The organism is Rhodothalassium salexigens DSM 2132, assembly GCF_004341375.1.
GTDB lineage: Bacteria > Pseudomonadota > Alphaproteobacteria > Sphingomonadales > Rhodothalassiaceae > Rhodothalassium > Rhodothalassium salexigens.
Genome location: NZ_SLXO01000007.1, coordinates 57,672 through 170,819 on the forward strand (window position 1 = coordinate 57,672; position 113,148 = coordinate 170,819).

Genomic DNA, 113,148 nt, shown 5'->3' on the forward strand with positions numbered 1-113,148 from the left:
CCTTATGCCAGCTTGACCACCCTCGGAAGCACGCCCGCGGGTCGGACGTACCGTCGCAGACGAGGATTAACACTGTCTAAAGAAAAAAGCGCAGTACACCGGAAGATGCATGCGATCCGGTCTTGACGCATTCATGCGATATTGATCGCAATGTTTTAAGGTTTTGCCCTATTTATCCTGACTTTCTCCCATTTTTTACATTGTTTTCGTTGCACAACCAGCCCCCGAGAACAACCCCAAACAGCAGTGACGGCCCGCCCCAGCCGCCCGCTTAACGCAAGGTTTTGTAAACCATGGCCTGCCTCGATCGCATCGACGCCAAGACGGGCGGGGTTTGCGGCGCTGCGTGGAGACACTGTTTGGGGCGCATGGATGGTGCAGCCGTCACGGCACGGGCTGGGGGCGAGGGGCGCAGACCGCACCCGTTGAGCGCCCCCAGACATCGCGCCGCGCGGCCATCAAATCAGACGAGTGGGACGGACGGGCTCGCTATGGCCGCGCTCTTCCTCGAACAATTTGGCCAGTTGATTGGTCATGGCGCCGCCTAGTTGCTCGGCATCCATGATGGTCACCGCGCGGCGGTAGTAGCGGGTCACGTCATGACCGATGCCGATGGCGATCAATTCCACCGGCGAGCGGCCCTCGATCCACTTGATCACCTGGCGCAGATGCTGTTCGAGATAGCTGCCCGAATTGACCGACAGGGTGCTGTCGTCGACCGGCGCGCCGTCGGAGATCACCATCATAATGCGCCGCTCCTCGGGCCGGCCGATCAGGCGGCTGTGCGCCCACAACAGCGCCTCGCCGTCGATATTCTCCTTCAGCAGCCCCTCGCGCATCATCAGGCCCAGATTGCGCCGCGACCGCCGCCACGGCGCGTCGGCCGACTTGTAGACGATGTGGCGCAGGTCGTTGAGCCGGCCGGGCTGGGACGGCTTACCCTGGTTGAGCCATGCCTCGCGGCTGCGCCCGCCCTTCCAGGCGCTGGTGGTGAAGCCGAGGATTTCGGTCTTGACGCCGCAGCGTTCGAGCGTGCGGCCGAGGATATCGGCGCACACCGCGGCGATGGAGATCGGCCGGCCGCGCATGGAGCCCGAATTGTCGAGCAACAGGGTGACCACCGTGTCGCGAAACTCGATGTCGGTCTCCTGCTTGTAGCTCAATGGCTGGGTCGGCTGGGCGACCACCCGCGCGAGCCGCGCCGGGTCGAGCAGGCCTTCTTCCAGGTCGAACTGCCAGGATCGATTCTGCTGCGCCATCAGGCGGCGTTGCAGGCGGTTGGCCAGGCGCGAGACCACATGGCTCAGATGCACCATCTGCTGGTCCAGATGGGCGCGCAGGCGACCCAACTCCTCTTCGTCGCACAGGTCGGTGGCGGTGACGATCTCGTCGTATTCGGTGCTGAACGCCTTGTAGAAGCGCGAGTCGGGCAGGTCCGACATGGGCTGGTTGGGCCGCCAGGGCGCGCCCTCGATGCTTTGGTCGGCGGCATCGGCGTCCATGTCGGAGCGGTCCATGTCGACCGCCTCGCCGCCCTCGGCCTGCTGCTCCTCGGTGTCGGCCTCGGCGGTTTCGGGGGTCTCGCCCTGGTCGGCGTGCTCGTCGCCGCCGCTGTCGCCCTCGCCGTCCTGCTCCTCGGTGCCGGCCTCGTCCTGGTCGTCCTGGCCTTCTTCGGGGTCGGCGTGGGGTTCCTCGTCGGGCCTGTCGTCGCCGATATCGAGCGCGCCGAGCAGATCCTGGGTCAGGTGCGCAAACGCCGCCTGATCGTGCGCGACCTCGGCCATGCGCTCCAGGATCGGCGCGGCCTTGTCTTCCAGGTGCGCGCGCAACAGATCGACGGCGCCACGCGCGGCCTCGGGCGGCGCCTGATCGAGCATGCGCTCGCGCGCCATCAGGTCGAGCACCGCCGGCAGCGATACGTCGTCGGCCTCGGCCGCCTGGTGCAGGCCGCGCTCGCGGCAGCGGTCGTCGATCAGGGCGGCGATGTTCTCGCCCACCCCGGACATCTGCACCGAGCCCAGGCACTCCACCCGCGCCTGCTCCATGGCGTCATAGACCTCACGGCCCAGAGGCGACTGCGGCGCGAGGCGGGCGTGGCAGCCGGGGTCGTGGAAGCGCTTGCGTACCGACCAGGCGTCGGCCTGGCCGCGCGCGCGGGTCACTTCGGCCGCCGGCAGCGACCGATGCGGGCGAACCACGCGGGCGGTCTTGCCGTCGAAGGCCGGCGCGTCGGAGGCATATTCCAACTCGATCCCGCTGTCGCGGGACAAGGCGCGCATGGTGCTGGCCATGGCGCGCTTGAGCTCGTCCGCAGGACTGCGCTGTTTATCGGTCATCGGCCCACCTCAGGCCGCGCGGTAGCGGGCCGACTCGGGCAGATCCTTGCCGAAGCAGCGCTGATAGAACTCGGCCACGATGCTGCGCTCGGCCTCGTCGCACTTGTTGAGGAACGACAGCCGGAAAGCAAAGCCCACATCGCCGAAGATCTCGGCGTTCTGCGCCCAGGTGATCACCGTGCGCGGGCTCATCACGGTCGAGATGTCGCCATTGACGAACGCCTCGCGGGTCAGGTCGGCGGTGCGCACCATCTTGCCCACCGTGTCGCGGCCCTCGTCGGTCTTGGCGAAGCTGACCACCTTGGCGAGCGCGATCTCCACCTCCCGCTCATAGGGCAGATAATTGAGCGTGCAGACGATGTTCCAGCGGTCCATCTGGCCCTGGTTGATCTGCTGGGTGCCGTGATAGAGCCCGGTGGTGTCGCCCAAGCCAACCGTGTTGGCGGTGGCGAACAGGCGAAACGCCTTGTGCGGGTGAATGACCCGGTTCTGGTCCAGCAGGGTCAGCTTGCCTTCCACTTCGAGCACCCGCTGGATGACGAACATCACGTCGGGCCGGCCGGCATCGTATTCGTCGAACACCAGCGCGGTCGGCGTCTGCAACGCCCAGGGCAGCAAGCCTTCCTGAAACTCGGTCACTTGGCGGCCGTCGCGCAGCACGATGGCGTCCTTGCCCACCAAGTCGATGCGGCTGATATGGCTGTCCAGGTTGATGCGGATGCACGGCCAGTTGAGCCGCGCGGCCACCTGCTCGATATGGGTCGACTTACCGGTGCCGTGATAGCCCTGGATCATCACCCGGCGGTTGTGGGTGAAGCCGGCCAGGATCGCCGCCGTGGTCTCGGGGTCGAACACATACGTGTCGTCGGCCTCGGGCACGTGATCGCCGCGGTCGGAGAAGGCGGGCACGTCCATATCCAGGTCCAGCCCAAAGGTCTCGCGCGCCGACACCTTGGTGTCGGGGCCGGGCTGGTTGCTCAGTCGCTCGGTCGGTGTATCCATCAAGTCGTCCCTGGCTCGAAAGTCGGGTCAAACGGGTCGCTGGGGCGTGATCGGCAGGCGCCGGGCGGTCGGACGCAGTCGGGAACGACCGCACACCGACGGGCGGTTAGCCGGCGTCGGCGGTCCCGGGCGCGCGGGTCAGCTGTTTGTACGCGGCGATCACGGCCCGCAGTTTACTCTCATGGCGGCGGTCGCCGCCATGGCTGTCCGGGTGGTAGCTACGCACCAACGTCCGGTAACGGTTTCTTATGTCCTTGGCCTCGGCGTCCGCGTCAAGGCCAAGCACCTTGAGCGCGGCGAGGTCGGCCCGGCTGACCCGGCGGCCGTTGGTCGCACGGCGCCCGGCGCGCAAAAAACCCGCGCCGTAGCCCGGCAGATCGTCGAACATGCCAAGAACGTCGTCCACCCGGGGCAATTCCTCGTCATCGCCGGTGCCGGCGATCCGCCAAGTCGGCCGGTCCCAGGTATAGGCCCGCGACGCCGCGTCCTGCATCTGATCCGGCGTCATACCGTCGAAGAAATCATAAGATGCATTGTAAGCCCGGACATGGTCCAGACAGAAGTGATAATATCCGTCCTGCCCGCGCGGACGCGGCGCGCGGAACTCGCCCACCGCGTCGCACCCCGGCTGATCGCAGGGGCGCGCCTGGCCGTCGCTGACGCGACCGTGAAACCGTTCTCGTTTGCTCATGGGGGTCAATATCGGCTACCCGACCCCATGAAACAACCGTCGACCCGATGCCAGCCCTTTGGGAGATCAGTGCCATGGCAGAGACCCAGACCCCGTCGCAAACCCCGTCGCAGAGCCCGGCCAGCGCGTCGACCACGCACACCCCGGTACCCGACGAGCGGCCGGTCTATGCGGCGATGCAACGCAAGCTGACCGAGGCGTTCGCGCCCATCACGCTGACGATCCGCGACGAATCGTACAAGCACAGCGGCCATATGGGCTATATGGGCGACGATGCCGAAACCCATTTCGTGCTGACCATCGTGTCCGAGCGCTTCGAGGGCATGAGCCGGCTCGACCGCCAGCGCGCCATCCACAAGGCGCTGAAAGACGAACTGGCGACCAGCATCCACGCGCTCGCCATCCGCGCCTCGGCGCCCAGCGACACCAAGGGCTGAGCCCGAGCCGCGCGCTCGCACCGCCGGCCGGCAAGGCGCGCCGGGTGCCGGACGCCCTGGCGCCCGGTTGCCCGGCGGCTCAGTCCGCCTCGGGCGTGGCGGCGGGGGCCGGCGGCACGATGCGCAGCTTGGTCAGCCGGTTGTGGCGCCGGCCCAGCACCTCGAAGCGGAAGCCGTGAAAGTCGAAGGCGTCGCCGACCACCGGCAGGGTCTCGGCCTCGTAAATCACCATGCCGGCGATGGTCGACGCCTCGTCGTCGGGCAAGGACCAGTCGAACTCGCGGTTGAGGTCGCGCACGCTGACCAGCCCTTCGGTGATCACGCTGCCGTCCGCCTGACGCTGCACGCCGGCGACCGCCACGTCGTGCTCGTCGGAGATGTCGCCGACGATCTCTTCGAGGATGTCTTCGAGCGTCACCAGCCCCATCAGCGTGCCATACTCGTCGACCACCAGGGCGAAATGGGCGCGCCGGGCGCGGAAGGTGTTGAGCTGTTCGCGCAAGGTCGTGGTGTCGGGGACGAACCAGGGCTCCTTCATCAGCGCGCGCACGTCGACCGCATCGATGCCCCCGCCGGCCTGCAACACCGCGCGCAGCAGGTCCTTGGCGTGCAGCACGCCGACGATATTCTCGGGCTCGTCTTCATAAAGCGGGATGCGGGTATAGGGCGCGCGCATCACCTGGGCCACCAGGTCGGCGGCGGGCTGGGCCAGGTCCAGCATGTGCATGGACTGGCGGTGGATCATCACGTCGTTGACCTGCAATTCGTCCAGGTCGAGGATCGAGCCGAGCATGTCGCGGTGCGCCTTGCGCAACCCGCCCTCGCTGGCGTGGAACTCGATCGCGCCGCGGATTTCCTCCTGGCCCGACAGCGCCGAGGTCGCCGAGACGTCGACACCGAACAGCCGCAGGGTCAAGCGCACCACCACCTGCACCGCGCGCACCACCGGTGCGAACAGCCGCACCACCACGCCGATCACCGGCCCGACCACCAGCGCCATGCGATCGGCATTGGCGATGGCATAGGTCTTGGGCAGCACCTCGGCGAAGATCAGCACCAAAGCGGTCATCAACAGCGTGGCATAGACCACGCCCTCCTCGCCCACGAAGCCGATGAACAGGCTGGTGGCGAGCGCCGAGGCCAGGATGTTGACCAGATTGTTGCCAAGCAGAATGCCGCCGATCAGCCGCTCCTTGTCGGTGATCAGCCGGGCCACCTTGACGGCGCGCGGGTCGCCGTCGCGGGCGAAGCGGTGCAGGCGGTGCGGCGACGCCGCGGTCAGCGCGGTCTCGGAGCCCGAAAACAGCCCCGACAGCGCCAGCAACAACAGGATCACCCCGATCGTCAGCGCGGTTTCCACCATCATGGTCGTGTCTTGTCCCCCTCAACGGTCCGCACCGGCCCCGCCCCTCAAGGCCCGGCGACCGCGATCAAGCCCTAGGCGCTCACCGGCGGCTTGGACCGGGCGCCGGAGCGGCCGCCGCGCCGGCTCAGATGCTCCGCCAGCAGGTCGCGCACCGCCACCGGGTCCACGTCCTCGGCCACATAAGCCGCACCGATGTCGCGCGCCAGGATAAAGCGCAGCCGCCCGTCGACCGCCTTCTTGTCCTGGGCCATGGCGTCGACGATCTTGTCCGCGTCGCCCTTGATCGGCAGGTCGGCCGGGCTGGTCGGCAGCTTGACCGACGCCAGGTGCCGGGCGACCCGCTCGGCGCGGCCCGCCTCGCAGACGCCAAGCCGCTCCGACAACTCGAACGCCAGAACCATGCCGGCGGCCACCGCCTCGCCGTGCAGCAGGTCGCCCTTCATGCCCGCGCACGCCTCGAAGGCGTGGGCGAAGGTATGGCCCAGATTGAGCAGCGCGCGGCGGCCCTGTTCGCGCTCGTCCTCGGCAACGATGCCGGCCTTAGCGCGGCAACAGGTCTCGACCGCGGTGCCCATCAGCTTGTGGTCGCGGGTGGTCAGCGCCACGCCCTCGCGCTCCAGCCATTCGAAGAATTTGGGCTGGTTGATCAGCCCGATCTTGACCACCTCGGCATAGCCGGCCAGCAATTCGCGCCGCGGCAACGAGCCGAGCACGTCCAGATCGGCCAGGACCATGCGCGGCTGGTGGAAGGCGCCGATCAGGTTCTTGCCCTGGCGGGTGTTGATGCCGGTCTTGCCGCCGACCGAACTGTCCACCTGCGCCAACAGCGTCGTCGGCACCTGCACGAAGTCGACGCCCCGGCGCAGGATCGCGGCGGCAAACCCGGCCAGGTCGCCGACCACCCCGCCGCCGAGCGCCACGATGGTGTCCTGACGCTCGACCCCGGCTTCGAGCAACCGTTCGCACAGGGCGCTCAGCCCGTCCCAGCCCTTGGACACCTCGCCCGGGGTCAGGATCACCGAGGTCGAGGCGATGCCGGCGGCCTCCAAGGCGGCCAGCGCCTCGGGCCCATGGGCGTCATAGACGTGGCGGTCGGTGACCAGGGCGACCCGCGGCCGCGCGATCACCGGCGCGATCTGTTCGCCGAGCGAGGCCAGAAGCCCCGCGCCGATGCGGATTTCGTAACTGCGCGGGCCCAGGTCGACGGTCAGCGTGCTTTGAAAGCTCATGATGCGGTGTTCTCTTCCAGATGGGCAGTCAGGGCGTCGATGATGGCGTCGACGACCCGGCCGTGCGGGCCGTCGGCCGACACCACATGAATGTCGGCCTGGGCATAGTCGGGCGTGCGACGGTCCAGCAATTGGGCCAGTTTGGCGCGCGGGTCGGGGCCACGCAGCAACGGCCGGGTATCGCGCCGGGCGGTGCGCGCCACCAGCGTGTCCAGGTCGGCCTTCAGCCACACGGTCACCGCACGGGCGCGCAACAGGTCGCGCGTACCGGGCTCGGCAAAGGCGCCGCCACCGGTGGCGATCACCTTGCGCCGGCCGTCCAGCAACCGCGCCAGCACCTTGTATTCGCCCTGGCGGAACGCCGCTTCGCCGAAGCGCTCGAACACCTCGGAGACCGGGCAACCGGCAGCGGTCTCCACCTCCTGGTCGGAATCGACGAACGGCAGCGCCAGCCGCCGCGCCAAGCGCCGGCCAACGGTGGACTTGCCAGACCCCATCATGCCAACAAGCGCAATCGGCCGGTCAAGCGCACCGTCGCGCACAACCGGGGCGGTATCGATCAATTCTGGGTCTTCGGGATCGGTCATAGGTCTTGCATACACGACGGCGCCGGACGACCCAAGCCCGCAGGGTGCACCGCGGCACCCTGCACCTCGAAGCGGGCGACACGGGCCCGCCACATTCGCCGCCGACGATGCCCGCTGGACACGATTTCCTGCGCGCCTCTATAAGCGGGGCAAGATCAGCCACAGGAGACGCCGATGAACAGAACCTGGCTCTATCTGGCGGTGGCGGCGCTCATCGCCCTCGTCGGCGCGGCGCTGTTCCTCTACACGTGGGACATCCCCGCTCCGTCTCAGGAAATCGAAAAGACCCTGCCGGACGACAGGTTCCCGCGATGACGCGAAGCGCGCTCCTGGCCTGCCTGTTGTGCGGGCTGGCCGCCCCGGCTGTGCTGGCGCAACAGGGCAGCGAAAGCGAGCCGGAACCGCCGCAGGCACCGGCCGAGGACGCGGCGCCCGACCGGGACCGCGACCAAGACCGGAGCGACAGCGACCGCGCCGAGGACCGGGGCAGCGCACGGCCGCGCTCGTTGCTGCGGCTGGGCCCGTTCCTCGACCCCGAGGCCCTCGACCGGCCGTCGGCCGAGACCCTGGTGGGCGCGCAAGGCCCCAAGGACGCCACGCCAGACGCCGAGACCGCGCCCTTCGACCCGGCCGCCGGCGTCGAGGTGGGCGCGCTCGACCGGCTCGGCCTCGAAGGCATCGGCACGCTGGGCCCCCAAGACGCCCTGCCGCCCGACCTGTGGCACGGCTCCGACCCCGAGGTCGCCGCCGCCCTGCTCGCCGCCCTGCCGCACCGGCTGCGCTCCCAAGGGGTGCGGCATTTGTGGCGTCAGCTCCTGTTGTCGCCGGCGCTGTCGCCGGCCGCGGGGCGCATCCCCGACGGCCTGCGGCTGCGGCTTGAAAAGCTCACCGCCGCCGGTCGCGTCGACGACGTGCTGGCGCTGTCGGACGCCATCCCGCCCGGCGCCATGACCGCCGACCTGGCCCATCTGCGCGCCGACGCGCTGCTGGTCGGCGGCCGCCTGGACGACGGCTGCGCGCTGGCCCGCGACGCCGCGCGCGAAACCGGCGAGGCGCGCTGGCTGAAGATGCTGGCGCTGTGCGAGGCGCTGGCCGGCAACCGCAGCGCCGCCTATCTGCAAATCAGCCTGCTGGAAGAGAGCGGCGAGGCGGGCCGGCTTTTCCCGGCGCTGATCGACCGCCTGCTGGCGCGCGGCGAGGGCCTGGACGTGAACACGGGGCCAGAGACCGGCCTTGGGACCGGCCTGGCCCTCGACACCGTCGAGCGCGTCGACCCGATCCTCTATGCCGCCTTTCTGGCCGCCGACGTGGCACCGCCGGCCGAGGCCGCCCGGGCAGCCCCGCCCCTGGTGCTGGGCGAACTGGCGGTCAACGCGCTGATGGCGCCGCCGGCCCGGCTCGCCGTTGCCGAGCAGGCCGCGCGCATGGGCCTGATCGGCGGCGGCCGGCTCGCCGCCCTGTTCGACGCCATGGCGTTCACCGATGCCGACTTGGGCACCGCCGACGCGGTGCTCGACGACCCGGCCGCGATCAACGGCCTGGGCTCGCCCGAGAACCCGCCGCTCGACGGCATGATGATCGACGCGCTGCTGTTCGCCAAGGCGCGCCGGGCGCAGGACCCGACCACCCGACTGGCGTTCCTCGACCTGTTGTTCGACCGCGCGGTGACCCGGGGCTATGCCCAGGTGATGGCGGTGGCGGTGGCGCCGTTGCTCGACACCGTGATGCCCACCGACGACCTGGTCGGCCATGCCGGACTGGTCGGGCGGGTACACCTGATCACCGGGCAGATGGATGCCGCCCGGCGCTGGTACGCCAAAGCCGCAGCGATGGCGACAGCGCCCGGTCGCAGCGACGACAGCCGCGCCGCCGCCGGCCACGCGCTCCGCGCGCTGACGCCGCTGATGCTGATCGCCGAGGGGCCGGCCATGGCCGACTATGACGCGGCGCTCGCACGCTGGGCCGAGGACAGCGCCGTGCACGCGCCCGAACGGCTGCAAGCCGGGCTGGTGCTGCTCGACGCGCTCGACGGACGGGTGCCGGCGGCGGCCTGGAGCCGGGCGCTCCAGGCGGCGGCCGCAGCCGGGCCGGGGGGTGAGGCACCGGTCTACGCCGCCCCCAATCCGGCGGTGTGGCGCCAGCTTCTGATCGCCGCCGGCACCGACCGGCTGGGCGAGACGGTGGCCGCCGCCCTGGCCCTGGTCGGCGATGCCGGCGCCACCCGGACCGACCCCGCGGCCCTGTCGGCGGCGGTCGGCGCGCTGGCGGACGCGGGCTTCGAAGCCGCCGCCCGGCGGTTGGCGTTCGAGGCGCTGATCGCCGGCGCGCGCTGACGCCCGGTCGGCCGCGACGGGGAGCCCGGGACCCATGGACCGGACGCTGGAAGCGTTCCTGGAGATGCTGAGCGCCGAACGCGGCGCGGCGGCCAACACGCTCGCCGCCTATCGCCGGGATATCGAGGATTTCCTGGCCCATGGCAGCGCCGACCCGGCCGGCGCCACGGCCGACGATGTGCGCGCCTATCTGGCCGATCTGACCCGGCGCGGGCTGGCGGCGTCGACCCAGGCGCGGCGGCTGTCGGCACTCAAGCAACTGTTCGCCTTCATGGTCGAGGAAGGCTGGCGCGCCGACACGCCGACCGCCTATGTCTCCAGCCCGGCGACCCGACGGCCGCTGCCCGGCGTGTTGAGCGAGGACCAGGTGGACGCGCTGATCGCCACCGCGCGCCACGCCGCCGAAGCCCGGCCCAATCTGCGCAGCGCGCGCGCGCTGGCGCTGGTTGAGATGCTATATGCCACCGGGCTGCGGGTCAGCGAACTGGCCGCGCTGCCCGACCGGGCCGCCGCCGTCGACGCCAAGCTGATCGCGGTCACCGGCAAGGGCGGCGCCGAGCGCCTGGTGCCCTTGGGCGAGCCCGGGCGCCGGGCGCTGGCCGACTATCGCCGCTGGCGCCAGGCCGAGCCCACAGTGGCGGACAGCCCCTATCTGTTCCCGTCGCGCAGCCGGTCGGGCCATCTGACGCGGGTGCGGGTGTTGCAGATCCTCAAGGACTTGGCGGCGAGGGCGGGCATTTCGCCGGCCCTGGTCAGCCCGCACAAGCTGCGCCACGCGTTCGCCAGCCACCTGCTCGCCCACGGCGCCGATCTGCGCTCGGTGCAGATGCTGTTGGGCCATGCCGACATCTCGACCACGCAGATCTACACCCATGTGCTCGACGAGCGCCTGCGCGCCCTGGTCGCCGAGCACCACCCCCTGGCCCGCCGCCGCGCGCACGACCGAGGCGACTGAACGACAAGCCCTTGCGCGCGGCGGGCCGGTCCGCTTCACTGCGGCGCAACACCGTTGCCGTTTTCTCAACAGGGAGTTCTTTCATGTCCTTTACCCAAGCGCCCGAAAAACCCGCCCGCCTCAACCGCTCGGAACTGGCCGTGCCGGGCTCGAACCCGCGATTTCTGGAAAAGGCGGCGGCCAACAACGATGTGGATGCGGTGTTCCTCGACCTTGAAGACGCGGTCGCCATCGAGGCCAAGGAAGAGGCGCGCAAGAACGTGATCGAGGCGCTCGGCGACCTGGACTGGGGCGAAAAGACCGTCTCGGTGCGCATCAACGGCCTCGACACGCCCTATATGTACCGCGACGTGGTCGACCTGCTGGAAGCCCGGACCGACCGGCTCGACCTGATCATGATCCCCAAGGTGGGCACGGCGTCGGACATCTACGCGCTCGACATGCTGGTCACCCAGATCGAGACCGCCATGGGCCGCAAGAAGCGCATCGGCTTCGAGATGATCATCGAAACCGCCATCGGCATGATGAACATCGACACCATCGCCGGGGCGAGCCCGCGCAACGAAAGCCTGCACTTCGGCGTTGCCGACTATGCCGCCTCCACCAAGGCCGACACCACCCAGATCGGCGGCCCCAACCCGCGCTATTCGGTGCTCACCGACCCGGACGCCGACGGCCGGCGCGAGGTGCACTGGAACGACATGTGGCACTATGCGATCAACCGCATGGTGGTCGCCGCGCGCGCCCACGGTCTGCGCCCGATCGACGGCCCGTTCGGCGACTTCTCGGACCCCGACGGCTTCACCTTCCACGCCAACCGGGCGATGGTGTTGGGCTGCGAGGGCAAGTGGGCCATCCACCCGAGCCAGATCCCCTTGTGCAACAAGCTGTTCTCGCCGTCCAACGACGAGATGAAGAAAGCCTATGCGATCCTCGACGCCATGGCCGCCGCGCGCGCCAAGGGCCAGGGCGCGGCCGCCCTCGACGGCAAGCTGATCGACCTGGCCTCGATCCGCCAGGCCGAGACCATGGTCGCCAAGTTCGAAGCCGGCGGCGGCGCCCGCGACCAACTGGGCTAAGCGACCGCAGCCCCGGGCGCCGGCCCCTGCCGCATCGACCTCAGCCGCCGGCGCCCCGGGACGGCCGCGCCGCCTAAGGCCGCTCGCCACGATCGCGGGGCAGCGGCCAATCCGGTCCGCCGGGCCCGGTGGGGCCTGGCGGCCGGGTCGCGGGCATCGGCCCCTTCCCCTCGGCGCCGATCTGGTCTAACACCGCGCCCAAGTGCATCGCCCTGGCCACCCTGATCGGTGCGACCGGGCGCCCCTCCCCCATGAGCATCCTGGCCCCATGAGCATCCTGGATTTCGAAAAGCCCATCGCTGCCCTGGAAAACAAAATCCGCGAGTTGCGCGAGATCGCCGGCGGCGCCAACGAAGTGGACCTGGACGAGGAAATCGGCCGGCTGGAAGCCAAGCACGAGCGGCTGCTGGTCGAGACCTATTCCAAGCTCAGCCCGTGGCAGAAGACCATGGTCGCCCGCCACCCCGGCCGGCCCCACTTCTCCGACATCGCCGCCACCCTGTTCACCGAGTTCGAGCCCCTGGCCGGCGACCGCCGCTATGGCGAAGACCTGGCGATCCAGGGCGGCCCGGCGCGCTTCGACGGCCGGCCGGTGATGATCATGGGCCACGAAAAGGGCAAGGACACCGACAGCCGGGTCAAACACAATTTCGGCATGGCCCGCCCCGAAGGCTATCGCAAGGCGGTGCGCCTGATGGAGATGGCCGAGCGCTTCGACATGCCGGTGCTGACCTTCGTCGACACCTCGGGCGCCTATCCCGGCATCGGCGCCGAGGAACGCGGCCAGGCCGAGGCGATCGCCCGCGCCACCGAGGCGTGCCTGAACCTGCACGTGCCGATGATCGCCACCATCGTCGGCGAGGGCGGCTCGGGCGGTGCCATGGCCCTGGCCGCCGCCAACACGGTGATGATGTACGAACACGCCATCTATTCGGTGATCTCGCCCGAAGGCTGCGCGTCGATCCTGTGGCGCACCGGCGAAAAGGCCCAGGACGCCGCCAGCGCGCTCAAGATCACCGCGCAGGACCTGGAAAAGCTCAAGGTCATCGACGCCATCGTGCCCGAACCCGTGGGCGGCGCCCACCGCGACCCCGACACCGCGCTCGACACGCTGGGCGAACGCCTGCGCGCGTCTTTGGGCCAGTTGAGCGAGCAACCGCGCGACGCCCTGCGCCCGGCGCGCTGGGACAAATTCCTGGCCATGGGCCGCCTGGACCAACAATAACCGCCACCGCCTGCCGCCCCTGCCGGCGGTCGTCCCCGGCGGTCATCCCCGGGCGATCGCGGCCGGCATCCAGGCTCCGGCAGCCCGAGACCGGGGCGCCGATGAGCGCCGCCTGCCCGACCACCGGGCCTTAAAGCTTCAACGACCGGGAGCGTCTCCATGCAATTCACGCCCGAGCACGCCCAAGCGCTCGACCAGATCCTCACCTGGCGCCGCGACATCCGCCACTTCCACACCGATCCGGTGCCCGAGCCGGTGCTCGACGAGCTGGCGCAGGCCATGGAGTGGGCGCCTTCGGTGGGCAACAGCCGGCCGTGGCGGGTGGTGCGCGTGGACGACCCGGCAACCCGCGCCCGGCTGCTGGCCAACTACGAATCGGCGCGCGACGCCGGCGCAGCGGTCTATGACGGCGACGATCTGGCGCTTTACAAACAGTTGAAGCTGTCGGGCATGGCCGAAGCACCGGTGCAACTGGCCGTGTTCACCGACACCGAGCCGCAGGCGGGTCGCGGCCTCGGCCGCCAGACCATGCCCGAAACGCTGGCCTATTCCACCGTGGTGGCGATCCATACCCTGTGGCTGGCCGCCCATGTGCGCAATCTGGGCGTCGGCTGGGTGTCGGTGCTCGACCCGCAGGCGGTGACCGACACGCTCGACGTGCCGGCGCACTGGCAGTTCACCGCCTATCTGTGCCTCGGCTATCCGGCCTATGAGGACGACCGGCCGGAACTCGAACGGCGCGGCTGGCAGGCCAACACGCCGACCCCTTGGACACGCCGCTGAACCGCTGAACCGCCGCCGGGGCGCGGGCGCCCCGGTGCGCGCTGGCGCTCACACGCTCAATAGCTGAACGCGTCGAACACCTGGGTGACGTCGCCGTTCCAGGCGCGCTCGTAAAGGTCGAGCAGCCGGTCGGCCGGCGCCTTGCCGCTGGCCACCGTCTCGTGCAGCGAGTCGAGGAACGCCTGTTCGCTGGGCGCCCCGTCGGCAGCGCGCGCGCGCGCCTTGAGCCCGGCGTCGGCGATCGCCAGCACCTCGCGCGCCAAATCGGCCATGCGCCCGCCCCGCCACGGCGCGTCGAGCGCGTGGATGGCGGCGTCCAGGCGCAATTGCTGGCGCTCTTCGGCCGACCAGTCGCGGACCAGATCCCACGCCGCATCGAGCGCGCTGTCGTCGTAGAGCAGCCCCACCCACAGCGCCGGCAACGCGCACAGCCACGACCACGGGCCGCCGTCGGCGCCGCGCATCTCCAGGAAGGTCTTGAGCCGGACCTCGGGGAACGGCGTGGTCAGATGGTCCATCCAGTCGGCCATGGACGGCCGCTCGCCCGGCAGCGCGTCGAGCCGGCCGTCCATGAAGGTGCGGAACGACTGCCCGGCCAGGTCGATCATGGCGCCGTCGCGCTGGACGAAATACATCGGCACATCGAGCACATAGTCGACCCAACGCTCGAACCCGAAGCCGTCGTCGAACACGAACGGCAACATGCCGGTGCGGTCGGGGTCGGTGTCGGTCCACACCCAGCTGCGGTTCGATTTGATGCCGTTGGGCTTGCCCTCGACGAACGGCGAATTAGCGAACAGGGCGGTGGCCACCGGTTGCAGGGCCAGGGCGACGCGGAATTTCTTCACCATGTCGGCTTCGCTGGCGAAGTCCAGATTGACCTGCACCGTGCAGGTGCGGGTCATCATGTCGTGGCCGAGCTTGCCGCGCGTGGGCATGTAGGCGCGCATGATGCGATAGCGCTGCTTGGGCATCCACGGCATCTGGTCGCGGCGCAGCGTCGGGTGGAAGCCGAGGCCGAGGAAGCCCACGCCGAGGTCGTGCCCCACGTCGCGGGCTTGGCGCAGGTGGCCGGTGACCTCGTTGCAGATCTCGTGGATGGTCTCCAGCGGCGCGCCCGACAGTTCGAGTTGGCCGCCGGGCTCCAGCGTGATCGAGGCGCCGTCCTGCTTCAGCGCGACGATCTGGCCGGCTTCGTGCACCGGCTCCCAGCCGAAGCGGCGGAAGCCGTCGAGCACGTCGCGAATGCCCGGGTCCGAGTCGTAGGCCAGCGGCGTCCGATCGGCCCGGTTGTAGACGAACTTCTCGTGTTCCGCGCCGATGCGGAAGTCGGCGGGTGCCTTGCAGCCCTGTTCGAGAGAAGCGATGAGGTCCGCACGGGTCAGGTGCGGTCGGGGATCGTCGGCCATGGTCAGGCCCTTACCTGTGAGCGATAGCGGGACAGTTAGGCGGCTGGGCGGCGGGGATCAAGGCCGGATCATGGACCGGACCGGTCGGAGTTGGCCGCCGACCCCGCCACCGCCTGCCATTGTGCCAACAGCGTCAGGGCGGCGGTTTCGGCGCGCAGGATGCGTGGGCCGAGTGCCACCGGACGCACCGCTGCGTGGGCGTTCAAGAGCGTCACCTCCTCGGCGGAAAAGCCGCCCTCGGGGCCGACCAGCAGCGCCGGCGGGGTGCCCCCCGCGGCGATCTCGGCCACGACCCGGGACCAGGGTGCGACATTTTGATCGCGGGCGATGGCGGCATAGAGCGGCGTGTCGGCGGGCCAGGCGCCGAGCAACGCGGCCAGGCGCACCGGCGCGTCCAACTGCGGCACGGTCAGCCGTTCGCACTGTTCGGCGGCCTCGGTCATGGTGGCGGCCAGGCGCTCGGTCTTGACCTTGTCGACCACGCCGTGGCGGGTCAGCACCGGGGTCAGGCGCGCCGCGCCCAATTCGACCGCCTTTTCGACCAGGAAATCGAGCCGCGCCTTCTTGATCGGCGCGAACACCAGGTGCGGGCCGGGTTCGGCCGCCGGCGCGCGGGTGCGCGCGTCGAGCCGCACGGTGGCGCGCTTGCGCGTCGCTTCGACCAAGCGGCCGCGCCATTCGCCGTCGCGGCCGTTGAACAGCACCACCTCGGCGCCGGGCCCAAGGCGCAGCACCGACACCAGATAATGGGCCGGACCGGTCCCGGGGTCGACGACGGCTTCAGCAACCAGCGTTTGCGTTGTATAGAGGCGCGGAACAGTCATGGGCCATGCCATAACGGCCCAATGCGATCTTGTCGACGCGGACGAAACGATGACACGCGCGCCGCTGGACAGAAAGGTTTGTCATGCCCCCAGCCCCCTATCCTTCCGACAGCGCGCCGAGCCCGCTTGGGCCCGACGACGCGCTGACCCCCGACGCCCTGCCCGACAGTTGGGTGGCGCGCACGCCGCGCCCGGTGCGGCCCTATCTGCGGTTGATGCGCGCCGACCGGCCGGCCGGCTTCTGGCTCTTGATGTGGCCATGCCTGTGGTCGACGGCGCTGGCGGTGCCGGCGACCGAGCCGCAATTCTGGATTTTGTGCGCGCTGTTTCTGGTCGGGTCGATCGTCATGCGCGGCGCCGGCTGCGCCTGGAACGACATCGTCGACCGGTCGATCGACCTCAAGGTGGCGCGCACCGCCGCCCGGCCGATCCCGGCGGGCCAGGTCAGCTGGGCCCGGGCGCTGGCGTTCGCCGTCGGGCTCAGCCTGACCGGCTTGCTGGTGCTGATCCAGTTGAACGGGTTCGCCATCGCGCTCGGCATCGTGTCGCTGATCCCGGTGGCGATCTACCCGTTCGCCAAGCGCTTCACCTATTGGCCGCAGGCGGTGCTGGGCTTGACCTTCAACTGGGGCGCCTTGATGGGCTGGGCGGCGGTTTCTGGCGGCCTCGCCCCGGCGGCCCTGGTGCTCTATGCCGGCTGCCTGTTCTGGACGCTCGGCTACGACACCATCTACGCCCACCAGGACAAGGCCGACGACCTGATCGCCGGCGTCAAGTCCACCGCCCTTAAGCTGGGGCCGTCGACGCGCGCCTGGGTGATCGGCTTTTACGCCCTGTTCGTCGCCGGCCTGACCGCCGCCGGCGCCCTGGCGCATATGGCCTGGCCCTACTATCTGGGCGTCGCCGCCACCGCCGCCCATCTGGCGTGGCAGACCGCGCGGCTCGACATCGACGACCCAACCCGCTGCCTGGACCTGTTCCGCGCCAATACCGGGCTCGGCTGGGTGCCGTTCGCGGGCGCGGTGGCCGCCGGTCTCCTGGCCGTCTGAACCGCGTTTCGACCGCCGCCGGCCCGGCGCCGGCACCCGGACAGCGCCCACCGGGGCCACAGCGGGACCACAGCGGGGCGGGCCATGCCACCAACGGCGGGGTTGCCGGTCGGGCGCGGCGCCGCTAAGACCCCAAACCAACGTCAACCGACCAACCGAACACGAGAGGCTGCGGGATGAATATCGACAAGATTTCCGTGGGTGCCGCGCCGCCCTGGGATATCAATGTGATCATCGAGGTGCCAGTGGGCACCGAGCCGGTGAAGTACGAACTGGACAAGGCCTCGGGCGCGCTGGTGGTCGACCGGATCCTGCACACCTCCATGCGCTATCCGTGCAACTACGGCTTCGTGCCCCACACCCTGGCCAAGGACGGCGACCCGGTCGACGTGATCGTCGCCAACCGCACGCCGATCATGCCCGGCGCCATCGTGCGCTGCCGGCCCATCGGCGTGCTGGAGATGATGGACGACGGCGGCGACGACGCCAAGATCATGGCGTTGCCGGTGGACAAGCTGCACCCGTTCTATCGCGATGTGACGTCGTGCCACGAACTGCCCAAGATCTTCCTCGACCAGATCACCCACTTCTTCCAGCACTACAAGGACCTGGAAGAGGACAAGTGGACCAAGATCGGGGCCTGGAAGGGCCCGGAAGAAGCCGCCCAGGTGATCGCCGAGGCGATCGAACGCGCAAAGGGCTGAGCCTGGCGCGCCCCTGCTGCGGCGGGTCGTGACAATAGCAAAGGCGCCGGCGATGAAACGCCGGCGCCTTTTTTGCTGGCCGTGCCCAGCCCCATACGGGCCGGAGCGGCCCCGGTTGGGCCGTGCGCGGCCGATGCCCCGGAGGAAATCGACACCGCCGCACACGGCCCGGGCCTGAGGAGCCCACCTTGGTTTCCGGCAAGCGGCGGCGGGGTGGCTGCCATCACCCCGCCGCCGGCCCCACCCGCTGGCCCTAACCCAAAACCAGCGGGCCGACCACGCGCACCCCGCCCGCGCTAAGACGGATCACGCGTTCGCTGCCCTCGGGCTCCACCAAGCCACCCAAGCCGCCGGCCAGAAGGCCATCGCCCGGAGCCAGGCCGCGTTCCATGCTCGCCCCCACCAACAAGGCGCCGAGCGTTCCCGCGGTCAGTCCATAGGTGATGTCCATGCTTGCCTCCTGACGTATCGCCGGCCTTGGGGCCCGGCGTGGTGGTGAACCCGACCGCCGCAGACGGGTGGGCCGAGCCGGTGCAGCGCCTCGGCGCCTTATCTGCGACTGCCTCGCACTATCATTGATATTCATTCTCACTGTCAACAGGAAAAACGATCTGAACTGCGGTCAGTCGATGGTCGGGTCTGAGTCCGGGGGCACGCCAGCGGGCCTGGCTCGGTCAGACAGGCCCGGTCTTGGGCACCGGCTGGGCGGCTGGGGGTGCTGCGCCCTCAGCCGCCCAACGGGGGGGGCAACCGGCGCCGGAGAGCCTTGTCCGGCGCTGCGACTAAAGTCTGCTTCTTGCGCATTGGAACCGCTGTTAGCGTGGCAATATTCCGACAAATAGACCTGGATGTCTCAAGGGGAGGACACCGACATGACACCACCGAACGCCGGTAAGACCGGCGCCACCGAGGCCCAGAAAGCCGCCTATTGGAAGGCCAATATCCGCTTGTTGCTCAGCTTGCTTGGCATCTGGTTCGTGGTCTCTTACGGCTGCGGCATTCTGTTGGCCGAACCGCTCAACGCGCTGTCGCTCGCCGGCTATCCGCTGGGCTTCTGGTTCGCCCAACAAGGGTCGATCTACGTCTTCGTGGTGCTGATCTTCGTCTATGGCGTGCTCATGAAGCGGCTGGAACGTCGTTTCGGCGTCGAGGATTGAGGGAGGCTGCCATGACCAAAACCTTGATCATCCCGGTGACCACGCTGGTGACCGGTCTCGCCGTGCTCGCCCTGGTGTTCGCGCTGGGCATTCCGCCCCTGTCCACCACCGGGCTGACCTATCTGTTCGTCGGCGTCAGCTTCGGGCTCTATTTCGGCATCGCGATCTGGTCCAAGGCCGGCTCGACGCGCGATTTCTATGTGGCCGGCGGCGGCGTGCCGCCGGTGATGAACGGCATGGCCACCGCCGCCGACTGGATGAGCGCGGCCAGCTTCATCTCCATGGCCGGGATCATCGCCTTTGCCGGCTATGACGGCTCGGTCTATCTGATGGGCTGGACCGGCGGCTATGTGCTGTTGGCGCTGCTGCTGGCCCCGTATCTGCGCAAGTTCGGTCAGTTCACGGTGCCCGACTTCATCGGCGAGCGCTATTATTCGCGCACCGCCCGGGTCATCGCCGTGGTGTGCCTGATCGTCATCTCGTTCACCTATGTGGCCGGCCAGATGCGCGGTGTCGGCATCGTGTTTTCGCGCTTTCTGGAGGTGCCGATCGACTGGGGGGTGATCATCGGCATGGCGATCGTGTTCGTCTATGCGGTGTTCGGCGGCATGAAGGGGGTCACCTATACCCAGGTGGCGCAGTATTGCGTGCTGATCTTCGCCTATATGGTGCCGGCGATTTTCATCTCGATCCTGATCACCGGCAATCCGGTGCCGCAACTGGGTCTCGGCGCCGACGTCGCCGGTGAACCGGGCACCTCGGTGCTGGTCAAGCTCAACCAGGTGCTCTCCGACCTGGGCTTCGGTGCCTATACCGACGGCTCGAAATCGACCCTCGACGTGTTCGCGATCACCGCCGCCTTGATGGTCGGCACCGCCGGGCTGCCGCACGTGATCGTCCGCTTCTTCACCGTGCCCAAGGCGTCGGATGCGCGCACCTCGGCGGGCTGGGCGCTGGTGTTCATCGCCATTCTCTACACGACCGCGCCGTCGGTGGCGGCGTTCGCGCGGCTCAACCTGGTCGATACCGTGGCCGAAACGCCCTATGAACAGACGCCGCAATGGGTCAAGACCTGGGAAGGCATCGGGCTGATCGGCTGGGCCGACAAAAATGACGACGGCCGCATCCAGTACGGCCCCGGCGACGCGCTGGCCGGCAAGCCCGAATTCACCGGCGAGACCGGCGCGTCGGGCGAGCGCCAAGTCGCCAACCCCAATCCCGACACCGCCAACGAGCTTTATGTGGACCGCGACATCATGGTGCTGGCGAACCCCGAAATCGCTCAATTGCCGGGCTGGGTGATCGCGCTGGTGGCCGCCGGCGGCGTCGCGGCGGCGCTGAGCACCGCGGCGGGGCTGTTGCTGGTGATCTCCAGTTCGATCAGCCACGACCTGCTGCGCAAGACCTTCACCCCCGGCATCTCGGACGCCCAGGAGCTGTTGATCGCCCGGGTGGCGATCGCCGCGGCGATCGGGGTCGCCGGCTATTTCGGCATCCATCCGCCCGATTTCGTGGCTGCCGTGGTCGCCCTGGCCTTTGGGCTGGCGGCGTCGTCGCTGTTCCCGGTGATTCTGATGGGCATCTTCAGCTACCGGATGAACAAGGAAGGCGCCATCGCCGGCATGGTCGCCGGGCTTGGCTTCACCATGACCTATATCGTGCTGTTCAAGTTCGCCGGCGTCAGCAGCGACTATCTGCTGTTCGGCATCTCGCCCGAGGGCATCGGCACGGTGGGTATGGTGATCAACTTCGCCGTCGCCTATGCGGTGTCGCGACTCACCAAGACGCCGCCGCTCGCGGTGCGCGAGTTGGTCGAGCATATCCGGATACCGTCAGGCGCCGGCGCCGCGCCCAGCGCCCACTGAGCCCAAGACTCAAGACCCAAGGCTCAAGACCCACGATCCGGGGCGGCGGCATCCACCGCCGCCCCGGCAGGCTCTCGGTCAGTCGGGCGCCGGCCCGCGACGGGCATAGATCAGAAATTCCACATTGCCCTCGGGGCCCTTGATCGGGCTTTCGGTCAGGCCGGCCACCGACCAGCCGTCGAGGCCATCGAACCAGGCGCGGATGCGCGCGCACACCTCGGCGTGCAGGGCCGGGTCGCGGACCACGCCGCCCTTGCCGACCCGCTCGCGGCCGACCTCGAACTGCGGCTTGATCAACGCCACGCAGAAACCGCCCGGCCGCACCAGCCCCAAGGCCGCCGGCAACACCACTTCCAAGCCGATGAAACTGGCGTCGCAGACCACGCCGTCCACCGGCGCGGGGATCAGCGCGGCGTCCAGGTGGCGTGCATTGGTCTTTTCCAGCACCACCACGCGGTCGTCCTGGCGCAGGCTCCAGGCCAATTGGCCGTGGCCCACATCGACCGCATAGACGCGCGCCGCGCGGTTCTGCAATGCCACGTCGGTGAAACCGCCGGTACTGGCGCCCACGTCGATCAGGGTCAGGCCGTCCAGGGCGAGGTCGAACGCCTCGATGGCGTGGGCGAGCTTGCAGCCGCCGCGGCTGACCCAGGGGTGCGGACGGCCGCGCACCGTCAAGGGCTGGTCCGCCGCCACCGCCGTCCCCGGCTTGTCGATCCGCCGGTCGCCCGAGAACACCGCGCCGGCCATGATCAGCGCCTGCGCCTTGGCTCGGCTTTCAGCCTGCCCGCGCGCCACCAGGGCGGCGTCGGCGCGCTCTCCCTTGGCGCGGCCGCCACCCGCCCGCGATGCCGAGCCCGACGCCTGACCGGGCGCCGGCCCTGGCGCCGAACGCGAAGGCGGCGACCCGGCCTGTGCCGTGCCGCCGCCCTTCGATCGAGAGGTCTTTTTCGCCACGTCGCTCAAGCCAGGCGCCCGGTCAGGCGCGCGCCTTGCCCCCGGCCAGATCGGCGGCGGCGGTCGCGTCCGACAGGTCGTTGCGGCCCAACGCCTTGAGCGCCTGTTCGACGATCTGCGGCGCGGTCAGGCCGGCGGCCTCGTACATGGCATCGGGGCTGTCCTGATCCTGATAGAGGTCGGGCAGCTTCATGATCCGCAGCTTCAAGTCGGTGCCGTCGAGAATCCCTGCGCCGACCAGATAGTCGCTCACATGGGCGCCGAAACCGCCGATCGAGCCTTCTTCGACGGTGATCAGCACCTCGTGATTGGCCGCCAGATCGCGAATCAGCGCGGTGTCAAGCGGCTTGGCGAAGCGCGCGTCGGCCACCGTGGTCGACAGGCCGCGCGCTTCGAGCGCCTCGGCGGCCTTCAACGCCTCGCCCAGGCGACCGCCCAGGGACAGGATCGCCACCTTGTCGCCCGCGCGCAGCACCCGGCCCTTGCCGATCTCCAGCGCCTCGATCTCGTCGGGCATGTCGACGCCGAGCCCTTCGCCGCGCGGATAGCGGAAGGCGATCGGGCCGTCATTATATTCGACGGCGGTCTTGACCATGCGCTTGAGGTCGGCCTCGTCGCCGGCCGCCATGACCACCATATTGGGCAAGGCCGCCAGATAGGTGACGTCGAAGCTGCCGGCATGGGTCGAGCCGTCGGCGCCGACCAGGCCGGCGCGGTCGATGGCGAAGCGCACCGGCAGGTTCTGGATCGCCACGTCGTGGACCACCTGGTCATAGGCGCGTTGCAGGAAGGTGGAATAGATCGCCGTGAACGGCTTGTAGCCCTCGCAGGCCAGCCCCGCCGCGAAGGTCACCGCGTGCTGCTCGGCGATGCCCACGTCGAAGGTGCGGTCGGGGAAGTGCTTCTCGAAATCGCTGACGCCGGTGCCGCCGGGCATCGCCGCGGTGATCGCGACGATCTTGTCGTCGTCCTTGGCTTCCTCGATCAACTGCTCGGCGAACACGGCGGTGTATTGCGGCGCCTTGGCCGGACCGCCCTTCTTCTGTTCGCCGGTGACCACGTCGAACTTCTTGACCGCGTGATACTTTTCCTTGTGCTCGGACCCGAACGGGTGGCCGCGCCCCTTTTCGGTCACCACATGGACCAGGATCGGGCCGTTGCCGCTGTCGCGCACATTCTCGAACACCGGCACCAGATGGTCCAGATTGTGGCCGTCGATCGGGCCCACATAATAGAAGCCCAGTTCTTCGAACAGCGTGCCGCCGGTGACCATGCCGCGGGCATATTCTTCGGCCCGGCGCGCGGTCTCTTTCAAGGTGCGGCCCAGGCGGCTGGTGACCATCTTGCCGATGTCGCGGATCGAGTGATAGCTCTGCGACGACAGCACGCGGCTGAGATAGGCGCTCAAGGCACCGACCGCCGGCGCGATCGACATGTCGTTGTCATTGAGCACCACCACCAGACGGTTGCCGGCCTGATGGGCGTTGTTCATGGCTTCATAGGCCATGCCCGCCGACATCGCGCCGTCGCCGATCACCGCGATGGCCTTTTCCGGCCGGCCGGCGAGCTTGCTGGCCACCGCCATGCCGAGCCCGGCCGAGATCGAGGTCGACGAGTGGCCGGCGCCGAACGGGTCGTAATCGCTTTCCTTGCGCTTGGTGAAGCCCGACAGGCCGCCGCCCTGGCGGATCGACAGCATACGCTCGCGCCGGCCGGTGAGGATCTTGTGCGGATAGGCCTGGTGGCCCACATCCCAGATCAACCGGTCGTGCGGGGTGTTGAACACATAGTGCAGGGCCACCGTCAACTCGACCACGCCCAGGCCGGCGCCGAAATGGCCGCCGGTCTGGCTCACCGACCAGATCATGTCCGAGCGCACTTCATCGGCGACGGCGCGCAAGTCACCTGGCGTCATACGGCGCAGGTCCTCAGGCCAGGTGATCTGATCCAGATGCGGTGTTTCGGGTCGGTTGGTCATGCCCTTACCTCTGTTTTCGTCGCGGATGCAGGCCGGCCCCGGCCGGCGCACCCCACGACCACTACCCTTACGATTTCCGCTGAACCGCGTACAGGGCCACTTCCTTCAATAACCGTGCTTTGTCGCCAAATTCGGCCAGACAATCAATAGACTGCTCGACCAGAAAGTCGGCATGGGCACGCGCCTTATCGACGCCCCAGCGGTTGACCAGGGTCGCCTTGCCGGCATCGTCGTCCTTCTGGGTCGCCTTGCCGAGCGCTTCGGCCGACGACTCCAGGTCCAGAATGTCATCGGCGATCTGAAACGCGAAGCCCATGGAGCGGGCGTAAGAGATCAACGCGTGGTGCGCCGCCGGCCCGGCCTTGCCCAGAACCGCGCCCATTTCCACCGCCGCGGTGATCAGCGCGCCGGTCTTCATCTGTTGCAGGCGGGTGATCTGTTCCTCGCCATAGCTCAGCCCCTCGGCCTCGGCGCGCAGGTCGATCATCTGGCCGCCGACCATGCCGTGATGGCCGCTGGCGCGCGCCAGCGTCGACACCAGGCCGATGCGCACGCGCGGGTCGGGGTGGGTGGCCTCGTCGCTCAACACCTCGAAGGCGAAGGTCAACAGCGCGTCGCCGGCGAGCACCGCCGTGGCCTCGTCGAACTGCTTGTGGGTGGTCGGCTGGCCGCGGCGCAGATCGTCGTCGTCCATGGCCGGCAGGTCGTCATGGACCAGCGAATAGGTGTGCACGCATTCCACTGCCGCCGCCGCGCGCAGGCTGGCCTCGCGCGACACGCCGAACAGGTCGGCCGCCGCCACGGTGAGAAACGGGCGCATGCGCTTGCCGCCGGCGAACAGCGCATAGCGCATGGCCTCGACCACGCGCGCCTCGCCGCCGGCGGGCACGCTCAGCAAGGTGTCGAGGGTCCCCTCCACATCCCGGGCGATGGCGCTCAGGTTGGTCTTCAGCGGTTCGAAATCCAGAATCTCAGCCATGGGTCTCCGGGTCGGTTGTCCGAGTGCCGGTGGCGACGCCGCCGCTCACCGCCACGGTTTCGATGCGCGCCTCGGCCTGGCGCAGCTTGTCCTCGCAATAGCGCCGCAACGCCTCGCCGCGCTCGTAGATGGCGATCGATTCCTCCAACGCCACCTCACCGCTTTCAAGCCGGGCGACGATCTGTTCGAGCTCGGCCATGGCCTGTTCGAAGCTCATGGCGCGCACATCCTCGGGAACCGTCACGGAGCCGGCCGTCTGGCCGGTGCCCGTGCCGGTATCGATCCCGGTCTGCGTATCGCTCTGCCCGTCGTCGGTCACGCTCGCTGCCCTTCCCGCTTGGCCGATGCTGTTACGCGGGCTTCGTATTTCGCCCGTTCCTCCTCGACAAGCTCTTTCTTGGACAATTTGCCCACCATGGTCTTGGGCAGGCTGTCGCGAAACTCGATTTCCCGCGGCAATTCATGCTTGCCCAGGCGTTCGCGCAGATAGCTCAGCAAGCGCTCATCTTCGAGACTGTGATCCTCCTTGAGCACCACGAACGCCTTGGGCGCCTCGCCCAAATGGTCGTGGGGGATGCCGATTACCGTGCATTCCTGGACCGCGGGATGGCTGTAGACGGCTTCCTCCACGGTGCGCGGATAGACATTGAAGCCGCCGACCAGGATCAGGTCCTTGTTGCGGTCGATCAGATAGGTGTAGCCCTGGGCGTCCATATAGCCGATGTCGCCGGTGCGCAGCAGGCCATCGACCAGCACCTTGTCGCTGGCCTCGGGCTGCTTGAAATAGCCCTTCATCACCTGCGGCCCGCGAATGCAGATCTCGCCGGTTTCGCCCACCGAGCGTTCGACGCGCGGGTCGTCGGGGTCGGTGATGACGATGTCGGTACCGGGCATCGGCAGGCCAATCGACCCGGAGCGGTTTTCGCCGATGATCGGATTGGCCGACGCGGTCGGCGACGATTCGGTCAGCCCATAGCCCTCATTGACCACCGAGCCCGGCACCCGCTCTTCGAACCGACGCTTGACCTCACGCGGCAGGGGCGCGCCGCCCGAAAAACACGCCTTGAGACTCGACAGGTCATACTTGTCGAGCTTGGCGTGGTTGAGGATGGCGTTGAACATGGTCGGCACGCCGGGCATCTGCGTCACCCGCCGACGGGTCACCAGGTCGAGCGCCTCGTCGAGTTCGAACTTGGGCATCAGCACGATCTCGCCGCCGCCGAAGGTGGTCGCGTTCATCACCAGGGTCATGGCGAACACGTGGAACAGCGGCAGCGCGCCGAGCATCACCTCTTCGCCCGGCCGGATGGTGGGGTCCCAGGCCAGGGTCTGCTGGGCGTTGATCGACAGATTGGCGTGGGTGAGCATGGCGCCCTTGGGCGTGCCGGTGGTGCCGCCGGTGTATTGCAGCACCGCCACATCCTCGTGCGGGTCGAGGCCGGGGTCGGCATAGGCGCCGTCATTGTCGAGCAGCCGCCGCCAGCCGAGCCAACTGTCGTCATTGGGCAGGGCGGCGATCTGGCTGCCCTGGGTCAGGCTGTAGCCCAGCCCCTTGAGCGGCGGCAGCACATCGCGCAATGACGACACGATCAGCCGCTGCAATCGGCTTTCGGTGAACACATGGTGGATGGTCGGGAACAACTGCGTCACGTCCAGGGTGACGATCAGGTCGGTTTCGCTGTCCTCCACCTGGTGCAACAATTCCGGCACCGAATAGAGCGGCGAATAATTGACCACCGTGGCCCCGGCCTTCAACGCGCCGTAATAGGCGACGACGAATTGCGGGCAGTTGGGCAGAAACAGGCCGACCTTGGTGCCGCGCCCGACGCCCAGCTCCTGCAACCCCTTGGCGAACCGGTCGCTCAACGCCTTCGTGTCGCGGTAGCGGTAGCGGCGGCCCTTGAAATAGAGGTGCGGCCGGTCGGGTCGGGCGGCGGCGGTCGCGTCCAACAGAGCATAGAGCGGTTTGGCCTCGAAGCGCTGATGCCAGTCCACGTCTTGGGCATAGGCGGTCAACCAGGGGCGCTCGGTCATCGGGGGCGTCTCCTTCATTGCGCGGCGGCCAGCCTAGTCAGCAATACCGATGCGGAACAAGATGCCAATAAGAATAATAATAGGCCGCCGATTCCGCTCGGGCGCGCAGCCGCGCGCAACGCACGCTGAACGAACTGGGAACGAACTAGACGAAAAAGTCGGGCATCAACTCGGCGTCGGGGTCGACCGCATAGGCGCTCAGATCGTCGACGCCGGCGCGCGCCAGCACCTGGTCGTCGATGAAGAAATTGCCGGTCACCTCGCGCGCCGGCTGGGTCAGCACCCAATGCGCCGCATCGGCCATGATCTCGGGCTTGCGGCTGCGCCGCACCGCCTCATCGCCGCCGAGCAAGTTCTTGACCGCGGCGGTGGCGATGGCGGTGCGCGGCCACAGCGCGTTGAACGCCACGCCGCGGTCGCGGAACTCGCCGGCCATGCCGAGTACGCACATGCTCATGCCGAACTTGGCCATGGTGTAGGCCACATGGCCCTTGAACCAGCGCTCTTCCATGTTGAGCGGCGGCGACAGGTTGAGCACATGCGGATTGTCGGCCTGCAACAGATGCGGCAGACACGCCTGCGAGCACAGAAAGGTGCCGCGGGTGTTGATCTGGTGCATCAGATCGTAGCGCTTCATGTCGGTGTGCAGGGTGTCGGTCAGTTGGATGGCGCTGGCATTGTTGACCAGGATGTCGATGCCGCCGAACGCCTCGACCGTCTGTGCCACCGCCGCGCGCACCTGGTCCTCGTCGCGGATGTCGGCCTTGATCGCCAGACCGCGGCCGCCGGCGGCCTCGATCTCTTCGACCGCGCTGTGGATGGTGCCCGGCAGCTTGGGGTGCGGCTGGTCGGTCTTGGCGACCACGGCAACGCGCGCGCCATCGGCGGCGGCGCGCCGGGCGATGGCCAGCCCGATACCGCGGCTGGCACCGGTGATGAACAGGGTTTTATCGGTCAAACGACCCATGAAGCGGCTCCCCGGATGAACGAAAGGATGAACGGTTTTGTTTGTTTTGGCCCAGGCTTGGTGGGCAGGCCCCACACGCTAGCCGGGGCACGGGGCCCTTTCAATCCATCTTGTGGGGGCTATATTGCTGACCCATATCCCGTTTGACCGTTTCGTTTGGCGGCGCCACAGCTTCAGGGCGCCGACCGGTCCGTTTAAGGAATTTCCATGGCGTTATCGTTTGTCCAGGCGTTCGCCGGCTTGGTTTTGCTGATTTTCGCCGGCGACGTCTTGGTCCGTGGGTCCGTGCAACTCGCCGAACGGCTGGGCATTTCGCCGTTGATCATCGGCATGACCATCGTCGCCTGCGGCACCAGCGCGCCCGAATTGCTGGTCGGCGTCGAGGCGGTGCTCTTCGGCGCGCCGCGACTGGCCTTGGGCAATGTGGTCGGCTCGAACATCGCCAATGTGCTGCTGGTGGTCGGCTTGCCCGCGCTGATCGCGCCGATGACGTGCCAGGCACCGCGCCTGGTGCGCAACCTGTCGGTCATGCTGGCGATCACCGTGGTGTTCATCGCCATCGCCCACACCGGTCGGTTCGCCTGGTGGGACGGCCTGGTCCTGCTGGCCCTGCTGGTGGCGTTCATCTGGTGGAACATCCGGGCCGGGCGCCGCGACCCGCGCGTGGTCGAGGCGCTGGTGGACATGGACGAGATCGAGGAAGCGTCGTCGGCGCCGCTCGCCTGGTCGATCCTGCTGGTCGCCGGCGGGCTCGCCGGCCTGGCGTTCGGCGCCGACCTGCTGGTCGAAGGCTCGGTGACCATCGCCGAAACGCTCGGCGTCCCCGAAGCGGTGATCGGCTTGACCATGGTCGCCATCGGTACCTCGCTGCCCGAGTTGATCACCGCGATCATGGCCGCGGTGCGCTGCCAGTGCGACGTGGCGATCGGCAATGTGATCGGCTCCAACATCTTCAATCTGCTGGCGATTATCGGCGTGGCGTCGCTGTTCGGCGACGTGCCGGTGCCGTCGATCTTCCTCAAGTTCGACCTGTGGCTGATGCTTGCCGCATCGCTGGCGCTGGTGCCGTTCTGCGTCGCGCGGCGCGCGGTCGGCCGATGGAGCGGCCTGCTGCTGCTGCTCGCCTATGCGGGGTACATGGTCTGGCTCGCCACCGGCGATGTGGACGCCTATTTCAACGGAGTCGCCTGATGACCGACCTCACGAGCGCCCCGGCGTTGGTCACCGGCGCCGGCCGGCGGATCGGCCGCCATCTGGCCTTGAGCCTTGCCGCCCGCGGCCACCCGGTGGCCGTGCACTACAACCGCTCGGGCCGCGACGCACAGACGGTGGTCGACCGGATCGAAGGCGATGGCGGCCGGGCGGTGGCCGTGGCCGGCGACCTGCGCGACGAGGCGGCGGTGGCTGATCTGGTCGCGCGCGCCGGCGACGCCCTCGACGCACCTATCCGGCTGTTGGTCAACAATGCCTCGCTGTTCGACTATGACGATATCTACACCGCCACCCGGCAAAGCTGGGACGACCATATGGCGGTCAATCTGCGCGCCCCGTTCGTGCTGTCGCAAGCGCTGGCGCAGCGTCTGGCCCGGGCCGAGACCGGGCCGGAAACGGGCCACGGCCTGATCGTCAACATCATCGATCAGCGGGTCTGGCGGCTCAACCCCAGCTTCACCACCTACACGCTGTCCAAGGCCGGCCTGTGGACGCTGACCCAGACCTTGGCCCAGGCGCTCGCGCCGCGCATCCGTGTCGCCGCCATCGGCCCCGGCCCGGTACTCGCCTCGATCCACCAGGACCGGGACAGCTTCGCCGCCGAAGCCGCAAACGTGCCCTTGCAACGGGGTCCCGATCTGGACGAGATTGCCCGCGCGCTCGACTTCATCGTCGACAGCCCCAGCCTGACCGGGCAGATGATTGCCCTCGACGGCGGCCAGCACCTGGCCTGGCAGACGCCCGACGTGCGCCATGGTGAACGCCCGGACGCCGCCAATCCGGACGCGCCACGCCCCGCCGCCCAGAACGGAGACACGGATGCCTGACCGATACCGCACGCCCAAGGTGACCCCCCTGCACTATGCCGACGCCGCGCGCGGCGTGCGCCACGTGTTCGTGCGCGACTTCCGAACCGACGCCAGCATCGGCGTGTTCGCCCACGAACAAAACAACCCCCAGCCGATCTCGATCAGCGTCGACCTGTCGGTGGAGGAAACCGACGATCCCGGCGACCGGCTCGAAAACGTGGTCTGCTACAACAAGGTGGTCGAAGGCATCCGCACGATCCTGGCCGCCGGGCATATCAATCTGGTGGAGACCCTGGCCGACCGGATCGCGCAACTGTGCCTGGCCGACCACCGGGTACAGACGGCGCGCGTACGGATAGAAAAACTCCAGGTTGTCGAGGACGCCGCGGGCGTGGGAGTCGAGATCGAACGTCACAAATCCCCGGTAAAGAATTGACGGCACGCAATCTTTCCTTTCTCCCCCGCGCCGGGGAACGAAGTTTTACACAGCCAGAGTCGGTGGCCGACCACCCCCGACCGGCCGAGGATTTGCAACTCCCGATCAAGGCCGAAAAGCCATTGACATTGCATCACTGCAATAAAATCAACGCGTTAGGTGTTTTGCCTATTTTTTGGGCAAGGCGGTACGACGCCATGGTTACCGCCGTATTACATCTTGTACACAGGATTTTCCCACACACTTATCCACAACGAGCGGGGATAACTCCCGGCGGCATGATTCTGACCCCCGACGCCAGCGACGAGCGCGACGCAGAAGGCTGAAGCGATGACCGGCCCGGACAAGCCATCGCCGCCTCGCCCACACGCGCCGGTTACCCGCAGCGCGGCACCGGCGGAGCGGTTCGCCGGCCCCGAGGCCGACACAACCTCCGACGCCAGCGGCACCTCAGGGAACGATCATGACGGCGGCTGCTTGAGTGCCCCGACCGGCCCGGCGCGCGCCGGCGCCGACCTGGCCGCCGGGATCGCCGCGATCAAGGCGGCGGTGAAGACCGCGCCCGGCGATCCGGGGGTCTATCGGATGCTCGACGCCAAGGGCGACGTGCTCTATGTGGGCAAGGCCAAGAGCATCGTGCGCCGGGTGACCAGCTACACCCAGCCCAACCGGCAGTCGAACCGCATCCTGCGCATGATCGCGCTGACCCGGTCGATGATCTTCGTCACCACCCACACCGAGGCCGAGGCGCTGTTGCTGGAAAGCAACCTGATCAAGCGCCACCGCCCCCCTTTCAACGTGGTGCTGCGCGACGACAAGTCGTTTCCCTATATCCTGCTGCGCGAGGACCATGACTGGGCGCAGATCCGCAAGCACCGGGGACCGAAGCGCCACAAGGGCGTCTATTACGGCCCGTTCGCCAGCGCCGGCGCGGTCAACCGCACGCTCAACACGCTGCAAAAGGTGTTCCTGCTGCGCTCGTGCACCGACGCGGTGCTGGACAGCCGCACCCGGCCCTGTCTGCTCTACCAGATCAAGCGCTGTTCGGCGCCGTGCGTGGGCCGGATCGACGCGGCGGGCTATGCCGAGCTGGTGGCCGAGGCGCGCGCGTTTCTGGCCGGGCGCGAGACCAGGATCCAGAAGCAACTGGCCGAGCGCATGGAGGCGGCGGCCGAGGCGTTGGACTTCGAGACCGCGGCCATGTACCGCGACCGGCTGCGCGCGCTGACCACCGTGCAGGCGCGCCAGGCGGTCAATGCCGAGAATCTCGACGCCGCCGACGTGATCGCCCTGGCGGTCAAGGGCGGGCAGACCTGCATCCAGGTGTTTTTCTATCGCCAGGGTCAGAATTGGGGCAATCGCGCCTATTTCCCGCGCCACGAAAAGGGCGCCGAACCGGCCGAGGTGCTGTCGGCCTTCCTCGGCCAGTTCTATGACGACAAGGAGCCGCCGCAAACGCTGCTGCTGAGCCGCGAGCCCGAGGACGCCGCCTTGTTGCAGGAAGCGCTCAGCGTCCGCGCCGAACGCCGCGTCGCGCTGCATGTGCCCAAGCGCGGCGAGAAGCGCACGCTGGTCGACGACGCGCTGCGCAACGCCGAACAGGCGCTCGATCGGCGGCTGGCCGAGAGTGCCAGCCAAGCCCGGTTGCTCGACGGCGTCGCCGACGCCTTCGGCCTCGACGCGCCGCCCAAGCGGCTGGAGATCTACGACAACTCCCACACCGGCGGCACCAACGCCATCGGCGGCATGGTGGTGGCCGGGCCCGAGGGCTTCGAGAAGAACCAGTATCGCACCTTCAACATCAAATCGACCGAGCTGACGCCGGGCGACGACTTCGCGATGATGAAGGAGGTGCTGACCCGGCGGTTCTCGCGGCTGATGAAGGAAGACCCCGAGCGCGCCGGCGCCACCTGGCCCGACCTTCTGGTGATCGACGGCGGCAAGGGCCAACTCAGCGCCGTGATGGCGATCCTTGAAGACCTGGGCGTCGAGGATGTGGCGGTGGTCGCGGTATCCAAGGGCCCCGACCGCCACGCCGGGCGCGAAGAGTTCCACCTGCCGGGCGCGGCCCAGCCGATCCGCTTCCGCGCCGGCGACCCGGTGCTTTATTATATGCAGCGCCTGCGCGACGAGGCGCACCGCTTCGCCATCGGCGGCCACCGCCAGCGCCGCGCCAAGGCGCTGGTCAAGAACCCGCTCGACGAGATCCCGGGCATCGGCGCCAAGCGCAAGAAGGCGCTGCTGCTGCATTTCGGCTCGGCCAAGGCGGTGGCGCAAGCGGGCGTGCGCGACCTGGCGGCGGTCGACGGCGTGTCGCACGCCCTCGCCCAGGCCATCTACGACCATTTTCACGAACGGGAGCGCCCGTGATGGCGATCGACAGCCCGTTTGGCGGCCGGCCACGCCCCGCCCATGCCTCGCTATTCCTGCGCGACGACGCCTTGCGACGCGGCAGCGCCGGGGTGATCGACGCGGCGCGGCTGATCCTCGCCGACATGGACGCGGTGCTCGACGCCGAGGGGCTCAACCGCAGCCACCGCGACGTGCTGGCACTGATCGCCGCCGACCCCGGGCTGTCCATGGGGGCGTTGCAGGCGCGCCTGCCGCTGTCGAAGCAGAATGTCCACCGGCTGACCGCCACGCTGCTGGAGCGCGAGCTGATCCGCCAGGAAGCCGGCCGCGACGACCGCCGGCGCCGGCTGTTCTACCTGACCGAGGCCGGCGAGGCGCTCGACCGCCGGCTGTTCGACGCCGTGCGCGGCCGGGTCAAGCAAGCCTATCGCCAGGCTGGCCCCGAGGCGGTCAACGGCTTCTGGCTGGTGGTCGAGGCGCTGGCGGCGGGCGGTCGCTGACACAAGCGACCCGGCGACCGGCCCGCACGGCACCGCGGTTCGGGCGCTTGAACAGCGAGGAGCACCATGGCCGACCCCCGAACCGCCCGAGCGCCGGACGCCCGCTCATCCGGTGCCCCATCGCCGCTAACGCCGAACACAGTTGCCCCTGCCCCGGCCGCTTCGGCACGGCTCCCAAGGACGGACGGCAAAGGGGGGGGTGAGGCCGGTCAGGCCGGCGGCGCCTGGGGCGCCGGCGGCGGGGTCGGGCCCAAGCCGTCGGCGGGACCGTCGGCGGTAATGTCATCGGGCGGGGCCGCCGGCCCGGCGTCGGGCCCGGGCATGTCGTCGGCGGCGTCGCGGTTGAACGGCAGCCGCCGCGCCATCCGCTCGGCCCGGTCCAGGCGCTTGTCCAGTTCGGCCATGGTGTGGGCGAGATCGTCGCTGTCGTCCTTGAGCCAGGCTTCGACCACCGGCGCGTAGACCGTGGTCAGAAAGCCGGTGCGGCGCAGCGCGCCCGCAGGGCCGCCGGCGCCCGCACCGGCTTGGTCGAGCATCAGCGCGAGGGCGCGGTCCAGCTCCCAAGCCAGGGCGGCGCCCAGAAGCGGCGTGCGCAGGGCGGTCCAGCGCAGCCGGGCGATCGCCTCACGCCGCTCGGACAGGCGGTCGAGCCGCGCCATCACCAATTCGAACAGCTTCTCGCGCACCGTGTCTTCGGGCTCGAAGTCGCGCGCCGCCTCGAACGCGCTGTCATTGGCGGCGATCAGCCCGGCGACGATGCAGTCCACGGGGCCGGCGAACCCGGCGTGGAAGTGGCGCACATCGACGCCGGCCCGGCCGGCCACCGCCGGCGCGTCGACCGCCTCGAAGCCCTCCTCCACCACCAGGTCGAAGGCGGCGTCGATCAGGCGTTCGCGTATGCTGGTCTGGTCCATGGTCTGGCTGTCTCCCGGCCCGGTGATGATGGTTCAGCGCGCCGGTCAATCGGCGCTCGGACGCGCGGGCGCGGTCTCGCGTCCCAGCGCCCGGCTGCGCGCGGTGGCGGCGTGCACGGTCTCGGCCATCAGTGTGGTCAACCCAGCCGGTCGCATCAAGACGTCAAGACCCGCCTGCGTTGTTCCGCCCGGGCTGGTGACCGCCTGGCGCAGCGCCGCCGCGTCGCGATCGTCGGCGTCGAGCAGCGCGCCGGCGCCGGCCACCGTGGCGCGCGCCAGCGCCCGCGCGGTCGCCTCCGGCAGGCCCTCGGCCACGCCCGCCGCCGCCAACGCTTCCACCAGGTGGAACACATAGGCCGGGCCGCTGCCGGCAAGCGCGGTCGCCGCGTCCATCTGCTCCTCGGCCGCCAGCACCACCACCGAGCCCAGAACGCCGAGCAGCGTCCGCGCCCGGTCGAGCCACGGCGCGCCGGCGGCGTTGGCGACCATCGACGTCACCCCCCGGCCGATCGCCGCCGGGGTGTTGGGCATGGCCCGGATCAACGGCCGGTCGCCCAAGGCCGCCGCCAGGCCGGCCAGCGGCACGCCGGCCAGCACCGAGATCACCGGCACGCGCGCGTCGAGCGCAGCGGCCAGGTCGGGCCCCAGACCGGCCAGTTGTTGCGGCTTGACCGCCAGCACCACCAGGCTCGGCCGCTGCCCGGCCAAGGCGGCGGCCCCGGCGAGCACCGGCACCCCCGCCAGGGCCTCGCCGGCGCCGCCAGCCGAAAGTGCGTCGCCAGCCGAAGATGCGCCGCCAGCCGAAGCTGCCCCCGGCGACGCTGGTCGCGTGACCACGCGCACCGCCCGGTCGGCCAAGCCCGCCTGCCGCCAGCCGGCCAGCATGGCACCGCCCATGCGCCCGCAGCCGACCAGCGCCAGCGGCCGCTCGGGCGTGATCAGATCCTCCAACATCGCGCATATCTCCCTGGCACGCCTTGACGCGCCCGTTAGAGCAGAGACGAGGGCAAAAAAAAAGGCGGGCCTCGGTGAGGCCCGCCAGTCAACATAGGGAGGTTCATGCGTCTCAAAACTCAGCACCGGGACCACTGAGAGGGGAGGGAGGGAGGGTCGCCCCGGCGCTTAGTCGCGAACGTCAAAAGGAGAACGCTGCGACGCACAATGATCGTGTACGCCCCTCAGCCCCCCCACGCAACAACAGTCAACGGGTAGCTGCCCTGCACTGAATGCATAGCTAAACGGCTCTGGCCTGATTCAGGTCAATGCGGCTAAAGTCCCGCTCCACAACTGGAAGCTAGGGGAATGCCTGCGATGACCAAGGGGGAGGATCGGGCCGGCGGCGGCTCGCCATTGCCGTCGTCCGAGAGCCGCCAGCCCGACCGCACCGAGACCGCGCCACCGCCGCGCCGTGCCGGCTATCAGCGGGTCGGGTTGTGGCTGGGGCCGCTCTTGGCCGGTTTGGTGTTGGCGAGTCCGTCCCCCGCGGGGCTGTCGGACGCCGGCTGGACGGTGGTCGCCATCGCCGCCTTGATGGCCAGTTGGTGGGCGACCGAGGCGATCCCGGTGCCGGCCACGTCGCTGATCCCTTTGATCGCCTTTCCGATGACCGGCGTCCTGTCGGCGACCGATGCCGCCGCGCCGTTTGCGCATCCGGTGATCTTTCTGCTCATGGGCGGCTTCATCATGGCCATGGGCATGGAGCGTTGGGGCCTGCACACGCGCATCGCGCTGCACGTGGTGATGGCCTTCGGGCGCAGCCCCAACGGGTTGATCCTGGGCTTTATGGTCGCCGCCGCCCTGTTGTCCATGTGGATTTCCAACACCGCGACCACGCTGATGATGATCCCGATCGCGCTCAGCGTCGCCGAAACGGTGCTCGGCCGCGACCGGTTGCACGACCACCGGTTCACCTTGTGCCTGCTGCTCGGCGTCGCCTGGGCGGCGTCGATCGGCGGGCTTGGCACCATAATCGGCACGCCGCCCAACGCCTTCGTGGTCAGTTTCGTGGCCAATGAGACCGGCCGGCAGATCGCCTTCATCGAATGGATGGCGTTCGGCGTGCCGGTGGTCGCCGCCCTGGTGCCCGCCGCCTGGCTGGTCTTGACCCGGCTGACCTACCGCTTCGACACGGGTTCGGTCGCCGGCGGGCGCGAGGCGGTGCGCGACCGGCTGGCGGCCCTCGGCGCCATCACCCGGCCCGAGCAGCGCACCGCGGCGGTGTTCGTGGTGGTCGCCAATCTGTGGCTGTGGCTGTTGCTGCTGAAGAAACTGCCGGGGCTTGAAAACCTGTCCAACATGGTGATCGCGATCCTCGGCGCGCTGGCCATGTTCCTGATCCCGGCGGGCGACCGCAGCCGGCCCGACGAACGCCTGCTGGACTGGCAGAGTGCGGCGCGCCTGCCCTGGGGCGTGCTGCTGCTGTTCGGCGGCGGGTTGAGCCTGGCCGCCGCCATCAAGGCGACCGGACTGTCGGTCTGGGTCGGCGCTGGCCTGGCCGACTTGGCAGTGCTGCCGCTGCTTGTGGTGGTGGTGGCCGTGGTGGCGTTGATCATCTTCCTGACCGAGATGACCTCGAACACCGCCACCGTGGCGGCGGTGGTGCCGATCCTGGGCGCCATGGCCGCCGCCGGCGGCTTCGATCCGCTCTACCTGGCGGCCCCGGCGGCCATGGCGGGCTCGGCGGCGTTCATGCTGCCGGTGGCCACCGCGCCCAACGCGATCATCTTCGCGTCGGGCCATGTGAGCATCCCGCAGATGGTGCGCGCGGGGTTCCGGCTCAACCTGATCGGCATCGTGTTGATCGCAGGGCTGTGCACGGCGCTGGTGCCGCTGATCTTCGGCTAAGCCCCACCAGATCGGCGCTGTGGCTGAGCCCCACGGCGCTGGCGGCCGACGGCGCTCAGCCGGGCGCGGTTTCCAGCGCCTCGATCCGCGCTTCATGGTCGGCGGTGACCCCGGCGACCATATTGAGCACCAGCGTGTTACCATCGACCCGCAACCGCAGGTCGGCGATTTCCTCGCGCAGACTGCTGATATCCTTTCGCATGTCCTCCAGGGTCTCACGAATCTCCTGAAGCAATCTCAGCGTGTGATTTTCCGGTTCGTCCGCCATATCGACCCTCGGGTTTTCAGGGACCCTCGTCTCCCCTTAGAAGGTCGGCGGCGACCAAGCGAAAGTCAAGCCGGCCGCACCGCATTGCCCGGGCAGACCGACCCCGCCGCCGCCCAGGCGGCAAGGCCGGCCCGCAGCCGTCGGCTACCGCCGGCTTATTCGGGCAGGATCACCCGGTCGATCACGTGGATCACGCCGTTCGAGGTCTCGATATCGGCCATGACCACCCGGGCGCCGTCAACGGTGACGCCGTCGGTGCCGTCGACGTCCACCTTGCCGCCCTGGACCGTCGCGACGTCGAGCGTCTTGCCGGCCAGATCGCCGGCCATCACCTTGCCCGGCACCACATGATAGGTGAGGATGGCGGTCAGCTTGGCCTTGTTTTCGGGCTTCAACAGGCTGTCGAGCGTGCCCTCGGGCAGGGCGGCAAACGCCGCGTCGGTGGGCGCGAACACCGTATAGGGGCCGTCCCCCTTCAGGGTATCCACCAGCCCGGCCGCCTTGACCGCGGCGACCAGCGTATTGAAATCGTCCGCCTGGACCGCCGTGTCGACAATGTCGGGCTTGGTCTCGCCCTTCATGTGGTGGCTGGCCTGGGCGGCAAACGGCACCGCCACCGCAAAAATCGCTGCAATAATCGCTTGACGCATCGGGTCGCTCCCTGATGTTGGGATCAATTGAAGCCATCGCCTCTCGCGATAGCACCCCTGGATACGGCCAAGCCGCGACGGCTGGTCCTGCGGCGTATCGCACCATCGGCACGGCTGGTCTCAAAGCCGTGCCGGATCTGTGCGATATCGCCGCAGGGTTGTGGTGTTGAGGCTATTTGGGCTGCATGCGCAGGGCGCCGTCGAGCCGGATCACCTCGCCGTTGAGCATCGGGTTTTCGACGATATGACAGGCGAGTTTGGCGTATTCGCCGGGGTCGCCCAAGCGGTGCGGGTGCGGCACCGTGCGGCCGAGGCTGTCCTGGACCTCCTGCGGCAGGCCGAGCAACAGCGGCGTCAGAAACAGCCCCGGTGCGATGGTCATCACCCGGATCTGCTTGTCGGCCAGGTCGCGCGCCACCGGCAGCGTCAGGCCGACGACCCCGCCCTTGGACGCGGCATAGGCGGCCTGGCCCACCTGGCCCTCATAAGCCGCGATCGAGGCGGTGTTGACGATCACCCCGCGCTCTTCGCCGTCCACCGGCTCGGCGGCGGCCATGCGCGCGGCCGCCAGGCGCAGCACGTTGAAGGTGCCCACCAGATTGACGTCGATCACCTTCTTGAAGCTGTCGAGCGGGTGCGCCTCGCCGCGCGACACGGTCTTGGCGGCCGGGCCGATGCCGGCGCAGCTGACCGCCACCCGCGCGGTGCCATGGGCCGCCTCGCCGGCGTCGAGCCCGGCGGTCACATCCGCCTCGCTCGACACGTCCACACGGTGGAACAGGCCGCCGATCTCCTGCGCCACGCGGCGGCCGCGGTCCTCGTTGAGATCGAACAGCGTCACCTTCGCGCCGCGCGCGGCGAGCGCCCGGGCGGTCGCCTCGCCAAGCCCCGACGCAGCACCGGTGACGACCGCCGCCAAGCCCTTGATATCCATGAAAGCCTCCCAAAAGATGGTTCGATGACGCGCGCTTAGCACAGCCACCCCGATCATGCGAGCCGGACGCAACAAGATCCGCCTTGCCGGTTCGCCGGTCCCGGGGCTATGCCCGGCGCACCCGTTCGAGCCTGAAAGGACCGCTGCCCCATGACCGCCGCCCCCTGCCCCGCGCGCCCCGAGCCGACCGCCGCCGCCCCCCGCGCCGTGGAGATCGTCGAGGTGGGCGCGCGCGACGGCCTGCAGAACGAGGCCACGCCGATCGACACCGCGCACAAGCTGGCGCTGATCGCACGGTTGATGGCGGCCGGTGCCCGGCGTCTGGAGGTGGCGAGCTTCGTGCACCCCCGCCTGGTGCCGCAGATGGCCGACGCCGAGGCGGTGGTCGCCGGCCTGCCGGCCGACGCCAGCGCCACCTATGTGGGGCTGGTGCTCAACAAGCGCGGGCTGTTGCGGGCGCTGGAAACGCGCGCCGGCGGGCGGCGCGGCGTCGACGAGATCGGCTGCGTGGCGGTCGCCTCGGACGGGTTCGGCAACGCCAATCAGGGCATGGGCTGGCAAGCCTCGGTCGAGACGGTCAAGGACCTGCACCGGCTGGCCCACGCCGAGGGGCTGGCGGCCCAGGTCACCGTGTCGGTGTGCTGGGGCGACCCGTTCGACGGCCCGGTGGCGCCCGACCGGGTGGTCGAGATCTGCCGCCGGCTGGCCGAGGCGGGGCCGCGCGAAATCGCCCTGGCCGACACCATCGGCGTCGCCGTGCCGGCGCGGGTGACCGAGTTGTTCCACCGCGTCGCCGAGGCGGTGCCCGACATCCCGCTGCGCGGCCATTTCCACGACACCCGCAACACCGGCATCGCCAATGCCTGGGCGGCTTATGAAGCGGGCGCCAGCGTGCTCGACGCGTCGCTCGGCGGGCTCGGCGGCTGCCCGTTCGCGCCCCGAGCCACCGGCAATATCGCCACGGAAGACCTGGTCTATCTGCTCGACCGGTCGGGCGTCGGCCACGGCCTCGACCTGGCCGCCCTGATCGACACCGCCGGCTGGATGGCCGAGGTCATGGCCAAGCCCCTGCCCGGCCGGGTCGCGCGCGCCGGCGGCTTTCCCGCCTGACCGGTCGGGTCGGCCGGTCGCCGACAAAAAAGGGCCGGTGTGGGCACAGCCCCCAAGGGGGCGGCTCAACACCGGCCAGACCTTCGTTGGGGAAGGTAACCCGTTCAGCGCTGGGCCAGCATCCGTTGCTTCTCGGCCAGCGCCAGATTGGCGTCGAGCATCTTGGCCGGCCCGCCGGCCGCCAGCGCCGCACGATAGTCGGCCGCCGCGCCGGCATAGTCGCCGGTCTGATAGCGCGCAATGCCGCGATTGTTGAGCGCGCGCCAGTCGTCGGGCCGTGCGTCGGCGACCGCGGAACACGCCTTGAGCGCCGACGCGCCCGCCCCCTGACGCAGATGGCCGAGACACAGCAGCGACTGCGCCCCCAGCACCACCCGACGGTCCTCGCCACGCAGGGCCGCGCGCGCACCATGGGTCAAGGCGCGGTCCACCTGACCACGTTCCAACGCCTGCTCGGCCAGGCGCAGCGACTCCGCCGCACTCAGCGCTCCGGCATCGACGCGACCGGCGAGCAGAGCCACCGCGCCGGCAACACCAAGCGCCCCGAGGCCCATCTTCATTCCCGTCTTCCAAGCGACCATGGCCTGGGCTCCTTTGGCTGTCATCTCTCGACAGCCACTAGCTTGACATCTACGTTAATGAAGTAAATTCCTCAAAATCACATGCCTACTATACAAAATCGCATAGGTCCGGAGGCATCCATGTTCGACTGGGGCGATCTCAAGCAGTTCCTGGCGGTGGCCGAGACCGGCAGCCTGTCCGCCGCGGCGAAGGAGTTGGGCCAGAGCCAGCCGACCGTGGGCCGACGCATCGACGCGCTGGAAAGCCGGCTCGGCGCGCAGCTGTTCGTGCGCACCGCCAGCGGGGTGACCCTGACCGACCTGGGCCGCACCGCGCTGGCCTATGCGCGCCGGGTGCGTGACGAGGCGGCGGCGATCGAGCGCGCGGCGGAAAACCAGGACACGGCGCTCGAAGGCACGGTGCGCGTCTCGACCATCGAAGGCATCGCCGCCCAGTGGATGACGCCGGAGTTGGGCGCCTTTCGCCGGCTCTATCCCGATATCGACCTGGAGCTGATCGCCGAGGACACCGCCGCCGACCTGGCCAACCGGCACGCCGACATCGCCATCCGTCTGTTCCGTCCCGTCGAACCGTCGCTGATCACCCGGCGCCTGGCGACCATCCACTACGGCTTCTATGCCCACAAGGCGTTCCTCGATCGCCACGGCCGACCGCGAACGGTGGCCGAGCTGAGCCGGTACGATTTCGTCGGCTGGGACGAGGCGCCGGGCACCCGCGCCAAACAGGAAAGCCTGCGCGAAAACGCCCATGTCACGGCGCAGCCGGTGTTCCGGACCAATAGCCCGGGCACCATGGTCGCAGCGGTTGACGCCGGCATCGGCGTCGGCCGGCTACCGGTGTCGATGGCCGAAGGCCATGATCGCCTGGAACGCCTGTTCCCCGATCTGGTGGCCGCCGAGTTGGACGTCTGGTTGGTCGCTCATGCCGAGCTGCGCGCCAATGCCCGCATCCGCGCGCTGTGGGATTTCATCATCGCGCGCACCGAAACCTACCGACGGACCCGCGCTGGCTTCGGCTGACCTATCGCAGGCGATCAGGCGTCCGCGCCGGCCCCGGCCGACTGCCCGTCGGAGGACTGCCCGTCGGGAGACTGCCCGTCGGGAGACTGCCCGTGAACGGCCAGCCAGTCAGGCGCCAGGGGCCGGGCCGGTGCGCCGGCGACACTCAGCGGCCCCTTGTCCAGGTCTTCGAGCCGCACCAGGGCGACCGCGATACCGTCGCCCGACGACCGGACCTTGCCCGCCTCCTTGCCCGCGGCGGTCAGCACCGGCGTGTCGGCCTCGGGTGCCGCGCCGTCGACGGCCAGCGGGATCAGCCGCTTGCGGACCTTGCCGCGGTACTTCATACGCGCGGTCAACTCCTGGCCCACGAAACACCCCTTCGAGAAGTCGACGCCGTTCAAGAGGTCCAGATCGCCTTCCAGGCTCAACGTGCGTTCGCGCTCGGCATCGACCGACAATTCCGGCACGCCCAGCGACAGCCGGTGCGCATCATAGGCCCCCGGCCGCGCCGCCGCACCGACCGCCGACAGGGCTGCGCGCGGGGCGATTACCCGGCTGCCGAGGGCGGGAAGGCGCGGGTCGACGAACGCCTGCGCGTCGGCGGACAGGTCGGGGGCCGGCCAATCGTCTCGCCACTCGTCCGCCGTCCAGGCGACGGCATGGCTTTCCTCCAGGTCGGCGATGGTCACGTCGGCGCGCAGTTTGTAGAGCGTCAGCCGCTTGACCAGATCGTCCTTCTGTGCGGCCGGAGCGTCGAGATAGAGCCCGCCCGCACCGTCGCCGACCAGGAAGAAATCGAACAGATACTTGCCCTGCGGGGTCAGCAGCGCGGTGTGCACCGCGCGCCCCGGGCCGGCCTGGGCCACATCGTTGGTGACCAGGCGCTGGAGGAAATCCACCGTCTCGGTGCCCGACAGGTGCAGCACGGCGCGATCGTCCAACAAGGCAAGCTCGGGCGTCGACATGGGGCGGGCTCCTCTCCGGTCTGGGTGGGCGCAAGGTCTGCGTTGGACCGTGCCGCGACAACGGGCTCGGGTCTGGGATGGGCCGATCGGTTCCTTGTTCGCACTTAAGCGAGCCGCGGCGTCAAAACAAGAGTTCACCGGTCCTGTTAGGGGCCTTGTCTCGGACACGCTGTCCGGGGTAGTGCTCGTCAAACCGTTGGAGAGAGCCATGACACCCGCCTATGACCTGATTGTGCGCGGTGGCCGCGTCGTCAACCACGCCGGCCGCGCGGTCACCGACATCGCCATCAAGGACGAACGCATCGCCGCCATCGGCGACCTGCGCGCCGCTTCGGCGGCCGAGGAGATCGACGCCGCCGGGCTAACCGTGCTGCCCGGTGTGATCGACACCCAGGTGCACTTCCGCGAGCCCGGCAACGAACACAAGGAAGACCTGGAGACGGGCAGCCGCGCCGCGGTCATGGGCGGCGTCACCGCGGTGTTCGAGATGCCCAACACCAGCCCGCTGACCACCACGCCGGCGGCGCTGGAAGACAAGGTCACCCGCGCCACCGGGCGCATGCACTGCGACTTCGCCTTCTATATGGGCGCCATGGCCGGCAATGCCGACGAAATGGCGGCGCTCGAAGCGCTGCCGGGCTGCTGCGGGGTCAAGATCTTCATGGGCGCGTCCACCGGGGACCTGTTGGTGCCCGACGACGCGACGCTCGAACGCGTGCTCGCCCACGGCCGGCGCCGGGTGGCGATCCACTGCGAGGACGAGCCGCGCATGAACGAGCGCGAAGGCGAGCGGGTGCCCGGCGACCCGGCCAGCCACCCGGTCTGGCGCGACGAGGAAACCGCGTTCAAGGCGACCCGCCGGGCGGTCGCCATGGCCCGCAAGACCGGCCGACGCATCCACGTGCTGCACGTGACGACCGCCGAAGAAATGGCGTTCCTGGCCGACAACAAGGACATCGCCAGCGTCGAGACCACGCCCCAGCACCTGACCCTGGCGGACGAGACCGCCTACCCCGCGCTCGGCACCCTGGCGCAGATGAACCCACCGATCCGTGGCGCCGCGCACCAGGCGGGGCTGTGGGCGGCGGTGGCCAATGGCGTGGTCGACGTGATCGGGTCGGACCATGCGCCGCACACCCGCGAGGAAAAGGCCAAGCCCTATCCGCAAAGCCCGTCGGGCATGCCGGGCGTACAGACGCTTTTGCCGCTGTTGCTCGACCACATGAACGCCGGCCGGCTGACGCTCGAACGGCTGGTGGACCTGACCAGCCACGGCGCCAATCGGTTGTTCAACCTGCGCGACAAGGGCCGGCTGGCGGTCGGCTATCATGGCGATCTGACCGTGGTCGACCTGTCCAAGCAATGGACGGTGACCGAAGACTGGCTCGCCTCGCGCTGCGGTTGGAGCCCGTTCACCGGCATGGTCCTGACCGGCAAGCCGGTGGGCACGATCGTGCGCGGCCGGCGGGTGATGTGGGAAGACGAATTGCTGACCCCGTCGCAGGGCCAGGCGATCCGCTTTCAGGAGACGCTGGCGGCGGATCGTTAGACGCCGGCACGCCGCCGCCCCCGGGCCGGCTGCCGCTGGACGGTCGGCCCGACGGTGCGTAAGATGCCCAGCCTCCGCCCCGTTCATGCCGAAGGGCCCCGAGGCCCTTGACAAGAGTCTCCATGCTGGACATCGACCCGACCGCCCCGAGCCCGATCCGCATCATCGAAAACATCTGGATTCCGCTCAGCGACGGCAGCCGGCTGGCCGCCAAGGTGTGGCTGCCCGAGGGCGCTGCGGACGCGCCGGTGCCGGCGGTGCTGGAATACATCCCCTACCGCAAGCGCGACCACAAGGCGATCCGCGACGCCGAGATCCACGGCTTCTTCGCCCGCCACGGCTATGCCGGCGTGCGCGTGGACCTGCGCGGCAGCGGCGATTCCGACGGCATCCTGCGCGACGAGTATCTGCAACAGGAACTCGACGACGGTCTCGAAGTGTTGCGCTGGATCGCGGCGCAGACCTGGTGCACCGGCAAGGTGGGCTTGTTCGGGCTGTCCTGGGGCGGGTTCAATGCCCTGCAACTGGCCGCCCTGCAACCGCCCGAGGTCGGCGCGATCATCACCGTGTGCTCGTCCGACGACCGCTATGCCGACGATGTGCACTACATGGGCGGCTGCCTGCTGACCGACAATCTGTCCTGGGCGTCGACCATGTTCGCGTTCAATTCCTGCCCGCCCGACCCGCAGATCGTCGGCGAGGGACGCTGGCGCGAGATGTGGCTCGATCGGCTGGAAGGCAGCGGCCTGTGGCTCAAGACCTGGCTCAAGCATCAGCGCCGCGACGATTACTGGAAGCACGCCTCGGTGGCCGAGGACCACAGCCGCATCCGCGTGCCGGTGATGGCGGTCAGCGGCTGGGCCGACGGCTACACCAACACGGTGTTCCGACTGATGGCCAATCTGGACGACGGCGTCCCTCGGCGCGGCCTGATCGGCGCCTGGGGGCACAAATACCCGCATATGGGCGGCCCCGGCCCGGTGATCGATTTCCTGGGCGAATGCGTGCGCTGGTGGGACCAGTGGCTCAAGGGCATCGACCGCGGCGTCGACCGCGAGCCGGCGATCCGCGCCTGGATGCTCGACACCTCCGAGCCCACAAGCCCGCGCTCGCCCGGCCGCTGGATCGCCGAGCAGGCCTGGCCCAGCCCGCGCATCGCCTGGACCAGCTTCTACCCCGCCCCCGGCCTGCTGTCGCCCGACCCCGATCCGGCGCTCGACGACGCCAGCCATCTCACCGTGCAAAGCCCGTTGAGCGTCGGCATGTTCGCCGGCAAATGGTGCTCCTACGCCGAGGCCACCGACCTGCCCTGGGACCAGCGCCAGGAAGACGGCGGCAGCCTGGTGTTCGACACCCTGCCGCTCGACGAGGATGTGGAGATCCTCGGTGCGCCCGCGGTGACGCTCGACCTCAGCGTCGACAAGCCCGTGGCCATGCTGGCGGTGCGGCTGTGCGACGTGGCACCCAACGACCGGGCGACCCGGGTCACCTTCGGCGTGCTCAACCTGACCCACCGCGACAGCCACGAAACGCCCGAACCGCTCGAACCCGGCCGGCGTTACCGGGTGACCGTGCGGCTCAACAACATCGCCCAGCGGTTTCGCGCCGGCAACCGGATCCGGCTGGCGCTGTCCACCTCCTATTTCCCGCTCGCCTGGCCGTCGCCCGAACCCTATCGGCTGACCGTCTACCCGGCCGACTGCCGGCTCGACCTGCCGGTACGCCCGCCGCGCGCCGAAGATGCCCGGCTGCGCCATCTGGGCCAGCCGCGCACCGGCCCCGCGCCCCATACCAAGCTGCTGGCGCCGGCGCAGCGCGAATGGGTGGTGAACCAGAACCTGGCCCAGAACGTGGTCGAGTTGAACATTGTCAACAACGACCCGTTCTTCCGCCTCTACAATGGCCAGGACGACGCCGACGAAACCGGTTGGGACGATCTCGGCGCCATCGATCTGGCCCGCAACACGACGGAGAAATACTCCTATACCTATAATTTCTACGACACACTGCGCGGCGAAGTGACCACCGAACGCCGGTTCCGGCGCGGCGGCTGGGAGGTAATGACGGTCACCCGCACCATCCTCACCTCGACGCGCAGCCATTTTCTGATCCGCGCCACCCTCGACGCCTATGAGGGCGACGTGCGGATTTTCTCGAAAAGCTGGGACGAGCGTATCGCCCGGGATCTTGTCTGAGCCCCGCGTCCCTTCGCCCCCTTCGACACAACGGAGCCTGCCGCTGTGACCCAATACAATGTCTTCTTCGTCGGTCTCGACGATTTCAATCGCGAGACCCTCCAACATTTGCCCCAAGCGGCCGAATGCACCTTCCACGCCGCCCTGCATATCGACGAAATGCGCGGTGTGGGCGACCTGGATATCCCCGCCCTGGTGGAAACGGCGGCGGCACGCATGGCCGCGGTGCCCGGCGGCGCCCATGCCGTGACCAGCTTCTTCGACTTTCCCGGCACCTTGATCGCCGCCATGCTGGCCGAACGGTTCGGCCTGCCGGGGCCGGGCCTCGAAGCGGTGCTGAAATGCGAGAACAAGTATTGGAGCCGGCTGGAACAGCAGAAGGTGGTGCCCGACAATATCCCCGCCTTCGCCGCCTTCGACCCACACGACGACAGCGCCTATGACCGCATCGGCCTGATCCCGCCATTCTGGATCAAACCGATCAAGTCGTTCCGCTCCTATCTCGCCTTCAAGATCGGCGACCCCCGGCAGTTCGACGACGCGGTGGCGATCTGCCGCGACAAGGGCGGGCAATTGGCCGACCCGTTCCGCACCATCATGGAACAAGCCGACATCGCGCCCGAAATCGCCGGCATGGCCGAAAGCTTCATCGCCGAATCGTCGATCGGCGGCGCGCAGTGTACGCTCGAAGGCTATGCCCATGACGGCCGCATCGTCGGCTATGGCGTGGTCGACAGCATCCGCGAGGCGGATTCGTCGTCGTTCGCGCGCTATGAGTATCCGTCCATGCTGCCGCTCGAAGTCCAACACCGGATGATCGACGTGGCGCGCTCGGTGATGACCCAGATCGGCTATGAAAACGGCACGTTCAACATCGAGTTCTTCTACGACCAGACCAACGACCAAGTCTGGCTGCTGGAGATCAACCCGCGCGCCTCGCAATCCCACGCCGACCTGTTCGAGAAGGTGCACGGCGTCAGCCACCTGTCGGTGATGGTCGACCTGGCACTCGGCCGCAAGCCCAAGCCGTTTCAGCGCACCGGCCAGTTCAACGTCGCCGCCCACTTCTTCGTGCGCGCGTTCGAGCCCGGCATCGTCACCCGCGTGCCCACCGCCGACGCGCTCAAGCGCCTGCACCACCGCCAGCCGTCGACCCGCCTGAAGATGGCGGTCGAGCGCGGCACCGATCTGGCGTCGCTCGAAAACCAGGACAGCTACAGCTTCGAGTTGGCGGAAATCTATATCGGCGGGCGCGACCGCGCCGAGGTGCTCGACCGCTATGACGAGGCGATGACCGCGCTCCAGTTCGAGATCGAGCGCGAGACCCTGACCCAGGTGACCTGAGCGCCGCACAGCGCGCGCCCTCGCGGGGGACGCCGGGGCGGCGGCGCCGGCGCCCGCTGGGCCTATTCCTGGTCCATGCGCAGGGCCGCGATGAACGCGTCGTGCGGGATATCCACCTTGCCATAGGTGCGCATGCGCTTCTTGCCCGCCTTCTGCTTTTCCAACAGTTTGCGCTTGCGGCTGACGTCGCCGCCATAGCATTTGGCGGTCACGTCCTTGCGCAACGCCGAGATGGTTTCGCGCGCGATCACCTTGCCGCCGATCGCCGCCTGGATGGGGATCTTGAACATCTGGCGCGGGATCAGGTCTTTCAGCCGTTCGCACAAGGCGCGGCCGCGCGCCTCGGCCTGGCTGCGGTGGACCAGCATGGCCAGCGCGTCGACCGGTTCGGCATTGACCAGGATCTGCATCTTCACCAGGTCCGACGGGCGATAGCCGTGGACCTGATAGTCGAAGCTGGCATAGCCGCGGGTCACCGACTTCAGCCGGTCGTAGAAGTCGTAGACCACCTCGTTGAGCGGCACCAAATACTTCACCATGGCGCGATCGCCGGCATAGGTCAGGTCCTGCTGCTCGCCGCGCTTGTCCTCGCACAGCTTCAACACCGCGCCGAGAAAGTCGTCGGGCACCATGATGGTCGCCTCGATCCACGGTTCCTCAATGCTCTCGATGCTCATGGGCTCGGGCATGTCGGCGGGGTTGTGCAGTTCGATCAGCGCGCCGTCGCGCATGTGCAACTTGTAGACCACCGACGGGCTGGTGGTGATCAGGTCGAGGCCGAATTCGCGATACAGCCGCTCCTGGATGATCTCCAGGTGCAGCATGCCCAAAAACCCGCAGCGGAAGCCGAAGCCCAAGGCCGCCGAGCTTTCCGCTTCATATTCGAAGCTGGCGTCGTTGAGGCGCAGTTTGGCCAGGCTGTCGCGCAGATGTTCATAATCGTTGGTGTCGGCGGGGAACAGGCCGCAGAACACCACCGAACGCGACGGCTGGAAGCCCGGCAGCCGCTCGGCGCACGGCTTCTTGGCGTCGGTGATGGTGTCGCCCACGGTGGCGTCGGCCACGTCCTTGATGCCGGCGGTCAGAAAGCCGATCTCGCCGGTGCGCAGTTCGTCGACCATCACGCCCTTGGGCGTCATCACGCCGACCCGGTCCACCGGGTGCTGCTTGCCGGTGGCCATCATCTTGACCAACTGGCCCTTCTTGAGCACCCCGTCGACCACCCGCAACAGCACCACGACGCCCAGATAGGGGTCGTACCAGCTGTCCACCACCATGGCCTTCAGGGGCGCGTCGGGGTCGCCTTCGGGGGCCGGCAGGCGCTGCACCAGCGCTTCGAGCACATCGTCGATACCGAGCCCCGACTTGGCCGAAATCTCCAGCGCGTCGTCGGCGGGCAGACCGACCACATCCTCGATCTGGGCCTTGACCCGCTCGGGCTCGGCGGCCGGCAGGTCGATCTTGTTCAAGACCGGGATGATCTCATGGTCGCGCTCGATCGCCTGATAGACATTGGCGAGCGTCTGCGCCTCCACGCCCTGGCTGGCGTCGACCACCAACAGCGAGCCTTCGCACGCGGCCAGCGAGCGGGACACCTCGTAAGAGAAGTCCACATGGCCCGGCGTGTCGATCAGGTTGATGGTGTAGGTCACCCCATCCTGCGCCGTGTACAAAAGGCGCACGGTCTGCGCCTTGATGGTGATGCCGCGCTCGCGCTCCAGGTCCATGGAGTCGAGCACCTGGGACTGCATTTCACGGTCGGTCAGGCCGCCGCATTTCTGAATCAACCGGTCGGCAAGCGTCGACTTGCCGTGGTCGATATGGGCGATGATCGCGAAGTTGCGGATATGGGATTGCACAGACATGCGCGGCATATAACCCGCCCTGTGCCGGGCGCCAAGCCTATTCGGCACGGGCGGCCGGCATCGGCGTCAGGGTGCCGCAAAGGCTCGCGGCTCACCAGTCGGACATGGCCTCGGGCTTGCCGCCCACCTTGGTGCCCATCAGCCGCCACAGCCGCAGCTTGCCCGCCTTCATCAACGAGGCCCGGCGCTGCCACAACTCGCCATGGCGCATCAGCACGGTGATCAGGTCGGGGCCGTCGGGTTGCATCTTCAGCCGCTCGACCAGTTCGTCGGCACCGCGCCAATTGCGGTTGATCAACTGGATATATTCAAGCGTCACGTCCTCATCGACCCGGACCACGAAATCGCAATTGCTGAACAGGCCCGAGAATTCCTTGGACGTGGCCAGGAACGGCGTGAACGGCTCGTGGCGCAGCCATTCCTTGACCTCGGGGTCGCGGCGCGCGTCTTCATTGGCCAGCACGAAATCGGTCGCCAGCACCAGCCCGGTGGGCTTCATGTGCTTGTTGATCAGTTGGACGATCTTGTCCTTGTTCTTGTACTGGTGCAGCACCTGGCGCGCGATCACCCGGTCGTAATTGCGCCCGAAACCATTGGGATCGGCGGGGTCGAACAGATCGATCTTGGCCTTCTTGGCCATCCCCATCATGGTCGCCTTGTGGTTGGCCAGTTCGGCCAGCCGACCCGACTGTTCGAAGCCGGTGATCCAGCAACCGAAGCCCTCCACCAGCGCGCGCGCGCCGGCGCCGAGACCGGAGCCGAACTCCATGACGCTCATCTCCGGCTTGAGCGCCAGCAGCTTCGACGTGTTGACCACATAGCTCGGGCCGCCCGGGCCGCAGAACCCTTCGCCCCAGATATAGTGCGCCACTTCCAGGCGATAGGGGTCCCAGGGGTCGAACGGCAATTGCCAGTCGTCGGGATCGACCGGCTTGGGCGCTTCCATTTCGGGCTCGTCGGGCGGCGGTGCGGCGGCGGCCATCACGTCGTCGAGCCCCGCCTCGTCGACGGCCGGGCTGTACCGACCGAGGATTTCGGCGATCTGGTTAGGGTCGAAGCCATCCCACCAGGCGCGCAGTTGCCAGGTCAGCGGCAGTTTGCCCGACGCGGTCAACGGGGCGCGCGCATAGCCGGCGGCACCGGCCAGGGCGGCGGCCTTCTCGGCTTCCATGGCCGCCGCAGCCGCGCCGCCCGACTCGGGGTCGCCCGCCGCGTCGGCCGCTGCCGCCTTGCCGGCCTTGGACGGAATCAGCTTTGCCAGAACGCCCGGAAGTTTGACCATACCACCTTGACTTGTCTCATCGCGCCCGGTTCGGCGCGGCGCCCGCATCCCGGACGCCCACTCTGTCCGGAACGCTAAGGCCGATTGGAAAACAAACCGTTACCATCGCCGTGACCAACCGCGCCGACCAGCGTCGGCGCGGGCAGCCAGCCCCGGTCAGCCGCGCAGGCGGCCGCCGGTGGCCTTGGCGACGGCGGCCACCACCCGCTCGCTCAAGGCGGCGATCTCGTCGTCGGTGAAGGTGCGCTCGCGCGGCTCGAACACCACGCTCAGCGCCACCGACTTCTCGCCCGGGTCGAGACCCTCGCCCTGATAGACGTCGAACAGGCGCACATCGGTGATCGTCTGGCGCTCGGCGCCGGCGGCCGCACGCACCAGGTCTTGCGCCGGCACGTCCGCCGCCACCACGAACGCAAAGTCGCGCTCCACGCTCGGCAGGTTGGACAGCAGCAAGGCCGGCTTGGTCGCCCCGCCCGTGGCCGCGCCCTTCTTGGCCTTCTTCGCCTTGGGCGCGGGGATGGCGTCCAGATAGACCTCGAACGCCACCACCGGCGCCTTGATGTCGAAGCGCTTGACCAGCGTCGGGTGCACCTCGCCGAACACCGCCAGCACGGTCTTCGGCCCCAGGCACAGGCTGCCCGAACGGCCCGGATGGTACCAGTCGGGCGCGGTCGCCAGGGTCTGCACCGCGTCGACCTTGGCACCGGCTTCGGCCAGGGCGGCAAGCGCGTCGGCCTTGGCGTCGAACAGGTCCACGTCGCGCGGCCGGTCGCGCCAATGGCGCCCGCCGGTGCGCCCGGCGCGCAGGCCGGCGGCCACCAGACGCTGACCCGCCGGGCTCGCGTCCTGGTATTGCGGGCCGACCTCGAACAGGCCGACGCAGTCCTGGCCGCGGTCGATGTTGCGCCGGGCGGCGTCACACAAATGCGGCAGGATCGACGGGCGCATCTGGTCCAGATCCGAACTGATCGGGTTGGTCACCGCCAGGTCGGCCGGCGCGCCGCCGAACGCCTCGGCCAGCCCGCGATCGACGAACGACCAGGTGATCGCCTCGCTGAGCCCTTCAGCGGCCAGACGCCGGCGCACCCGGCGGGTGCGCTTCTGCGCCAGGGTCAGCGTCGGCTGCGCCACCCCGTCCGCGGTGCGCGGCAGCGGCGTCGACGGGATATGGTCATAGCCGTGGATGCGCAGCACGTCCTCGACCAGGTCGGCCTCGCCGTCCACGTCCGGGCGCCAGGACGGCACCGCGACCGTCCAGGGCACGCCGGCGCTGTCGTCGACGCTGAAGCCCAGGTCGGCCAGGATGCGCTTGGCGGTGTCCGGCGCCACGTCGACGCCGCCCAGGCTGGCCACCCGCTCGGGCCGGAAGCGCACCGGTGCCGGGGCGCCCGGCGCCTGGCCCGCCGCGCTCACCGGGCCCGGCGTGCCGCCGCACAGATCGACGATCATCCGGCAGGCGCGGTCCAGTTCGGGGGCCGTGGACGCGGGGTCGACGCCGCGTTCGAAGCGGTAGCGCGCGTCGGTCATAATGTCGTGGGCGCGGCCGGTCTCGGCGGTGCGCACCGGGTCGAACCAGGCGGCTTCGACCAGCACGTCGGTGGTGGTCTCGTCGACGCCGGTGCTCTTGCCGCCGATCACGCCGGCCAGGCTGATCACCCCGGTGTCGTCGGCGATCACCACCTCGCCGCCGTGCAACGTGTAGGTGGTGTCGTCGAGCGCGTCGAGCGTCTCGCCGGGCGCGGCCGGGCGGACCACAAGGTCGCCCCGCACCTTGGCGGCGTCGAACACGTGCAGCGGCCGGGCGCGGTCCAGGGTCATGAAATTGGTCACGTCGACCAGGGCGGAAATCGGCTTGGCACCCACCGCCTTGAGCCGCTGCACCAGCCAGTCGGGCCCGGCGCCGTTGGCGACGCCGGAGACCCGGCGCAACAGAAAGTGCGCGCAGCCCGGCGCCTGGCCCTCGGGGAAGGCCAGCGTGACCCGCGGCGCGGCCGGACCGCTTTCGTCGGCCAGCGCCACCGGCGCCTCGGGCTTCAAGGTGCCGAGCCCGGCGGCGGCCAGGTCGCGCGCAATGCCGCGCACACCCAGGCATTCCTGGCGGTTGGGGGTGATGGCGATGTCGAACACCGGGTCGTCGAGGCCGGCATAGTCGACGAAGCGGGTGCCCACCGGCGCGTCCTCGGGCAGGTCGATGATGCCCTCATGGGCGTCGGACAGCAGCAACTCGCGCTCCGAACACAACATGCCGCGGCTTTCCAGACCGCGGATCTTAGTCGGCTTGAGGGTCATGTCGGTGCCCGGCACATAGGTGCCCGAGGGCGCGAACACGCCCTTCATGCCCAGGCGCGCATTGGGCGCGCCGCAGATCACCTGCACCGGCTCGCCGGCGCCGAAGTCCACCTTGGTGACCCGCAGCTTGTCGGCATTGGGGTGCTGCTCGCAGGCGACCACATGGCCGATGACGAAGGCGCCCAGGGTGACGGCGGGGTCCTCGATGGCTTCGAGTTCGAGCCCGCAGGCGGTCAGCGCCTCGGCGAGGGCGTCGCGCGACGCGGCGGTGTCGAGATGCTGTTTCAGCCAGCTCAGCGTGAATTTCATTGGCTCATCCCCCCGGCGATGCTGGGCAGGTCCAGCGGCAGGAAGCCGTAATGGCGCATCCAGCGCAGGTCACTGTCGAAGAACGGACGCAGATCGGTCATGCCGTATTTGAGCATCGCCAGACGGTCGATGCCGCAGCCGAAGGCGAAGCCCTGATAGCGGGTGGAATCGATCCCGCAGGCGTCGAGCACGCGCGGATGGACCATGCCGCAGCCGAGGATTTCCAGCCAGTCGTCGCCCTGGCCCACCTTGACCTGGCCGTCCTCGAACGCGCAGCCGATGTCCAGTTCGGCCGACGGCTCGGTGAACGGGAAGTAGCTCGGCCGGAAGCGCATCTTCAAGTCGTCGACCTCGAAGAACGCCTTGGTGAACGCCTCCAGACAGCCCTTCAGGTGGCCCATATGGGTCGCCTCGTCGACCAGCAGCCCCTCCACCTGGTGGAACATGGGCGTGTGGGTGGCGTCCCAGTCGGCGCGGTAGGTGCGCCCCGGCGCGATGATGCGGAACGGCGGCTTGGCACCGATCATGGTGCGGATCTGCACCGGGCTGGTGTGGGTGCGCAGCACGCGGGTCTGCCCGGTCGCGTCGGGGGGCAGATAGAAGGTGTCGTGCATCTGCCGGGCCGGGTGGTGTTCGGGGATGTTGAGGGCGGTGAAATTGTGGAAATCGTCCTCCACGTCGGGCCCTTCGGCGACCGAAAAGCCCAGATCGGCGAAGATCTCGGCCAGTTCGTCCATCACCTGCGAGACCGGGTGGACGCGGCCCTGCGCGCGCTCGGCCATCGGCAGGGTGACGTCGACCCGCTCGGCCTCCAGGCGCTCGGCAAGCGCGGCGGCTTCAAGTGCGGCCTTCTTGTCGGCCAGCCGGGCGTTGAGCGTATCCTTCAACCGGTTGAGCCGCGGCCCCATCGCCTTGCGCTCGTCCGGGCTCATGGCGCCCAAGGACTTCATCAAGGCGGTCACGCGGCCCTTTTTGCCCAGGGCGTCGACGCGCACGGCGTCCAACGCCTTGAGGTCGTCGGCGCGGTCGATGGCGTCGAGCAATTCGGCTTCCAACTGCTCGGCATGGTCGGTGGCCATGACGGCTCTCTCCTGTCCCTCGAAGACCGGCGCGCGGGCACCCGGTGGACGGCGACCCGCGCACGCTCACAACAAAAAAGGCGCCCGGAGGCCCGGACGCCCTTCAGACGATCTCAGCGTCGATACTGCCCGGGAAGCGGCGAACGCCGCCGCCCGCCCAAGGCGCTATCGACCGTCTTAGTTCGCCTTTTCCAGCGCCGCCGCGGCCTGATCCGCCAGCGACTTGAACGCGTCGGCCTCGTGCACGGCGATGTCGGCCAGAACCTTGCGGTCCAGTTCCACCCCGGCAAGCTTGAGGCCGTGCATGAAGCGGCCGTAGGTCAGGCCGTGCAGACGCGCCGCCGCGTTGATCCGCTGAATCCACAAAGCGCGGAAATTGCGCTTCTTGGTCCGGCGGTCGCGATAGGCGTATTGCAGCGACTTGTCGACCGCCTGGGCGGCGATGCGGAAGGTGTTCTTGCGCCGGCCGTAAAAGCCTTTGGCGGCCTTGGTGACCTTCTTGTGACGGGAATGCGCCGTCACACCGCGTTTGATGCGTGCCATGAATTACGCTCCCGATCAGCCGTAGGGCATGAACTTCTTGACGATCCGGGCGTCGGCATCGCTCAGCGCGCGGGTGCCGCGAAGATTCCGGATCTGTTTGTTGGTCCGCTTGATCATGCCGTGGCGCTTACCCGCCTGAGCCGACATGACCTTGCCCTTGGCCGAAACGCGGAAGCGTTTCTTGACGCCCGACTTGGTCTTCATCTTGGGCATTTGCACATCTCCTTGACCGTTTTGGTACTGCGACCTTGATGGTGCTTCGAGGTCGACACGGCATGCCCTTCGATGGCCGGCCGACCCGACGAAGCCGCCTCTATAATCCCGCCGGCCGCCCAACACAAGCCTCGAACCGCCCGGCCGGCGCGCTTGGCGCTTTACGGGCCCGGCCTGCGGCGGGCACACTGGCGCCGCACAACCAAATCGCCCACCACCCAAGAGAGGACGAGGATGGCACCGCGACGGCACGGATTTTTCAAACGCACCCTGCAAACCCTGGCGCTGGCCGGCCTGACCGCCGCCCTGGCGGTGCCGAGCGCGGCCCAAGAGGCGCGCAGCCCCGACGGCCCGCCCTTGTGGCTGCTCGCCGACGATGACAGCCAAGTCTATCTGTTCGGCAGCATCCACATGATGAAACCCGACGTGGCGTGGTTCGACCAAAAGATCGAGACCGCCTTCAAGGCCGCCCACACGGTCACCTTCGAAGTGGACTTCGACGATATCGACCCGGCCCAGGTGCAACGGTTCATGATGGACAATTCGCGCCTGCCCGAGGGCCAGCGGCTGTCCGACCTGCTGCCCGACACGGTCATGGACGAGTTGATGTCGGTGTTCGCCAAGGTGCCGATGCCGACCGGCGAGACCGGCGTGCCGCGCAGCGTGGTCGAACAATGGCGGCCCTGGTTCGCGTCGCTGCAATACGCCCAGACGGTCGCCGCCATGGCCGGGTTCATGCCGCAATACGGCATCGACGTGGTGCTGACCCAGCGCGCCACCCAGGCCGGCAAGCCGATCGAAGGGCTGGAGACCATCACCGAACAGTTCGAGGTGTTGATGACCATCGACGACCTGGCGGGCTCGGGCGCGTTCCAGGCGCAGATGGAACGCTATGACGACCCGGTGCAATTGTTCGAGGACATGAAGAGCGACTGGCTGGCCGGCGACACCGCCGGGCTCGACGCGCTGTTGCTCGACCCGTCGGAAGAGATGGCGCCCGCATTCCACAAAACCCTGTTCGACGACCGCAACGCCGACTGGGTGCCGCAGATCGAAGCGATGCTGGACGAGCCCGGCACGCAGTTCGTGGTCATGGGCGTGGGTCACCTGATCGGCGACAACAGCGTCGTCGACCTGTTGGAAGAGCGCGGCCACACCGTCGCCCGCCAATAGCGCCGCCGCCGGTGGGTGATAAGCCAAGTGCCGCGCAGCCATCCAATCGCCGCCGCCCCCGGGCGCCAGACCACCGCCGAGGCCGGGCCAGAACCCAGCCGCCCGCGGCCAAGGGGTGAAGCGCCGCCCGGGGGCGGCTCGCGACAACCGCGGCGGCGCGCCCGGGCACCGACGACCGAGCCCGCGCACCGGCCGATACCCGGCTCGACCGCCGGGGCATCGATTTTTTCGATGGGCGTGTCTCAAAGATTTTGCCAAACGCCGCATTGACCCTAGCCAGGATGAACCCATCTAGATCGGTGAGCCGACAAGGACTCGAAAGGAGGAAAGTCTTATGAGCATTAATATCGGGATTGAAGACAACAGCCGTAAGTCCATTGCCGAGGGCCTGAAGGTCCTGCTGGCGGACAGCTATTCGCTGTACATCAAAACTCAGAATTATCACTGGAACGTGGTCGGCCCCATGTTCAAGTCGGTCCACGAACTGACCGAGGAGCAGTATACCGAGTTGGCCGAGGCCAATGACGAGATCGCCGAGCGCATCCGCCAACTGGGCGTCAAAGCGCCGGGCGGGTATAAGGCGTTCGCCGAGTTGACCGCGATCACCGACGGCGACGAGAACAAGGACGCCCAAGGCATGGTTGCCGAGTTGGCCGGAGACCATGAAACCATCGTCCGCCGCATCCGGCCGATGCAGGAAACCGCCGACAAGGCCGGCGACAATGCCACCGTGGCGCTGCTGGACGATCGGCTGACCGCGCACGAAAAGGCCGCCTGGATGCTGCGCAGCATGGCGTCCTAAGCCCGGCGCCTGGGCGTCCATCAAAGGACGCCAACACATATGTGATATCTACGCCCTGGCCCGATCGTCGTGCCGGGGCGTATTATGTTGAGCCTATAGCATTGGCAAACCGACCCGCTGACGCACAGACGGAGCGCCCCCATGCTGATCAAGCGCAAGCCCGGCTGGGCCCTGCCCCACAGCGCCGTGACGCCCGAGGCCCACTATGCCAACCGTCGGCAGATCATGGCCGGCCTGGGCGCCAGCGCCGCGCTCGCCGGCAGCGGGCTCGCCCTGTCCGGCTGCGGCGAGGCGGCCGAGACCGGTGGCGCCACCGGCGACGCAGCGGGCGGCATCCTGCGCGCCGACACGCAGCGCCGCGACCTGACCGCCACCGCCAACGCCGCCTTGAGCACCGACGAGCCGGTCAACGCCCATGAGGCGGTGACCGGCTACAACAACTTCTTCGAATTCGGCACCGACAAGGGCGACCCGGCACGCTATGCCGACGCGCTGACCGTCGACCCCTGGTCGGTGGAGGTCTCGGGCCTGACCGACGCGCCGGGACGCTATGGGCTCGACGAGCTGATCGACTTTCAGGCCCTGGAACAGCGCATCTACCGGCTGCGCTGCGTGGAAGCCTGGTCGATGGTGATCCCGTGGATCGGCGTGCCCCTGGCCGGCCTTATCGACGCGCTCAAACCCCAGTCGGCGGCCAGATATGTCCGCTTCGAGACCGTGCTGCGCCCCGACGAGATGCGCGGCGTGGGCGCCCGGGTGCTCGACTGGCCCTATGTGGAGGGGCTGCGGCTCGACGAGGCGCGCAACGAATTGGCGTTCATCGCCGTGGGCCTCTATGGCGAGGTGCTGCCCAAGCAGAACGGCGCGCCGCTGCGCCTGGTGGTGCCGTGGAAATACGGCTTCAAGTCGATCAAGTCGATCGCGGCGATCCGCTTCACCGAGACCATGCCGATGACCAGTTGGCACAAGGTGGCACCGGGCGAATACGGCTTCTACGCCAATGTGAACCCCGAGGTCAGCCACCCGCGCTGGAGCCAGGCGCGCGAACGGCGGATCGGCGAGTTCGGCCGCCGCGACACGGTCAAGTTCAACGGCTACGGCCCGTGGGTGGCGGACCTCTATGACGGCATGGACCTGACCCGGTGGTACTGAGCCTGCCGCCCCTGACCAACCGGCGCGTCGACCGCTGGGTCAAGCCGCCGGTGCACCTGCTGCTGGCCCTGCCGCTGCTTTGGCTGGGCCTGCAATGGACCTTGGCGCTGGCGGGCGAACCGCACGGCCTGGGCATCAATCCGCAACAGTTTTCCAACCGCTTCACCGGCCTGTGGGCGCTGCGCTGGCTTGTGCTGGCGCTCGCCGTGGGGCCGGTGGCGCGCGGCCTCGGCTGGTCCAAGCTGATGCGCTTGCGGCGCCTGGTGGGGCTGTGGGCGTTCGCCGCGGTGGTCGTCCACCTGTCGAGCTATGTGGCGCTCGACATGCTGTTCGAATGGCGCGCGATCTGGGACGATATCGTCAAGCGCACCTATATCACCTTCGGCATGGCGGCGTTTGCGCTGTTGCTGCCGCTGGCGCTCACCTCGACCCGGGCGGCGCAACGCCGGCTCGGCCGCGCCTGGACCCGGCTGCACCGGCTGGTGCTGCCGGCGGCGGCGCTGGCGGTGGTGCACTTCGCCTTCCTGGTCAAGGGCAACCAGACCGAGCCGTGGATCTATGCCGGCATTCTGGCCGCGCTGATCGGCTATCGCGCGCTCGAATGGCGCCGCCGCGCGCCTCGGGCACCGCGGGCGCGGCGGCGCCTGGGCACCGGTGGGGCGGCGCCCTGAGCCACCGGCGACCGACCGCCAAACCGACCACCGACCCCGCCGACCAACCGCACCGCCGCAACCACCGGCGCCCACCAATGCCGGGGCACCCCGGACGCCACGATCCGCGCCCAATGGCGGCAGAAATCCCGCCCCCACCACACCTATCCCCTTGCCCGGCTGGCGGACAAAAAAGCGCCGGCCAGGCGAACCCGGCCGGCGCGATGAGGTCTTGGCGCCCGCGCCAGGCCGGCGCGGGGCGGCGTGCGGTCAGGCGTCGGCGCCCGAGGCGGCAGCGGCACGGCCATCGCTGGACCCGGCCCCCGGCTGCGGGCCGCTGTCGCGGGCCAGCTTGCGGCACGCCACATAGAATAGCGGCGTGAACACCAGGCCGAACAAGGTCACCCCCAACATGCCCGAGAACACCGCCGTACCAATGGCCCGGCGCATCTCGGCACCAGCGCCTTCGGCGACCACCAGCGGCAACACGCCCAGGATGAACGCCCCGGCGGTCATCAGGATCGGCCGCAGGCGCACCCGCGCCGCATCCACCGCCGCCTGGAACCGGTCGGCGCCTTCCAACTCGCGCTGGCGGGCGAACTCGACGATCAGAATGGCGTTCTTACTGGCCAGGCCCACCAACACCACCAGACCGATCTGGGTCAGCAGATTGTTGTCGAGCCCCAAGAGGTCGATGCCGACCATGGCGCCGAAGATACTCATCGGCACGATCATGATCACCGCCAACGGCAACAGCCAGCTTTCATACTGGGCCGACAGCACCAGGAAGGCGAACACCACCGCCAGCACGAAGGCCAGCGCCGCCGTGTTGCCGGTTTGCTTCTGCTGGAACGCCAGGTCGGTCCACTCATAACCGACGCCGGGCGGCAGCACCTCGTCGGCCAGTTGCTCCATGCGCGCCAACGCCTCGCCCGACGAGAAGCCGGCCACCGTGTCGCCCTGCAGCGCCGCCGAGGGGTAGAGATTGTAGCGCGGCACCCGCGACGGCCCGGTCACATCGCGGAACGTGGCCACCGAGCCAAGCGGCACCATCTCGCCGTCGGCATTGCGGGTCCGCAGCCGGGCCAGGTCGTCCGGGTCGAGCCGGTGCGGCCAGTCGGCCTGGGCGGTCACCCGGTAGGTCCGGCCGAGGAAGTTGAAGTCGTTGACGAACGCCGAGCCCACATAGACCTCAAGCGTCGAGAACACGTCCGACACCGGTACCTGAAGGATTTCCGCCCGGGTCCGGTCCACGTCCACATAGAGTTGCGGCGTGCGCGTCTCGAAGAACGAGAACACCTGCGTGGTCTCGGGCGCCTGATTGGCCGCGCCGGCCAGTTGTTGGACCGATTGCGACAGGGTGTCGAGCCCGCGGCCGCGCCGATCCTGGACCATCATCTTAAAGCCGCCGGCATTGCCGATCCCGCGCACAGGCGGCGGCGGGATCACCACCACCTGCGCATCGGTGATACCGGCCACCGCGCGTCGGAGATCGGTGAGGATGGTATGGAAATCGCGGCCCTCGTCCAAGCGCTCGGAGAACGGCTTCAAGGGCACGAACACCGTCGCCGCGTTGGAGGCGAGCGTGAAGGTGGCACCGTTCAGACCGGCAAAGCCCATCACGTTCTGGACCCCGCCCACCGGCAGCGCCCGTTGGGTGATTTCCTGGACCACCGCATCAGTACGCTCCATGGTCGCCCCCGGCGGCAACTGCGCCGAGATGATGAAATAGCCCTGGTCCTGCTGTGGAATGAAGCCGCCGGGCACCCGGTTGTACTCGAACGCGGTGACGCCGAGCAGCGCCAGATAGAGCACGCCCATGATCGCACCGCGCCGCAACACCCAGGCGACGCCGCGACTGTAGCGTTCCGCCGTGCGGTCGAAGCCGCGGTTGAAGAAACCGAAGACGCGACCGAGCGGGCCGTTCGACGTTTCGGCGTGCGACCGCCCCTTGAGCAGCAGCCCGCACAGTGCCGGCGACAGGGTCAACGAGACCAGCAGCGACAACAGCGTCGCCACCGAGATGGTCAGCGCGAACTGGCGATAGAACTGGCCCGAAATGCCCTCGATGAATGCGGTCGGCACGAACACGGCGACCAACGCCAACGACATGGCGACCAGGGCCGTGCCAACCTCGTCCATGGTCTTGTGGGCGGCCTCCTTGGGCGCCAGACCCTCACGCAGGTTGCGCTCCACATTCTCGACCACCACGATGGCGTCGTCGACGACGATGCCGATCGCCAGCACCAGCCCGAACAGCGTCAGATTGTTGAGCGAAAAGCCGAACGCCTGCATCATCGCGAACGTGCCGATCAGCGACACCGGAATCGCCAGGATCGGGATGATCGCGGCGTTCCAACGCTGCAGGAAAAGCACGATCACCAACACCACCAGAAGCCCGGCTTCGAAGATCGTCTTAACCACGGCGTCGACCGACTGTTGTACGAAGTCGGTCGGATTATAGATGATCCGGTATTCCAGTCCCTCGGGGAAGGCCTTGGAAAACTCGGCCATCTGAGCCTTGATACGGTCGGCGGTGGCCAGCGCGTTGGTGCCCGGACGCTGGAAGATCGGCAGGGCCACCGCCGGCTTGCCGTCCATGTAACTGCGGGTCACATAGTCCTGGGCCGCCAATTCGACCCGGCCCACATCGCCGAGCCGGACCACCCGGCCGTCCGGATCGGACTTGATGACGATGTTGGCGAATTCCTCGGGCTCGACCAACCGGCCTTTGGTGCGCACCGAAAGCTCGAACGCGGACTCGGGCTGGGGCAAGGGTTCGTCGTTGAGCGTGCCGGACGCCACCTGGACGTTCTGCTGGCGCAGCGTATTGACCACGTCGAGCCCGGTCAGCCCCACCGAGGCCAGCCGGTCGGGATCGAGCCAGACGCGCATGGAATACTCGCTGCCGCCATAGATCCGCAGATCACCGACGCCGTCGATACGAGCCAGCGGGTCGCGCAGTTGCAAGGCGGCGTAGTTGGCGATGTAAAGCTGATCCAGGCTCTCGTCGGGCGACAGCAGGTGGATCACCATCATCAGGTCGGGCGAATTCTTGCGCGTGGTCACACCGAGCCGGCGCACCTCTTCAGGCAATCGCGGCTCGGCCACGGAAACCCGGTTTTGCACCAGGACCTGCGCCTCGTCGAGATCGGTGCCCAACTCGAAGGTGATGGTCAGCGTCATATTGCCCGACGCCGTCGACTGCGACGACATGTAGAGCATGCCCTCGACGCCGTTCACCTCCTGCTCAATCGGCGTCGCGACGGTCTTGGCCACGGTTTCGGCGTCGGCGCCGGGATAGGTGGCCTGCACCTGAATGGTCGGCGGCACCACATCGGGATACTGCGCCACCGGCAGGTTGAGCAGCGAGATGCCGCCCAAGATCGTCACCACCAGCGACACGACCGTCGCGAAGATCGGCCGGTCGACGAAGATATGGGTCAGTTTCATGAGCCCGCCCCCGCTACTGGTCGGTCAGGGAGATGGTGGTCTCTTGCGGTCGGACCGGTGCATTGGGGCGGACGAACATCAACCCGGCGACGATCACCCGGTCATCGGGGGCGAGCCCCGAGCGGATCACCCGCAACCCCTTGTACATCGGCCCGAGTTTGACCGGCCGCACCTGCGCGGTCTGGTCGTCGCCGACCACATAGACCATCTTGCGGTCCTGGTCGCTGACCACCGCCTTGTCGGGCAGCAGCATCGCCTCGTAAGGGCCGCGCGCCTTGAGTTGCAGCCGGCCGAACACGCCCGGCGTCAACGCCCCGTCGGCATTCTCGAACACCGCGCGCGCCCGGATCGTACCGGTGCCCTCGTCCACTTGGTTGTCGACGAAGTCGATGGTGCCTTCGTGGACCGACCCCGCCTCGTCCGACAGTTTGACGCGCACCAACGCACCGAGCGCCCCTTGTGCCGTGCCTTCGCCGCCCGGACCGGTGCGCTGATAGCGCAAGAACGCCCGCTCGCTGGCATCGAAGACGAAATGGATCGGATCGAGCGACACGATATTGGTCAGCGGCGTGGCGTTGCCTGCGCCGCCATTGATCAGATTGCCCACATCGACCGCGTGCTCGCTAACCCGGCCACTGACCGGCGCGCGCACCTCGGTGAATTCGAAGTCCAATTCAGCGGTGCGCCGCTCGGCCTTGGCCGATGCCAGATCCGCCTCCGCCTGGCGCATCTCTTGGAGCCGCAGGTCGTATTGTTCCTTTGAAATGTTGTGGCGCTCCAATAACGCCTCGGCACGCGCCACCTCGGTCTTGGTGTAGGCGAGACGGGCGTCGGCGCGCTCGACCGCAGCCTCGGCGCGGTTCAGCGCCGCCTGATACGGGCGCTGGTCGATGACGAACAACAGGTCGCCCTTGTCGACCATGGTGCCGTCGGTGAAGTGAATGGACTCCAGATAGCCGCTGACGCGCGCCCGCACCTCGACCGACTTCACCGCCTGGAAGCGGCCGGTGTATTCGTCCCACTCCACCACCTGATCGACGAGCGGCGTCGTCACCTCCACCTGGGGCGGTTGCCGCGTCTGTCCCTGGGGATCCTCGCCACACGCCGCCAGCAGCCCAACGGCCAGCAGACCCGCCGACAGACGGGCCAGTCGTTTCGGGGTCATCCGCACCTCCACTCTTTCGCTTGCAACGAGGACGCCGAGGCCGTGCACGGCGCAAAGCACGCAGCGCAACATCGGCCTTCAGCACTTAGCAACCGCATTCAAGAGAACAAGGGGGAAGAACAAAGAAAAATACAAACCACCCGCCTGATGACACGGACTTGCTGTTAGCAAAAACCTGACGAGGCCGTCCGAACACCTCGGACAGCCTCGTCAAAATCGTCAGTGATTATTCCTAGCCGCTTAATGCAAGCTTTTGTCCACCTCGGCGATGGCAGCGTCGAGTGCCTGACGCCCGGTGTCGCCGGTCATCGCGTCCTGCAGCGTCTGCCGGGTCGCGGCCACCGCAGCATGGGCGGCCGCCGCGCGCACCTCGGCCACCGCCGACTGTTGAAGCTGGGCGATCCGGCTTTCCACCGCCTGGGTGCGCCGGTCGACCAGAGCGGCGGCATCCTTCTCCGCCTGTGCCTTGAGCGCCTTGGCATCCTCGCGCGCTTGCTCGACGATCGCTTCGGCGTCCTTAGCCGCCTGACGTTGACGCCGTTGATCCTCGGCCAGTTGCTTCTGCGCTTCGTCGCGCAGCAACCGGGCTTCCTGGATCTGGCGTTCGATCCCGGCCGCGCGCGCGTCGAGCGCCCGGCCGATCGCGCCCCAAGCCTGCCGGGCGATGAGGGCGATGAACACCACAAAGCCCAGGCCGACCCAGAAATAGGTGTTCTTCGGGCTGAACCAGCCCACCGAGCCATGATCGCCGGCGCCTTCCACCACGTCGGCGGCGAACGCCAGCCAGGGCATCACCATGTCTGCCGCCATCACTGCGCCTCCTCGGCCCGCACGCCGGCCAGTTCACGCTTGACCGAGGCCTTGAGCTTGTTGGTGTTGCCGGTCACGGAAAACTGCGCCAGCAGTTCCTTGGCCACGTCCACCGAAATGGCGTGCATTTCGTCGAGCGCTTCATTGCGGGCCCGGGCGATGTCCGCCTCGGCCTCGCGCTGGCGCTTGTCGAGCTTGGCATCCACCTCGGCCTGCGCCTCGGCCAGTCGCCGGGTGGCGGCCTCGCGGGCTTTGCCGGTGGTCGCAGCCGCATCGTCGCGCGCCTTGGCCAAGGTCGCCTGATAGGCGTCGCGGATCGCCTTGGCTTCGTTGTTCATCCGCTCGGCAGCGTCGAGATCGTCCCCGATGCGCTGCTCGCGATCCTTATAGATCTGCTCGACCCGCGGCAGACCCATGCGGGCCATGATCAGCCAGAACAGGCCGAACACCACGGCCAGCCAGAAAATCTGCGCTGGAAAGACACTGGGATCGAACTGAGGCATGGACCTGCCTTTCGATGCGAGGAAGGCCGGGCGGCGGGATCACCCGCAGCCCGGAAGGCGATAGGTCGTCGGTCGAAGCGGTCGGACGCTCAGACGACGAACAGCAGCAGGAGCGCCACCAGGAACGCCAGAATGCCGAGCGCTTCGGTCACCGCGAAGCCGATGATCAGGCGCGGGAACTGCTTGTCGGCGGCGGCCGGGTTGCGCAGCGCGCCTTGCAGGAAGTAGGCGAAAATCAGGCCCACGCCGATACCGGCGCCACCCATACCGATGGCCGCGATGCCGGCACCGATCAGCTTAGCAGCTTCAGCTTCCATTGTTCTTCCTTTCCGAACAGAACGGGGTCGTTGTTGCAGGGTTTTAGTGCGCCACGTCCACGGCGTCCTTCAGATAGACGCAGGTGAGCAGCGCGAAAACATAGGCATGGGCCACGGCGACCAGCAGTTCGAGCGCCTGGAAGGCGACGATCATGGCGAACGGCAGCACGCCGAGCGCGGCCATGACACCGCCGCCAGCGCCGAGGCTGACGATGAAGCCGGCGAACACCTTCAACAGGATGTGCCCGGCGGTCATGTTGGCGAACAGACGAACCGACAGGGTGACCGGCCGGACCAGGAACGAGAACACCTCGATAGCGACGATCAGCGGCGCCAGGATCCACGGCGTGCCCGACGGCATGAACAGCGAGAAGAACGACAGACCGTTGCGCACCAGACCGATCAGCACCACCGCGAAGAAAATGCAGATCGCGAACGCGAAGGTCACCGCCAGATGGCTGGTCACCGTGAACGCATAGGGCAGAAGTCCCATCACATTGGCGGTCAGCACAAACATGAACAGCGAGAACACGAACGGAAAGAACGACCGCCCGTGGCTGCCGATATTGTCCCGCACCATGCCGGCGACGAACTCGTAACTCATCTCCACCATGGACTGCAGCCGGCCCGGCACCAGCGCCTGGCGGCGCGTGCCCAGCATCACGAAGGCGGTCAGAAGCCCCGCCACCGCGATCATGTAGGCCGCAGCATTGTTGAAGGAAATGTCCAGCCCGGCGACCTCCAGCGGCGCGCCGATGCGGTGAATTTCGAACTGTTCGAGAGGCCCTGCCACGGACGCGGCTCCCTGGTCAATCACGCTCCGACGGCTTGGCGCCGCCGGCGTCGTCGGTTGCGTCGGTCTTGCCTGTTTCGCTTGCGCGGGCGGCCGTGTCGGCCGCTGCCGAAGCCCGGGCCGCGGTCTGAAGCACGTTCTTCACCCCACCGGCAAAGCCGAACAGGACGAAAACGATCATCAGCCACGGCGACGTTCCAAGCCATCGGTCGGCCCAATACCCCAGAAAGCCACCGACCGCCACCCCGGCGACGATTTCGAGACCGACACGCAGCCCCAGGGCCAGATCGGAATCGGCTTGAGCCCCAGGGTCGTCGGCGGCCAACGGATCCCGTCGGGCGGCGCGCGCCTTGCGCAACCGCTCGTCAAAGCCGCCGGGCCTGCTATCGTCGTCGTCGGAGGTCACGCGCTTCCCAAAGCCGGACGCCCACACACACGTCGCCGGGCCAGCGGTTTCCCCCGACCCGGCAGACGCGGGCGCAACATAGAAACGCCCCCGCGCCCTGTCAAGCCGCATAGGGGAATGCACAACCGTCTGATTTTTAAGTATTTTCAGAAATCAAACGCTGGCTGCCATGGCTTCGGCCTCGTCCAGGTCCACCGAAACCAACTGGCTGACACCGCGTTCGGGCATGGTCACACCGAACAGACGCGACACCCGGCTCATGGTCACCGCGTTGTGGGTGACGACCAGAAACCGGGTCCGCGTGCGCTCGACCATATGGTCCAACAGGTCGCAAAACCGCTCCACATTGGCGTCGTCGAGCGGTGCATCGACCTCGTCGAGCACACAGATCGGGGCCGGGTTGGTGACGAACACGGCGAAGATCAAGGACAGCGCCGTCAGCGCCTGTTCGCCGCCCGACAACAGCGACAGCGATTGCAGGCGCTTGCCCGGCGGGCTGGCCATGATTTCGAGCCCGGCCTCCAGCGGATCGTCCGAATCGACCAACGCCAGATGCGCCTCGCCGCCGCCGAACAGGCTGGTGAACAAGTCGGCGAAGTGGCGATTGACCTGCTCGAACGCCGCCATCAGCCGCTCGCGGCCCTCGCGGTTCAATTCGCCGATGCCACGCCGCAGCCGGTGGATGGCGGCTTCGAGATCGGCGCGCTCGCCGTCCAGATGGTCGCGCTGTTCGGCGACCTCGCGCAATTCCTCCTCGGCGCGCAGATTGACCGCGCCCATGCGCTCGCGGCGGCTCTTGAGCGTGTCGAGCCGCTCCGCCATGGCCGCCGCCTCGGGCAGGTCGTCGGGGTCGCCGAAGTCCATGGCCTGGGGCAAGTGGCTCGGCGGGCAGGCGAAGCGCTCGCCGCATTCATGGGCCAGTTGCCGGCGCCGGGCGCTCGCATTGTCGGCGTTGGCCTCCAGACGCACATGGGTCTCGCGCGCCGCCGCCAATTGGCCCTCGCACTCTTTAAGCGCCGCGTCGGCCCGGGCCTTGGCGGTCTCGGCGGCGGCGAGCGCGTCGCCGGCGGCCGCGCGCTCGGCCGACGCGGCCTCTATGCGCGCGATCAGGTCGCGGCGCTGGTCGTCGAGGTCCGCCGGCGGCTCGGCATAGATCGCCAGATCGCGCGCGGTCTTGGCCAAGCGCTCCTCCAGGCCGGTCAGATGACCGGCGGCGCGGTCCGCACGGCGGTCCCAGTCGGCGCGTTCGGTCTTGATGGCCGCCAGCCGCCGCTCGCGCGCCGCGCCCTGGGCGGCCAGGGCGTCGGCGCGGGCGCGCGCGTCGGCCAACTCGGCGCGCTGGCGGTCGGCCGCCGCCTTGGCCTCGGCCAATGCCCGGTCGAGCGCCGCCAGGTCGGGCACCGTCGCCGCCCGGGCGTCGAGGGCGCGGCGCTGCTCGGCCAGGTCGGCGGCGTCGGCGTCCAGGCGCTGCCGCCGTTCGGCCAGGCGCGCAGCAGCAGCCGCCCGGCGCGCGGCCTCACGCTCGGCCTGGGTCTGGGCGCGCCGGGCGTCGGCGACCGCGCGGTCGGCGGCCTGGCGCGCGCGCCGGGCGTCCGCCTCGCCGGTTTCAGCGGCGCGCACCGCCCCCTGGGCCTCGCCATGGTCGCGCCCGGCCCGGTCGAGGGTCGCGCGCGCGTCGGCCAGTTGGTCGCGCAGCGCCTCCAGCCGGTTGCGCTGTTCGAGCCGGACGGCCGCCGGCGCCGGCGCGTCGGCGGCGGTGACCAGGCCGTCCCAGCGCCATACCGCGCCGTCGCGGCTGACCAGACGCTGGCCGGGGGCCAATTGCCCCAACAGCGCCTCGCCCGCAGCCCGGTCGGCGACCAGCCCGGTCTGGGCCAGCCGGCGGGCGAGCGCCGGCGGCGCGTCCACATGGGCGGCCAAGGGCTCGGCTGCGGCCGGCAAGGACGGTGCTTCACCCAGCGGCGCGAGCGCGCGCCACGCCCGGGGGCTTGGAGCGGCGTCGGCGGCTTCGCCGGCCTGGTCCGCCGCCGGTTCTTCGGGCGCGGTCAGATCGTCACCGAGCGCCGCGCCGAGCGCCTTTTCAAGCCCCGGCGCCACGCGCACCCGCTCGGCGATGGCCGGGCGCTCGCCGTCGTCGCGGCCGGCCACCATGCGCGCGAGCGCCTGCGCCTCGGTATCGAGCCGGCCGTGGGCGCGCTCGGCCTCGTTGAGCGCGGTCCGGGTCGCCTCGGCGGTCTGGCGCGCGGCCGCGCTGTCGGTCTCGGCACGCTCGACCGCCCGCCCTGCGGCCTCCAGCGCCGCTTCGGCTTCATCGGCGGCGGCTTCGGCGGCCCTGAGCGCCGCCTCGCCATCGTCCTCGGCCTCGGCGAAGGCGCTTTCACGGTCGAGGGCGGCGCGCTCGGCGTCCAGGCGCTGCTCGCGGCGGGCGAGCGCGGCGCGGTCCGTGTCCAGGCTGGTCTTGGCGGCGCGCGCCTCGGCGACCCGCGCGGCGGCCGCGTCGGCCTCGCCCTGCGCCGCCTCGGCGGCCACGCGGGCCGCGTCGAGGGCGGTCTGGGCCTCCTGGCGCGCCGCCACCGCCGCCGCGGCCTCCTTGGTCAGGGTCTCGGCCTCGGCGTCGAGCCGGGCGCGCGCCGCCTGGGCGTCGCCGGCGACCTCGCGCTCGCGCGCCAGATCGCGGTCCAGATCGTCCTTCTGGGCCGCCAGCCGGCGGGCGGTGGCGGCGCGCTGGCGTTCGCGTTCCTCCATCTGGTCGCGCGCCAGGGTCAACCGCTGCAATGCGGCGCCGGCCTCGGTTTCGGCCTTGCGCAACGCCGGCAGGGCGGCCTCGGCCTCGCCCTGCGCGCGGGTCCGTTCCGAGACCTGGGCGGTCAGCCACGCCACGTGTTGGCCGGCCTCGCCCCGGGCGGCGTCCAGGTCGCTGGCCTCCCGGTCGGCGGCCCGCCAGCGCAGGTAAAACAGCGCCGCCTCGGCCCGGGCGATGCGGTCGCTCAGGTCGCGATACTTGGTCGCCTGGGTGGCCTGGCGCTTGAGGCTGGCGGCGCGCTGGTCGAGTTGCTGGATCACGTCGGCGACGCGGGTCAGGTTGGTCTCGGCGGCGCGCAGGCGTTTCTCGGCCTCCTTGCGCCGGGTGTGCAGACCCGAGACGCCGGCCGCCTCCTCCAGGATGGCCCGGCGCGCGGCCGGCTTGGCGGTGATCAACACGCCGATCCGGCCCTGGCTGACCAGCGCCGGCGAATGGGCGCCGGTGGCCGCGTCGGCGAACAACAGGCGCACATCCTGGGCGCGCACGTCGCGGCCGTTGATGCGATAGGCCGAGCCGGCGGCGCGCTCGATCCGGCGGCTGACTTCCAGGGTGTCGGCGTCGTTGAAGGCCGCCGGCGCCGTGCGCGCCTCGTTGGCGACGGTCAGCGTCACGTCGGCCAGGTTACGCGGCGGGCGCGCGCTGGTGCCGGCGAAGATCACGTCGTCCATGCCGCTGCCGCGCATGGACTTGGCCGAGTTCTCGCCCATCACCCAGCGCAGCGCCTCGACCACGTTGGACTTGCCGCAGCCATTGGGGCCGACGATCCCGGTCAGCCCGGGATCGATGCGCAACTCGGTGGGGTCCACGAACGACTTGAACCCCGACAGCCTCAGCCGCGTGAACTGCACCGGTGGGTAGTCTCCCCCTGGGGCCCCTTGGCGGGATCGGGCGGCACGGGCGCGGCGGCGTTAGCTGCTCGCCGCCTCGACCGCCTCCTTGATCTGCTCGAACTGGCTGCGGCCCGGCTGCATTTTTAACTCGCGGCCGTTGAGCACCAGATAGGGCGTGTACTCGATCTGGAACCGTTCGCGCTGGCGCTGGGCGCGTTCGACAATCATCGTCTGCAACGACCGATTGGCGATGCACCGGTCGTAGGCCGCGCGGCTCATGCCGGCCTGGCGCATCACCTTGGGCAGTTCTTCCGCTGCATTCTGGTTCAACCACACCCGCTGGGTCGTGAACAACAGCTTCATATAGTCGTCAAACTTCTCCGGCCCGTCGCAGCGCGCCAGCGACGACACCAGCACGTCGAAATTCTGGCTCGACCAATCGACGACCATCAACTTGAGCTTGCCGGTGGCAACCAGCTCTTCTTTGATCTGCGGCACGACCGTCTTGTAGAAGTTTCCGCAATGGCCGCAGGTCCAGGACGCGAACTCGATCAGCGTGTTGGGCGCGTCGTCGCTGCCATAGACCAGAATCCCGGTGGCCGCGCCCTGATCGTCGGTGGCTTGCGGCCCGGGGCTCTCGACCGTGGTCGGCAGCGAGCCGCTTTCGGCGGCATCGGCGCTGCCATTGCCGCCGCCGGTTCCGTCGCCGCCATCGCAGGCCGCCAGTAGCATCAGCGCACCAGCCGCCACCAGACCGCGGCGCCATCCGTTCAAAACATCGGTCATCGTCATCTCTTCCGTCTGGAGCTTGGCCCGCCGAACCGGGCACGGGATCGACACTTACTGTTCCAGGCTACTGGTAAGGGGCCGCGCCGCCGGGCTCAAGCCCCTTCCGCCGGCGGATCATTCGCCCCGGTCGGGCCGCCGTCGCCCGGCGGATCACCGTAAACGCGCCCGCCCAAGCGCAGCAAGGCCGTGCGCAAGGACGACGCCTCGCCCACCGGCGGCGGCGTCGGCGCCCCGGGAGACGAGGGAGACGGGAGCGACCGGACCGGCGCTGGCGCTGCCGACGAGCCCCGGCGGTCGCGCCCGGCAACGCCGCCGACCGGGCCCGCTTGCGCGGTGGCCGCCCCCGGCCGGCCCGGGTCTTGGCAGTCACGATCGCCCGTCCGCTCGGCGTCACCTGGGGCGGCGTCACCGGGGGCGGCATCCCGAGCGGCGAGACCACTGGGGCCGGGACCGCTGGGGGCGGGAATGCCAGGCGCTTCCGGCGTATCTCGGCGGTCCGGGTCGCTGGCCTTCACGCGGTCGGCCAGGGTGTCCAGCGCCGTCGCCAGCGGCACCGCAGCGACCGGCCGTCGCGGCCGCACGCCGTCGGCTTGGGCGGGCGCGGCCGAACCGGCCCGGCCGGCCGGCAGCGCCGACGGCGCCGCCCAGGGCGCGCTCGGGACCGCCGCCGACACCGGGGCGCCGAGGGCCGCCAGCCGCTCCGCCACCCGGGCCATGGCCTCAGGGTTGGGCTCGCGGAACGGCCCGCCGGGCGGCGGCGCCGGGCGGGCGGGCAGGGGCCCCTGCTCGATCGACAGGCGTGCCACCGCGCCATAGCCGAAATAGACATTGACCCGCTCGACCACCGTCGGCGCGCGGTGTTGCAACACCGTGGCGGTGGCCGGCGCGGCGCGGACCACCAGCGTGGCGCCAGCGCGCTTGCCGCGCGGAAACCGCACCGCCACCGGCCGCGTGATCGAAGCCAGATCCTCGCCAACGACGGTATCCCAGCGGGTGACGATCTCGGCCTTGATGAAGCCGCGCGCGCGCATCACCCGCCCGGTGAGCGCCGGCACCAGCGCGCCGGCGCGCACCACGCCGCCGCGCCGCGCCGGCGGTTCGGCCTTGGTGGTGGCGCCACCGGTCTTGGCAGCGGTCTTGGCGCCAGTCTTGGAACCGGCTTTAGCGCCCGACCGGCGCGATGTCTTGGCAGCGTCCATCTCGCCCATTATGCCAGACCCGCCCGAAAAAGGAGCCCCCGTCCATGCCGACGCCCAAGTCTCCGCCCCCGTCGCGATCCACATCTCCCCCGCCCGCAGCCGACCCGCCGGCCTCGCCCCGGCAAGGCGCGGCGCTGGCCGGCCGCCTGCTCGACTGGTACGACCGCCATGCCCGCGCCCTGCCCTGGCGCGCCCCGCCCGGCGTGCGCCCCGACCCCTATCATGTGTGGCTGTCGGAGGTGATGTTGCAACAGACCACCGTGGCCACGGTGGGGCGATACTTCGCGCGGTTTCTGGAGCGCTGGCCCACGGTGGCGGCGCTGGCGGCGGCCGAACGCGACGCGGTGCTGGCCGAATGGGCGGGGCTTGGCTATTACGCCCGGGCGCGCAACCTGCACGCCTGCGCGCAGGCGGTGGTGCGCGACCATCGCGGGCGCTTCCCCGACACCGAGGCCGGGCTCAAGGCGCTGCCCGGTATCGGCGACTATACCGCCGCCGCCATCGCCGCGATCGCCTTCGACCGGCCGGCGACGATCCTCGACGGCAATGTGGAACGGGTGATCGCGCGCCTGCACCGGGTCGACGCGCCGCTGCCGGGCGCCAAGCGCGCGCTTAAGGAGCTGGCGGCCCGGATCACGCCCCAGGACCGGCCCGGCGACTATGCCCAGGCGATCATGGACCTGGGCGCCACCGTGTGTACGCCGACGCGGCCGCAATGCCTGCTGTGCCCGTGGCGGCCCGAGTGCGCCGCCCACGCCGCCGGCGACATGGCGCGCTATCCGGTCAAGGCGCCCAAGCGCCCCAAGCCGGTGCGCCGGGCGCTCGCCTTCTGGATCGAGGCCGAGGGTGCGGTGTTGTTGCGTCGGCGGCCGGACCGGGGCCTGCTCGGCGGCATGCTGGAGATCCCGTCGAGCGCCTGGGTCGAGGCCGGCCGGGCGACGCTGACCAAGCCGGGCGAAGACCCGGACTGGCGCGCCGACGCGCCCGAGTTGATCGCCCAGGCGCCGGTCGCCCCCGCCCCCGGGGCGTCCGGGGCGCCCGGCGTGTCGTTCGTGCTGCTGCCCGACCGCGTGCGTCACACCTTCACCCACTTCCACCTGGAACTGGCCGTGGCGCGGCTCGCCCTCGACCGCCGACCGGCCGTGGACGACGCCTTGTGGTGGCCGCTCGACACCCTGGGCCAGGCCGGCCTGCCGACGGTGATGCGCAAGGTGGCGGCCCATGCCGGCCACCCGGCCCCAGCGGCGCAGCAATCGCCTGGCGGCTGAGCGCCGGGCCCGCCCCGCTGCGGGCGCCGCCATGGCCTGGGCGCGGTGTCATGGCCACGCCGGATCAGCCGACCGCGCCGGCCATCTCGGCGCGCACCTTCTGACGCAGCATGTCGATGGGCACCAGGTCGCCCTTGGCCTCGAAGCACCAGAACGACCAGCCATTGCAGGTGGGCGCGCCCTGGACCTCGGCGCCCACCTTGTGGATCGAGCCGATCACATCGCCCGAGATCAGCGTGCCGTCGGCGCGCACCCGGGCGGCGTGGCGCTGCTTGCCGTCCACCAACGTCTGTCCCGGCTTGATCATGCCGCGCTCCACCAGCACGCCGAACGGCACCCGCGGTTCCTTGCGCTTGGACTTGGTGACCGCGCGTTCGTCGGCGCCCAGGGGCTCCACCTTGGCGATCCGCTCGCGCGCGATGCCCACATAGCGCGGCTCGCGCTCGATGCCCACGAACCGCCGGCCAAGCAAGCGCGCCATCGCACCCGTGGTGCCGGTGCCGAAGAACGGGTCGAGCACCACGTCGCCCGGATTGGTCGCCGCCACCAGCACCCGATAGAGCAGTGCCTCGGGCTTTTGGGTGGCGTGGGCCTTGCGCTCGCCGTCGCGCAGCCGCTCGGCCCCGGTGCAGATCGGCAGGTGCCAGTCCGAGCGCATCTGAACGTCGTCGTTGAGCGCCTTGAGCGCCTGATAGTTGAAGGTATAGCCGCTCTTGTCCGCCGACTTGGCGGCCCAGATCAGGGTTTCATGGGCGTTGGTGAAGCGGGTGCCGCGAAAATTCGGCATCGGGTTGGTCTTGCGCCAGATGATGTCGTTGAGAATCCAGAAGCCCTGGTCCTGGATCTCGCGCCCGACCCGGAAGATATTGTGATAGCTGCCGATCACCCAAATGGTGCCGGTGTCCTTCAACAGCCGCCGGGCGGCCGCCAGCCAGTCGCGGGTGAAGCTGTCATAAGGCGCGAAGCCGTCGAACCGGTCCCAGGCGTCGGTGACCCCGTCGACCTTGGAATTGTCCGGCCGGTGCAACGCGTCCTTCAACTGCAGGTTATAGGGTGGGTCGGCGAAGATCAGGTCCACCGAGCCCGCCGGCAGCCGGTTCATGGCCGCGATGCAGTCGTCCTCGATCACCGTATCCAGCGGCAAATCGGTTTGAACCGCCGCCGGCTGATTGTCGCCACTCGTCATGACCCGCCCCCACTGGCGCTGCTACCCATCGAACGCCCGACCGTCCCCGGCCCAGCCCTTGGAGACGAGCGCTCGCAAAGCGCGAATCATGAGTCACACGGCGACTCGGGTCAATAAATTTTTCCACAGGAGTCAATTGCTTGTGGACAGTTTGGCCGCGATGACGTCGGCCACCGGGCGGAAGCTGCGCCGGTGGTGGACCGACGGCCCCACAAGCCGTAGCGCCTCCAGATGCGCCGGCACCCCATATCCTGCGTTGCGCGCCCAGCCATAGGCGGGCTCGGCGGCGTCGAGCGCGGCCATGATCCGGTCGCGCTCCACCTTGGCCAAAATGCTCGCCGCCGCCACCGAGACCGAGCGCGCGTCGCCCTTGACCAGCGCCTCGGCGGGACAAACCAGCCCCTCGGGCACCCGGTTGCCGTCGATCAGACAGCCCGCCGGCGCCGGGTCGAGAGCCTTGACCGCGCGGGCCATGGCGGCCATGGCGGCGGCCAGGATGTTGATCCGGTCGATCTCGTCGACGCCGGCTTCCGCGACCGCCCAGGCCGCCGCGCGGGCCTTGATCGCTTCGGCCAGGGCCTCGCGGCGCGGCTTGGTGAGCTTCTTGCTGTCGGTAATGCCCGGCGGCGCGTCGGCAGGCTCGGCGAACACCACCGCAGCGGCGACCACCGGACCGGCAAGCGGGCCGCGCCCGGCCTCGTCCACGCCGGCCACCAGCCCACCGCCCACACGCGCCGCCAAGGCGGCCTCGGCGCGGAAATCGGGGGGTTCTTTGCCTGTCCGGGGCCGGGCGGCCCCGTCGGCGGAAAACAGATCGTCTGCCATGGCGCCTAACAGCGCCAACGAGGCCGCCGGGTCAAGCCCTTGCGCACCCACCGGGCGGCGAAAGCGGGCTCGGCCCGACGCCGGGGCGGCCTGGTCCAGCATGACTTGGCATCGGGCGACCTGGCATCGCGCGACGGGGCACAGCGCGACGGGGCACAGCGCGACGGGGCAATCGGATCGCCGCGCGGCGCCGTATCAAGGACCAGCAAGCAGTGTCCCCCGGCGACCGGCCCGCAAGGCGCCGCGGTTCGGGCGCTTGAACAGCGAGGAGCACCATGGCCGACCCCCGAACCGCCCCGCCGCCGGACGCCGGCCCATCCGGTGCCCCATCGCCGCCAACCCCGAACACAGGTGCGCCCCAGACGGCACCGCCCCAAACCGGCGGCAACCGGGCGGCAGCGCCGGCCCCGGCGACCCGATCGGCCGCCGAGCCCCAAGGCGACGACGGGCGGCAGATCCGCTCGATGGCGGAGATCTTTCGCCTGCCGCCCTTGCCGCCGGCCTCGCCCAAGGCCCCGGCGCTGCCATGGCGGCTGGCCCTGGGCGTGCGGCTGCTGACCCTGGCGCCGGTGGCGGGCTATGCGCTGGCGCTGCAGGCGATCGCGCTGGTGCTGCTCGGCCGGACCGACGGCGCGGCGGGGATGGCCAGCGGCGTGGTGCTGGCGCTGGGCCTGGTCCTGCCGCCCGACGCCTATTCCCTGTGGAGCGGCGACGTGTCGTCGCCGCGCTGGCGCGTGTTCGTCGACCGGCGCCGGCAACGGCGGCTGCGCCCGGCGCTGGAAGACCATCGGGTCAAGCGCGACGCCGGGCACCGGGCGGCGGTGTTGTTCGCGGTGTCGGTGCCGGTGTTCCTGCTGGTGCTGCTGACCGTGCTCGGCGACGACGGCAGCCCGCGCGGCTATTTCAAGAAGTATCTGGTGCTGATGCACATACTGCCGCTTTATTCGCTGGTGCTGTTGGGCGTCTATGCGTTCCGCCCGCCCGCCGACCACCGCCCCCCCGACTGCCCAGGGGACCGCCCAGAGGACCGCCCCGCCCACGACCATAGCGCCCGCCGGGTCCGGCTGTCCCGGTCGGTGCGCTGGGCACTGGTGGCCGCCGGGGCCACCGCAGCGGCCTGGGCGGCGGGCGCGCTGTGGGACAAGACCGCGCTGACGCTCGCCGCCCCCGCAACGCTCGGCGTGGCGGGCCTGTCGGCGGCGCTGTTCTACGCCGGTCTGCGCAGCGGCCTGACGCCGGGTGCGGCCCACAGCCTGGCACGCCAGGGCCATCTGGACGCGCCCGCAAACGAGCCCGGCGGCGACAATGCCGGCCCCGACGCGCCCCCGGACGCCCGGCACGCGGAGGCGGCCACCGGCTCGCCAGACACCCGCCGCTCCGTCTGACCGCCCGGCCCCGTGCTGACCGCCATCGGCGGTGGCGCCGGGCGGCTTAGCCGAACAGGTCCAACTGGTCGCTGGCGGCGCGCGGGCTTTGGAACAGGTCGCAGCGCAAGCCCGGCCCGGCGCGCCCCTTGAGGCCGAGGCGCGCCCGCGCCCGGTCGGCGCGCTGGGCCAACAACTCATAAGCCGGGCCCTCGCCCCGGAACCGGTGGCCGAAGCGCGGGTCGTTGTCGCGCCCGCCGCGCGCCTCGCGCAGGCGGTTGAGCACCCGACGCGCGCGGTCGGGCATGTCTTCGGCCAGCCAATCGCGGAACAGCCCGGCCACCTCGCCCGGCAGGCGCAACAAAATCCACCCCGCCTCGACCGCGCCGGCCCGGGCGCCCGCCGCCAGGATCGCTTCGACCTCGTGGTCGGTGAGCGCCGGGATCACCGGCGCCACCATCACCCCCACCGGCACGCCGGCGGCGGCCAGGGTCTCGATGGCGGCGAGGCGCCGACCGGGCGTCGACGCCCGGGGTTCCAGACCGCGCGCCAGACGGTGGTCGAGCGTGGTGATCGAGATCGCCACCTTGGCCAGTCCATCGGCCGCCATGGCCGCCAGCAGGTCCACATCGCGGGTCACCAGATGGCTTTTGGTGGTGATGGTGACCGGGTGGCGCGCCTCGGCCAGCACCTCCAGACAGCCGCGCATGACCCGCCAGTCGCGCTCGATCGGCTGATAGGGGTCGGTGTTGGTGCCGAAGGCGATCGGCGCGCAGACATAGCCCGGCCGCGCCAGTTCGGCGCGCAACCGCGCCGCAGCGTCCGCCTTGGCGAACAGCCGGGTTTCAAAGTCCAGACCCGGCGACAGGCCCAGATGGGCGTGGCTCGGCCGGGCGTAGCAGTAGACGCAGCCATGTTCGCAACCGCGATAGGGGTTGACCGAGCGGTCGAACGGAATGTCGGGCGAGTTGTTGCGGGTGATCACCCGGCGCGCGGCGTCCACCGTCACATGGGTGCGCAGGGCCTCGCCCTCGGCGTCGAGGGTGCCCCAGCCGTCGTCGAGGCCCTGGCGCGTGTGGCGCTCGTAACGCCCGGCCGCGTTGCTATGCGCGCCCCGGCCGCGGCGCTGTTGCGGCTTGATCTGGCTGGTCCCGTCGAGCATGCGTCCCGCGCTCCGTTCGAGTCAGCGTCGATGCTAGCAGGCCGAAAAGAACAAAGAAAGAACATTTGTCGCCCTGGACGCCCGCTCGGCGCGCTTGCTAGCCTGACCGGCGAGAATGGGACAGGGAGGACTGCGATGAAATGGATGGCCGTGGACGAGCCCACCGGGCTCGATGCGCTGCGCCTGGCCGAGGTGGCGACGCCCGAGCCCGGCCCGGGTCAGGTGCGCGTGCGGATCGCCGCCTGCGGGGTCAATTTCGCCGACACGCTGATGGTCAAGGGCCAGTATCAGGTGCGCCCCGAACCGCCGTTCGCCCCCGGCATCGAGATCGCCGGCCGGGTCGACGCGCTCGGCGCCGGGGTCACCCAGTTGCGCGAAGGCCAGCCGGTCGCCGCCATCGTCGGCCATGGCGGGCTGGCCGAACAGGCGGTGCTCGACGCCCGGCTCGCCCTGCCCCTGCCCGAGACCATGGATCTGGTGGAGGCCGCCGCCTTCCCGGTTGCCTATGGGACCAGCCATATCGGCCTCGACCACCGCGCCGGGCTTCGCGCCGGCGAGACGCTGGTGGTCCATGGCGCGGGCGGCGGCGTCGGCCTGACCGCGGTGGAGATCGGCAAGCGCCTGGGCGCCCGGGTGATCGCGACCGCGGGCTCGCAAGCCAAGCTCGACGCCGCGCGCGCCAAGGGCGCCGACCTGACCATCGACTATGCCAGCGAAGACGTGCGCCAGGCGATCAAGGACGCCACCGACGGCCGCGGCGCCGACGTGATCTACGACCCGGTCGGCGGGGCGGCGTTCGACGCCAGCCTGCGCGCCATCGCCTTCGAGGGCCGGATCGTCGTCGTCGGCTTCGCCTCGGGGACGATCCCGCAGATCCCGGCCAATATCCTGCTGGTCAAGAACGTCTCGGCGGTGGGCCTGCACTGGGGGCTTTATGCCGACAAGCGCCCCGAGGTGCTGGTGCGGTCGTTGCAAACGCTGATGGGTTGGTATGCGGCCGGCGAGATCCGCCCGCACGTCTCGGCCACCTACCCGCTGGCCGACGCGGGCCGGGCGCTCGCCGACCTGGCCGAGCGCCGCGCCACCGGCAAGGTGGTGGTGACCATGGGGTAATCAGCGCACCGGCCGCACGGTCGGCCGGTGCCGCCGCCAGGGCAGGCGTCCGGCGCGGCCGATCCGGGCCGATTGTGAAGGAGACCCGGCCGGTCCGGGTCCGCACACCGGGGTTAGGGCAGAGAGCCGGTCAGGGCAGCGTGCGCGCCAAATGCACCGCGAGCACGCCAAGCCCGACCATCAACACACTCTGCACCGCCGCGCGCGGGCGCGCGCCTTTGACCAACAGACTGGCCGGCCAGCGCGCGAGCGGCATCATCAACACCAACGCGATCGGGGCGGCGAGCGCCGGGGCCGAGATGGCCAGCGTCGCCCCAATGCCGGCCACCGCCACCTGGCCGACGATCGCCGGCGCAATTCCGAAGCGCTCGCCGCGCAATCCGGCACCGACCCAGATGGCCAGCGTGGTCGCGAGCACGCCGGCGGCGTGAACCGACAGCACGCTGGGATAGAGCCCGGCGAGCGCCACCAGCCCCGCCGACGTGGCCACCAGCCCAAGCGGCAGCGCGCCGTCGGCGCCGCGATCGGCCAGCAGTCGCTGCGCCAGGACCAGCGTCAACAGAACGAACCCGCCCCCCTGCACCAACGCCAGGGTCTGCGCCGCCTCCGGCAACGCCACCACGCCGACGCCGAGCACCGGCGGCGCCAGCAGTGCGAACGGGATCGCCAGCCGCTCGGCGCGCAAATGCACGGCCACGAACGCGATCAGCGCGGTCACCACGACCACATAGGGCAGCCGCCCCATGGCGCCCACCGGCGGCCAGGGCGGAAACACCGGTTCGCGCACCAGCAAGGTGGCGCCGGCGAGCACCAGCCCCATGACCAGCCCTTGATTGGGGTTGATCGGCCGCGGTGCGGTCAGCGTCAGCCCCAGGGCAGCGACCGCGGCGGTCCACACGCCGAGCACCAGCCCCGGCCCGCCCAACAGAGACAGCAGCGCGGACGTCAACGGGACGCCCCCGCGATCCAACAACAATTGAGAAAGCTCATGCAGCCACGGATACCGAGCCCGACCGCCCCGTCAGCGCCAGATGCCGAAGGAACAGGTCCGCGCAATTCGACCAGGAATACCCCTCGGCATAGGGCCGGCAGGCGCGCCGGTCAAGCGCCAGCGCGCCGTCGATCGCCGCGCCCAGATCGTCGTCGAGCACGCCGACCGGCCCATCGGCGCGCACCGCCTCGGTGCCGAAGCCGCCCGGCCCGACCACATCGAGCGGCCCGGGCACCCGGTAGGCGGCGACCGGAATGCCGCTGGCCAGCGCCTCCAGCATCACCAGACCGAAGGTATCGGTCTTGCTGGGAAACACGAACACATCGGACGAAGCATAGATCCGCGCCAAATCCTCGCCCTGGCGCACGCCAAGGAAGCGCACCTCGGGATAGCGGCGCTGAAGGTCGGTCATGGCCGGGCCGTCGCCGACCACCAGCTTGGTGCCCGGCCGGTCGACCTCAAGGAACGCTTCGAGATTCTTCTCCACCGCCACCCGGCCCACATAAAGCATCACCGGCCCGGGATAGCCCAGATCGGTGCGCAGATCGGGGCGGAAGCGGCTCACATCGACGCCGCGGGTCCACAGGCGCAGATTGCGAAAGCCGCGCCGGGCGAGTTGGCTTTGCAGGGTCGGCGTGGCGACCAGCACGCCCGCAGCCGGCGCGTGGAAGCGGCGCACCACCTCGAACAGCCAATCCTCGGGGATGCCGGTGCGCAACTCGATATATTCGGGGAAATTGGTGTGATAGGCGGTGGTGAACGGAAACCGGCGCCGCACGCACCAGCGCCGGGCGGCATAGCCGAGCGGGCCTTCGGTGGCCACATGCACCGCGTCGGGCCCGAGCCGGTCGAGCATGTGCGCCACCTTGGTCTGGCCGCCGATGGCCAGCCGGATTTCGGGATAGGTGGGGCACGGCACGGTCATGAACCGGTCCGGCGTGATCATATAGACCCGATGGCCCTTGCGGCGCAGTTCCTGGCGCACCGCCTGGAGCGTGCGCACCACCCCGTTGACCTGGGGATACCAGGCATCGGACACCAACGCGATCTTCATTCCGCCGCCTCCAGCGCTTCGGCCGTGTCCCCGGAGCGCGCCGCCGCCTCGCGCCGGGCGATATCGTCGGCCCAGAACAGGATTTCCATGCGCCCGTCGTCATGCTCCACCAGCACGGTGCAGCTTTCCACCCAGTCGCCGTCATTGATGTAATCGATGCCCTGGATCTGGCGCCGCTCGGCATGGTGGATGTGGCCGCAGATCACCCCGTCCACCGACCGCTTGACCGCCTCCGACGCCACCGATTCCTCGAAATTGGACATGAACTCAACCGCCTTCTTGGTCTTGTGCTTGAGATAGGCGGACAAGGACCAATAGGAATAGCCGAGCTTGCGGCGCACATAATTGACCCAGGTATTCATGCCGATCAGCACGCGATAGGCATGATCGCCCACGAACGCCAGCCACTTGGCATGCATGACCACACCGTCGAATTCGTCGCCATGGAGCACCCAATAGCGGCGGCCGTCGGCGGTCTCGTGGATGGTATCTTGCAGGATCTTCACGCCCGCCAGGTCGTGGTCCACATAATCGCGCAGCATCTCGTCATGATTGCCGGGGATATAGATCACCTGGGTGCCCTGCGACGCGCGCTTGAGCACCTTGCGCACCACGTCATTATGATCCGGCGCCCAATACCAGGACTTCTTGAGCTTCCAGCCGTCGACGATGTCGCCGACCAGATAGAGATAATCCGACTCGGCATGGCGCATGAAATCGAGCAGATAATCCGCCCGACAGCCCTTGGTGCCCAGATGCACGTCGGAGATGAAGATTGAGCGATAGCGGCGCTTGGGACCACGCGGCGGACGGCGCCGCTTGCGGCCGGCAGCGGCTTGCCGCGCGGCCGCGACCGGATCCTCGTCGTCGTCCCACGGGACCGCCACGGTGCGATCTTGGCTTTCAGACATGTGCCCTATCCTAACCGCTCCTCGCGCCACAGGCGAGAGACATTCGCATCGGCCGAGCCGATCGTGTCGCGCCGCCCCGGCCCTCTCTCGACCGGCCCGTCCGCCGACCGGCCGGTCGGCAGCATGGCAGCCGATCGTGATCGCTCAGGCCAAGCCGGCGGGGCGAAGCCATGCCGGCCGCTTGCGCCACCGCTTATACGGGGCTTTGTAGGGCTTTGAGATGACGTTTTTGTGTCTCGCGCGGCAGCGACACCGAGCCGCACTCAGGCCACCCGGGGTGCGCGCGAGCCGTCCGGGGGACTGCCCCCCAAACCGCCCTAAGGTCGGACCGGGCGTCCATCCCGCCGGTCGGCGGATCGGCACGGTTTGTCGCGAAGTCGCTTGACGTCAGGCGGCGCCGACCCCACTTAGCGGATAGTGAGCTTCCCGGCTCACTGCCCCCCGTGGGCGTTTCCTCCCTGAACTTGGGCCGTGCCTCGCGCACGGCCTTTTTTTTGGCCCGACCGCGGCCCTCGGTCCGCCGCGTCTTCGGTCTGCAGCGCGTCTCGTCTGCGCCATTTGTTGTCTGGAGCCGCGGTTTCGGCGCCCGAACCCACCGGCGGCACGGCGTTGGTCACGCCCAAGACCGCGCAGGCTCGCCGGGCGGTATGAGGACCGGTTTTTGGCCAAATGTCAACCGACCGCCGCGTTCAGCCGAGCGGCGCGGATCGGCGCTTCGCTCACCGACTGCCGTCGGTCGACCAGCCGGCGCGGGCGAAGACACTGGCGCCAGCGGCTGCGGCTTCCCGCCCGGTCCGACCCGCCGGTCCGCGCGCCCGGTCTTTCGAGGCCGAGCGCGGATCGGCGGTGGCACAGCACGCCATGCCGGGCCACAGCGCGGCAACCACCCGCTCGGCGCGGTCGTCGATCAGCGAGTAGAACACCGCCTTCGACTGGCGCCGGGCGACCACCAGCCCCGCGTCGCGCAGTTTGCCCAGTTCGCGGCTCAGGCCCGGTTGGCGGATGCCGGTGACGGCCTCCAACTCGCTGACCCCGCGCTCGCCTGCGGTCAATGCAGCGACGATGGCCAGCCGGGCCGGGTGGCCGAGCGCCCGACACAGGTCGGCACCGTCGCCGGTACGGTCGACGCGCGGCGCAATCTCCGCCGGTTCGTCGCTTCCAAGCGGGTCCACCGTCGCCAGATCGTTCATGCCTCGTCCTCCTGGGTGAAGTACCACGTCACCGGCGCGCGGCTTTCAGCCGCCGCCCGGTCGCGTGCAATCATCTCGTCGGCGGTCTGGGGCGGCGCCTTGACCAGGGGTTGGCCGGTCTGCCACCCCTCGGGCGCGGCCACGTCGCCGGCCCGAGTGGCCTGAAGCGCGTCGAGCACCCGCAGCAGTTCGACCACCGACCGCCCGACGGCCATGGGATAGTGCAGCATCACCCGCAGCACGCCCTCGGGGTCGATGAAGAACACCGACCGCACCGCGGCCGTCGAACTGGCGCCCGGGTGGATCATCCCGTAGGCCTCGGCCACGGTCATGGAGATATCTTCCATTATCGGAAACTGTATATCGACCCCGAACGACTCGCGCACCGAACGGATCCACGCCAGATGGGCGTAAACGCTGTCCACCGACAGGCCGAGCAAGGCGCAGTCGCGCGCCTCGAAGGCGTCTGCCGCGCGCGCGAAGGCAACGAATTCCGACGTACACACCGGGGTGAAATCGGCGGGATGGGCGAACAGCATCAGCCAGCGACCGCGATAATCGCTCAGCGCCCGGACGCCCTGCGTGGTTCGCGCCGTAAACGGTGGCGCCGGTTCGTCGATCCGCGGCCCGAAACCGGGCCCGCCGGGTTCCGATACTGCCGACGGGCCGGCGCGCATCCGCCCCACTGGCCCGCCACCATATCCGCTGCACGCGTCGTCCATGACCGCCTTTGCCTCGTATCCGTGAAACCTTGGTGGCCTGTTCCGGGCGGCCGAACCGCTCTGGGGCCCGGCGCCACCATCCGTTACATTGTTACGTTATCGAGATTATCACTTAGCATAATCGAAAGCCACTGAAACCCCCTTCGAACCGACGGAATTGCCCGATGACCGAGCACCGCCTCCCCCACCAGCGCCCCCGCCGCGTCGCCTTCAATGCCTGGACTTACGGTGTTTTGGCGGGCATGGCTTGGCTTGTCGCGGGCTTGGCGACGCCGGCCGCTTCGGCCGAGCCCACCGAGGTGACCGTGCGGGTGATTGCCAAAGGCGCGAAGTTTATCGGCTCGGGCATGGGCGGCGTGGCGGTTCGACTGGAAGACGCCGACAGCGGCCAGATCCTGGCCCAAGGCCGCACCGCCGGCACCACCGGCGACACCGACCGGATCATGTCCCGGGGCCTGACCCACGCCCAAAGCCGCGCCACGCCGGACGCCGCCCACTTCACCGCGACGCTGGAACTGGACGCGCCGCGCCGGGTGCGCCTGGTGGCGACCGGCCCGGTGGCCCAGCCCCAGGCGCGCACCACGGTCACCGCCACGCAATGGATCGTGCCCGGCCGGCACCTGACCGGCGGCGGCGGTTGGGTGGTCGAAATGCCCGGTCTGGTGGTGAACCTGATGAGCCCGGCGCCGGCGATCAGCCACCCGGCGGGCGAGCCGATCCGCCTGGACGCCAAGGTCATGATGATGTGCGGCTGCCCGATCACGCCGGACGGGTTGTGGGACGCGGCCGATGTCGAGGTGGTGGCCACGGTGTTGCGCGACGGCAAGCCGGTGGCGCGCGTGCCGCTCGACTATGCCAACAGCCCCAGCCGCTTCGCCGCGCCCTACACGCCCGAGGCGGCCGGCACCTATGAACTGATCGTCCACGCCTATCAGCCGGGCAACGGCAATACCGGCCTCGACCGCACCGGCCTGTGGGTGACCGAATAGGCACCGACCCCACCGGCCGCGCCGACCCGCCCCGGTTGCTCAGACGCCCTGTCGCCCAGACGCCGGTCGCTTAGACGCCGCGGCGCTAAGACGCCGCGTCGCGCTGTTCCAACCGGGCGACCGCGCGGTCGAGCCGCTCGGCGATGCGGGCGAGGTCGGGGCCCGCGCCGTCGCTGACCTCGGCGCCGCCGGTGCGCGGATCGTGTACCGCCAGCAGGCCCATCAGATGGTCGACCACCGGCCCGGTCTCGCCGCGACCGTGCAGCAGCAGGGTGCGCGCGGAATATTCGAGCGTGCCGTAGAACACGTCGCGCAGCATCCAGCGCTTGACCGTGGCGGCGATCTCGCCGCGGTCGATGCCCTGCTGGACGATGCCGTCGAACACCGCCACATAGGCGCGGCGCTGCTCGATCTCCCATTGCGGGTCATAGCCCGGCGCGTGGCGCAGCCGGGTCGCCAGTTCCAGCAGGGTGAAATCGGCCATCACCCGCTCCAGGTGGAAGCAGGCCAGGGCGCGCAGACGGGCGAAGGCGCCCCGGTGCGGCGCCACCGCCGCCTCGGCCGCCGCCGTCAACCGGCCCCAGAAGGCGCCGGTGACCGCCGACAACAGGTCGTTCTTGGTGCGGAAATAGAGATAGAGCGTGCCCTCGCCCATGCCGGCGCGCCGGGCGATCTCGGCCATGCGCGCGCCATCGAAACCGTGGGCGGAGAACTCCTCCTCGGCCGCCGCCAGGATCGCCGCCTCGCGCGCTTCCAGGCGCTGGCGCTTGGTGCGCGCGGCGGCCGAGCGGTCGTCATCAGCGGGGCTCATCGCAGGTCCAGCACGCGCGTCACCTCCTCGCGCAGTTGATACTTCAACACCTTGCCGGTGGCGTTGCGCGGCAGGGCGTCCATCAGGTGCACATGGGCGGGATGTTTATAGTGCGCCAACCGGCCCTCGCAATGGGCGACCAGATGGTCTCGGGTCAGGGTGGCGCCGTTGCGCGGCACTACCACGGCACAGCCGGTCTCGCCCCAGCGGCTGTCGGGCACGCCGATCACCGCCACCTCGGCGATGCCGTCATGGGTGTAGAGCACATTCTCCACCTCGGCGGGATAGATGTTTTCGCCGCCCGAGATGTACATGTCCTTCATCCGGTCCTCGATATAGAGAAAGCCTTGGGCGTCGATGCGCACGATATCACCGGTGCGCAGCCAGCCGTCGCGAAAGCTGTCGGCGTTGGCGTCCGGGCGCTGCCAATAGGCGGGCGTGACATTGCCGCCGCTGACCCACAATTCGCCCGGCTCGTCGACGCCGGCGGGCGCGCCGTCGGGGCGCACCACCTTGCCGCGCACATGCGGGAACAAATGCCCCGCCGAGCCGACCCGCGCCGGCAGCGCCGATTTCGGGATCACGCTGATGCCGCCGCAGGTCTCGGTCATGCCGTAGACCTCCTGGACCATCAACCCGCGCGCCATCCACCAGTCGACCAGGGCGGTCGGCACGGTCTCGGCCCCGGCCAGGGCGGTGACGATGCGCGAAAAGTCGGCGCCCGGCTGTTCGGGCGCGCTCTGCAGCGCATTGTACATGGCCGGCACGAACAAGAGGTGGGTGATACCCAAGGCCGGGTCGCTGATCGCGCGCAGGGTCTCGCCCGGGTCGAAGTGGCGCATGATCACGGTCGACCCGCCATAATAGAGCGCCGAGACCGAAAACGCCATCAAGCCGCCGATATGGAACAGCGGCATGGCCGAAAAGCCCACCATGGCGTTGCCCGAGCCCATGGCCGGCGCGGTGTTCATCACCGCATAGACCATCATCTCATGGGTGAAGGTCACACCCTTGGGCCGCCCGGTGGTGCCCGAGGAATACATCAACATGCACAAGGTCTCGCGCGGCTGGTCGACCATGGCCCAAACCGGCTCGGCCGCCGCCACACCGCGTTCGAACGCGGTGTCGCCGCCAAGGCCGTCCATCGCCACCATGGCCCCCACCGCCGCGTTGTCGGCGAACGCCGCCACGGTCTCGGGAAACGCGGTGTCGACGATGAACAATGCCGGCCCGGCGTCGCCGACGATATAGGCGATCTCGGCCGGGGTCAGGCGGAAGTTGATCGGCAGATAGGCCGCCCCCAGCCGCCAGGCGGCGAACTGGATGTCCAGCATGTCGGTGCTGTTCATCGCCAGCACCGCCACCCGGTCGCCGGGGCCGACGCCCCGGGCGCGCAGGAAACCGGCGACCCGGGCCACCCGCTCGTGCAACTGGGCATAGCTGCGACGCCGGCCGCTGGCCAGGTCCAGGGTCGCCATCTTGGCCGGGTGGAACGCCGCATTGTGGGCGATCCAGTCGGCGACGAAATCGTTCGCCGTGCGTGCTTGCTGCGTCATCGGCGCGGCCTCTCCCCATATGTGCGGCCGCCGGCTTGTGCCCGCCGTCTCGGCCATTGAGATTGACTCATAAATCCTGAGTGATACTTTTTCAATGTTACAACAATCGACGCCGACGCGGGAGCCATCCCGGACCGACCGGCGCGCCTTATGGGGAGATTGCGTCTTGGTGCGCAAGGCAATGATCCGGGTCGGCGGTGCCGGCGGCTTTTGGGGCGAATCGGCGGTGGGCGTGCGACCGCTGCTCGACGCCGGGGTCGACGTGTTGGTGTTCGACTATCTGGCCGAGATCACCCTGTCGATCCTGGCCCGCCAGCGCCGCGACGACCCGGCCCAGGGCTATGCCCGCGACGTGGTGCCGGCGCTGGTCAAGCCGTTCGCGCGCCGGCTGGCCGAGCGCGGCGTCAAGCTGGTGGTCAATGCGGGCGGCGTGAACCCGGCCGCCTGCGCCGCGGCGATCCGGTCGGAGTTGGCCGCTCAAGGGGTGGCCCTCAAGGTCGCCACGGTCGCCGGCGACGACCTGGCCGACCGCGCCGCCGCCTTTCACCAAGCCGGCATCGTCGACCTGGACGACGGCCGGGCGTTCCCGGCGCCGGAGACGGTGGCCAGCGTCAACGCCTATCTGGGTGCGGTGCCGATCGCGGCCGCCTTGGGCGCCGGTGCCGACATCGTGGTCACCGGGCGGGTCGTGGACAGCGCCTTGACGCTCGGCCCGTGCCTGTGGGCGTTCGGCTGGGCGCTGGACGATTGGGACCGGCTGGCCGCCGGGTCCTTGGCCGGCCACCTGATCGAATGCGGCCCGCAGGCCACCGGCGGCAATTTCACCGACTGGCGCCAGGCCGCCACCGGCGACGCCGGCGCGCCGCCCGATACCGACCCGGTGCCGGGGATCGCGCGCATCGGCTATCCGATCGCCGAGATCGCCGCCGACGGCGCGGTCACCATCACCAAGCCGCCGGGCACCGGCGGCCGGGTCTCGCCGGCGACCGTGGGCGAACAGATGCTCTACGAGATCGGCGACCCCACCGCCTATGCGCTGCCCGACGTGGTCTGCGATGTCGCATCCGTCACCCTGACCCAGGCCGGACCCGACCGGGTGGCGGTGGCCGGGGCGCGCGGCCGGCCGGCGCCCGGGCATTACAAGGTCTCGGCCACCCATGCCGACGGCTACCGCGCCGGCCAGGTTCTGTTCTTCTATGGCGACCAGGCGGCGGCGAAAGCGCGCGCTTATGGCCAGGCGATGGCGGCGCGCGCGCGCGTGCTGGCGCAGACGCTGGGCTTCGCGCCGTTCGACGAGGTGGCGATCGAAACCTTCGGCGACGAAAGCCATTATGGCGCCTTCGCCCGCCCGGACGCCGCCGCCGCGCGCGAGGTGGCGCTCAAGGTCGCGGTGCGCCACGCCGACGCGCGCGCGGTGGGCCTGTTCCTGCGCGAACTGGTCGGCGGCGCCCTGGCGACACCGCCGGGGCTGACCATGTTCACCGGCGGCGGCCGGCCCAAGCCGTCGCCGGTGGTGCGGCTGTTCTCGTTCCTGATCCCCAAGGACCAGGTGACGGCCACGGTGGCACTGGACGACGCCCCGGTCGCGCTGCCCGCGCCGCCCGCAGCCGGGCCCGACGCGCCGGCCGGCGCCGCGCCCGATGGCCCCCCGCCGCCCGAGCCGCCACCGCCGCCCGACCGGCGCGAGCCGCTGGTGGCGGTGCCGCTGCACCGGGTCGCCTGGGCGCGCAGCGGCGACAAGGGCAATGCCGCCAATATCGGCGTGCTGCCGCGCCAGCCGGCGCTGGCCCCCTATCTGTGGGCGGCGCTTGACGAGGCGACGGTGGCGGCGCGCTTCGCCCACTTCCTCGACGGCCCGGTGCAGCGCCATTTCCTGCCCGGCACCGGGGCCATCAACATCGTGCTCCACCGGGTGCTCGGCGGCGGCGGCGTGGCCAGCCTGCGCAACGACCCCCAGGGCAAGGGCTATGCCCAGATCCTGCTGCAAACCCCGGTGGGCGTGCCCGCCCCGCTGTTGGAGAGCCTATAACATGCCCGCCTTCGTGTCCCACATCCGCCCGGGCAGCGATGCCTATGAGGCCAACCGGCGCGATATGCTGGCGCTGGTCGAGCGGCTGCGCGACCTGGAACACCGCGCGGTCGAGCTGTCGGAACGGCGCCGGCCGGTGTTCGAAAAGCGCGGCCAGTTGCCGCCGCACGACCGGCTGGCCCGGCTGCTCGACCCCGGCATGCCGTTTCTGCGCCTGCACAGCCTGGCCAATTATCGCCTGGAAGACCCCAACCCCAAGACCAGCGTGCCCGGCGGCAATCTGATCTGCGGCATCGGCTTCGTGGCCGGCGTGCGGGCGCTGATCTGGGTCGACGACAGCGGCATCAAGGCCGGCGCCATGACCAAGGGCAGCCTGGCGGTCGCGGAACAGGCACTGGCCATGGCGCGGCGGCTCAAGCTGCCGCTGGTCCATCTGGTGGAAAGCGCCGGCGCCAATCTGACCGACTATGAGGTGTCCTTGTGGGCGCGCGGCGGCGGCGTGTTCTATGGCCTGGCCAAGCTCAGCGCCGCCGGTATCCCGACGCTCGCCGTGCTGCACGGGCCGTCGACCGCCGGCGGCGCCTACATGCCGGGCATGAGCGACTATGTGATCGGCGTGAAGAAGAACGGCATGGCCGCGCTGGCCGGGGCGGCGCTGGTGGCGGCGGCCACCGGCGAAGAAGCCCGCGACCGCGATCTCGGCGGCGCCGAGATGCACGCCACCGTGTCGGGGCTGGTGGAATATCTGGCCGAGGACGACGCCGACGCCCTGGTGCGCGCGCGCCGGGTGATCGCCGGGCTCGACTGGAACCGCGCGCTCGCCGGCTACTCAGCGCCCGAGCCCGGGCCGCCGCCGCGCTACGACACCGACGAACTGGCCGGCGTGGTGCCGGTCGACCACCGCACGCCCTATGACGTGCACGAGGTGGTGGCCCGGGTCGTCGACGGGTCGGAGATGGACGACTTCAAGCCCGACTATGGCCCGGCCACGGTGTGCCTGCGCGCGCGCATCCACGGCCACGCCTGCGCGATCCTGGGCAATAACGGCCCCATCGACCCCGCCGGCGCCACCAAGGCGGCGCAGTTCCTGCAGCTCAGCGACCAGGCCGATTTGCCGGTGATCTTCCTCAACAACACCACCGGCTACATCGTCGGCACCGAGTCCGAACAGGGCGGCATGATCAAGCACGGGTCGAAGATGATCCAGGCGGTGTCGACCCTGCGGGTGCCGCGCATCACGCTCTATATCGGCGCCAGCTTCGGCGCCGGCAATTACGGCATGTGCGGCTATGCCTACGAGCCCGACTTCCTGTTCGCCTGGCCCAATGCCGCGACCGGGGTGATGGGCGGCGAACAGGCGGCGCGCACCATGGCCCGGGTGATGCGCGGGGCCGCCGAACGGCGCGGCCAACAGGTGCCCGACGAGATGATCGCCGCCCAGGAAACCCGCATCCGCGACCTGTTCGACGACCAGTCGGACGCGTTCACCACCTCGGGCCGGGTGCTCGACCACGGCGTCATCGACCCGCGCGACACCCGCCGGGTGCTCGGCTTCGCCCTCGCCACCGTGGCCGAGGCGCGGGCGCGCACCTTGCAGCCCAACAGCTTCGGCGTCGCCCGGTTCTGAAGGAGACCGCCCGGCCATGACCAACCATCCCCACACGCCCGATGCCCACCGCCCCGGGCCCAAGCCGGCCGCCCCCAAGCCCGCCGGCGCCGAGACGCTGACCGGCCGGTTCGACACCCTGCTGGTCGCCAACCGGGGCGAGATCGCCTGTCGCGTCCTGGCCAGCGCCCGTGCCATGGGGCTCGCCACCGTGGCGGTCTATTCCGACGCCGACCAAGACGCCCCCCATGTGCGCCTGGCCGACCGGGCGGTGCGTTTGGGGCCGGCCCCGGTGGCGCAATCCTATCTGGACGCCGACGCGATCCTGGCCGCGGCCCGGACCGCCGGTGCCCAGGCGATCCACCCGGGCTACGGCTTCTTGAGCGAGAATGCCCGGTTCGCCCGTGCGGTGCGCGCGGCGGGGCTGGTGTTCGTGGGCCCGCCGGCCGACGCTATCGAACTGATGGGCGACAAGGCGCGCGCCAAGGCCCATCTGGCCGACCGGGGCGTGCCGCTGGTGCCCGGCTATCAGGGCGGCGACCAGAGCGATGCGCGGCTGGTCGCCGAGGCCGCCGCCATCGGCTTTCCGCTGATGGTCAAGGCGGCGGCCGGTGGCGGCGGGCGCGGCATGCGCCGGGTCGACCAGGCGGCCGGCCTCGCCGACGCCCTGGCGCTCGCCCGCACCGAGGCCGAGGCGGCGTTCGGCGACCCGACGCTGATCCTCGAACGCGCGCTCGTCGACGCCCGCCATGTGGAGGTCCAGGTGCTCGCCGACGCCCACGCCACGGTGGTGGCGCTGGGCGAGCGCGACTGTTCGGTCCAGCGTCGGCACCAGAAGATCATCGAGGAGGCGCCCTGCCCCGCCCTCGACGACGCCGGCCGGCAAGCGATCGCGGCGGCCGCCGTCAAGGCCGCCCAAAGCGTGGCGTATGTGGGCGCGGGCACGGTGGAATTCCTGCTCGACGCCGGGGGCGCCTTCTGCTTCCTGGAGATGAACACCCGGCTTCAGGTGGAGCACCCGGTGACCGAGATGGTCACCGGGCTCGACCTGGTGGCCGAACAGATCCGCATCGCCCAGGGCGCGGCACTGAGCCCGGCGGCCCGCGACGCCCGGCCCAGCGGCCACGCCATCGAAGCCCGGCTCTACGCCGAAGACCCGGACGCCGACTTCCGCCCCGACACCGGCGCGATCCGGCTGTGGCGGCCGCCCGCCGGCGCCGGCATCCGCGTCGACGCCGGGATCGAGACCGGCGGCGCGGTCACCCCCTTCTACGACGCCATGGTCGCCAAGATCGTCGCCCATGGTAGCGACCGCGACGACGCCCGGCGCCGGCTGATCGCCGCCCTCGACCGCACCGCGCTGTTGGGCGTCAAGACCAACCGCGACTATCTGATCCGCGCGCTCAGCCACCCGGTGTTCGCCGCCGGCCAGGCCACCACCGGCTTCGTCGCCGCCCATATGGGCGTACCCGCCGGGCCCGACGCCGACAACGACGCTGACGACGAAGCCGACCGCGAGGCCGCCACCGCCCGCGCCGCCGCGGTCGCCGCCTGGTGCCTGTTCGCCCGCGCGCGCGACGCCGCCTGCGCCGCAGCCCCGCCCATGAACGCCGGCATGGCGCGCGATCTGCTGCACTGGACCAGCGGCCCGGCCATCGACACGGTGATCGAGTTGGTCGACGAGGCCGGCGCCCTGCACACCTGCCGCCTCCGCCCCGACCCCGGCGCGACCGGCGCGCACGGGGCGATCCGCGCCCGCGTCGGCGAGCACGCCTGGACGCTGGCGCCCGACCCCAATTGCGGCTCAAAGGCGGGCGCAGCCCCGCCGGCCGACACACCGCACGCTCTGCGCATCGACGGCCGGCGGCTGGCGCTGGCGGCGGCGACCGACCCGGACGGCCGGCTGCACCTGGCGCTCGGCCCCCGGACCTGGCTGTTCACCGAGGCGCTGGCCGCGCGCGCCGAGCAGGCCGCCACCGGCGACGGCACGGTGACCGCGCCGATGCACGGCACGCTGGTCGCGCTCGACGTGGCGGTGGGCGACCGGGTCGCCGCCGGCCAGCGCCTCGGCGTGCTCGAAGCCATGAAGATGCAGCAGGACCTGCGCGCCCCGGTGGCGGGCCGGGTGTGCCGCATCGCCGCCCAAGCCGGCGACCAAGTGGCCGCGCGCGCGGCAATTGTCGAAATCGACGCCGCCGAAGAGACCCGATCCGGCGGCGACGCGACGACGGCGGCGGATGGCAAGGACGCCGCCGCCACGCCCGGCCCGGCACACCCGACGGCCAGCCAAGGAGAGGCCCGATGATGAACACCAAGATCTGTTCCCTGCTGGGGATCGAGTTTCCGCTGTTCGCGTTCAGCCATTGCCGCGACGTGGTGGCGGCGGTCAGCCGCGCCGGCGGCATGGGCGTGCTCGGCGCGGTGACGCTGACGCCCGCGCAGCTTGAAGAGGAATTGCGCTGGATCGACGACCATGTGGACGGCAAGCCCTATGGCATCGACGTGATCGTGCCCAACAAGATCGAGGGCAAGGGCCAGGCGTTCGACGCCGAGCGCATGGTGGCCGCCCTGCCCGAAGACCATCGCCGGTTCACCGCCGAGCTTTTGCAGCGCCACGACGTGGACGCCTCGGATCTGGACACGCTGCGCCGCGACTATCTCAATTTCGGCGTCAACCTTCAGGAAGGCGGCGCGGGCGAGTTGCTCGACGTGGCGTTCGCCCACCCGATCAAGCTGATCGCCAACGCGCTCGGCGTGCCGCCGGCGTCGATGATCGCGCGCGCCAAGGCCGAAGGCGTGCCGGTGGCAGCCCTGGTCGGCACGCCGGACCACGCCCGGCGCCAGATCGACGCCGGGGTCGACATCCTGGTGGCCGCCGGCGGCGAGGCGGGCGGCCATTGCGGCGAGGTGGCGACCATGGTGCTGGTGCCCGAGGTGGTCCGGGCGGTCGCCGAGGCGGGCTCGGAGGTGCCGGTGCTGGCCGCCGGCGGGATCGTCACCGGCGCGCAGATGGCCGCCGCCATGGCCATGGGGGCGGCCGGCGCCTGGTGCGGCTCGGTCTGGCTGACCACCGCCGAGGCCGAGACCGCGCCGGCGGTCAAGGAAAAGATGCTCGCCGCCACATCGCGCGACACGGTGCGCTCGAAAAGCCGTACCGGCAAGCCGTCGCGCCAGTTGCGCAGCGTCTGGACCGACGCCTGGGAAAGCGGCGAGGGCCCGCAACCGCTGCCCATGCCGCTGCAATCGCTGATCACCGAACCCGCCCTGGCCAAGATCAACAAGCTCGCCGACGGCGGCCATGAAGGTGCCCGCACGCTCGCCACCTATTGGGTCGGCCAGGGGGTCGGGCTGATGACCGCCAGCCGCGGCGCGGGCCAGGTGGTGCAGGACTTCAAGGAAGATTTCGCCACCGCTTACGAGCGCCTGCACCGGCTGATGGAAGGCTGAGCCGACAGGCCGAAACCGGCGCCCGCCCCCTCGACCCACGGAGCCCCCCCCATGTTCGACCAGGTGCAAGACTTTCTCGACGAGACCGAGGCGCTCGCCGCCCTGATCCGGCCGCTCGACGCCCAGGCGCTCGCCCTGGAGACCCGGTTCAAGGGCTGGACCATCGCCGACATCGTCGGTCATCTGCATTTCTGGAACCGGGCGGCGATCCTGGCGGCCACCGAGCCCGCCGGGTTCCGCGCGCTGTTCGCCCGCGCCATGCAGGCGATCCAGGGCGGCCAGAGCTTGCGCGGTTTCGAGGCCCAGACGCTCAACGAGACGCCGGGCGGCCTTACCGGCCCCGCCCTGGTCGCCGCCTGGATCGCCGACGCCCGCGCCCTGGCCGACCATATGGGCCGCGCCGACCCCAAGGACCGGGTCCCCTGGGCCGGGCCGGACATGTCGGTGCGCTCGTGCATCACCGCGCGCCAGATGGAGACCTGGGCGCACGGCCAGGCGGTGTTCGACCGCTTGGGCCACACCCGCGCCGAGACCGACCGCATCAAGAACATCGTCCATCTGGGCGTCAACACCTTCGCCTGGAGCTTCCAGGTGCGCAAAGCGCCGCCACCGGGGCCGATGCCGTTCCTGGCGCTGACCGCCCCGTCGGGCGCCTTGTGGACCTGGGGCGAGGCCCATGCGGACAACCGCATCGACGGCCCGGCGGTGGCGTTCGCCCAGGTGGTCGCCCAAACCCGCCATGTGGCCGATACCGATCTCAAGCTCACCGGCCCGGTGGCCGAGGCGTGGATGGCCAACGCCCAATGCTTCGCCGGCCCGCCCGAGACCCCGCCCGAACCCGGCAGCCGCCGCCCCGACCCCGCACCGCCCCGGTCGGTCGGCGATCCGGCATGACCGGTCAGACGGGCGGGGGTGGGCTGGCGCGCGCCTATTCGGCGGCGAAGGCGGTGCCGGCGGCGTTGCTCCAGTGCAGGATCAGCCGGCGGACGATCTGGCTGAGATGGTCGCGCACGGTGTCGAAGCCGGCGGTCTTCTCAAGCCGCGTCTCGTCCATATAGAGCGGCCGGCTGACCTCGATCTGCACCGCCTCGATGCCCGACTCAGGCCGCCCATAGGCTTGGGTGCAATAGCCGCCCGCATAGGGCTCGTTGCGCACCACCATATAGCCGAAGCTGCGGAACTGCCGCTCCAGAAACGCCATCAACTCGGGCGAACAGGAGGTGCCATAGCGGTTGCCGAGGACGATTTCGGGCGGTCGCGGCAGGCGCGCGGACAATAGCTCGGCGCTCGGCTGCGGCATGGAATGACAGTCCACCAACAGCGCCCGGCCCCAGCGCCGATAGGCGCGGTCCATCAGCGCCGCCAGGGCGTCGTGATAGGGCGTGTAACACCGCGCCAAGCGCGCCTCCACCTCCGCCACGCTCAACGGCGCGTCATAGATCGGCACGCCGGTGGCGACGATGCGCGGGATCACGCCGAGACCGGCGGTCACCCGGTCGTTGACCCGGCCGCGCGGCAACCGCCCGTGACCGTGGATCAACACCGGGTCCCATTCGTCGGCGGCGCGATTGACGTCGACGAAGCTGCGCGGAAAGGTGGCGGCCAGCAAGGGCGCGCCATGGCCGGGGGCGTCGGCGAACAACTCGTCGACGAAGCTGTCCTCGCTGCGCCGGAGCGTGGCGAGGTCCAGCCGCGACATCTCCTGAAAGGCCGGCGAATAGGCGCGCCCGGAATGGGGCGAGGAAAACACGATCGGCCCGGCCGGGCGGTCGGGCTCGATCACGGTGAACGGGCGGTCGCTTTCGCTTGCCATCGGTCAGGCCCACGCACGGGCGAAGCCAGACGGGCAATCCGCCGCTTCACGCCAGGACAACCACAAACCGGCGGGGAGAGCGCCTTCGCGTCCCGCGCTCGGCCCCGCTTCCGGCACCAACGGCGCCGTGCAGAGGTAGTTTGCGACGCAGGGGCAAGAAGTCAATGGCGCGTCGTTGCCGCAGGCGGACCTAAGGGCCGAGCCGCCGGCCGACCAGCCGAAACAAGCCCCGGCAACGCCCCCAAACCGTGCGAAGGCCGCGCCATCGCAGCCCGGTGCCGGACGCGAAAAACCATCCCGGCGCCATGGGCCAGACCGGGCGGCGGGATTTTTGCCACAAGACCGTTGCATCGCCGTTTCGGCCTGACTATAAGGTCGCCCTGCGGCGGATACAGCGCCGCTTGCAGAACGGTTTCGGGCGGTTAGCTCAGCGGTAGAGCACTACGTTGACATCGTAGGGGCCACTGGTTCGATCCCAGTACCGCCCACCATTCTGGCATCCCCCCCCTCTCCCACGTCAAATCCATCGGCCGACGCGCGGCATGGACCGGTGCTGCCGGGGCCCGTCGCATGGCCCATGCGCAGACAGCGGGCGGCTCAGGCGGTGTCGGGGCTGGGTTGGCCGGCGGCTATGGGCTCGGGCATGGCGCGGGCCCGGCGCGCCAGGTCGGCGAGCGTCGCCTTGAGCGCCCCGCTGTCGGTCAACGGCTGGTCGAAGTCCAGGCGGCGCAGGTCCTGGCGGCAGCGCAGGTCGAGTCCTTCGGGGTCGATGCCGACCACCTGCCAGCGCCCCGGCGGCGCGCCCAGCAACCGCTCGGCATAGAGCGCCACGGCGTCGGCATGGTCCGCGTTCATGTGCGCGACGGCACTCTCTTCCATGGCCGCCAGATCCGCCAGCCCGGCCCGCCCCGCCGGCGCGATGGACAGGTCCGCCGCGCTCAGAGTGTAGGCCTGGCCGAAGCCGGCCACCAGATGAGCGCGCTCCACCTCGAAGCGCCAGAAGGCGAAGTCCGCGAAGTCGATATAGAGCTTGGCCTTGGGCTGGCGGGCCAGATAGCGCCGCCGCAGCCGCGCCCGCTCGGCCGCGTCGGTCACCGCCCGGACCGTGCCCATCAGCGTGATCCGCGCCTGGGCCAGCGGGTCGCCCGGCGCCAACGGCCCGATCAGCAGCGAGGCGCGCGGGTCGGACGCCACCGCACCAGCACGCCCCGACAGCGACGACATGGGAAACACCGGCGCACCGTCCAGGTCACAGGCCAGCCCCACGCGGGTCGCCCAAGGCCGCCCGGTGTCGGGCTCCATAAGCGCCAAAGCACCGGCCGGAGCGGTGCGGATCAGCGTCTTGGCCCGCCGGCGCGCCTCGGCGTCGACGCTCTGCAACAACTCCTTGTCCGCGCTGTCGGCCATGAACGGTCTCCTTGCGATCGTCGGTTGCTGAAACCCGCTCCCCCGCCCTCAGACCAGGCGCCCACCGGCCCGTCGCCGCCCCAGGGCGGTTCAGGGTGCTTCGGGCGGACGCTTGCCGGGGGTCAATTGGGCCAGAATGTCGGCCGGGATCGGGAACACGATGGTGTTGGTCTTTTCACCCGCGATGTCATAGAGCGCCGAGAAATAGCGCAACTGCATGGCGCTCGGCTGGCGGGCCAGTTGTTCGCCGGCCTGAACCAGCTTTTCGGCCGCCTGCTGCTCGCCCTCGGCATTGATGATCTTGGCGCGGCGCAACCGCTCGGCCTCGGCCTGGCGGGCGATGGCGCGGATCATGCTCTCGTCGATGTCCACATGCTTGATCTCCACATTGGCCACCTTGATGCCCCAGGTGTCGGTCTGGCTGTCGATGATCTCCTGGATGTCGCTGTTGAGCTGGTCGCGCTCGGCCAGCATCTCGTCGAGTTCGTGCTTGCCGAGCACCGAGCGCAGCGTGGTCTGCGCCAACTGGCTGGTGGCGGCGTGATAGTCCTCCACATTGAGGATCGCGCGTTCGGCATCGATCACCCGGTAGTAGATCACCGCGTTGACCTTGACCGAGACATTGTCGCGGCTGATCACGTCCTGGCTCGGCACGTCCTCGACGAAGGTGCGCAGGTCCACCTTGACCATCTTCTGAATGATCGGGATCAGGATGATCAGACCCGGGCCCTTGACACCGGTGAAGCGGCCCAGGGTGAACACCACGCCGCGCTCATACTCGCGCAAGATGCGCAGCGCGCTGGACAACAACGCCACCAGCGCGGCGGCCAACACCAGATAAATCGAATAGTCGACGGTCATCGGGGCGCTCCCTTGGTCGATATGACGGCGGACAAGCTCAGGTTTCGGCGGTTTCCACGGTCAGGGTCAGGCCGTCGAGCCCGGCGACCCGCACGCGCCCGCCGGGCGCCGGCGGCGACTGTCCGGGGGCCAGTTGCGCACGCCACCGCGCCCCGTCGATCCAGACATGGCCGCGCTCGCCCTGCCAGTCCATGACCGCCGCCGTGGCGCCGAGCAGCCCCTGACGGCCGGTGCGGACCGGCACCCGGAAAGAGCGCACGGCAAACGACAGGATCAGCATCAACAGCCCGCCGGTGACCGCCGCACTGGTCAGGATCACCGCCCAGGAAAGCTGATAGGCGGGCTGATCGGTATCCACCAGCATGGCCGCGCCGATGATAAAGCCGGCAAGCCCGCCCAAGCCCAAGATCCCGAACGACGGCGACACCGCCTCGGCCACCATGAAGGCGATGCCGAGGCCGACCAAGGCCAGGCCGGCATAGTCGAGCGGCAGTTGATTGAGCGCATAGAGCCCAAGCACCAGCGCGATGGCGCCGACCACGCCGGGCCCGATGGTGCCGGGGTTCGAGAACTCGAAGATCAGGCCATAGACGCCGATCAGCATCAGGATGAACGCCACATTGGGATTGGCCAGCACGCCGAGCGCCCGGGTGGTCAGGCTCGGCTCCACCCTCTCGACCGCGCGGCCGGCCAGCGACAAGCGCCGATCGGCTCCCTTGACCGACACCGTGCGCCCGTCGAGCGCGGTAAGCAGCGCCGGCACGCTCGCCGCCACCGTGTCGATGACATTCTGCGCGCGCGCCGCCTCTGCGGTCAGCGTCGCCGCCTCGCGCACCGCCGCCTCGGCCCAGTCGGCATTGCGGCCGCGCAATTCGGCGAGCCCGCGGATGAACGCCACCGCGTCATTGACCCGCTTGGCCTCCAAGGCGTCGCCCCGGCGCGGGGCCGGCGCCCGCCCGGTTTCTCGCCCGGTCTCTCCCCCGGCCTCTCGCCCGGTCTCTGGGGCCGCGTCGGTTGCACTGCCGGGGGCGCGGTCGGGGGCATTCCCGGTGGCCGGGTCGGTATCTTCGGCAGTCTCTGCTGGCGGCTTCGGGCTGGGTTCGGCGTCTTGCGGCGGTGCCGGATCGGCCGGCGCGGGCCTTGGCCCCGGCAGCGGATTGTTGCCACCCATCTGAACAGGCGTGGCCGCGCCGATATTGGTCGCCGGGGCCATGGCGGCGGCATGGGTAGCCAGCAGGATATAGGTGCCGGCACTGGCCGCATGCGCGCCCGACGGCGCCACATAGCCGATCACCGGCACGTCGCTGTCGAGGATGGCCATGATGATCTCGCGCGTCGACGTGACCAAGCCGCCGGGCGTGTTGAGCTTGAGCACCAGGGCCGGGGCATTGCGCGTCTCGGCCGCGTCGATGGCGTCGGCGATCTGCTTGGCGGTGGCCGGACCGATGGCGCCCGACACCTCGGTCAACAGCACCGGCCGCCCGTCGCCCCGCATCCCGGCCGACGGCTGGGCGGACTGGCGCTCGCCCTGCGCGACCGCCCGGGCGGTCAGGGCGAGAAGCAGGATCAGCAGGACAAAGCGAAATCTTTCCATAATTGGTAGCTTACCGACTTGCTGCGGCGCTGTCACCGGGCCAACCGGCGGCACGGCGCCGCCCTTGGCCTCCCCGGCCCGCCGCCACGGTCCCGATCATCGCGAGCAATCGCAAGCACAGGCGGACGCAGGCGCGCCGCTTGCCACGCCGGGACCGCTCGCCTAAGCCTGGGCCCCCATGATCCAGCCCAGGCCCCTGCCATGACCCCATCCGACCCCGCTGACAAAGACGTTCTGGCCCGCGTGGCCACCGCCACCAATCTGCGCGAGGGCGCCGAGGGCGTCGCCACCTTCCTGCGCGCGGTCAAGCGCGAGGGACCGGCGGCGTTGAACCAGATCGCCCGGGCGGCGCGCCTGCCGGTGCCGGTGGCCTCGGCGCTGCGCCGGGAATTGGAGACCGAGGGGCTGTTGACCCGGCGCGGCGGTGTCGGCCTGAGCGAGGCGGGCGGACGCTTTGTGGCCGAGACGCTGGGGCTCGGCGACGCGCTGGCGCCGCACTGCGAGGCTTGCGGCGGCACCGGGCTCGCCGGCCCCGACGCCCGGCTGGTCGACCGGCTGAGCGCCTTGCTGGCCAATGCGCCCAAGGTCGACGTGACGCTCGACCAGGCGCCGTGCACGGCGGCGACGGCGCTGCGCCGGGCGCTGTTGATGCTGGAGACCGGGGCGCTCGAAGGTCGGCGCATCCTGGTGTTGGGCGACGACGATTCGGTGTCGCTGGCGCTGTGCCTGGTCGCCGAGGCGGCCGGGCTGCCGCCGCTGCCCGCGCCGATCACGGTGCTGGAGGTGGACGCCGACTGGGCCGCCTATCTGGAGGCCGCGGCGGGCGAGATCGGCGCCGATCTGCGGGTGATCCGCCACGACCTGCGCGAGCCCTTGCCGGCCGACCTGCGCCAGGCCTTCGACGTGATCGAGACCGACCCGCCCTACACGCTCGAAGGCGCGCGCCTGTTCCTGGCCCGCGCCGCCCAAGCGCTGGTCCCCGATACCGGCACGCTGGGCTTTCTGTCGTTCGGTGCTCAGGCGCCGGCGTGGCAGGCCCGGCTGCTGGCGGCGGTGGCCGAGGCGGGCTTCGCGGTCACCGGCCTTTATCCCGGCTTCAACCGCTATCAGGGCGCGGGGCTGTTGGGCTCGACCGGGCAGATGCTGACGCTGGCCGGCACCGGCGCGGCGGACCGACCGGCCGGCGAGGACCAGACCGAAGCCGAGACCAGCACCCCCGACGCCGAGGCGCGCTATGCCGGGCCGCTCTACACCTTCGACGTCAACCCGCGCGCCCGGCGCTACCGCTGCGCGGGCTGCGGGGTGGTGCACAGCCTGGGCGAAGACGGCGTGCCGGCGACCATCGAGGCGCTCAAGGCCGGCGGCTGCCCGGCCTGCGGGGCGACGCTGTTCAAGCGCCAGTCGGGCGACCGCGGCTGAGCGCTGCGCCGGCCGGGCGGCCCGTACCGCCCCGCCTTGCCGCCCGGCCATACCACCCGGCCACAGCGTCCAGCCCGCCCGCCACCGCTCATCATCGCCCCGGACCGGCCACCGGGGCGCGCCGGCCGCCGGGTCAGGCGGCGCGGCGCGGCGGCTGGCTGTCCACCAGCGGCTTTTGATAGACCTTGGACGCGCCCAACAGCCGCATCACCCATTTCTCGTAGAACGGCTCCACCACGCCCTTCTTGAGCTTGCGCATGAAGTACCACTCATACGCGATCTTGGCATAGTGGACCCAGCGCCCTTCCATGGCCCAGTTGACATTGCGCGGCGGGGTCTGCGGGATCGCCAGGAACGCCGCCCCGCCATTGCCATAGTCGGCGAGGCAGAAGGCGTTCCAGGTCGCCACATAGCTAGGCGCCCGCCCGGCGATGGCGTCGCGGATGTTGCGCGCGGCGGCGTTGGCCATGGTCTCGATCATGAACCCGGTCTTGGGCACCCCGCACGGCACCGGCGTCTGGGCGATGGGCGGGATCGCCACGCACACGCCGACCGCATAGACATTGGGATAGGCGGGGTTGCGCTGATAGTCGTCGACCAGCACGAAGCGCTTGTCGTTGACCAGCGCGCCGGTTTGGGCCAGGGCGGCGACGCCCCGGAACGGCGGCAACATCATCGCCATGCGCTTGTCGACCCGGTGCTCGCGGCGCACCTGGCCCAGATCGTCCAATTCCTCCACGGTCATCGCCGCCGCGTCCACCCGGGTGGTGCGGGCATTGGTGATCCACGGGATATGCCGGTCGCGCAGTTCGGATTCGAGCATCGACTTGGTGTCGCCGACCCCGTCGAGGCCCAGATGGCCGATATAGGGCTCGGCGGTGACGAAGGTCATCGGCACCTTGTGGCGGATCTTGCGCCGGCGCAGTTCGCGGTCGAGCACGAAGGCATATTCATAGGCCGGACCGAAGCAGGACGCGCCGGGCAGCGAGCCCACCACCACCGGCCCCGGGTCGGCGACCAGGGCTTCCAGCGCGGTGTGGGCGCCGGCGGCGTGCGGGGTGGTGCAGACCGACTGGGTGTAACCGTCGTCCGGCCCGCAGCCGGGAATGGCGTCGAACGCCAACTCGGGCCCGGTGGCGACCACCAGATAGTCATAGTCGAGCGTGCGCCCGTCGGCGAGCGTCAGCCGGCTCCGCTCGGGGTGCACCGCCGCGACCCCGGTGGCGTCGAAGCGGATGCCGTGGCGCGCCAGATGGCGCCCGAGCGGCACCTCAACCCGCTCGCGCCGCCGCCAGCCCACCGCCACCCACGGGTTCGACGGCGTGAACTGGAACGTCTCGCGGTCCGAGATCAACAGGATCTGGGCGTCGCGGCCCAGATGGTGGCGCAGCTCGTAGGCCATGGTGATGCCGCCGATGCCGCCGCCCATGACGATGATGTTTGGCATGATCCTTCCCCAAGTTCGCGCCCGCCCCGACGCCCCGAAACCTGCGGCCGGCCGGCCGGCCCGGACGCTAGCGCTCCGGACGCCAACCGGTATCCGGCCAATACCCGACCGAGCCCTGGCGAGCCCCCACGAGCTCCCACGAGCCCCGGCGAACCCCGCGCGACCCGGGCGGTACCAGATCGCCGCGCGGTCTCGATCCCGGTTGCCGTGCCGGTCTCGGTTGCGGCACCGGCTTTCGCCCTGGCCCCGGGCCGGAAGGCGGTCACCGGTCACGATGCGCAATGTGGTTCTTCTATTTTTTCCGATCATACCCCAGCCGGGACAGATATTCAAACATTCGCATGTATGGATACGTCGCGTCGACGCCGGCTGTCCGGGCACCGGCCGCTCATAGAGCCGGTCGCGTGGCCGCGTAACGCCCCATCAACCTTTTCTTGTTTCGATAGCGGTGTGGTTCGAGGCCGCCAGACCGGAGCGCACGGCGTTGGCCGGGGCTGCCAGGTCGCCATGGCCGGTCGCTTGCTTGTGCCTGGGCGACCTTCGGTGTAGTCAAAGAACGCACGCACACATAAAGGGAACGCGCCGATGGCCAACCGATCGCGCGGCGCGGCCGTGCCGCGCCTGGTTCGCGAGTTGCTGGCGGAACTGCGCGGCGGCCTCGTCTGGACCGGCGTGTTCAGCCTGTTCATCAACGTGCTGATGCTGACCACGCCGTTCTACATGTTGCAGATCTACGACCGGGTGCTGACCTCGGGCAGCGTGCCGACGCTGCTCTATCTGACCCTCGTGGGCGTGTTCCTGCTCGCCATGATGGGGCTGCTTGAACTGGCCCGGTCGCGGCTGTTGGTGCGGGTCAGCGGGCGCATCGACCGCAAGCTCGGCGACCCGGTGTTCGCGCGCATGGTCGACGCGTCGCTCAGCCGCGGCGCCGGCCGGGCCGAGCCGCTGCGCGACCTGGAAAAGGTGCGCACCTTCGCCACCGGACCGGGCATCATTGCGCTGTTCGACGCGCCCTGGGCGCCGATCTTTTTCGCGGTGATCTTCCTGCTGCACCCGGTGCTGGGGCTGCTGGCGCTGTCGGGCGGGGTGCTATTGTTCGTCCTCGCCCTGGTCAGCGAATGGCTGACCCGCAAGCCGCTGACCGAGGCCGGGTCCATGGGCCAGCGCGCGCAATGGTACGCCGAGGATTGCGCCAACAATGCCGAGGTGGTCGCAGCCCTGGGCATGACCGACGGCGTGCGCGCGCGCTGGCGCGACGCCTATGCCCAAAGCCTGGGCCACCAGGCGCTGGCGTCCGACCGCTCGGGCCTGTTGACCGCGCTGACCAAGTTCGTGCGCCCGGCCCTGCAGATGGCCATGCTCGGCGCCGGCGCCTATCTGGTGCTCGCCCAAGAGATGTCGCCGGGCGCGATGATCGCCGGGTCGATCATGCTCGGCCGCGCGCTGGCGCCGATCCAGACCGCCATCGCCCAGTGGCGCAACGTCATCCAGACCCGCCAGGCCTATCACCGGCTCAAGGACTTCCTGGCCGATGCGCCGACCACGCCCGAACCCATGGCCCTGCCCCGACCGCGCGGCGACATCCAGGTGGAGCGGCTGGTGGCCCCGGCGCCGGGCGGCGAGCAGCCGGTGATCAAGGGCATCGGCTTCGCGATCCCAGCCGGCACCTCGGTCGGCATCATCGGCCCCAGTGCCGCCGGCAAGTCGAGCCTGGCGCGGCTGCTGGTCGGCGTGTGGACGCCCAGCCACGGTGCCGTGCGCCTCGATGGTGCCGACGTGGCGCAGTGGGACCGCGCCCAACTGGGCCCGCATATCGGCTATCTGCCCCAGTCGGTGGCGCTGCTCGAAGGCTCGGTGAAGGACAATATCGCCCGCTTCGGCCCGGTCGACCCGGACAAGGTGGTCAAGGCCGCCGAGCGCGCCGGCGTCCACCAGATGATCCTGCGCCTCGCCGACGGCTATGACACCGATATCGGGCGCACCGGGGCGGCGCTGTCGCCCGGCCAGCGCCAGCGCATCGCGCTCGCCCGGGCGATCTATGGCGACCCGGCGCTGGTGGTGCTCGATGAACCCAATGCCAGCCTGGACAGCGACGGCGAGGCGGCGCTCAAACGCTGTCTGGACGCCCTGCGCCGCGAGGCCACCACGGTGGTGGTGATCTCGCACCGGCCGTCGCTGTTGAGCGACATCGACCGCCTGCTGGTCCTGGCCGACGGCAAGATCGACACCTACGGCCCCCGCGACGAGGTGATGAAGAAGCTGGTGCGCAGCGTGCCCAAGCCGAACGGCAACGCCGACCCGGGGGACAAGGCGCGGGGCGGCCCAGCCCCGGAAGATAAGGCCGCGGACGGCACGGCCCCGCAAGGCAAGGCTCGGGGCGACGGGGCGGCGGCGCCCGGCGCCGGCGACCGGCCTGCGGCGAACGCGGGCCAAGGCGCCACCGGCCCGCGCGCCGTCTCGACCGGAGAGGGACAGGCATGACCGACCATCCAACGCCCCGCCCCGCGCGCCCGTCCGCCGACCGGCCCCGCAACTGGCTCGGCCGGCTGCGGGACCGGGCGGCCCGAACCGGCGACAGCACCGCCGCCAGCGGGGCCGGCACCGCCCGCGATCCCTACACCGACACCCGCCCGGCGATCGTGCTCGGTGCTGTGGTGCTGGCGATCACCTTCGGCGGTTTCGGCACCTGGGCGGCGGTCAGCCGCATCGAAGGCGCGGTGATCGCGCCCGGCATGGTCAAGGTGCTGTCCAACCGCAAGCAGGTACAGCACCTGGAAGGCGGCATCATCGACCGCATCTATGTGAACAATGGCGACCGGGTCGCCCAAGGCGACATCCTGGTGCGGCTCGACGAGACCCGGGCGCGCGCGCAGTTGGATATCTACGCCAAGCGCCTGTTCACCAACCGCGCCGCCGCCGCGCGACTGGCCGCCGAATTGGCCGGGGCGGAGGCGGTGCGCTTTGCCGACGCGTTGCAGGCCAAGGCCGCCGCCACCCCCGCCTTCGCCGAGATCCTGGACGCCCAGCGCCAATTGTTCGAGGCGCGCCGGGCGACGCTCGCCGGTCAGATCCGCGTCACCCGCGAGCGCATCGGCCAGTTGGAGGAGCAGATCGAGGGCCGGCGCGCCCAGGCGCGCTCCAACGCCCGGCAGATCGCGCTGATCGAGGACGAGTTGGCGGGGCTCGAAGACCTGTTGGAAAAGGGCCTGACCCGCAAGGACCGGGTGTCGGCGCTGCGCCGCGAGGCGGCCCGACTGGAGGGCGAGCGCGGCGAGCATATCGCCGCCATCGCCTCGTCGCGCCGGGCGATCTCGGAGGCCGAGTTGGAGATCGTCCAGTACCGGCAGAGCTTCGCCGAGCGGGCGTCGGAAGAGATGCGCGAGCGCCAGGCGGAAATCTCCGAGTTGACCGAACGGGTCGGCGCGGCGCGCTTCACCCTCGACCATATCGACATCCGCGCGCCGGTCAGCGGCACGGTGGTCAACATGACCGCGTTCACCGAAGGCGGCGTGATCCAGCCCGGCACCCGCCCCGACAGCGCGATCATGGAGATCGTGCCCGAAGACGATGTGCTGGTGGTCGAAGCGCGGGTCGAGCCCACCGACATCGACGAGGTGTCGCCGGGCCAGAAAGCGTGGGTGCAGTTCACCGCCTTTGCCAGCCGCAATGTGCCGCGCCTGGAAGGCCGGGTGAGCTATGTCTCAGCCGACATCCTGACCGACGAGCGCCAGCAGGTGTCCTACTTCACCGTGCGCATCGAGGTCGACGACGCCGAGGTCGACCGCCTGGGCCAGGGCAACCGTCTGCAACCGGGCCTGCCCGCCGACGTGATGATCCGCACCGGCAGCCGGACGCCGCTTGCCTATCTGCTCAAGCCGATCAAGGACAGCATGGACATGGCCTGGCGCGAAAGCTGAGCCGCCGCCGCGCGCCCGGCCCCGCAACCGTGATGCCCGACCGTCGTCGCCAGACGGGCGGGGCGATGGGGCCGGTTCCTTCGGTGTGTCCGGGCGGTCGGTCTTGGACCGGCAAGCGCCCATGCGACCGATCAAAGCCCGCCCCACAAGCGCGACGCCTGCGGATCAGATCACCATGGTGCCCAGGGTATTGCGCCGGCCCGGTGGGCGCGGGCGGTCCAGGTCGAGGATGCGGGTGGTGTAGATGCTTTCGCCTTCCCGATCCACGGTGCGCACCGACAGGCCCAGCGCCGGCGCATAGGTGGCCTGCCGGTAGAGCGTCAACGTGCGTCCGCCCTTCAGCGTGCGTTCCTGGCGAATGGCGATCACGAAGGCCTCGTATTCGGTGCCGGCGATGCGCACGCTGGTCTTGTCCTCGACCCGCATGGCGACCCGGATCGACCCGCGGATGTCCTGATTGACCACCCGGAAGCGGCTTTCGAACCGGGTCTCGGCGCCGACCCGGAGCGGAAACAGCGCCTCGACCGTCTCGCTGTCGAATTCGTTGATCCAGTGAAACGACTTGTCGATCGCCTCGGTGACGAACAGACCGCGATAATATTTGCGGTGGTTGGACAGCGTGCCCCGGCGATAGAAAGAGATATGCGCCACCTTGCCGGTCACCTTGGACACATACATCTCGTGCGCGGTGCCGTTGATGTCGATGGTCGCCGACAGGCCGGCCGACAACGGATAGCGCCCGGCCGTGCGATCGCATGCCGCCAACGCACCGATACACACGAACAGCAGAACGGTCATCCGCCAAAGGCTCATCGCGCCACCCTCGAACCGGCCATGGGCCACCTCGCTAGCACGATGCCCGGGTCTTGCAAAGGTCGCGCGGCGGCAGCACACGGCCAGGGGGGCACGAAGACAGAGGCGTCGGTCACACCACCGACGCGTGATCCTTCGGCACGTCGAAGCTGATCAGTTGGCCGCGCCCCGGCACCAGATCGACCCAGGCGTCGATGTCGAGCGACAGGCGCGCCAGCGCCGCGGTGGGGAACTTATCCTCCAACCGATTGAGGGGGGTGTCGCCGGCCGCGCCATGCTGGTCGTGGGCGAGCGCCAGGGCCAGATCCTGCAAGCCCGGATTGTGGCCGATTATCAGCGCGTCGGCGGCGTCGGCGGGCAGCCCGCGGATCACCTGCATCAGGTCCGACACGTCGGCCTCGTAAAGCATCGGCTCGAACCGCGGCGCGGCCGAGAAGGCCGCAAAGGCCGCGACCCGCGTCAGGGTCTCGCGGGTGCGCGCGCTTGGCGAACACACAAGGCAGGCCGGGTCGACCCCGCGCTCGGCGATCAACCGCCCCATGATCGCGCACGCGCCGCGCCCGCGCTTGTTGAGCGGCCGGTCGAAATCGTCGAGGCCGGGGTCCGACCAACTCGACTTGGCGTGGCGCAACAGCCAAAGGGTTTTCATGGTGCGTCGGGCTCTCCCTCGGGCGCCGGTTTGGCCATGGCGGTGGTCGACGGCGCGCCGCCCAGCCCGCGCAGCGGCGCGGCGAGCAGGCGCGGCAAGGTTACCTGGTGGCTCTGCTGGCATTCGGGCAGGCCCAGCGTCACCGCCACCGGTCCGGCTGCGGGGCGGGCGCGATAGGTCCCGAACAGGCGGTCCCAGACGATCAGGTTGAAGCCGAAATTGCTGTCGGTCTCGCAGCCCAGGGTGGAGTGGTGGACCACGTGCACGTCCGGGGTCACGATGACCCGGCGCAAGATCCGGTCGACGGCTGCCGGCAGGCGCAGATTGGCGTGGTTGAAGAGCGCCAGCGCGTTCAGCACCACCTCGAACACCACCACCGCCGCCGCCGGCGCGCCCAAGGCCACCACCACCGCCACCTTGTAGAACATCGACAGCACGAACTCCATCGGGTGGAAGCGCAGGCCCGAGGTCACGTCCAGATCCAGGTCGGCATGGTGGACCCGGTGCACGCGCCACAACCAGGGCAGCCGGTGCATGGCCACATGCTGGCCATAGATCGCCAGGTCGAGCGCCAGCACCGCGATCGCGAACGCCGCCCCATCGGCGAGCCCGAGCCAGCGCAACAGACCCCAGCCCGCCGCCTCGGCCCACAAGGCGGCACTGACCGCGACCACCGGAATGACCAGGCGCAATGCCAAGGTGCCAAGCGCCACCAACGCCAGATTCACCGGCCAGCGCCAACCGCGCCGCTGGCGCCGGGCGCGGCGCGGGAACACAGCCTCGGCCAACGCCAGCGCGGTCAGAAGCCCCGCGAAGACGCCCAGGCGCACCATCGGCTCGTGATCGAGAAGAAACTGCTGCATGGCCCGCTCTATGCCACATCACCGGCGCCAATGCATCCGGCGCTTGAATGTGGGATATAGATGGCTATTGTTGCGAACATGCAACAATGTGTCTTTGAGTTGACCGGGGTGGCGAAACGCTACGGCTCGGTCGAAGCGCTCAAGCCCCTGACCGCGCGCGTCGCGGCCGGTCAGACCTGCGCCTTCATTGGCCCATCGGGCTCGGGCAAATCCACCCTCATCAAGCTGCTGGCCGGGCTGATCCGGCCGAGCGCCGGGCGTGTGCTGTTCCACGGCGAAGATGTGCAAGGCCTCGACCCGGTGAGCTATCGCCGGCGGATTGGCTATGTGATCCAGGACGGCGGCCTGTTTCCGCATCTGACCGCGCGCGCCAATGTGACGCTGGTGGCGCGCGAAGCCGGCTGGAGCGCCGAGGCCATGGACGCCCGGGTCGCCGAGTTGGCCGACCTGGTGCACCTGCCGCTCGCCGCGCTCGACCGCTACCCGATCGCGCTCTCGGGCGGTCAGCGCCAGCGCGTCGGCATCATGCGCGCGCTGATGCTCGACCCCGAGGTGCTGCTGTTCGACGAACCGTTCTCGGCGCTCGACCCGATCATCCGCCACGACCTGCAACAAGAGGTCCGCGACATCATGTGCGGGCTGCACAAGAGCGCCGTCCTGATCACCCACGACATGGACGAGGCCCGGTTCCTGGCCCACGACCTGTATCTGATGCGCAACGGCGCGCTGATCCAGCACGGCCGCTTCGAGGATCTGGCCAACACCCCCGCCGACCCGTTCGTCACCCGCTTCCTGGCCGCCAGCCGGCCGATGGATGCGCCGAGCGCCGAGCCGGCCGGCGCGCAAGTCCCACCACACGCAGCGCCCCCCGGCGCGGAGGCCAGGCCATGACCGACGACCGATCGTTGGACTGGACCCGCAACCGGCCCGGCGGCCGCGCCCGGCTGTTCGCGACCCTGGCTCTCCTGGTCTGCCTGTCCATCCTGACCGCAACGGGCGGCGCGCGGGCGACCGCGTCGTCGCAAACCGACGATACCGACGCCCGGCCGGTGATCACCATCGCCTCGAAGGCGCACACCGAATCGGTGGTGCTGGCCGAAGCGGCGCGGCTGCTGCTGGAAAACGCCGGCTTCGAGGTCCACCACCGCGCCGAACTGGGCGGCAGCCAGGTAGTGTTCAAGGCGCTCGAAAACGGCGATATCGACCTCTACCCCGACTATACCGGCACGCTGCAACACGAGATCTTCGCGGGCCAGGCGCCGGGCATCGCCGCGCTGCGCCAACGCCTTGCCGAACGCGGGCTGGCGATGGGGCCGCCGCTCGGCTTCGACAATACCTACGCCATCGCCATGCGCGCCGGGCACGCGCAGCGCCTGGGCATCGAGACCCTGGCCGACCTGGCCCAACACCCCGACCTGGCGCTCGGCTTTTCCAACGAATTCCTCGACCGGGGCGACGGCTGGCGCGGCATGGCCAAGCGCTACGACCTGCCGCACCGCAACGTCCAGGGCATACAGCACAACCTGGCCTATCGCGCCATCGCCAGCGGTCGCATCGACGTCACCGACGCCTATGCCACCGACGCCGAGATCGTCGCCTATGACCTGGCGGTGCTGCGCGACAACCGGCGCTACTTCCCCGGCTATGAGGGCGCCTATGTCTATGATCGGGACCTGGATCCGCGCGCGGTCCGGGCGCTCAACCGGCTTGCCGGCGCCATCGACGCCGACACCATGCGCCGGGCCAACGCGCTGGTGAAGCTCGAAGGCCGGCCGGACGGTGTGGCCGCGGCCAAGCTGCTTGGCGAGACCGGTACGCTCGATGTGGACGTGGCCAGCGGCCCCGGCCTCGCCGAACGGCTGTGGGGCTATACCGTGGCGCACCTGGGGCTGGTGGCGGTGTCGCTGGGCCTGGCGCTGGTCATCGCGGTGCCTTTGGGCATCGCGGCGGCGCGCTTGCCGCGGCTGGGGCACGTGGTGCTGGGCACCGTGGGCGTGCTGCAGACGATCCCGTCGCTGGCGCTGCTGGTGGTGTTGATCCCGTTGCTCGGCATCGGCTGGGCGCCGACGGTGGCGATGCTGTTCGTCTATTCGCTGCTGCCGCTGGTGCGAAACACCCATGCCGGCCTGACCGGCATCCCGCTGTCGCTGCAACACGCCGCCCAAGCGCTCGGCCTGCCCGCGCGCGCCAAGCTGTGGCGCATCGAATTGCCGCTGGCGCTGCCGACCATCCTGGCCGGGGTCAAGACCGCCGCGGTGATCAATGTGGGCACCGCCACGCTCGGCGCCCTGGTCGGCGCCGGCGGCTATGGCCAGCCGATTCTGACCGGCATCCGGCTCAACGACCAGTCGCTGATCCTTGAAGGGGCGATCCCCTCGGCGGTTCTGGCGCTTCTGGTGGTGGTGGTGTTCGAGGGCGTCGAGCGCGCCCTGGTGGCACCGCCGCTGCGCGGCAAAACCGGGCGGTAACGCGCCCCAAGGAGACGACCGCACCATGCCCGACGACCTGTTGATCGACGGCCCGGCCGACGCCGCCGCCACGCTGGTGCTGGCCCACGGCGCCGGCGCGCCCATGGACAGCGCGTTCATGGACCGGGTGGCCCGTGGCCTGGGCGCGCACGGGGTCCGCGTGGTGCGGTTCGAGTTCGACTATATGGCCCGGCGCCGCAGCGACGGCGTCAAGCGCCCGCCCGAGGCCCAGGCCAAGCTGCTGGCGCGGTTTACCCATGTGATCGACCAGGTGGCCGAGCAGGGGGCGCCGGCCGGCGGCCGGCTGGCGATCGGCGGCAAGTCCATGGGCGGGCGCATGGCGACGCTGTTGGCGGCCCAGGGCGTGGGCGACGCGGTGGCGGTGTTCGGCTATCCCTTCCACCCGCCGGGCAAGCCCGAGCGCCTGCGCCTCGACCATTTCCCGGCCCTGCGCTGTCCGGTACTGATCGCCCAGGGCAACCGCGACCCGTTCGGCACCCGGGACGAGGTGGCGGGCTACCCCCTGCCGGCCACGGTGCACCTGCACTGGGCCGAGGACGGCAATCACGACCTCAAGCCGCGCAAGGCATCCGGCCGCAGCCATGACGACACCATCGACGAGGCGGTGGCGGCGGTGGCCCGGTTTCTGACCGACCCGGGCCGCTGACCGCGCAGACTGGCGCTCCCGCAAGCGGCCCGGCGCCGGCTTGCCGCCTCTGGCGACCCGCTCAGGCCGCCGGGGCGTCGGGCTGGACTTCGGGGGCTGAGGCTGCGAAAGCGGGCAACGCGCGCAACTCGGCGTCGATGCGCACCAGCGTGGGGAAGTCGTCGAGCGGCACCTCGAACCGGCGCGCGTTCCACATCTGCGGCACCAGGCACAGATCCGCCAAGCCCGGCCGGTGGTCCCAACAAAACCGCGCGCCCTGCGCCGCCACCAGGGTTTCAAGCGCGGCAAAGCCTGCGCGCACCCAATGGCCGTACCACGCCCCCACCGCCGCCGGCGTCTGGTCCAGCGGCCCCTTAAGATAGGTCAACACGCGCAGATTGTTGAGCGGGTGGATGTCGCAAGCGATCAGGTCCGCCATGGCGCGCACCCGTGCCCGGTCGACCGGGTCGGCGGGCAGCAGCGCGGGCTCGGGCACCGTTTCGTCCAGATACTCCAGGATCGCCATGGACTGGGTCAGCACCCGGCCGTCGTCCAGTTCGAGCGCCGGCACCAGCGCTTGCGGGTTACGCGCGCGATAGGCCGCGCCGGCCTGCTCGCCGCGCGCCAGATGCACCGGCACCGGCACCGCCTCCAGCCCCTTGAGGTTGAGCGCGATGCGCACCCGAAATGCCGCCGAACTGCGATAATAGGTGTAAAGCTTCATCGATCCGCCCTCCCCGGTCGGTCAGACGATGCGGGTGACCAATTGGCCGACCCCTTCCACCTCGGCGACCATGGTCTCGCCCGGGCGCACCGCGCCGACGCCCGCCGGCGTGCCGGTGAACACCAGATCGCCCGGGTGCAGGGTAAACAACCCCGACAACAGCGCGACGATCTCGGGCACCGTCCAGATCAACTGGCTGAGGTCACCGTCCTGGCGCAGGGTGTCGCCGACCCGCAGGCGCACCGCGCCGGTCGACGGGTGGCCGAT

The 113,148-nt window shown here is 69.7% G+C and carries 100 protein-coding genes and 1 tRNA gene (1 of these 101 cut by a window edge); 43 read left to right on the plus strand and 58 right to left on the minus strand.

The genetic code is table 11. From position 1 onward, the window contains the following. Nucleotides 1–458: 458 nt before the first annotated feature. From cobT to EV659_RS09905, 3 genes are all read right to left on the minus strand, one after another. Entirely contained in the window at nt 459–2,336 is a 1,878-nt protein-coding gene (cobT, locus tag EV659_RS09895) for a cobaltochelatase subunit CobT (RefSeq protein WP_132708722.1), read from the minus strand. 9 nt (nt 2,337–2,345) lie between these two features. Next, the gene (gene cobS, locus EV659_RS09900) at nt 2,346–3,338 is read right to left on the minus strand and encodes a cobaltochelatase subunit CobS (RefSeq protein ID WP_132708723.1); all 993 of its coding nucleotides are present in this window, start codon (nt 3,336–3,338) and stop codon (nt 2,346–2,348) included. Nucleotides 3,339–3,444: 106 nt separating this feature from the next. Beyond that, complete coding sequence (locus EV659_RS09905; protein ID WP_132708724.1) at nt 3,445–4,029, minus strand: J domain-containing protein; 585 nt, start codon at nt 4,027–4,029, stop codon at nt 3,445–3,447. A 74-nt stretch (nt 4,030–4,103) separates the two neighbouring features. On the opposite strand from EV659_RS09905, the gene EV659_RS09910 reads away from it, so the two are divergent. Further along, entirely contained in the window at nt 4,104–4,466 is a 363-nt protein-coding gene (locus EV659_RS09910; RefSeq protein ID WP_132708725.1) for a BolA family protein, read from the plus strand. 79 nt (nt 4,467–4,545) lie between these two features. On the opposite strand, the gene EV659_RS09915 is transcribed toward EV659_RS09910, so the two are convergent. The 3 genes from EV659_RS09915 to EV659_RS09925 all read right to left on the minus strand — a co-directional run bounded on the left by EV659_RS09915 (nt 4,546) and on the right by EV659_RS09925 (nt 7,648). Next, complete coding sequence (locus tag EV659_RS09915) at nt 4,546–5,832, minus strand: HlyC/CorC family transporter (protein ID WP_200287608.1); 1,287 nt, start codon at nt 5,830–5,832, stop codon at nt 4,546–4,548. Nucleotides 5,833–5,903: 71 nt separating this feature from the next. Then, the gene (gene aroB, locus EV659_RS09920) at nt 5,904–7,061 is read right to left on the minus strand and encodes a 3-dehydroquinate synthase (RefSeq protein ID WP_132708726.1); all 1,158 of its coding nucleotides are present in this window, start codon (nt 7,059–7,061) and stop codon (nt 5,904–5,906) included. Further along, nucleotides 7,058–7,648, minus strand: a complete 591-nt coding sequence (locus EV659_RS09925; protein WP_132708727.1) for a shikimate kinase — start codon at nt 7,646–7,648, stop codon at nt 7,058–7,060. Before EV659_RS09925 ends, aroB begins: the two co-directional genes overlap by 4 nt. A gap of 174 nt (nt 7,649–7,822) precedes the next feature. Between EV659_RS09925 and EV659_RS14705 the strand changes: the two genes are divergently transcribed. The 6 genes from EV659_RS14705 (at nt 7,823) to bluB (ending at nt 14,023) form a co-directional block, all read left to right on the plus strand. Beyond that, on the plus strand, nt 7,823–7,963 hold the full coding sequence (locus EV659_RS14705; RefSeq protein WP_165878828.1) for a hypothetical protein: 141 nt from the start codon (nt 7,823–7,825) through the stop codon (nt 7,961–7,963). After that, nucleotides 7,960–9,981, plus strand: coding sequence for a hypothetical protein (locus tag EV659_RS09930; protein WP_132708728.1), 2,022 nt, complete (start codon nt 7,960–7,962; stop codon nt 9,979–9,981). The genes EV659_RS14705 and EV659_RS09930 overlap by 4 nt, the downstream gene beginning before the upstream one ends. A 34-nt stretch (nt 9,982–10,015) precedes the next feature. Next, on the plus strand, nt 10,016–10,936 hold the full coding sequence (locus tag EV659_RS09935; protein ID WP_132708729.1) for a site-specific tyrosine recombinase XerD: 921 nt from the start codon (nt 10,016–10,018) through the stop codon (nt 10,934–10,936). Between the two features lie 83 nt (nt 10,937–11,019). Further along, complete coding sequence (locus EV659_RS09940; RefSeq protein ID WP_132708730.1) at nt 11,020–12,015, plus strand: HpcH/HpaI aldolase/citrate lyase family protein; 996 nt, start codon at nt 11,020–11,022, stop codon at nt 12,013–12,015. Between the two features lie 268 nt (nt 12,016–12,283). Further along, the gene (locus tag EV659_RS09945) at nt 12,284–13,240 is read left to right on the plus strand and encodes an acetyl-CoA carboxylase carboxyltransferase subunit alpha (protein WP_132708731.1); all 957 of its coding nucleotides are present in this window, start codon (nt 12,284–12,286) and stop codon (nt 13,238–13,240) included. A gap of 159 nt (nt 13,241–13,399) precedes the next feature. After that, nucleotides 13,400–14,023, plus strand: a complete 624-nt coding sequence (gene bluB, locus EV659_RS09950) for a 5,6-dimethylbenzimidazole synthase (protein ID WP_132708732.1) — start codon at nt 13,400–13,402, stop codon at nt 14,021–14,023. Between the two features lie 56 nt (nt 14,024–14,079). Here the strand turns inward: bluB and EV659_RS09955 are convergent, their stop codons facing one another. Both EV659_RS09955 and EV659_RS09960 read right to left on the minus strand, forming a co-directional pair. Then, entirely contained in the window at nt 14,080–15,432 is a 1,353-nt protein-coding gene (locus EV659_RS09955; RefSeq protein ID WP_132708733.1) for a glutamate--cysteine ligase, read from the minus strand. A gap of 68 nt (nt 15,433–15,500) precedes the next feature. Next, complete coding sequence (locus EV659_RS09960; RefSeq protein ID WP_132708734.1) at nt 15,501–16,256, minus strand: 16S rRNA (uracil(1498)-N(3))-methyltransferase; 756 nt, start codon at nt 16,254–16,256, stop codon at nt 15,501–15,503. 83 nt (nt 16,257–16,339) lie between these two features. Here EV659_RS09960 and ubiA point away from each other — a divergent pair, with 83 nt between their 5' ends. Continuing rightward, the gene (gene ubiA / locus EV659_RS09965) at nt 16,340–17,305 is read left to right on the plus strand and encodes a 4-hydroxybenzoate octaprenyltransferase (protein ID WP_132708735.1); all 966 of its coding nucleotides are present in this window, start codon (nt 16,340–16,342) and stop codon (nt 17,303–17,305) included. A gap of 176 nt (nt 17,306–17,481) precedes the next feature. Then, nucleotides 17,482–18,009, plus strand: a complete 528-nt coding sequence (gene ppa, locus EV659_RS09970; RefSeq protein WP_132708736.1) for an inorganic diphosphatase — start codon at nt 17,482–17,484, stop codon at nt 18,007–18,009. Nucleotides 18,010–18,262: 253 nt separating this feature from the next. Here ppa and EV659_RS09975 read toward each other — a convergent pair whose 3' ends face one another. Next, complete coding sequence (locus tag EV659_RS09975) at nt 18,263–18,460, minus strand: hypothetical protein (RefSeq protein WP_132708737.1); 198 nt, start codon at nt 18,458–18,460, stop codon at nt 18,263–18,265. 421 nt (nt 18,461–18,881) lie between these two features. Here EV659_RS09975 and EV659_RS09980 point away from each other — a divergent pair, with 421 nt between their 5' ends. Together EV659_RS09980 and EV659_RS09985 are read left to right on the plus strand one after the other, a co-directional pair. Then, on the plus strand, nt 18,882–19,166 hold the full coding sequence (locus tag EV659_RS09980; protein ID WP_132708738.1) for a DUF4212 domain-containing protein: 285 nt from the start codon (nt 18,882–18,884) through the stop codon (nt 19,164–19,166). 98 nt (nt 19,167–19,264) lie between these two features. Further along, a complete protein-coding gene (locus EV659_RS09985; RefSeq protein ID WP_420877590.1) occupies nt 19,265–21,031 on the plus strand; it encodes a sodium:solute symporter family protein in 1,767 nt (588 codons plus the stop codon). A gap of 78 nt (nt 21,032–21,109) precedes the next feature. On the opposite strand, the gene EV659_RS09990 is transcribed toward EV659_RS09985, so the two are convergent. From EV659_RS09990 to EV659_RS10015, 6 genes are all read right to left on the minus strand, one after another. After that, nucleotides 21,110–21,988, minus strand: coding sequence for a TlyA family RNA methyltransferase (locus EV659_RS09990; protein ID WP_132708740.1), 879 nt, complete (start codon nt 21,986–21,988; stop codon nt 21,110–21,112). Between the two features lie 22 nt (nt 21,989–22,010). After that, nucleotides 22,011–23,966 (minus strand): 1-deoxy-D-xylulose-5-phosphate synthase, encoded by a 1,956-nt coding sequence (dxs, locus tag EV659_RS09995; RefSeq protein WP_132708741.1) that lies wholly within the window; start codon nt 23,964–23,966, stop codon nt 22,011–22,013. A 67-nt stretch (nt 23,967–24,033) separates the two neighbouring features. Continuing rightward, a complete protein-coding gene (locus EV659_RS10000; protein WP_132708742.1) occupies nt 24,034–24,945 on the minus strand; it encodes a polyprenyl synthetase family protein in 912 nt (303 codons plus the stop codon). Further along, the gene (locus EV659_RS10005) at nt 24,938–25,264 is read right to left on the minus strand and encodes an exodeoxyribonuclease VII small subunit (RefSeq protein ID WP_420877589.1); all 327 of its coding nucleotides are present in this window, start codon (nt 25,262–25,264) and stop codon (nt 24,938–24,940) included. The genes EV659_RS10000 and EV659_RS10005 overlap by 8 nt, the downstream gene beginning before the upstream one ends. After that, nucleotides 25,261–26,979 (minus strand): long-chain-fatty-acid--CoA ligase, encoded by a 1,719-nt coding sequence (locus tag EV659_RS10010; protein WP_200287606.1) that lies wholly within the window; start codon nt 26,977–26,979, stop codon nt 25,261–25,263. Before EV659_RS10010 ends, EV659_RS10005 begins: the two co-directional genes overlap by 4 nt. 145 nt (nt 26,980–27,124) lie before the next feature. Further along, the gene (locus tag EV659_RS10015; protein ID WP_132708744.1) at nt 27,125–27,946 is read right to left on the minus strand and encodes an SDR family oxidoreductase; all 822 of its coding nucleotides are present in this window, start codon (nt 27,944–27,946) and stop codon (nt 27,125–27,127) included. 207 nt (nt 27,947–28,153) lie between these two features. Between EV659_RS10015 and EV659_RS10020 the strand changes: the two genes are divergently transcribed. The 6 genes from EV659_RS10020 to EV659_RS10040 are packed head-to-tail and all read left to right on the plus strand — an operon-like array spanning nt 28,154 to nt 33,255. Next, nucleotides 28,154–29,137, plus strand: coding sequence for a calcium/sodium antiporter (locus EV659_RS10020; RefSeq protein WP_132708745.1), 984 nt, complete (start codon nt 28,154–28,156; stop codon nt 29,135–29,137). After that, nucleotides 29,137–29,985: an SDR family oxidoreductase gene (locus tag EV659_RS10025; protein ID WP_132708746.1), complete on the plus strand. Its 849-nt coding sequence runs from the start codon at nt 29,137–29,139 to the stop codon at nt 29,983–29,985. Before EV659_RS10020 ends, EV659_RS10025 begins: the two co-directional genes overlap by 1 nt. Then, the gene (folB, locus tag EV659_RS10030; protein ID WP_132708747.1) at nt 29,978–30,403 is read left to right on the plus strand and encodes a dihydroneopterin aldolase; all 426 of its coding nucleotides are present in this window, start codon (nt 29,978–29,980) and stop codon (nt 30,401–30,403) included. The genes EV659_RS10025 and folB overlap by 8 nt, the downstream gene beginning before the upstream one ends. Next, on the plus strand, nt 30,400–30,729 hold the full coding sequence (locus EV659_RS14710) for a hypothetical protein (RefSeq protein WP_165878829.1): 330 nt from the start codon (nt 30,400–30,402) through the stop codon (nt 30,727–30,729). Before folB ends, EV659_RS14710 begins: the two co-directional genes overlap by 4 nt. A 4-nt stretch (nt 30,730–30,733) precedes the next feature. Beyond that, on the plus strand, nt 30,734–32,773 hold the full coding sequence (gene uvrC, locus EV659_RS10035; protein ID WP_132708748.1) for an excinuclease ABC subunit UvrC: 2,040 nt from the start codon (nt 30,734–30,736) through the stop codon (nt 32,771–32,773). Beyond that, nucleotides 32,773–33,255: a MarR family winged helix-turn-helix transcriptional regulator gene (locus tag EV659_RS10040; RefSeq protein ID WP_132708749.1), complete on the plus strand. Its 483-nt coding sequence runs from the start codon at nt 32,773–32,775 to the stop codon at nt 33,253–33,255. The genes uvrC and EV659_RS10040 overlap by 1 nt, the downstream gene beginning before the upstream one ends. Nucleotides 33,256–33,464: 209 nt before the next feature. Here EV659_RS10040 and EV659_RS10045 read toward each other — a convergent pair whose 3' ends face one another. Then, the gene (locus EV659_RS10045) at nt 33,465–34,169 is read right to left on the minus strand and encodes a TetR family transcriptional regulator (RefSeq protein ID WP_132708750.1); all 705 of its coding nucleotides are present in this window, start codon (nt 34,167–34,169) and stop codon (nt 33,465–33,467) included. A 45-nt stretch (nt 34,170–34,214) separates the two neighbouring features. Beyond that, nucleotides 34,215–35,123, minus strand: coding sequence for a pyrroline-5-carboxylate reductase (gene proC, locus EV659_RS10050; protein WP_132708751.1), 909 nt, complete (start codon nt 35,121–35,123; stop codon nt 34,215–34,217). A 348-nt stretch (nt 35,124–35,471) separates the two neighbouring features. Here proC and EV659_RS10055 point away from each other — a divergent pair, with 348 nt between their 5' ends. Then, nucleotides 35,472–37,013 carry an SLC13 family permease gene (locus EV659_RS10055; protein ID WP_200287814.1) on the plus strand — a complete coding sequence of 514 codons (1,542 nt, stop codon included), beginning with the start codon at nt 35,472–35,474 and terminating at the stop codon, nt 37,011–37,013. Nucleotides 37,014–37,068: 55 nt separating this feature from the next. On the opposite strand, the gene EV659_RS10060 is transcribed toward EV659_RS10055, so the two are convergent. The 3 genes from EV659_RS10060 to EV659_RS10070 form a co-directional block, all read right to left on the minus strand. Beyond that, nucleotides 37,069–37,281 carry a hypothetical protein gene (locus EV659_RS10060; RefSeq protein WP_132708752.1) on the minus strand — a complete coding sequence of 71 codons (213 nt, stop codon included), beginning with the start codon at nt 37,279–37,281 and terminating at the stop codon, nt 37,069–37,071. 155 nt (nt 37,282–37,436) lie between these two features. After that, nucleotides 37,437–37,931: a fasciclin domain-containing protein gene (locus EV659_RS10065; protein ID WP_132708753.1), complete on the minus strand. Its 495-nt coding sequence runs from the start codon at nt 37,929–37,931 to the stop codon at nt 37,437–37,439. 172 nt (nt 37,932–38,103) lie between these two features. After that, on the minus strand, nt 38,104–38,865 hold the full coding sequence (locus tag EV659_RS10070) for an SDR family NAD(P)-dependent oxidoreductase (RefSeq protein ID WP_132708754.1): 762 nt from the start codon (nt 38,863–38,865) through the stop codon (nt 38,104–38,106). Between the two features lie 150 nt (nt 38,866–39,015). On the opposite strand from EV659_RS10070, the gene EV659_RS10075 reads away from it, so the two are divergent. Next, entirely contained in the window at nt 39,016–39,975 is a 960-nt protein-coding gene (locus tag EV659_RS10075; protein ID WP_132708755.1) for a hydroxymethylglutaryl-CoA lyase, read from the plus strand. Between the two features lie 104 nt (nt 39,976–40,079). Here the strand turns inward: EV659_RS10075 and EV659_RS10080 are convergent, their stop codons facing one another. Then, nucleotides 40,080–40,556 carry a hypothetical protein gene (locus EV659_RS10080; protein ID WP_132708756.1) on the minus strand — a complete coding sequence of 159 codons (477 nt, stop codon included), beginning with the start codon at nt 40,554–40,556 and terminating at the stop codon, nt 40,080–40,082. A 120-nt stretch (nt 40,557–40,676) separates the two neighbouring features. On the opposite strand from EV659_RS10080, the gene EV659_RS10085 reads away from it, so the two are divergent. Then, nucleotides 40,677–41,576 (plus strand): LysR family transcriptional regulator, encoded by a 900-nt coding sequence (locus EV659_RS10085; RefSeq protein ID WP_165878830.1) that lies wholly within the window; start codon nt 40,677–40,679, stop codon nt 41,574–41,576. Between the two features lie 14 nt (nt 41,577–41,590). On the opposite strand, the gene ygfZ is transcribed toward EV659_RS10085, so the two are convergent. After that, nucleotides 41,591–42,523, minus strand: a complete 933-nt coding sequence (gene ygfZ, locus EV659_RS10090; protein WP_132708758.1) for a CAF17-like 4Fe-4S cluster assembly/insertion protein YgfZ — start codon at nt 42,521–42,523, stop codon at nt 41,591–41,593. 208 nt (nt 42,524–42,731) lie between these two features. Here ygfZ and EV659_RS10095 point away from each other — a divergent pair, with 208 nt between their 5' ends. The 3 genes from EV659_RS10095 (at nt 42,732) to EV659_RS10105 (ending at nt 47,611) form a co-directional block, all read left to right on the plus strand. Beyond that, complete coding sequence (locus EV659_RS10095) at nt 42,732–44,072, plus strand: dihydroorotase (protein WP_132708759.1); 1,341 nt, start codon at nt 42,732–42,734, stop codon at nt 44,070–44,072. Nucleotides 44,073–44,194: 122 nt separating this feature from the next. Beyond that, nucleotides 44,195–46,267, plus strand: a complete 2,073-nt coding sequence (locus EV659_RS10100) for a CocE/NonD family hydrolase (protein ID WP_132708760.1) — start codon at nt 44,195–44,197, stop codon at nt 46,265–46,267. Nucleotides 46,268–46,312: 45 nt separating this feature from the next. After that, nucleotides 46,313–47,611, plus strand: a complete 1,299-nt coding sequence (locus EV659_RS10105) for an ATP-grasp domain-containing protein (RefSeq protein WP_132708761.1) — start codon at nt 46,313–46,315, stop codon at nt 47,609–47,611. Nucleotides 47,612–47,673: 62 nt separating this feature from the next. Here the strand turns inward: EV659_RS10105 and lepA are convergent, their stop codons facing one another. The 6 genes from lepA to rpmI all read right to left on the minus strand — a co-directional run bounded on the left by lepA (nt 47,674) and on the right by rpmI (nt 55,191). Next, nucleotides 47,674–49,476: a translation elongation factor 4 gene (gene lepA, locus EV659_RS10110; protein WP_132708835.1), complete on the minus strand. Its 1,803-nt coding sequence runs from the start codon at nt 49,474–49,476 to the stop codon at nt 47,674–47,676. A gap of 91 nt (nt 49,477–49,567) precedes the next feature. After that, complete coding sequence (locus EV659_RS10115) at nt 49,568–50,758, minus strand: methyltransferase domain-containing protein (protein WP_132708762.1); 1,191 nt, start codon at nt 50,756–50,758, stop codon at nt 49,568–49,570. Nucleotides 50,759–50,914: 156 nt separating this feature from the next. Beyond that, complete coding sequence (gene pheT, locus EV659_RS10120) at nt 50,915–53,356, minus strand: phenylalanine--tRNA ligase subunit beta (RefSeq protein WP_132708763.1); 2,442 nt, start codon at nt 53,354–53,356, stop codon at nt 50,915–50,917. Then, nucleotides 53,353–54,435, minus strand: coding sequence for a phenylalanine--tRNA ligase subunit alpha (pheS, locus tag EV659_RS10125; RefSeq protein WP_132708764.1), 1,083 nt, complete (start codon nt 54,433–54,435; stop codon nt 53,353–53,355). The genes pheT and pheS overlap by 4 nt, the downstream gene beginning before the upstream one ends. 177 nt (nt 54,436–54,612) lie before the next feature. Further along, nucleotides 54,613–54,978 (minus strand): 50S ribosomal protein L20, encoded by a 366-nt coding sequence (gene rplT / locus EV659_RS10130; protein WP_132708765.1) that lies wholly within the window; start codon nt 54,976–54,978, stop codon nt 54,613–54,615. 15 nt (nt 54,979–54,993) lie between these two features. Further along, on the minus strand, nt 54,994–55,191 hold the full coding sequence (gene rpmI / locus EV659_RS10135) for a 50S ribosomal protein L35 (RefSeq protein ID WP_132708766.1): 198 nt from the start codon (nt 55,189–55,191) through the stop codon (nt 54,994–54,996). Between the two features lie 234 nt (nt 55,192–55,425). On the opposite strand from rpmI, the gene EV659_RS10140 reads away from it, so the two are divergent. The 4 genes from EV659_RS10140 to EV659_RS10155 all read left to right on the plus strand — a co-directional run bounded on the left by EV659_RS10140 (nt 55,426) and on the right by EV659_RS10155 (nt 58,989). Next, nucleotides 55,426–56,364, plus strand: coding sequence for a TraB/GumN family protein (locus EV659_RS10140; RefSeq protein WP_132708767.1), 939 nt, complete (start codon nt 55,426–55,428; stop codon nt 56,362–56,364). A 334-nt stretch (nt 56,365–56,698) separates the two neighbouring features. Beyond that, nucleotides 56,699–57,166, plus strand: a complete 468-nt coding sequence (locus EV659_RS10145) for a Dps family protein (protein ID WP_132708768.1) — start codon at nt 56,699–56,701, stop codon at nt 57,164–57,166. Nucleotides 57,167–57,307: 141 nt separating this feature from the next. Then, nucleotides 57,308–58,318 (plus strand): protein-methionine-sulfoxide reductase catalytic subunit MsrP, encoded by a 1,011-nt coding sequence (msrP, locus tag EV659_RS10150; protein ID WP_132708769.1) that lies wholly within the window; start codon nt 57,308–57,310, stop codon nt 58,316–58,318. Further along, nucleotides 58,309–58,989: a protein-methionine-sulfoxide reductase heme-binding subunit MsrQ gene (locus tag EV659_RS10155; RefSeq protein ID WP_200287820.1), complete on the plus strand. Its 681-nt coding sequence runs from the start codon at nt 58,309–58,311 to the stop codon at nt 58,987–58,989. Before msrP ends, EV659_RS10155 begins: the two co-directional genes overlap by 10 nt. A gap of 249 nt (nt 58,990–59,238) precedes the next feature. Here EV659_RS10155 and EV659_RS10160 read toward each other — a convergent pair whose 3' ends face one another. The 10 genes from EV659_RS10160 to EV659_RS10205 all read right to left on the minus strand — a co-directional run bounded on the left by EV659_RS10160 (nt 59,239) and on the right by EV659_RS10205 (nt 72,036). Further along, the gene (locus EV659_RS10160; protein WP_132708770.1) at nt 59,239–62,421 is read right to left on the minus strand and encodes an efflux RND transporter permease subunit; all 3,183 of its coding nucleotides are present in this window, start codon (nt 62,419–62,421) and stop codon (nt 59,239–59,241) included. 13 nt (nt 62,422–62,434) lie between these two features. After that, nucleotides 62,435–63,586 (minus strand): efflux RND transporter periplasmic adaptor subunit, encoded by a 1,152-nt coding sequence (locus tag EV659_RS10165; protein ID WP_165878831.1) that lies wholly within the window; start codon nt 63,584–63,586, stop codon nt 62,435–62,437. A gap of 240 nt (nt 63,587–63,826) precedes the next feature. Continuing rightward, the gene (locus EV659_RS10170; protein ID WP_132708772.1) at nt 63,827–64,396 is read right to left on the minus strand and encodes a F0F1 ATP synthase subunit B family protein; all 570 of its coding nucleotides are present in this window, start codon (nt 64,394–64,396) and stop codon (nt 63,827–63,829) included. Further along, nucleotides 64,396–64,899, minus strand: coding sequence for a F0F1 ATP synthase subunit B family protein (locus EV659_RS10175; protein WP_132708773.1), 504 nt, complete (start codon nt 64,897–64,899; stop codon nt 64,396–64,398). Before EV659_RS10175 ends, EV659_RS10170 begins: the two co-directional genes overlap by 1 nt. A gap of 89 nt (nt 64,900–64,988) precedes the next feature. After that, nucleotides 64,989–65,216: a F0F1 ATP synthase subunit C gene (locus EV659_RS10180; RefSeq protein ID WP_132708774.1), complete on the minus strand. Its 228-nt coding sequence runs from the start codon at nt 65,214–65,216 to the stop codon at nt 64,989–64,991. 43 nt (nt 65,217–65,259) lie between these two features. Next, nucleotides 65,260–66,009: a F0F1 ATP synthase subunit A gene (locus EV659_RS10185; RefSeq protein ID WP_132708775.1), complete on the minus strand. Its 750-nt coding sequence runs from the start codon at nt 66,007–66,009 to the stop codon at nt 65,260–65,262. A gap of 16 nt (nt 66,010–66,025) precedes the next feature. After that, nucleotides 66,026–66,415 carry an AtpZ/AtpI family protein gene (locus EV659_RS10190; protein ID WP_200287822.1) on the minus strand — a complete coding sequence of 130 codons (390 nt, stop codon included), beginning with the start codon at nt 66,413–66,415 and terminating at the stop codon, nt 66,026–66,028. A gap of 153 nt (nt 66,416–66,568) precedes the next feature. Next, the gene (smc, locus tag EV659_RS10195) at nt 66,569–70,066 is read right to left on the minus strand and encodes a chromosome segregation protein SMC (protein ID WP_132708777.1); all 3,498 of its coding nucleotides are present in this window, start codon (nt 70,064–70,066) and stop codon (nt 66,569–66,571) included. A 60-nt stretch (nt 70,067–70,126) separates the two neighbouring features. Next, nucleotides 70,127–70,834, minus strand: coding sequence for a DsbA family protein (locus EV659_RS10200; protein WP_165878832.1), 708 nt, complete (start codon nt 70,832–70,834; stop codon nt 70,127–70,129). A gap of 95 nt (nt 70,835–70,929) precedes the next feature. Then, nucleotides 70,930–72,036 carry a DciA family protein gene (locus EV659_RS10205; protein WP_165878833.1) on the minus strand — a complete coding sequence of 369 codons (1,107 nt, stop codon included), beginning with the start codon at nt 72,034–72,036 and terminating at the stop codon, nt 70,930–70,932. 44 nt (nt 72,037–72,080) lie between these two features. On the opposite strand from EV659_RS10205, the gene mutY reads away from it, so the two are divergent. Then, nucleotides 72,081–73,304 (plus strand): A/G-specific adenine glycosylase, encoded by a 1,224-nt coding sequence (gene mutY, locus EV659_RS10210; RefSeq protein WP_132708780.1) that lies wholly within the window; start codon nt 72,081–72,083, stop codon nt 73,302–73,304. A 64-nt stretch (nt 73,305–73,368) separates the two neighbouring features. Here mutY and EV659_RS10215 read toward each other — a convergent pair whose 3' ends face one another. Continuing rightward, nucleotides 73,369–74,490 carry a site-specific DNA-methyltransferase gene (locus EV659_RS10215; protein WP_132708781.1) on the minus strand — a complete coding sequence of 374 codons (1,122 nt, stop codon included), beginning with the start codon at nt 74,488–74,490 and terminating at the stop codon, nt 73,369–73,371. Nucleotides 74,491–74,622: 132 nt separating this feature from the next. After that, on the minus strand, nt 74,623–75,315 hold the full coding sequence (locus EV659_RS10220; protein ID WP_132708782.1) for a ribonuclease HII: 693 nt from the start codon (nt 75,313–75,315) through the stop codon (nt 74,623–74,625). 464 nt (nt 75,316–75,779) lie between these two features. On the opposite strand from EV659_RS10220, the gene EV659_RS10225 reads away from it, so the two are divergent. Beyond that, entirely contained in the window at nt 75,780–76,700 is a 921-nt protein-coding gene (locus tag EV659_RS10225; protein WP_132708783.1) for a hypothetical protein, read from the plus strand. Between the two features lie 46 nt (nt 76,701–76,746). Here EV659_RS10225 and EV659_RS10230 read toward each other — a convergent pair whose 3' ends face one another. Next, nucleotides 76,747–77,841 (minus strand): PA0069 family radical SAM protein, encoded by a 1,095-nt coding sequence (locus EV659_RS10230; RefSeq protein WP_132708784.1) that lies wholly within the window; start codon nt 77,839–77,841, stop codon nt 76,747–76,749. Nucleotides 77,842–77,976: 135 nt separating this feature from the next. Here EV659_RS10230 and EV659_RS10235 point away from each other — a divergent pair, with 135 nt between their 5' ends. Then, nucleotides 77,977–78,954 carry an NADPH:quinone oxidoreductase family protein gene (locus EV659_RS10235; protein WP_132708785.1) on the plus strand — a complete coding sequence of 326 codons (978 nt, stop codon included), beginning with the start codon at nt 77,977–77,979 and terminating at the stop codon, nt 78,952–78,954. A 130-nt stretch (nt 78,955–79,084) separates the two neighbouring features. Here EV659_RS10235 and EV659_RS10240 read toward each other — a convergent pair whose 3' ends face one another. The 5 genes from EV659_RS10240 to EV659_RS10260 form a co-directional block, all read right to left on the minus strand. Continuing rightward, nucleotides 79,085–79,903 carry a hypothetical protein gene (locus EV659_RS10240; RefSeq protein WP_132708786.1) on the minus strand — a complete coding sequence of 273 codons (819 nt, stop codon included), beginning with the start codon at nt 79,901–79,903 and terminating at the stop codon, nt 79,085–79,087. Nucleotides 79,904–79,940: 37 nt separating this feature from the next. After that, nucleotides 79,941–80,999 carry a glycosyltransferase family 4 protein gene (locus tag EV659_RS10245; RefSeq protein ID WP_132708787.1) on the minus strand — a complete coding sequence of 353 codons (1,059 nt, stop codon included), beginning with the start codon at nt 80,997–80,999 and terminating at the stop codon, nt 79,941–79,943. Then, the gene (locus tag EV659_RS10250) at nt 80,996–81,910 is read right to left on the minus strand and encodes a UDP-2,3-diacylglucosamine diphosphatase (protein ID WP_132708788.1); all 915 of its coding nucleotides are present in this window, start codon (nt 81,908–81,910) and stop codon (nt 80,996–80,998) included. Before EV659_RS10250 ends, EV659_RS10245 begins: the two co-directional genes overlap by 4 nt. Before the next feature lie 719 nt (nt 81,911–82,629). Continuing rightward, nucleotides 82,630–83,100, minus strand: coding sequence for an ArsR/SmtB family transcription factor (locus tag EV659_RS10255; RefSeq protein WP_132708789.1), 471 nt, complete (start codon nt 83,098–83,100; stop codon nt 82,630–82,632). Further along, entirely contained in the window at nt 83,097–83,777 is a 681-nt protein-coding gene (locus tag EV659_RS10260) for a peroxiredoxin (RefSeq protein WP_184409813.1), read from the minus strand. Before EV659_RS10260 ends, EV659_RS10255 begins: the two co-directional genes overlap by 4 nt. Before the next feature lie 287 nt (nt 83,778–84,064). Here EV659_RS10260 and EV659_RS10265 point away from each other — a divergent pair, with 287 nt between their 5' ends. Then, on the plus strand, nt 84,065–84,811 hold the full coding sequence (locus tag EV659_RS10265) for a hypothetical protein (RefSeq protein ID WP_132708791.1): 747 nt from the start codon (nt 84,065–84,067) through the stop codon (nt 84,809–84,811). A gap of 85 nt (nt 84,812–84,896) precedes the next feature. Here EV659_RS10265 and EV659_RS15140 read toward each other — a convergent pair whose 3' ends face one another. After that, entirely contained in the window at nt 84,897–85,622 is a 726-nt protein-coding gene (locus EV659_RS15140; RefSeq protein WP_132708792.1) for a TetR/AcrR family transcriptional regulator, read from the minus strand. After that, nucleotides 85,619–87,178 (minus strand): acyl-CoA synthetase, encoded by a 1,560-nt coding sequence (locus EV659_RS10275; RefSeq protein WP_165878834.1) that lies wholly within the window; start codon nt 87,176–87,178, stop codon nt 85,619–85,621. Before EV659_RS10275 ends, EV659_RS15140 begins: the two co-directional genes overlap by 4 nt. 169 nt (nt 87,179–87,347) lie before the next feature. On the opposite strand from EV659_RS10275, the gene EV659_RS10280 reads away from it, so the two are divergent. The 5 genes from EV659_RS10280 to EV659_RS10300 are packed head-to-tail and all read left to right on the plus strand — an operon-like array spanning nt 87,348 to nt 95,154. Continuing rightward, nucleotides 87,348–89,207, plus strand: a complete 1,860-nt coding sequence (locus tag EV659_RS10280; RefSeq protein ID WP_243641590.1) for an acyclic terpene utilization AtuA family protein — start codon at nt 87,348–87,350, stop codon at nt 89,205–89,207. 1 nt (nt 89,208) lies between these two features. Continuing rightward, entirely contained in the window at nt 89,209–90,834 is a 1,626-nt protein-coding gene (locus EV659_RS10285; RefSeq protein WP_132708794.1) for an acyl-CoA carboxylase subunit beta, read from the plus strand. A 16-nt stretch (nt 90,835–90,850) separates the two neighbouring features. After that, nucleotides 90,851–93,118 carry an ATP-binding protein gene (locus EV659_RS10290; RefSeq protein ID WP_132708795.1) on the plus strand — a complete coding sequence of 756 codons (2,268 nt, stop codon included), beginning with the start codon at nt 90,851–90,853 and terminating at the stop codon, nt 93,116–93,118. Next, a complete protein-coding gene (locus EV659_RS10295) occupies nt 93,118–94,260 on the plus strand; it encodes a nitronate monooxygenase (RefSeq protein ID WP_132708838.1) in 1,143 nt (380 codons plus the stop codon). Before EV659_RS10290 ends, EV659_RS10295 begins: the two co-directional genes overlap by 1 nt. A 51-nt stretch (nt 94,261–94,311) precedes the next feature. After that, the gene (locus EV659_RS10300; RefSeq protein WP_132708796.1) at nt 94,312–95,154 is read left to right on the plus strand and encodes a TIGR03084 family metal-binding protein; all 843 of its coding nucleotides are present in this window, start codon (nt 94,312–94,314) and stop codon (nt 95,152–95,154) included. 34 nt (nt 95,155–95,188) lie between these two features. Here EV659_RS10300 and EV659_RS10305 read toward each other — a convergent pair whose 3' ends face one another. Then, nucleotides 95,189–96,073: an N-formylglutamate amidohydrolase gene (locus EV659_RS10305; protein ID WP_132708797.1), complete on the minus strand. Its 885-nt coding sequence runs from the start codon at nt 96,071–96,073 to the stop codon at nt 95,189–95,191. Between the two features lie 416 nt (nt 96,074–96,489). On the opposite strand from EV659_RS10305, the gene EV659_RS10310 reads away from it, so the two are divergent. Beyond that, nucleotides 96,490–96,564 (plus strand) — tRNA-Val (locus EV659_RS10310). A gap of 106 nt (nt 96,565–96,670) precedes the next feature. On the opposite strand, the gene EV659_RS10315 is transcribed toward EV659_RS10310, so the two are convergent. The 3 genes from EV659_RS10315 to EV659_RS10325 all read right to left on the minus strand — a co-directional run bounded on the left by EV659_RS10315 (nt 96,671) and on the right by EV659_RS10325 (nt 99,935). Beyond that, nucleotides 96,671–97,480, minus strand: a complete 810-nt coding sequence (locus EV659_RS10315) for a HugZ family pyridoxamine 5'-phosphate oxidase (protein ID WP_132708798.1) — start codon at nt 97,478–97,480, stop codon at nt 96,671–96,673. A gap of 90 nt (nt 97,481–97,570) precedes the next feature. Continuing rightward, a complete protein-coding gene (locus EV659_RS10320; protein WP_132708799.1) occupies nt 97,571–98,341 on the minus strand; it encodes a slipin family protein in 771 nt (256 codons plus the stop codon). A 37-nt stretch (nt 98,342–98,378) separates the two neighbouring features. Then, the gene (locus EV659_RS10325; RefSeq protein ID WP_132708800.1) at nt 98,379–99,935 is read right to left on the minus strand and encodes an NfeD family protein; all 1,557 of its coding nucleotides are present in this window, start codon (nt 99,933–99,935) and stop codon (nt 98,379–98,381) included. A 201-nt stretch (nt 99,936–100,136) separates the two neighbouring features. On the opposite strand from EV659_RS10325, the gene EV659_RS10330 reads away from it, so the two are divergent. After that, nucleotides 100,137–101,354: a bis-aminopropyl spermidine synthase family protein gene (locus EV659_RS10330; RefSeq protein WP_132708801.1), complete on the plus strand. Its 1,218-nt coding sequence runs from the start codon at nt 100,137–100,139 to the stop codon at nt 101,352–101,354. 133 nt (nt 101,355–101,487) lie between these two features. On the opposite strand, the gene EV659_RS10335 is transcribed toward EV659_RS10330, so the two are convergent. Then, nucleotides 101,488–102,801, minus strand: coding sequence for an NAD(P)/FAD-dependent oxidoreductase (locus tag EV659_RS10335; protein ID WP_132708802.1), 1,314 nt, complete (start codon nt 102,799–102,801; stop codon nt 101,488–101,490). A gap of 585 nt (nt 102,802–103,386) precedes the next feature. Between EV659_RS10335 and EV659_RS10340 the strand changes: the two genes are divergently transcribed. After that, the gene (locus EV659_RS10340; RefSeq protein ID WP_132708803.1) at nt 103,387–105,282 is read left to right on the plus strand and encodes a type I secretion system permease/ATPase; all 1,896 of its coding nucleotides are present in this window, start codon (nt 103,387–103,389) and stop codon (nt 105,280–105,282) included. Next, nucleotides 105,279–106,718 carry an HlyD family type I secretion periplasmic adaptor subunit gene (locus EV659_RS10345; RefSeq protein WP_132708804.1) on the plus strand — a complete coding sequence of 480 codons (1,440 nt, stop codon included), beginning with the start codon at nt 105,279–105,281 and terminating at the stop codon, nt 106,716–106,718. Before EV659_RS10340 ends, EV659_RS10345 begins: the two co-directional genes overlap by 4 nt. 165 nt (nt 106,719–106,883) lie before the next feature. On the opposite strand, the gene EV659_RS10350 is transcribed toward EV659_RS10345, so the two are convergent. The 3 genes from EV659_RS10350 to EV659_RS10360 all read right to left on the minus strand — a co-directional run bounded on the left by EV659_RS10350 (nt 106,884) and on the right by EV659_RS10360 (nt 109,043). Continuing rightward, a complete protein-coding gene (locus EV659_RS10350; protein ID WP_132708805.1) occupies nt 106,884–107,516 on the minus strand; it encodes a hypothetical protein in 633 nt (210 codons plus the stop codon). Nucleotides 107,517–107,643: 127 nt separating this feature from the next. Further along, on the minus strand, nt 107,644–108,180 hold the full coding sequence (locus EV659_RS10355) for a SixA phosphatase family protein (protein WP_165878835.1): 537 nt from the start codon (nt 108,178–108,180) through the stop codon (nt 107,644–107,646). After that, nucleotides 108,177–109,043 (minus strand): sterol desaturase family protein, encoded by an 867-nt coding sequence (locus EV659_RS10360; protein WP_132708807.1) that lies wholly within the window; start codon nt 109,041–109,043, stop codon nt 108,177–108,179. The genes EV659_RS10355 and EV659_RS10360 overlap by 4 nt, the downstream gene beginning before the upstream one ends. A 108-nt stretch (nt 109,044–109,151) precedes the next feature. Here EV659_RS10360 and EV659_RS10365 point away from each other — a divergent pair, with 108 nt between their 5' ends. The 3 genes from EV659_RS10365 to EV659_RS10375 are packed head-to-tail and all read left to right on the plus strand — an operon-like array spanning nt 109,152 to nt 112,178. Next, complete coding sequence (locus EV659_RS10365) at nt 109,152–109,934, plus strand: ATP-binding cassette domain-containing protein (protein ID WP_207894080.1); 783 nt, start codon at nt 109,152–109,154, stop codon at nt 109,932–109,934. Next, entirely contained in the window at nt 109,931–111,511 is a 1,581-nt protein-coding gene (locus EV659_RS10370; protein WP_132708808.1) for a glycine betaine ABC transporter substrate-binding protein, read from the plus strand. Before EV659_RS10365 ends, EV659_RS10370 begins: the two co-directional genes overlap by 4 nt. Before the next feature lie 25 nt (nt 111,512–111,536). Beyond that, complete coding sequence (locus EV659_RS10375) at nt 111,537–112,178, plus strand: alpha/beta family hydrolase (RefSeq protein WP_132708809.1); 642 nt, start codon at nt 111,537–111,539, stop codon at nt 112,176–112,178. Between the two features lie 61 nt (nt 112,179–112,239). On the opposite strand, the gene maiA is transcribed toward EV659_RS10375, so the two are convergent. Beyond that, on the minus strand, nt 112,240–112,881 hold the full coding sequence (gene maiA / locus EV659_RS10380; protein WP_132708810.1) for a maleylacetoacetate isomerase: 642 nt from the start codon (nt 112,879–112,881) through the stop codon (nt 112,240–112,242). Between the two features lie 21 nt (nt 112,882–112,902). Further along, nucleotides 112,903–113,148 carry the 3' portion of a fumarylacetoacetate hydrolase family protein gene (locus EV659_RS10385; RefSeq protein WP_132708811.1) on the minus strand. It continues 441 nt past the right edge of the window, so 246 of the gene's 687 nt are visible here — the last part of the coding sequence; the start codon falls outside the window, past its right edge — the gene reads right to left on this strand; its stop codon occupies nt 112,903–112,905.

Excerpts from the sequence above, each read along its gene's own strand:
- EV659_RS10085 (WP_165878830.1), top strand. The coding sequence starts at position 40,677 with ATGTTCGACTGGGGCGATCTCAAGCAGTTCCTGGCGGTGGCCGAGACC.
- EV659_RS10000 (WP_132708742.1), bottom strand. The coding sequence starts at position 24,945 with ATGGCTGAGATTCTGGATTTCGAACCGCTGAAGACCAACCTGAGCGCC.
- dxs (WP_132708741.1), bottom strand. The coding sequence starts at position 23,966 with ATGACCAACCGACCCGAAACACCGCATCTGGATCAGATCACCTGGCCT.
- pheT (WP_132708763.1), bottom strand. The coding sequence starts at position 53,356 with ATGAAATTCACGCTGAGCTGGCTGAAACAGCATCTCGACACCGCCGCG.
- EV659_RS10340 (WP_132708803.1), top strand. The coding sequence starts at position 103,387 with ATGGCCAACCGATCGCGCGGCGCGGCCGTGCCGCGCCTGGTTCGCGAG.
- EV659_RS10320 (WP_132708799.1), bottom strand. The coding sequence starts at position 98,341 with ATGACCGTCGACTATTCGATTTATCTGGTGTTGGCCGCCGCGCTGGTG.
- uvrC (WP_132708748.1), top strand. The coding sequence starts at position 30,734 with ATGACCGGCCCGGACAAGCCATCGCCGCCTCGCCCACACGCGCCGGTT.
- lepA (WP_132708835.1), bottom strand. The coding sequence starts at position 49,476 with ATGTCTGTGCAATCCCATATCCGCAACTTCGCGATCATCGCCCATATC.
- EV659_RS10345 (WP_132708804.1), top strand. The coding sequence starts at position 105,279 with ATGACCGACCATCCAACGCCCCGCCCCGCGCGCCCGTCCGCCGACCGG.
- mutY (WP_132708780.1), top strand. The coding sequence starts at position 72,081 with ATGCCGACGCCCAAGTCTCCGCCCCCGTCGCGATCCACATCTCCCCCG.
- EV659_RS10145 (WP_132708768.1), top strand. The coding sequence starts at position 56,699 with ATGAGCATTAATATCGGGATTGAAGACAACAGCCGTAAGTCCATTGCC.
- EV659_RS09905 (WP_132708724.1), bottom strand. The coding sequence starts at position 4,029 with ATGAGCAAACGAGAACGGTTTCACGGTCGCGTCAGCGACGGCCAGGCG.
- EV659_RS10010 (WP_200287606.1), bottom strand. The coding sequence starts at position 26,979 with ATGACCGAGCGCCCCTGGTTGACCGCCTATGCCCAAGACGTGGACTGG.
- EV659_RS10180 (WP_132708774.1), bottom strand. The coding sequence starts at position 65,216 with ATGGAAGCTGAAGCTGCTAAGCTGATCGGTGCCGGCATCGCGGCCATC.
- EV659_RS10370 (WP_132708808.1), top strand. The coding sequence starts at position 109,931 with ATGACCGACGACCGATCGTTGGACTGGACCCGCAACCGGCCCGGCGGC.
- EV659_RS10245 (WP_132708787.1), bottom strand. The coding sequence starts at position 80,999 with ATGAAGATCGCGTTGGTGTCCGATGCCTGGTATCCCCAGGTCAACGGG.
- EV659_RS10230 (WP_132708784.1), bottom strand. The coding sequence starts at position 77,841 with ATGCTCGACGGGACCAGCCAGATCAAGCCGCAACAGCGCCGCGGCCGG.
- aroB (WP_132708726.1), bottom strand. The coding sequence starts at position 7,061 with ATGAGCTTTCAAAGCACGCTGACCGTCGACCTGGGCCCGCGCAGTTAC.
- EV659_RS10295 (WP_132708838.1), top strand. The coding sequence starts at position 93,118 with ATGAACACCAAGATCTGTTCCCTGCTGGGGATCGAGTTTCCGCTGTTC.
- maiA (WP_132708810.1), bottom strand. The coding sequence starts at position 112,881 with ATGAAGCTTTACACCTATTATCGCAGTTCGGCGGCATTTCGGGTGCGC.
- EV659_RS09980 (WP_132708738.1), top strand. The coding sequence starts at position 18,882 with ATGACACCACCGAACGCCGGTAAGACCGGCGCCACCGAGGCCCAGAAA.
- EV659_RS10260 (WP_184409813.1), bottom strand. The coding sequence starts at position 83,777 with ATGCGCGCCGGCCCGTCGGCAGTATCGGAACCCGGCGGGCCCGGTTTC.
- EV659_RS10330 (WP_132708801.1), top strand. The coding sequence starts at position 100,137 with ATGACCCCATCCGACCCCGCTGACAAAGACGTTCTGGCCCGCGTGGCC.
- EV659_RS10140 (WP_132708767.1), top strand. The coding sequence starts at position 55,426 with ATGGCACCGCGACGGCACGGATTTTTCAAACGCACCCTGCAAACCCTG.
- ygfZ (WP_132708758.1), bottom strand. The coding sequence starts at position 42,523 with ATGTCGACGCCCGAGCTTGCCTTGTTGGACGATCGCGCCGTGCTGCAC.
- EV659_RS10170 (WP_132708772.1), bottom strand. The coding sequence starts at position 64,396 with ATGGCGGCAGACATGGTGATGCCCTGGCTGGCGTTCGCCGCCGACGTG.
- rplT (WP_132708765.1), bottom strand. The coding sequence starts at position 54,978 with ATGGCACGCATCAAACGCGGTGTGACGGCGCATTCCCGTCACAAGAAG.
- EV659_RS09925 (WP_132708727.1), bottom strand. The coding sequence starts at position 7,648 with ATGACCGATCCCGAAGACCCAGAATTGATCGATACCGCCCCGGTTGTG.
- EV659_RS10350 (WP_132708805.1), bottom strand. The coding sequence starts at position 107,516 with ATGACCGTTCTGCTGTTCGTGTGTATCGGTGCGTTGGCGGCATGCGAT.
- EV659_RS09915 (WP_200287608.1), bottom strand. The coding sequence starts at position 5,832 with ATGATGGTGGAAACCGCGCTGACGATCGGGGTGATCCTGTTGTTGCTG.
- EV659_RS09975 (WP_132708737.1), bottom strand. The coding sequence starts at position 18,460 with ATGGACATCACCTATGGACTGACCGCGGGAACGCTCGGCGCCTTGTTG.
- EV659_RS10095 (WP_132708759.1), top strand. The coding sequence starts at position 42,732 with ATGACACCCGCCTATGACCTGATTGTGCGCGGTGGCCGCGTCGTCAAC.
- cobS (WP_132708723.1), bottom strand. The coding sequence starts at position 3,338 with ATGGATACACCGACCGAGCGACTGAGCAACCAGCCCGGCCCCGACACC.
- EV659_RS10335 (WP_132708802.1), bottom strand. The coding sequence starts at position 102,801 with ATGCCAAACATCATCGTCATGGGCGGCGGCATCGGCGGCATCACCATG.
- EV659_RS10290 (WP_132708795.1), top strand. The coding sequence starts at position 90,851 with ATGACCAACCATCCCCACACGCCCGATGCCCACCGCCCCGGGCCCAAG.
- ppa (WP_132708736.1), top strand. The coding sequence starts at position 17,482 with ATGAATATCGACAAGATTTCCGTGGGTGCCGCGCCGCCCTGGGATATC.
- EV659_RS10315 (WP_132708798.1), bottom strand. The coding sequence starts at position 97,480 with ATGGCCGACAGCGCGGACAAGGAGTTGTTGCAGAGCGTCGACGCCGAG.
- EV659_RS10360 (WP_132708807.1), bottom strand. The coding sequence starts at position 109,043 with ATGCAGCAGTTTCTTCTCGATCACGAGCCGATGGTGCGCCTGGGCGTC.
- EV659_RS10375 (WP_132708809.1), top strand. The coding sequence starts at position 111,537 with ATGCCCGACGACCTGTTGATCGACGGCCCGGCCGACGCCGCCGCCACG.
- bluB (WP_132708732.1), top strand. The coding sequence starts at position 13,400 with ATGCAATTCACGCCCGAGCACGCCCAAGCGCTCGACCAGATCCTCACC.
- EV659_RS10100 (WP_132708760.1), top strand. The coding sequence starts at position 44,195 with ATGCTGGACATCGACCCGACCGCCCCGAGCCCGATCCGCATCATCGAA.
- EV659_RS15140 (WP_132708792.1), bottom strand. The coding sequence starts at position 85,622 with ATGAGCCCCGCTGATGACGACCGCTCGGCCGCCGCGCGCACCAAGCGC.
- EV659_RS10060 (WP_132708752.1), bottom strand. The coding sequence starts at position 37,281 with ATGGCGGACGAACCGGAAAATCACACGCTGAGATTGCTTCAGGAGATT.
- folB (WP_132708747.1), top strand. The coding sequence starts at position 29,978 with ATGCCTGACCGATACCGCACGCCCAAGGTGACCCCCCTGCACTATGCC.
- EV659_RS14705 (WP_165878828.1), top strand. The coding sequence starts at position 7,823 with ATGAACAGAACCTGGCTCTATCTGGCGGTGGCGGCGCTCATCGCCCTC.
- EV659_RS10165 (WP_165878831.1), bottom strand. The coding sequence starts at position 63,586 with ATGACCCCGAAACGACTGGCCCGTCTGTCGGCGGGTCTGCTGGCCGTT.
- EV659_RS10225 (WP_132708783.1), top strand. The coding sequence starts at position 75,780 with ATGGCGGAGATCTTTCGCCTGCCGCCCTTGCCGCCGGCCTCGCCCAAG.
- proC (WP_132708751.1), bottom strand. The coding sequence starts at position 35,123 with ATGTTGGAGGATCTGATCACGCCCGAGCGGCCGCTGGCGCTGGTCGGC.
- ubiA (WP_132708735.1), top strand. The coding sequence starts at position 16,340 with ATGCCCCCAGCCCCCTATCCTTCCGACAGCGCGCCGAGCCCGCTTGGG.
- EV659_RS10200 (WP_165878832.1), bottom strand. The coding sequence starts at position 70,834 with ATGACCGATGTTTTGAACGGATGGCGCCGCGGTCTGGTGGCGGCTGGT.
- EV659_RS09935 (WP_132708729.1), top strand. The coding sequence starts at position 10,016 with ATGGACCGGACGCTGGAAGCGTTCCTGGAGATGCTGAGCGCCGAACGC.
- EV659_RS10175 (WP_132708773.1), bottom strand. The coding sequence starts at position 64,899 with ATGCCTCAGTTCGATCCCAGTGTCTTTCCAGCGCAGATTTTCTGGCTG.
- EV659_RS10220 (WP_132708782.1), bottom strand. The coding sequence starts at position 75,315 with ATGGCAGACGATCTGTTTTCCGCCGACGGGGCCGCCCGGCCCCGGACA.
- EV659_RS09930 (WP_132708728.1), top strand. The coding sequence starts at position 7,960 with ATGACGCGAAGCGCGCTCCTGGCCTGCCTGTTGTGCGGGCTGGCCGCC.
- EV659_RS10025 (WP_132708746.1), top strand. The coding sequence starts at position 29,137 with ATGACCGACCTCACGAGCGCCCCGGCGTTGGTCACCGGCGCCGGCCGG.
- cobT (WP_132708722.1), bottom strand. The coding sequence starts at position 2,336 with ATGACCGATAAACAGCGCAGTCCTGCGGACGAGCTCAAGCGCGCCATG.
- EV659_RS10080 (WP_132708756.1), bottom strand. The coding sequence starts at position 40,556 with ATGGTCGCTTGGAAGACGGGAATGAAGATGGGCCTCGGGGCGCTTGGT.
- EV659_RS10285 (WP_132708794.1), top strand. The coding sequence starts at position 89,209 with ATGCCCGCCTTCGTGTCCCACATCCGCCCGGGCAGCGATGCCTATGAG.
- EV659_RS10215 (WP_132708781.1), bottom strand. The coding sequence starts at position 74,490 with ATGACGAGTGGCGACAATCAGCCGGCGGCGGTTCAAACCGATTTGCCG.
- EV659_RS10055 (WP_200287814.1), top strand. The coding sequence starts at position 35,472 with ATGCCTGCGATGACCAAGGGGGAGGATCGGGCCGGCGGCGGCTCGCCA.
- EV659_RS09910 (WP_132708725.1), top strand. The coding sequence starts at position 4,104 with ATGGCAGAGACCCAGACCCCGTCGCAAACCCCGTCGCAGAGCCCGGCC.
- EV659_RS10300 (WP_132708796.1), top strand. The coding sequence starts at position 94,312 with ATGTTCGACCAGGTGCAAGACTTTCTCGACGAGACCGAGGCGCTCGCC.
- EV659_RS09945 (WP_132708731.1), top strand. The coding sequence starts at position 12,284 with ATGAGCATCCTGGATTTCGAAAAGCCCATCGCTGCCCTGGAAAACAAA.
- EV659_RS10015 (WP_132708744.1), bottom strand. The coding sequence starts at position 27,946 with ATGGGTCGTTTGACCGATAAAACCCTGTTCATCACCGGTGCCAGCCGC.
- EV659_RS10355 (WP_165878835.1), bottom strand. The coding sequence starts at position 108,180 with ATGAAAACCCTTTGGCTGTTGCGCCACGCCAAGTCGAGTTGGTCGGAC.
- pheS (WP_132708764.1), bottom strand. The coding sequence starts at position 54,435 with ATGGCCACCGACCATGCCGAGCAGTTGGAAGCCGAATTGCTCGACGCC.
- EV659_RS10020 (WP_132708745.1), top strand. The coding sequence starts at position 28,154 with ATGGCGTTATCGTTTGTCCAGGCGTTCGCCGGCTTGGTTTTGCTGATT.
- EV659_RS10115 (WP_132708762.1), bottom strand. The coding sequence starts at position 50,758 with ATGGTCAAACTTCCGGGCGTTCTGGCAAAGCTGATTCCGTCCAAGGCC.
- EV659_RS10275 (WP_165878834.1), bottom strand. The coding sequence starts at position 87,178 with ATGACGCAGCAAGCACGCACGGCGAACGATTTCGTCGCCGACTGGATC.
- EV659_RS09960 (WP_132708734.1), bottom strand. The coding sequence starts at position 16,256 with ATGACTGTTCCGCGCCTCTATACAACGCAAACGCTGGTTGCTGAAGCC.
- EV659_RS10255 (WP_132708789.1), bottom strand. The coding sequence starts at position 83,100 with ATGAACGATCTGGCGACGGTGGACCCGCTTGGAAGCGACGAACCGGCG.
- EV659_RS10235 (WP_132708785.1), top strand. The coding sequence starts at position 77,977 with ATGAAATGGATGGCCGTGGACGAGCCCACCGGGCTCGATGCGCTGCGC.
- EV659_RS10075 (WP_132708755.1), top strand. The coding sequence starts at position 39,016 with ATGACCGCCGCCCCCTGCCCCGCGCGCCCCGAGCCGACCGCCGCCGCC.
- msrP (WP_132708769.1), top strand. The coding sequence starts at position 57,308 with ATGCTGATCAAGCGCAAGCCCGGCTGGGCCCTGCCCCACAGCGCCGTG.
- EV659_RS09955 (WP_132708733.1), bottom strand. The coding sequence starts at position 15,432 with ATGGCCGACGATCCCCGACCGCACCTGACCCGTGCGGACCTCATCGCT.
- EV659_RS10265 (WP_132708791.1), top strand. The coding sequence starts at position 84,065 with ATGGCTTGGCTTGTCGCGGGCTTGGCGACGCCGGCCGCTTCGGCCGAG.
- EV659_RS10070 (WP_132708754.1), bottom strand. The coding sequence starts at position 38,865 with ATGGATATCAAGGGCTTGGCGGCGGTCGTCACCGGTGCTGCGTCGGGG.
- EV659_RS10065 (WP_132708753.1), bottom strand. The coding sequence starts at position 37,931 with ATGCGTCAAGCGATTATTGCAGCGATTTTTGCGGTGGCGGTGCCGTTT.
- EV659_RS10325 (WP_132708800.1), bottom strand. The coding sequence starts at position 99,935 with ATGGAAAGATTTCGCTTTGTCCTGCTGATCCTGCTTCTCGCCCTGACC.
- EV659_RS10250 (WP_132708788.1), bottom strand. The coding sequence starts at position 81,910 with ATGTCTGAAAGCCAAGATCGCACCGTGGCGGTCCCGTGGGACGACGAC.
- EV659_RS10305 (WP_132708797.1), bottom strand. The coding sequence starts at position 96,073 with ATGGCAAGCGAAAGCGACCGCCCGTTCACCGTGATCGAGCCCGACCGC.
- EV659_RS09940 (WP_132708730.1), top strand. The coding sequence starts at position 11,020 with ATGTCCTTTACCCAAGCGCCCGAAAAACCCGCCCGCCTCAACCGCTCG.
- EV659_RS10205 (WP_165878833.1), bottom strand. The coding sequence starts at position 72,036 with ATGGACGCTGCCAAGACATCGCGCCGGTCGGGCGCTAAAGCCGGTTCC.
- EV659_RS10160 (WP_132708770.1), bottom strand. The coding sequence starts at position 62,421 with ATGAAACTGACCCATATCTTCGTCGACCGGCCGATCTTCGCGACGGTC.
- EV659_RS10040 (WP_132708749.1), top strand. The coding sequence starts at position 32,773 with ATGGCGATCGACAGCCCGTTTGGCGGCCGGCCACGCCCCGCCCATGCC.
- rpmI (WP_132708766.1), bottom strand. The coding sequence starts at position 55,191 with ATGCCCAAGATGAAGACCAAGTCGGGCGTCAAGAAACGCTTCCGCGTT.
- EV659_RS10045 (WP_132708750.1), bottom strand. The coding sequence starts at position 34,169 with ATGGACCAGACCAGCATACGCGAACGCCTGATCGACGCCGCCTTCGAC.